The 115077-nt window shown below is 72.3% G+C and carries 96 protein-coding genes (1 of these 96 only partly in view); 43 read left to right on the plus strand and 53 right to left on the minus strand.

The features are described 5' to 3' along the window. The first annotated feature begins 630 nt into the window (after window positions 1-630). Complete coding sequence (trpS, locus tag ABZ887_RS10630; protein ID WP_361285813.1) at window positions 631-1683, plus strand: tryptophan--tRNA ligase; 1053 nt, start codon at window positions 631-633, stop codon at window positions 1681-1683. Window positions 1684-1752: 69 nt separating this feature from the next. On the opposite strand, the gene proC is transcribed toward trpS, so the two are convergent. The 6 genes from proC to ABZ887_RS10660 all read right to left on the minus strand — a co-directional run bounded on the left by proC (window position 1753) and on the right by ABZ887_RS10660 (window position 6476). Beyond that, window positions 1753-2565 carry a pyrroline-5-carboxylate reductase gene (gene proC / locus ABZ887_RS10635; RefSeq protein WP_361285816.1) on the minus strand — a complete coding sequence of 271 codons (813 nt, stop codon included), beginning with the start codon at window positions 2563-2565 and terminating at the stop codon, window positions 1753-1755. Window positions 2566-2654: 89 nt separating this feature from the next. After that, a complete protein-coding gene (locus ABZ887_RS10640; protein ID WP_361285819.1) occupies window positions 2655-3446 on the minus strand; it encodes an ABC transporter permease in 792 nt (263 codons plus the stop codon). Further along, window positions 3443-4252, minus strand: coding sequence for an ABC transporter ATP-binding protein (locus ABZ887_RS10645; protein ID WP_361285822.1), 810 nt, complete (start codon window positions 4250-4252; stop codon window positions 3443-3445). Before ABZ887_RS10645 ends, ABZ887_RS10640 begins: the two co-directional genes overlap by 4 nt. A 243-nt stretch (window positions 4253-4495) precedes the next feature. After that, window positions 4496-5317 (minus strand): class I SAM-dependent methyltransferase, encoded by an 822-nt coding sequence (locus tag ABZ887_RS10650; RefSeq protein ID WP_361285825.1) that lies wholly within the window; start codon window positions 5315-5317, stop codon window positions 4496-4498. Between the two features lie 275 nt (window positions 5318-5592). After that, window positions 5593-6099, minus strand: a complete 507-nt coding sequence (locus ABZ887_RS10655; RefSeq protein ID WP_361285828.1) for an EamA/RhaT family transporter — start codon at window positions 6097-6099, stop codon at window positions 5593-5595. A gap of 56 nt (window positions 6100-6155) precedes the next feature. Then, a complete protein-coding gene (locus ABZ887_RS10660; protein ID WP_361285831.1) occupies window positions 6156-6476 on the minus strand; it encodes an SH3 domain-containing protein in 321 nt (106 codons plus the stop codon). A gap of 180 nt (window positions 6477-6656) precedes the next feature. Between ABZ887_RS10660 and ABZ887_RS10665 the strand changes: the two genes are divergently transcribed. Beyond that, on the plus strand, window positions 6657-8786 hold the full coding sequence (locus tag ABZ887_RS10665) for a serine/threonine-protein kinase (protein ID WP_361285838.1): 2130 nt from the start codon (window positions 6657-6659) through the stop codon (window positions 8784-8786). A 57-nt stretch (window positions 8787-8843) separates the two neighbouring features. On the opposite strand, the gene ilvD is transcribed toward ABZ887_RS10665, so the two are convergent. The 4 genes from ilvD to ABZ887_RS10685 form a co-directional block, all read right to left on the minus strand. Further along, entirely contained in the window at window positions 8844-10697 is a 1854-nt protein-coding gene (gene ilvD, locus ABZ887_RS10670; RefSeq protein WP_361285841.1) for a dihydroxy-acid dehydratase, read from the minus strand. Between the two features lie 144 nt (window positions 10698-10841). Next, window positions 10842-11462, minus strand: a complete 621-nt coding sequence (locus tag ABZ887_RS10675; RefSeq protein WP_361285844.1) for a TetR family transcriptional regulator — start codon at window positions 11460-11462, stop codon at window positions 10842-10844. Beyond that, window positions 11459-12289, minus strand: a complete 831-nt coding sequence (locus ABZ887_RS10680; protein WP_361285847.1) for a sugar phosphate isomerase/epimerase — start codon at window positions 12287-12289, stop codon at window positions 11459-11461. Before ABZ887_RS10680 ends, ABZ887_RS10675 begins: the two co-directional genes overlap by 4 nt. An 84-nt stretch (window positions 12290-12373) precedes the next feature. Continuing rightward, entirely contained in the window at window positions 12374-13306 is a 933-nt protein-coding gene (locus ABZ887_RS10685) for a Ppx/GppA phosphatase family protein (RefSeq protein WP_361285850.1), read from the minus strand. Window positions 13307-13386: 80 nt separating this feature from the next. Here ABZ887_RS10685 and ABZ887_RS10690 point away from each other — a divergent pair, with 80 nt between their 5' ends. Next, on the plus strand, window positions 13387-14262 hold the full coding sequence (locus tag ABZ887_RS10690) for a hypothetical protein (protein ID WP_361285853.1): 876 nt from the start codon (window positions 13387-13389) through the stop codon (window positions 14260-14262). A gap of 406 nt (window positions 14263-14668) precedes the next feature. Here the strand turns inward: ABZ887_RS10690 and ABZ887_RS10695 are convergent, their stop codons facing one another. Then, window positions 14669-16372, minus strand: coding sequence for a hypothetical protein (locus ABZ887_RS10695; RefSeq protein WP_361285856.1), 1704 nt, complete (start codon window positions 16370-16372; stop codon window positions 14669-14671). Between the two features lie 207 nt (window positions 16373-16579). On the opposite strand from ABZ887_RS10695, the gene radA reads away from it, so the two are divergent. After that, window positions 16580-17989 (plus strand): DNA repair protein RadA, encoded by a 1410-nt coding sequence (gene radA, locus ABZ887_RS10700; RefSeq protein WP_361285859.1) that lies wholly within the window; start codon window positions 16580-16582, stop codon window positions 17987-17989. 80 nt (window positions 17990-18069) lie between these two features. After that, a complete protein-coding gene (disA, locus tag ABZ887_RS10705) occupies window positions 18070-19194 on the plus strand; it encodes a DNA integrity scanning diadenylate cyclase DisA (RefSeq protein ID WP_361285861.1) in 1125 nt (374 codons plus the stop codon). A gap of 221 nt (window positions 19195-19415) precedes the next feature. Here disA and ABZ887_RS10710 read toward each other — a convergent pair whose 3' ends face one another. After that, complete coding sequence (locus ABZ887_RS10710; protein ID WP_361285864.1) at window positions 19416-20261, minus strand: hypothetical protein; 846 nt, start codon at window positions 20259-20261, stop codon at window positions 19416-19418. Window positions 20262-20457: 196 nt separating this feature from the next. On the opposite strand from ABZ887_RS10710, the gene ABZ887_RS10715 reads away from it, so the two are divergent. The 5 genes from ABZ887_RS10715 (at window position 20458) to cseC (ending at window position 24997) form a co-directional block, all read left to right on the plus strand. Next, window positions 20458-21333, plus strand: coding sequence for an A/G-specific adenine glycosylase (locus ABZ887_RS10715; RefSeq protein ID WP_361285867.1), 876 nt, complete (start codon window positions 20458-20460; stop codon window positions 21331-21333). 267 nt (window positions 21334-21600) lie between these two features. Beyond that, entirely contained in the window at window positions 21601-22140 is a 540-nt protein-coding gene (locus ABZ887_RS10720) for a SigE family RNA polymerase sigma factor (protein WP_217559609.1), read from the plus strand. Continuing rightward, entirely contained in the window at window positions 22128-22799 is a 672-nt protein-coding gene (locus ABZ887_RS10725; protein WP_361285871.1) for a hypothetical protein, read from the plus strand. Before ABZ887_RS10720 ends, ABZ887_RS10725 begins: the two co-directional genes overlap by 13 nt. A 129-nt stretch (window positions 22800-22928) precedes the next feature. Continuing rightward, window positions 22929-23633, plus strand: coding sequence for a two-component system response regulator CseB (cseB, locus tag ABZ887_RS10730; RefSeq protein ID WP_361285874.1), 705 nt, complete (start codon window positions 22929-22931; stop codon window positions 23631-23633). 11 nt (window positions 23634-23644) lie between these two features. Next, window positions 23645-24997, plus strand: coding sequence for a two-component system sensor histidine kinase CseC (gene cseC / locus ABZ887_RS10735; RefSeq protein WP_361285877.1), 1353 nt, complete (start codon window positions 23645-23647; stop codon window positions 24995-24997). 145 nt (window positions 24998-25142) lie between these two features. Here the strand turns inward: cseC and ABZ887_RS10740 are convergent, their stop codons facing one another. The 4 genes from ABZ887_RS10740 to ABZ887_RS10755 form a co-directional block, all read right to left on the minus strand. Next, window positions 25143-26012, minus strand: a complete 870-nt coding sequence (locus ABZ887_RS10740) for a class I SAM-dependent methyltransferase (RefSeq protein WP_361285880.1) — start codon at window positions 26010-26012, stop codon at window positions 25143-25145. Window positions 26013-26014: 2 nt separating this feature from the next. Further along, on the minus strand, window positions 26015-26446 hold the full coding sequence (locus ABZ887_RS10745) for a VOC family protein (RefSeq protein WP_361285883.1): 432 nt from the start codon (window positions 26444-26446) through the stop codon (window positions 26015-26017). Beyond that, a complete protein-coding gene (locus ABZ887_RS10750; protein WP_361286691.1) occupies window positions 26443-26904 on the minus strand; it encodes a helix-turn-helix transcriptional regulator in 462 nt (153 codons plus the stop codon). Before ABZ887_RS10750 ends, ABZ887_RS10745 begins: the two co-directional genes overlap by 4 nt. 146 nt (window positions 26905-27050) lie before the next feature. Then, window positions 27051-28649 (minus strand): MDR family MFS transporter, encoded by a 1599-nt coding sequence (locus tag ABZ887_RS10755; RefSeq protein WP_361285886.1) that lies wholly within the window; start codon window positions 28647-28649, stop codon window positions 27051-27053. A gap of 148 nt (window positions 28650-28797) precedes the next feature. Here ABZ887_RS10755 and ABZ887_RS10760 point away from each other — a divergent pair, with 148 nt between their 5' ends. Next, a complete protein-coding gene (locus ABZ887_RS10760; RefSeq protein WP_361285889.1) occupies window positions 28798-29439 on the plus strand; it encodes a TetR/AcrR family transcriptional regulator in 642 nt (213 codons plus the stop codon). Here the strand turns inward: ABZ887_RS10760 and ABZ887_RS10765 are convergent. Further along, complete coding sequence (locus ABZ887_RS10765) at window positions 29436-29987, minus strand: M23 family metallopeptidase (protein WP_361285892.1); 552 nt, start codon at window positions 29985-29987, stop codon at window positions 29436-29438. The two genes, ABZ887_RS10760 and ABZ887_RS10765, sit on opposite strands and share 4 nt — an antisense overlap. Window positions 29988-30482: 495 nt before the next feature. On the opposite strand from ABZ887_RS10765, the gene ABZ887_RS10770 reads away from it, so the two are divergent. Both ABZ887_RS10770 and ABZ887_RS10775 read left to right on the plus strand, forming a co-directional pair. Further along, a complete protein-coding gene (locus ABZ887_RS10770) occupies window positions 30483-31085 on the plus strand; it encodes an HAD family acid phosphatase (protein WP_361285895.1) in 603 nt (200 codons plus the stop codon). A 46-nt stretch (window positions 31086-31131) separates the two neighbouring features. Then, window positions 31132-34191 carry an NACHT domain-containing protein gene (locus tag ABZ887_RS10775; RefSeq protein WP_361285898.1) on the plus strand — a complete coding sequence of 1020 codons (3060 nt, stop codon included), beginning with the start codon at window positions 31132-31134 and terminating at the stop codon, window positions 34189-34191. A gap of 52 nt (window positions 34192-34243) precedes the next feature. Here ABZ887_RS10775 and ABZ887_RS10780 read toward each other — a convergent pair whose 3' ends face one another. Beyond that, the gene (locus ABZ887_RS10780; protein WP_189263131.1) at window positions 34244-36769 is read right to left on the minus strand and encodes an ATP-dependent Clp protease ATP-binding subunit; all 2526 of its coding nucleotides are present in this window, start codon (window positions 36767-36769) and stop codon (window positions 34244-34246) included. Window positions 36770-37199: 430 nt separating this feature from the next. Between ABZ887_RS10780 and ABZ887_RS10785 the strand changes: the two genes are divergently transcribed. Beyond that, window positions 37200-37925: an SCO3374 family protein gene (locus ABZ887_RS10785; protein ID WP_361285903.1), complete on the plus strand. Its 726-nt coding sequence runs from the start codon at window positions 37200-37202 to the stop codon at window positions 37923-37925. Here ABZ887_RS10785 and ABZ887_RS10790 read toward each other — a convergent pair. The 10 genes from ABZ887_RS10790 to ABZ887_RS10835 all read right to left on the minus strand — a co-directional run bounded on the left by ABZ887_RS10790 (window position 37904) and on the right by ABZ887_RS10835 (window position 46369). After that, complete coding sequence (locus ABZ887_RS10790) at window positions 37904-38239, minus strand: Lsr2 family protein (protein WP_361285906.1); 336 nt, start codon at window positions 38237-38239, stop codon at window positions 37904-37906. The genes ABZ887_RS10785 and ABZ887_RS10790 overlap by 22 nt on opposite strands. Before the next feature lie 230 nt (window positions 38240-38469). Beyond that, entirely contained in the window at window positions 38470-39003 is a 534-nt protein-coding gene (locus ABZ887_RS10795) for an amino-acid N-acetyltransferase (protein WP_089099898.1), read from the minus strand. 9 nt (window positions 39004-39012) lie between these two features. Continuing rightward, entirely contained in the window at window positions 39013-39462 is a 450-nt protein-coding gene (locus ABZ887_RS10800) for a BlaI/MecI/CopY family transcriptional regulator (RefSeq protein ID WP_361285909.1), read from the minus strand. Between the two features lie 150 nt (window positions 39463-39612). Continuing rightward, window positions 39613-39798 (minus strand): hypothetical protein, encoded by a 186-nt coding sequence (locus ABZ887_RS10805; RefSeq protein ID WP_361285912.1) that lies wholly within the window; start codon window positions 39796-39798, stop codon window positions 39613-39615. Window positions 39799-39866: 68 nt separating this feature from the next. Beyond that, entirely contained in the window at window positions 39867-40484 is a 618-nt protein-coding gene (locus tag ABZ887_RS10810) for a hypothetical protein (RefSeq protein ID WP_361286694.1), read from the minus strand. A 406-nt stretch (window positions 40485-40890) separates the two neighbouring features. Beyond that, window positions 40891-41688, minus strand: coding sequence for a type III pantothenate kinase (locus tag ABZ887_RS10815; RefSeq protein ID WP_359030816.1), 798 nt, complete (start codon window positions 41686-41688; stop codon window positions 40891-40893). 4 nt (window positions 41689-41692) lie between these two features. Next, entirely contained in the window at window positions 41693-42670 is a 978-nt protein-coding gene (nadC, locus tag ABZ887_RS10820; RefSeq protein ID WP_361285915.1) for a carboxylating nicotinate-nucleotide diphosphorylase, read from the minus strand. 5 nt (window positions 42671-42675) lie between these two features. Beyond that, complete coding sequence (locus ABZ887_RS10825; RefSeq protein WP_361285918.1) at window positions 42676-44421, minus strand: L-aspartate oxidase; 1746 nt, start codon at window positions 44419-44421, stop codon at window positions 42676-42678. Next, the gene (panC, locus tag ABZ887_RS10830) at window positions 44418-45440 is read right to left on the minus strand and encodes a pantoate--beta-alanine ligase (RefSeq protein WP_361285921.1); all 1023 of its coding nucleotides are present in this window, start codon (window positions 45438-45440) and stop codon (window positions 44418-44420) included. Before panC ends, ABZ887_RS10825 begins: the two co-directional genes overlap by 4 nt. Further along, complete coding sequence (locus tag ABZ887_RS10835; RefSeq protein WP_361285924.1) at window positions 45437-46369, minus strand: DUF2520 domain-containing protein; 933 nt, start codon at window positions 46367-46369, stop codon at window positions 45437-45439. The genes panC and ABZ887_RS10835 overlap by 4 nt, the downstream gene beginning before the upstream one ends. Before the next feature lie 186 nt (window positions 46370-46555). On the opposite strand from ABZ887_RS10835, the gene ABZ887_RS10840 reads away from it, so the two are divergent. Next, entirely contained in the window at window positions 46556-47779 is a 1224-nt protein-coding gene (locus ABZ887_RS10840; RefSeq protein WP_361285927.1) for a beta-eliminating lyase-related protein, read from the plus strand. Window positions 47780-47901: 122 nt separating this feature from the next. Then, complete coding sequence (locus ABZ887_RS10845; protein WP_361285930.1) at window positions 47902-48999, plus strand: DUF5937 family protein; 1098 nt, start codon at window positions 47902-47904, stop codon at window positions 48997-48999. 13 nt (window positions 49000-49012) lie between these two features. On the opposite strand, the gene ABZ887_RS10850 is transcribed toward ABZ887_RS10845, so the two are convergent. Both ABZ887_RS10850 and ABZ887_RS10855 read right to left on the minus strand, forming a co-directional pair. Continuing rightward, window positions 49013-49687, minus strand: coding sequence for a response regulator transcription factor (locus ABZ887_RS10850; protein WP_361285933.1), 675 nt, complete (start codon window positions 49685-49687; stop codon window positions 49013-49015). 96 nt (window positions 49688-49783) lie between these two features. Continuing rightward, window positions 49784-50989 (minus strand): sensor histidine kinase, encoded by a 1206-nt coding sequence (locus tag ABZ887_RS10855; protein ID WP_361285937.1) that lies wholly within the window; start codon window positions 50987-50989, stop codon window positions 49784-49786. Window positions 50990-51107: 118 nt separating this feature from the next. Between ABZ887_RS10855 and ABZ887_RS10860 the strand changes: the two genes are divergently transcribed. Further along, window positions 51108-52130: an SAM-dependent methyltransferase gene (locus ABZ887_RS10860; protein WP_361285940.1), complete on the plus strand. Its 1023-nt coding sequence runs from the start codon at window positions 51108-51110 to the stop codon at window positions 52128-52130. 57 nt (window positions 52131-52187) lie between these two features. Here the strand turns inward: ABZ887_RS10860 and ABZ887_RS10865 are convergent, their stop codons facing one another. After that, window positions 52188-53339 (minus strand): NADH-quinone oxidoreductase subunit D, encoded by a 1152-nt coding sequence (locus tag ABZ887_RS10865; RefSeq protein ID WP_361285943.1) that lies wholly within the window; start codon window positions 53337-53339, stop codon window positions 52188-52190. Between the two features lie 31 nt (window positions 53340-53370). Here ABZ887_RS10865 and ABZ887_RS10870 point away from each other — a divergent pair, with 31 nt between their 5' ends. Both ABZ887_RS10870 and ABZ887_RS10875 read left to right on the plus strand, forming a co-directional pair. Further along, complete coding sequence (locus ABZ887_RS10870; protein WP_361285946.1) at window positions 53371-53874, plus strand: PH domain-containing protein; 504 nt, start codon at window positions 53371-53373, stop codon at window positions 53872-53874. Then, entirely contained in the window at window positions 53871-55211 is a 1341-nt protein-coding gene (locus ABZ887_RS10875) for a PH domain-containing protein (protein WP_361285949.1), read from the plus strand. Before ABZ887_RS10870 ends, ABZ887_RS10875 begins: the two co-directional genes overlap by 4 nt. 183 nt (window positions 55212-55394) lie before the next feature. On the opposite strand, the gene ABZ887_RS10880 is transcribed toward ABZ887_RS10875, so the two are convergent. Further along, on the minus strand, window positions 55395-56612 hold the full coding sequence (locus ABZ887_RS10880) for a hypothetical protein (RefSeq protein ID WP_361285952.1): 1218 nt from the start codon (window positions 56610-56612) through the stop codon (window positions 55395-55397). A 97-nt stretch (window positions 56613-56709) separates the two neighbouring features. Next, the gene (locus ABZ887_RS10885; RefSeq protein ID WP_361285955.1) at window positions 56710-57822 is read right to left on the minus strand and encodes an alpha/beta hydrolase-fold protein; all 1113 of its coding nucleotides are present in this window, start codon (window positions 57820-57822) and stop codon (window positions 56710-56712) included. 224 nt (window positions 57823-58046) lie between these two features. On the opposite strand from ABZ887_RS10885, the gene ABZ887_RS10890 reads away from it, so the two are divergent. The 6 genes from ABZ887_RS10890 to ABZ887_RS10915 all read left to right on the plus strand — a co-directional run bounded on the left by ABZ887_RS10890 (window position 58047) and on the right by ABZ887_RS10915 (window position 63162). Then, window positions 58047-59858, plus strand: a complete 1812-nt coding sequence (locus tag ABZ887_RS10890) for a phosphatidylglycerol lysyltransferase domain-containing protein (RefSeq protein ID WP_361285958.1) — start codon at window positions 58047-58049, stop codon at window positions 59856-59858. Between the two features lie 100 nt (window positions 59859-59958). After that, entirely contained in the window at window positions 59959-60897 is a 939-nt protein-coding gene (gene folP, locus ABZ887_RS10895) for a dihydropteroate synthase (protein ID WP_361285961.1), read from the plus strand. Next, window positions 60894-61397: a nuclear transport factor 2 family protein gene (locus tag ABZ887_RS10900; protein ID WP_361285964.1), complete on the plus strand. Its 504-nt coding sequence runs from the start codon at window positions 60894-60896 to the stop codon at window positions 61395-61397. The genes folP and ABZ887_RS10900 overlap by 4 nt, the downstream gene beginning before the upstream one ends. Before the next feature lie 258 nt (window positions 61398-61655). Then, entirely contained in the window at window positions 61656-62015 is a 360-nt protein-coding gene (folB, locus tag ABZ887_RS10905) for a dihydroneopterin aldolase (RefSeq protein ID WP_217556024.1), read from the plus strand. Continuing rightward, the gene (folK, locus tag ABZ887_RS10910; protein WP_361285968.1) at window positions 62012-62623 is read left to right on the plus strand and encodes a 2-amino-4-hydroxy-6-hydroxymethyldihydropteridine diphosphokinase; all 612 of its coding nucleotides are present in this window, start codon (window positions 62012-62014) and stop codon (window positions 62621-62623) included. Before folB ends, folK begins: the two co-directional genes overlap by 4 nt. 50 nt (window positions 62624-62673) lie before the next feature. After that, window positions 62674-63162 carry a DUF3180 domain-containing protein gene (locus ABZ887_RS10915; protein ID WP_361285971.1) on the plus strand — a complete coding sequence of 163 codons (489 nt, stop codon included), beginning with the start codon at window positions 62674-62676 and terminating at the stop codon, window positions 63160-63162. A 22-nt stretch (window positions 63163-63184) separates the two neighbouring features. On the opposite strand, the gene folE is transcribed toward ABZ887_RS10915, so the two are convergent. The 6 genes from folE to dacB form a co-directional block, all read right to left on the minus strand. Then, the gene (folE, locus tag ABZ887_RS10920) at window positions 63185-63790 is read right to left on the minus strand and encodes a GTP cyclohydrolase I FolE (RefSeq protein ID WP_361285974.1); all 606 of its coding nucleotides are present in this window, start codon (window positions 63788-63790) and stop codon (window positions 63185-63187) included. 136 nt (window positions 63791-63926) lie between these two features. Then, the gene (ftsH, locus tag ABZ887_RS10925) at window positions 63927-65966 is read right to left on the minus strand and encodes an ATP-dependent zinc metalloprotease FtsH (protein WP_361285977.1); all 2040 of its coding nucleotides are present in this window, start codon (window positions 65964-65966) and stop codon (window positions 63927-63929) included. Between the two features lie 210 nt (window positions 65967-66176). Then, complete coding sequence (hpt, locus tag ABZ887_RS10930; protein WP_093500061.1) at window positions 66177-66737, minus strand: hypoxanthine phosphoribosyltransferase; 561 nt, start codon at window positions 66735-66737, stop codon at window positions 66177-66179. A 76-nt stretch (window positions 66738-66813) separates the two neighbouring features. Continuing rightward, complete coding sequence (gene tilS, locus ABZ887_RS10935) at window positions 66814-67965, minus strand: tRNA lysidine(34) synthetase TilS (RefSeq protein WP_361285980.1); 1152 nt, start codon at window positions 67963-67965, stop codon at window positions 66814-66816. 191 nt (window positions 67966-68156) lie between these two features. Next, the gene (locus ABZ887_RS10940) at window positions 68157-69290 is read right to left on the minus strand and encodes a zinc-dependent metalloprotease (protein WP_361285983.1); all 1134 of its coding nucleotides are present in this window, start codon (window positions 69288-69290) and stop codon (window positions 68157-68159) included. Window positions 69291-69565: 275 nt separating this feature from the next. Then, window positions 69566-71182, minus strand: coding sequence for a D-alanyl-D-alanine carboxypeptidase/D-alanyl-D-alanine-endopeptidase (gene dacB / locus ABZ887_RS10945; protein ID WP_361285985.1), 1617 nt, complete (start codon window positions 71180-71182; stop codon window positions 69566-69568). Window positions 71183-71306: 124 nt separating this feature from the next. On the opposite strand from dacB, the gene ABZ887_RS10950 reads away from it, so the two are divergent. Next, entirely contained in the window at window positions 71307-71798 is a 492-nt protein-coding gene (locus tag ABZ887_RS10950; protein WP_089099927.1) for an inorganic diphosphatase, read from the plus strand. 129 nt (window positions 71799-71927) lie between these two features. Continuing rightward, window positions 71928-73583 (plus strand): threonine/serine exporter family protein, encoded by a 1656-nt coding sequence (locus ABZ887_RS10955; RefSeq protein ID WP_361285989.1) that lies wholly within the window; start codon window positions 71928-71930, stop codon window positions 73581-73583. Between the two features lie 139 nt (window positions 73584-73722). Here ABZ887_RS10955 and ABZ887_RS10960 read toward each other — a convergent pair whose 3' ends face one another. Beyond that, complete coding sequence (locus ABZ887_RS10960; protein ID WP_361285992.1) at window positions 73723-74604, minus strand: VTT domain-containing protein; 882 nt, start codon at window positions 74602-74604, stop codon at window positions 73723-73725. 138 nt (window positions 74605-74742) lie between these two features. Here ABZ887_RS10960 and ABZ887_RS10965 point away from each other — a divergent pair, with 138 nt between their 5' ends. After that, window positions 74743-75108 (plus strand): YbjQ family protein, encoded by a 366-nt coding sequence (locus tag ABZ887_RS10965; protein ID WP_361285995.1) that lies wholly within the window; start codon window positions 74743-74745, stop codon window positions 75106-75108. A 19-nt stretch (window positions 75109-75127) separates the two neighbouring features. Here ABZ887_RS10965 and ABZ887_RS10970 read toward each other — a convergent pair whose 3' ends face one another. Next, window positions 75128-75898, minus strand: a complete 771-nt coding sequence (locus ABZ887_RS10970) for a MerR family transcriptional regulator (protein ID WP_361285998.1) — start codon at window positions 75896-75898, stop codon at window positions 75128-75130. A gap of 143 nt (window positions 75899-76041) precedes the next feature. On the opposite strand from ABZ887_RS10970, the gene ABZ887_RS10975 reads away from it, so the two are divergent. Beyond that, window positions 76042-77328: an ion channel protein gene (locus ABZ887_RS10975; RefSeq protein ID WP_361286001.1), complete on the plus strand. Its 1287-nt coding sequence runs from the start codon at window positions 76042-76044 to the stop codon at window positions 77326-77328. Between the two features lie 58 nt (window positions 77329-77386). Continuing rightward, window positions 77387-78796, plus strand: coding sequence for a glutamate decarboxylase (locus ABZ887_RS10980; protein WP_361286004.1), 1410 nt, complete (start codon window positions 77387-77389; stop codon window positions 78794-78796). Window positions 78797-78926: 130 nt separating this feature from the next. On the opposite strand, the gene ABZ887_RS10985 is transcribed toward ABZ887_RS10980, so the two are convergent. The 3 genes from ABZ887_RS10985 to ABZ887_RS10995 all read right to left on the minus strand — a co-directional run bounded on the left by ABZ887_RS10985 (window position 78927) and on the right by ABZ887_RS10995 (window position 82024). After that, the gene (locus tag ABZ887_RS10985; RefSeq protein ID WP_361286007.1) at window positions 78927-79466 is read right to left on the minus strand and encodes a DinB family protein; all 540 of its coding nucleotides are present in this window, start codon (window positions 79464-79466) and stop codon (window positions 78927-78929) included. 118 nt (window positions 79467-79584) lie between these two features. Next, the gene (locus ABZ887_RS10990) at window positions 79585-81045 is read right to left on the minus strand and encodes an aldehyde dehydrogenase family protein (protein WP_361286010.1); all 1461 of its coding nucleotides are present in this window, start codon (window positions 81043-81045) and stop codon (window positions 79585-79587) included. Window positions 81046-81199: 154 nt separating this feature from the next. Beyond that, window positions 81200-82024 carry a helix-turn-helix transcriptional regulator gene (locus ABZ887_RS10995; RefSeq protein WP_361286697.1) on the minus strand — a complete coding sequence of 275 codons (825 nt, stop codon included), beginning with the start codon at window positions 82022-82024 and terminating at the stop codon, window positions 81200-81202. A 354-nt stretch (window positions 82025-82378) separates the two neighbouring features. On the opposite strand from ABZ887_RS10995, the gene ABZ887_RS11000 reads away from it, so the two are divergent. Further along, window positions 82379-82858 carry an ATP-binding protein gene (locus tag ABZ887_RS11000; protein WP_361286013.1) on the plus strand — a complete coding sequence of 160 codons (480 nt, stop codon included), beginning with the start codon at window positions 82379-82381 and terminating at the stop codon, window positions 82856-82858. Window positions 82859-82948: 90 nt separating this feature from the next. Here the strand turns inward: ABZ887_RS11000 and ABZ887_RS11005 are convergent, their stop codons facing one another. The 4 genes from ABZ887_RS11005 to rpmG all read right to left on the minus strand — a co-directional run bounded on the left by ABZ887_RS11005 (window position 82949) and on the right by rpmG (window position 85299). Beyond that, a complete protein-coding gene (locus tag ABZ887_RS11005) occupies window positions 82949-83218 on the minus strand; it encodes a DUF397 domain-containing protein (protein ID WP_177232996.1) in 270 nt (89 codons plus the stop codon). A 408-nt stretch (window positions 83219-83626) separates the two neighbouring features. Continuing rightward, window positions 83627-84841: a GTP-binding protein gene (locus ABZ887_RS11010; protein ID WP_361286016.1), complete on the minus strand. Its 1215-nt coding sequence runs from the start codon at window positions 84839-84841 to the stop codon at window positions 83627-83629. Beyond that, window positions 84841-85125 carry a type B 50S ribosomal protein L31 gene (locus ABZ887_RS11015; RefSeq protein ID WP_361286019.1) on the minus strand — a complete coding sequence of 95 codons (285 nt, stop codon included), beginning with the start codon at window positions 85123-85125 and terminating at the stop codon, window positions 84841-84843. The genes ABZ887_RS11010 and ABZ887_RS11015 overlap by 1 nt, the downstream gene beginning before the upstream one ends. Window positions 85126-85134: 9 nt before the next feature. Next, the gene (gene rpmG / locus ABZ887_RS11020) at window positions 85135-85299 is read right to left on the minus strand and encodes a 50S ribosomal protein L33 (protein WP_217556043.1); all 165 of its coding nucleotides are present in this window, start codon (window positions 85297-85299) and stop codon (window positions 85135-85137) included. A 74-nt stretch (window positions 85300-85373) separates the two neighbouring features. On the opposite strand from rpmG, the gene rpmB reads away from it, so the two are divergent. From rpmB to ABZ887_RS11040, 4 genes are all read left to right on the plus strand, one after another. After that, window positions 85374-85610 carry a 50S ribosomal protein L28 gene (gene rpmB / locus ABZ887_RS11025; RefSeq protein ID WP_361286022.1) on the plus strand — a complete coding sequence of 79 codons (237 nt, stop codon included), beginning with the start codon at window positions 85374-85376 and terminating at the stop codon, window positions 85608-85610. Between the two features lie 18 nt (window positions 85611-85628). Next, the gene (gene rpsN, locus ABZ887_RS11030; protein ID WP_361286025.1) at window positions 85629-85934 is read left to right on the plus strand and encodes a 30S ribosomal protein S14; all 306 of its coding nucleotides are present in this window, start codon (window positions 85629-85631) and stop codon (window positions 85932-85934) included. 186 nt (window positions 85935-86120) lie between these two features. Beyond that, the gene (locus tag ABZ887_RS11035; RefSeq protein ID WP_361286700.1) at window positions 86121-86597 is read left to right on the plus strand and encodes a hypothetical protein; all 477 of its coding nucleotides are present in this window, start codon (window positions 86121-86123) and stop codon (window positions 86595-86597) included. A gap of 154 nt (window positions 86598-86751) precedes the next feature. Beyond that, entirely contained in the window at window positions 86752-87276 is a 525-nt protein-coding gene (locus ABZ887_RS11040; RefSeq protein ID WP_361286028.1) for a DUF4232 domain-containing protein, read from the plus strand. A 128-nt stretch (window positions 87277-87404) separates the two neighbouring features. Here ABZ887_RS11040 and ABZ887_RS11045 read toward each other — a convergent pair whose 3' ends face one another. After that, complete coding sequence (locus ABZ887_RS11045; RefSeq protein WP_361286031.1) at window positions 87405-88541, minus strand: DUF2786 domain-containing protein; 1137 nt, start codon at window positions 88539-88541, stop codon at window positions 87405-87407. 147 nt (window positions 88542-88688) lie between these two features. Here ABZ887_RS11045 and ABZ887_RS11050 point away from each other — a divergent pair, with 147 nt between their 5' ends. Both ABZ887_RS11050 and ABZ887_RS11055 read left to right on the plus strand, forming a co-directional pair. Beyond that, a complete protein-coding gene (locus ABZ887_RS11050) occupies window positions 88689-89492 on the plus strand; it encodes a Clp protease N-terminal domain-containing protein (protein WP_361286034.1) in 804 nt (267 codons plus the stop codon). A gap of 67 nt (window positions 89493-89559) precedes the next feature. After that, on the plus strand, window positions 89560-91248 hold the full coding sequence (locus tag ABZ887_RS11055; RefSeq protein ID WP_361286037.1) for a bifunctional 3'-5' exonuclease/DNA polymerase: 1689 nt from the start codon (window positions 89560-89562) through the stop codon (window positions 91246-91248). Here ABZ887_RS11055 and ABZ887_RS11060 read toward each other — a convergent pair whose 3' ends face one another. Together ABZ887_RS11060 and ABZ887_RS11065 are read right to left on the minus strand one after the other, a co-directional pair. Then, window positions 91249-94872 carry a BTAD domain-containing putative transcriptional regulator gene (locus ABZ887_RS11060; RefSeq protein ID WP_361286040.1) on the minus strand — a complete coding sequence of 1208 codons (3624 nt, stop codon included), beginning with the start codon at window positions 94870-94872 and terminating at the stop codon, window positions 91249-91251. A 473-nt stretch (window positions 94873-95345) separates the two neighbouring features. Beyond that, window positions 95346-96239 carry a glycosyltransferase gene (locus ABZ887_RS11065; protein ID WP_361286043.1) on the minus strand — a complete coding sequence of 298 codons (894 nt, stop codon included), beginning with the start codon at window positions 96237-96239 and terminating at the stop codon, window positions 95346-95348. A 280-nt stretch (window positions 96240-96519) separates the two neighbouring features. Here ABZ887_RS11065 and ABZ887_RS11070 point away from each other — a divergent pair, with 280 nt between their 5' ends. Further along, window positions 96520-100248, plus strand: coding sequence for a BTAD domain-containing putative transcriptional regulator (locus tag ABZ887_RS11070; RefSeq protein ID WP_361286046.1), 3729 nt, complete (start codon window positions 96520-96522; stop codon window positions 100246-100248). Between the two features lie 35 nt (window positions 100249-100283). On the opposite strand, the gene ABZ887_RS11075 is transcribed toward ABZ887_RS11070, so the two are convergent. Together ABZ887_RS11075 and ABZ887_RS11080 are read right to left on the minus strand one after the other, a co-directional pair. Next, a complete protein-coding gene (locus tag ABZ887_RS11075; RefSeq protein ID WP_361286049.1) occupies window positions 100284-101501 on the minus strand; it encodes an RICIN domain-containing protein in 1218 nt (405 codons plus the stop codon). A 306-nt stretch (window positions 101502-101807) separates the two neighbouring features. Continuing rightward, a complete protein-coding gene (locus ABZ887_RS11080) occupies window positions 101808-102434 on the minus strand; it encodes a response regulator transcription factor (protein ID WP_361286052.1) in 627 nt (208 codons plus the stop codon). 307 nt (window positions 102435-102741) lie between these two features. Here ABZ887_RS11080 and eccCa point away from each other — a divergent pair, with 307 nt between their 5' ends. The 5 genes in view from eccCa to ABZ887_RS11105 are tightly spaced (at most 15 nt apart) and all read left to right on the plus strand, a layout consistent with a single transcriptional unit that may run on beyond the window. Continuing rightward, window positions 102742-106776 carry a type VII secretion protein EccCa gene (gene eccCa / locus ABZ887_RS11085; protein WP_361286055.1) on the plus strand — a complete coding sequence of 1345 codons (4035 nt, stop codon included), beginning with the start codon at window positions 102742-102744 and terminating at the stop codon, window positions 106774-106776. Then, window positions 106773-108209, plus strand: a complete 1437-nt coding sequence (eccD, locus tag ABZ887_RS11090) for a type VII secretion integral membrane protein EccD (RefSeq protein WP_361286058.1) — start codon at window positions 106773-106775, stop codon at window positions 108207-108209. Before eccCa ends, eccD begins: the two co-directional genes overlap by 4 nt. Window positions 108210-108224: 15 nt before the next feature. After that, window positions 108225-109730: a type VII secretion protein EccB gene (locus ABZ887_RS11095; protein WP_361286061.1), complete on the plus strand. Its 1506-nt coding sequence runs from the start codon at window positions 108225-108227 to the stop codon at window positions 109728-109730. Window positions 109731-109735: 5 nt separating this feature from the next. After that, the gene (locus tag ABZ887_RS11100; RefSeq protein WP_361286064.1) at window positions 109736-112483 is read left to right on the plus strand and encodes a hypothetical protein; all 2748 of its coding nucleotides are present in this window, start codon (window positions 109736-109738) and stop codon (window positions 112481-112483) included. Next, window positions 112480-115077: the 5' portion of a right-handed parallel beta-helix repeat-containing protein gene (locus ABZ887_RS11105; protein WP_361286067.1), read on the plus strand. The gene runs 867 nt beyond the window's last position; only the first 2598 of its 3465 coding nucleotides appear in the window; it begins with the start codon at window positions 112480-112482; its stop codon lies beyond the right edge, outside the window. Before ABZ887_RS11100 ends, ABZ887_RS11105 begins: the two co-directional genes overlap by 4 nt.

The raw sequence follows: 115077 nt of genomic DNA on the forward strand, positions 1-115077 counted from the left end.
TCACCCTCTCGGGCTTTCCTCCGGGCTTCCCTTCGGTCTTGCGTTTCCGACTCTATCAGATCTTTTCTCGACCCGATTTCCTCGGTGCTTTCCAGGTTTCCGCTCTCGCGTTTCCCTTTCCGGCGGTTCCGACTCTATCAGATCCTTTCGGTGTCTGATTCCCAGTCAGCGGGAGTTGTCTTCCCGGCCGCTGGGCCGTTCCGACGAGTGAGACTTTAGCGGATTCCCGGCCTCCGAGCTAATCGGGGCCGCGTCCTTTCGAACGTGGATTCCTCATTTCGCAAATACGCACGCCGAAGCCCCCGACGACGTATCGCCGATTGCTGGTAGCTACTTGCGGAATGGCTGTCCGGGGACCGACCGAGGTCGGCGCTCACGTCGGACAACTCGGAGAACACTACGTACCCGGTTGGGGCGTGTCAACTCGCGGTGGAACGGCACCCCCGGGGCGTATCGTGGACCGCATGACTACGCGTACGTGTACCCAGCAGTGGTGGCCCGCCTGACGGCGGCCGCGCTCACGTACGTATTCAACGGCCGCCGCTTCGGCGGCCGTTCGTGTATCTCCCTCCAGAACCTCTGAGGGCCGGCCGCCGGGGACGGCGGTCCCGACCAGGAGGTGGAGTGGGAATGACACGGGTCTTCAGCGGGATCAAGCCGACCGGGCACCTGACACTGGGGAACTACCTGGGAGCGATGCGGCAGTGGGCCGCCGTGGACCAGCACCAGGCCGACGCCCTGTTCTGCGTCGTCGATCTGCACGGGATGACCGTGGACCACGATCCGGCCCGGCTGCGCAGGCTCACCCGGCAGGCGGCGACGCTGCTGCTGGCGGCGGGGCTGGATCCGGAGCTGTGCACCGTGTTCGTACAGAGCCATGTCGACGAGCACACCCGGCTGTCCTACGTCATGGAGTGCGTGGCGACCGACGGTGAGATGCGGCGGATGATCCAGTACAAGGAGAAGGTCGCGAGCGAGGGGGCGCGTGGGCGGGGCGTACGGCTGTCCCTGCTGACGTATCCGGCGCTGATGGCGGCGGACATCCTGGCGTACGGGGCGGACGAGGTGCCGGTCGGGGACGACCAGTCGCAGCACGTGGAGCTGACGCGGGACCTGGCGGTGCGGTTCAACCAGCGGTACGGGCACACGTTCGTGGTGCCGAAGGCGACCGTGCCTGCGGTGGCGGCGCGGGTGATGAATCTGCAGGATCCGACGTCGAAGATGGGGAAGAGCGACGACTCCGGACCCGGGATCGTCTATCTGCTCGACGAGCCGGACGTGATCCGGAAGAAGGTCATGCGGGCCGTGACCGACAGCGGGCGGGAGGTCGTGTACGACAGGGAGGAGCGGCCCGGGGTCGCGAATCTGCTGGAGATTCTCGCTGCGTGCACGGATGGGAACCCTGAGTCACTGGCAGCCGTTCATGATTCGTACGGGGCTCTGAAGCAGGCCACCGCGGAGGCGGTGCTGGAGACACTGAGGCCCGTGCAGGCCAGGCACAAGGAGCTGTGTGCCGATCCGGGATATGTGGAGGAGGTGCTGCGGCATGGAGCGGAGAAGGCTCGGGCGATCGCCCGGCCGATCGTCGATACGGCCTATCGGGCGATCGGACTGTTGCCGCCGGGCGCCTTCTCGGGCTCGGGGGCGGTGAGGGCGGAGCCCACGTTGAACGCTGCGCGGTAGGCGCGGGAGCCTGTGGGGCGGTGGACCACCGCCCCACGGGTCCACAGACCCCTCGGCTCCACCAAGTCCCTAGTCCTTCTTGCCGGAGGCGAGTTCGCGGCTGCGGTCGCGGGCGGCTTCGAGGGCGGCGATGAGCGCGGCGCGGACGCCGTGGTTCTCCAGTTCGCGGATGGCGTTGATGGTGGTGCCGGCGGGCGAGGTGACGTTCTCGCGGAGCTTGACGGGGTGTTCGCCGCTGTCGCGGAGCATCACGGCGGCGCCGATCGCGGACTGGACGATGAGGTCGTGGGCCTTGTCGCGGGGCAGGCCGAGCAGGATGCCGGCGTCGGTCATGGCCTCGACCAGGTAGAAGAAGTACGCCGGGCCCGAGCCGGAGAGGGCGGTGCAGGCGTCCTGCTGGGACTCGGGGACCCGGAGGGTCTTGCCGACTGCGCCGAAGATCTCCTCGGCGTGGGCGAGGTGGGCGGCGGTGGCGTGGCTGCCGGCGGAGATGACGGACATCGCCTCGTCGACGAGGGCGGGGGTGTTCGTCATGACACGGACGACCGGGGTGCCCGGGGCGAGGCGCTCCTCGAAGAAGGAGGTGGGGATGCCCGCCGCGCCGCTGATGATGAGGCGGTCGGCGGGGATGTGCGGGGCGAGCTCGTCGAGGAGGGCGCCCATGTCCTGCGGCTTGACCGTGAGGATCAGGGTGTCGGCGGTCTTCGCGGCCTCGGGGTTGGTGACCGGGGTGACTCCGTGGCGGGCGCGGAGTTCTTCGGCCCGTTCGGGGCGGCGGGCGGTGACCAGGAGGTCGGCGGGGGCCCAGCCGGCGCGGATCATTCCGCTGAGCAGGGCTTCGCCGATCTTGCCGGTGCCGAGGACTGCGACTTTCTGACTCATGCGGTTCAGTCTGGCACCGGGGGTCGGGGCGGGGGTCGTCTGTCCGCCGACCGGACTTCGGCGCATCTGCCGACGGTGGGCGGCGGTGGCTAGGCCGTCCGTCGTCGCAGGGTGGCCGCTCCGAGGGCCAGGACCAGCAGGGCGCAGCCGGCGACGATCAGGACGTCCCTGACGAAGGTGGCGGTCATGTCGGTGTGGTGGAGGACCTCGTTCATGCCGTCGACGGCGTAGGACATCGGGAGGACGTCGGAGATGGCCTCGAGGACGGGGTGCATCTCGGAGCGGGGGGTGAAGAGGCCGCAGAGGAGGAGCTGGGGAAAGATCACCGCGGGCATGAACTGGACCGCCTGGAATTCCGAGGCCGCGAAGGCCGAGACGAAGAGACCGAGGGCCGTGCCGAACAGGGCGTCGAGCAGGGCGACCAGGAGCAGGAGCCAGGGGCTGCCGGTGACGTCGAGGCCGAGGAGCCAGACGGCCAGGCCGGTGGCGAGGGCCGACTGGATGATCGCGAGGATGCCGAAGGCGAGGGCGTAGCCGGCGATGAGGTCGGCTTTGCCGAGGGGCATGGCGAGGAGGCGTTCGAGGGTGCCGGAGGTGCGTTCGCGGAGGGTGGCGATGGAGGTCACCAGGAACATCGTGATGAGCGGGAAGATGCCGAGGAGTGAGGCACCGATGTTGTCGAAGGTCTGCGGGCTGCCGTCGAAGACGTAGCGGAGCAGCACCAGCATCAGGCAGGGGATGAGGATCAGCAGCGCGATGGTGCGGGGGTCGTGGCGGAGCTGACGCAGGACGCGGGCGGCCGTGGCGGTGGTGCGGGAGAGGTTGAGGGCGCCGACGGGGATGGTGTCGGCGGCGGCGGTGGTCGCGGTCTGGGTGGTCATCGTGCCGTTTCCTTCGTGCGGGAGTTGGCGGCGGCTTCGTCGACGAGGTGGAGGAAGGCGGCCTCGACGGTGTCGGAGCCGGTGCGGGTGCGCAGGGCCTCGGGGGTGTCGTCGGCGAGGATCTCGCCCTCGCGCATGAGGAGGAGGCGGTGGCAGCGTTCGGCCTCGTCCATGACGTGGGAGGAGATGAGGAGGGTGGCGCCGCGGGTGGCGGCGATGGAGTGGAAGAGGTTCCAGAGGTCGCGGCGCAGGACGGGGTCCAGGCCGACGGTGGGTTCGTCGAGGACGAGGAGTTCGGGGCTGCCGAGCAGGGCGACGGCGAGGGAGACGCGGTTGCGCTGGCCGCCGGAGAGGTTGCCGGCGAGGGCGTCGGCGTGGCTGGTGAGGTCGACTTCGCCGAGAACTCGGTCGACGTCGGCGCGGCGGGCGGCGGTGGGGCGGGTGGGGTCGAGGATCGAGCCGAAGTAGTCGAGGTTCTGGCGGATGGTCAGGTCGTCGTAGACGGAGGCGGCCTGGGTGACGTAGCCGATGCGGGTGCGCAGGGAGGGGTGGCCGGCGGGGCGGCCGAGGACGTTCAGGGTGCCGGTGACCTTGGCCTGGGTGCCGACGATGGAGCGCATCAGGGTGGACTTGCCGCATCCGGAGGGGCCGAGGAGGCCGGTGATCTGGCCGCGCGGGACGGTGAAGTCGAGACCGCGCAGCACGGTGCGGGGGCCGCGGACCGCGGTGAGTCCGACGGCTTGGACGGAGGGGGGCAGGACGGAGTTGCCGGGGGCCTGGGGCGGCTCCGGCGCGTAATTCACCATGTGATGAATAATGCTCGGGAGGGGGTGGGGCGTCAAGGGGCGGGGGCGCGGGCGGGAGCCTGGGGGCGGGGCGGGCCGAGATGTTGCGAGGGGGTGGGGCACTTACCGGCGCCGGCCGGGTGCCTCCCGCGGCTATAGAGCCACGGCAGGGCAGCGCGCCCCAAGGGGCGCGGGGAACTGCGCGACCAGCCCCCACCGGCCCGCAGCCGACGCGCTGCCGCGGGCCGGTACCCCCGGCGACGCTCAGGTGTTGAGGGCGACGAGCAGGAGGACGTCGTACGTCTCCTCCACGACGCCGTCCGGGAAGGTCTTCAGGAGGTGCCCGCGTTCCTCGGCGAGGAAGGCGGTGCGGCGGTCCTCGGGGGTGACGAGGAACGCCGAGTGGCTGCCGATGTTGGCGAGGTGGGTGTCGACCGGGACGCGGCGGCTCCAGCGGACCTCACGGCGGGCGAAGCGGAGGCGGCCGCTGGGGTCGGCGAGATCGGTGCGGGCGGCGGACTTGCTCTGCTCCGCCCTGACGTCGATGCCGAAGAACCGGCTGATGCGGTCGGCGGATTCGGCGATCCAGTCGACGTCGAGCGCGTCGGTGTTCCACCACAGCGCCAGCGCCCCGCCGGGACGCAGCACGCGCAGCGCCTCCGGCACGGAGCGGGCCGGGTCGGTCCAGTGCCAGGCCTGGGCGTAGGTGATGAAGTCGGCGGTTTCGGCGGCGAGCGGGAGGGCGTTGCCGTTGCCGCGGACGATCGGGACCTCGGGGAGGGTGGCGTGGAACTGCGCCGCCATACCGTCCCCCGGCTCCACCGCGACCACGTCGGCGCCGCGCGCGTGCAGGAGGGCGGTCGCGATGCCGGTGCCCGCGCCGACGTCGACCACCCGGGCGCCCCTGAGGGAGCGGCCGGCCTCCTCCTCGACGGCGTCGAGCAGGGCGGGCGGGTAGGAGGGGCGGTTCTCGGCGTACTGGGCCGCGGCGGCGTCGAAGGAGCGGGCGCGGGCGGCGTGGGAGGGAGCGGGGGTCGAGGTCGGGATCACGTTCCGGGGATACGACTGCGACTGGCCTGTGGTCATGCGGCCATGGTCCCGGGTGGCGGGCCGGGGGCGACAGAGATTTCCGGGGGGGGTGGGCCGGGTGTCACGGGCGGCCGACGGGCGGTCGGCTGGTGGCTGGCGGGCGGGCAGCGCGTGGCTGACGGGCGGGCGGCGGGTGGTCTCGGTGCCCGCGCCCCTCGCCGGCGACCGGCGGTCGGCCCGGCCCCTGTGCCCGCGCGCTTTCTGTCCGACCGGCACGTCGGCGACGACGCCTGCGCATCTCCTGCGCGACCGGGGCAGCCTCTCTGTCGGCCCTATCGCTTCCGCTTCTTCTTCGACGGGTTGCCCGAGCGGCGGGTGGCGCGGTGTTCGTGCTGCTGGACGGCGGTGTCGTACTCGGCTCGGTGGAGTTTCTCGCCGGGGGCCTCGATGAGGGAGCGGAAGAAGTAGGCGAGGAGCGAGCCGACGAAGCCGATGGCGAGGAGGCCGCGCAGGGAGGCCTGGCGTTCGGGGTCGGGGCGCTTGCCGAAGGACTCCCAGGTGTTGCGGAAGGCCAGGGCGCTGCAGATGGCGAACATCGCGACGACGAGGACGGAGACGAAGGCACCGGTGTCGGCCAGCTGCACGCCCTCGTAGGCGAGGCGGAGGACCAGGCAGGAGGCGACGGCGACGGCGAGCGAGCCCGCGGCCACGCCGATCCGGCGGGCGGCGTAGCCGTCGTCGTGGTTCACCCAGGTCGTGCCGAAGAAGCGGAGGGGCTCGGGGCGGGGTCCGCCGGTGGAGCCCGCGGGGGTGTCCGGGGTGCCTGGTTCGTCGCTCACGGGACGATTATGGCGCCGGGCGGCCGCGGGCTCCGGGTCGGGTCGGACCGGTCTCGTCAGGCGCAGCGGTCGGCCACGTAACCGTCGCTGCCCGTGTTGACGTAGGCGTCCGAGACGTATTCGCCGTTGTCGATGTTGTCCCAGATCTTGGACGTGCCGTAGTAGCCGGACACCGTCGTGCCGGGCGTCTGGCAGAAGATCGGGACGCGGGTGCCCTCGGCGAGGGTCCGCGTGATGTCGTAGCTGGTGCCCGGGCCGCTGCGGACGTTGAGGCGGACGCCCGGGGCGACCGCGTACGTCTTCACGGATGCCGCCAGCGTGGTGACGGCCTCTTCCTCGCCGCCGCTCCCGGCTTCCTTCGCTTGATCGACAGACATGTACTGCTCCCCCCACTGGACCCATGAGTGCCATGGAGTCCCGTTGATTCCCCGCATTCGAGCCACGAAACACATGTGCGTAACTCGCACGCCGAAGCTAGCAAGCCGCCTCTGTCTCGTACGAGTCATCGACTAGGCTCCGTGCGTCGCGCTCCGCGGAAACAGCACGGGGGTGGTCCCTTGACGCCACAGCGCAACACCGGAGCGGGCGCGGAAGCGGAACTTCCAGAGTACGCCGGGCACTACCGCCTGGAGTCCTGCCTCGGCTCCGGTGGCATGGGCGTGGTGCACCTGGCCCGCAGCACCTCGGGGCTGAAGCTCGCGGTGAAGGTGGTGCACGCGGAGTACGCCAAGGACCGTGAGTTCAGGGGCCGTTTCCGGCAGGAGGTGGCCGCCGCCCGCAAGGTCAGCGGCGCCTTCACCGCGCCCGTCGTGGACGCCGATCCCGAGGCCGCCCGGCCCTGGATGGCCACCCTGTTCATCCCCGGCCCGACCCTCTCCGAGCATGTGAAGCGGAACGGGCCGATGCCCTCTGCCCAGTTGCGCCGGCTGATGGCCGGGCTGGCGGAGGCGCTGCGCGACATTCACAGGGTCGGCGTGGTGCATCGGGATCTCAAGCCGAGCAACGTACTGCTCGCCGAGGACGGTCCCAAGGTCATCGACTTCGGTATTTCCCGGCCGAAAGACAGCGAACTGCGGACCGAGACCGGAAAGTTGATCGGTACGCCGCCGTTCATGGCGCCCGAGCAGTTCCGGCGGCCGCGTGAAGTGGGGCCCGCCGCCGACATCTTCGCGCTCGGGTCGGTGCTGGTGCACGCGGCGACCGGGCGGGGGCCGTTCGACTCGGACAGTCCCTACGTCGTCGCCTACCAGGTCGTCCATGACGAGCCCGACCTCACCGGCATGCCGGAGGAGCTCGCTCCGCTGGTGCTGCGCTGCCTCGCCAAGGAGCCCGAGGACAGGCCCACGCCCGACGAACTGATGCGGGAGCTGCGGTCGTTGTCGGCGTCGTACGACACGCAGGCGTTCATACCGGCACAGCGAGTCAGGGTCGACGACGAGAGTGGTGCCGACGACGACCCGCCGGAGGAGCCGGCTCCCGCCGTACCGGAGCGAACGGCGCGGAAGGCTCGGAAGGCGCCGCGTCGGCGCATGGTCGTCGGTGCTGGGGCGGGTGTGCTGGTCCTGGGTGGTGTGTTCGCCTCCGCGCTGTGGCTCGGGGGCAGTGATCCCGCCCCGGTGGGCGGTACGGTGCACAGCTCCGCGACCGCGTTCGAGGTATGGCAGGCGGAGGCAGTCGCCAAGGGCGGTTCGGGGATGCCTCAATGCGTCGCCGGTGCGGGAAAGTTGCTGTGCTTCCGGTCCGGACTGGCCTTCGCCCTCGATCCGGCGGACGGCCGTCTGCTGTGGCGGCACAAGGTCGCGGACGAACGTACGAGCGGCTCACCGTTCCTGTCCGGCGGGCTCCTGCTGCTGCGGACGGACGGTGGCCGGCAGATCGAGGCGCTCGACCCCGCCTCGGGTACGTCACGTTGGAAGCAGACCATGCCCGCACACCGTGGGACGGAGATCACCGGCAGTACGGTGCTGCTCGTCGGGGCCGACACGGTGATCACGGGGGTGGACAGCAGGTCCGGCCACACCAAGTGGACCCTGCCCTTCTCCGGCAGCGGCACGCCGTCCCTGAGCTCGTTCACCGGAGATCCGTTGGCGTACGTGACCAGCACCACCGCCGACGGGACGGACACCCTGGTCACCGCGCTGGATCCGGCCACGGGTGCCAAGCGCTGGGAAGCCCGGCTGGCGGGGGACCTGCGGCCGGTCGGTAGTTCGGGCGGGTCCCTGTTCCTGCTCTCCGTGAACACGTCCTCCGGGGAGACGGACGCGGTGGTGCGCTACGCGCCGGACGCGAAGGCGACCAGCCGGGTGGCGCTGCCCGTTCCCCGGGTGGCTCCGGGTGCCGGCGTGCGCGGCGATGTCGTCTATCTGCTGGCCGCCGGCGGCTCGCTGGAGGCCGTCGACTTCGGGAGCGGCAAGCGGCTCTGGGCGCTCCAGACATCGGTGACCCGGGGCTCGGCGCCCGTGGCCGACGACCGGCACGTGTTCTTCACGGCGCCCGATGGACGCCTGCTCGCCGTCGACGCCCGCAAGGGAACGCTCACGGGCCAGACCCCGGCGCGCCTCGGCGCGAACTCGGGCCAGATCACCGCGGCCCTGCCGACTCCGCTGATCATCGGCGGCCACCTCTACGCCGCCGCCCCCGACGGCACCGTCTTCGCCGTGGACCCGGAGGATCCTGCCGGCTGGTGACGGCGAAGGGGCCGCCCCCCTTGTGCGGGAGGCGGCCCCTTCGGTGGCTTCGGCGGGTCAGCCCAGTTTCGACACGTCGCGCACCGCGCCCTTGTCGGCGCTGGTGGCCATCGCGGCGTAGGCGCGCAGAGCAGCGGAGACCTTGCGGTCGCGGTTCTTCGGGGCGTACACGCCGTTCAGGGCCTGCTCGCGGCGGGACAGTTCGGCCTCGTCGACGAGGAGCTCGATCGTGCGGTTCGGGATGTCGATGCGGATGCGGTCGCCGTTCTCGACGAGGGCGATGGTGCCGCCGGAGGCCGCCTCGGGGGAGGCGTGGCCGATGGAGAGGCCCGAGGTGCCGCCGGAGAAGCGGCCGTCGGTGATCAGGGCGCAGCTCTTGCCGAGGCCGCGGCCCTTGAGGAAGGACGTCGGGTAGAGCATCTCCTGCATGCCGGGGCCGCCCTTGGGACCCTCGTAGCGGATCACGACGACGTCGCCGTCCGTGACCTGCTTGTTGAGGATCTTCTCGACGGCCTCCTCCTGGGACTCGCAGACGACCGCGGGGCCCTCGAAGGTCCAGATGGACTCGTCGACGCCGGCCGTCTTCACCACGCAGCCGTCGACGGCGAGGTTGCCCTTGAGGACCGCGAGGCCGCCGTCCTTGGAGTACGCGTGCTCGACGCTGCGGATGCAGCCCTCGGCCGCGTCCTCGTCCAGCGCCTCCCAGCGCTCGGACTGGGAGAAGGCCTCGGCGGAGCGGACACAGCCGGGGCCCGCGTGCCACAGCTCGACGGCTTCGGGGGACGGGGAGCCGCCGCGCACGTCCCACGTCTTCAGCCAGTCCGCGAGGGAGGGGCTGTGGACGGAGTGGACGTCCTCGTTGAGCAGGCCGCCGCGGTGCAGCTCGCCGAGGAGGGCGGGGATGCCGCCGGCGCGGTGCACGTCCTCCATGTAGTAGGTGCGGGTCTTCGCGACGTTCGGGGCGACCTTGGCGAGGCAGGGGACCCGGCGGGAGACCGCGTCGATCTCCGGGAGGCCGAAGGTGACGCCCGCCTCCTGGGCCGCCGCCAGCAGGTGCAGGATCGTGTTGGTGGAGCCGCCCATCGCGATGTCGAGGGCCATCGCGTTCTCGAAGGCGGCGAAGGTCGCGATGTTGAGCGGCAGGACCGTCTCGTCGTCCTGCTCGTAGTAGCGGCGGGTGAGGTCCATGACCGTGCGGGCCGCGTCGACGTACAGCTGCTTGCGGGCGGTGTGGGTGGCCAGGACCGAGCCGTTGCCGGGGAGGGAGAGGCCGATCGCCTCCGTCAGGCAGTTCATCGAGTTGGCGGTGAACATGCCGGAGCAGGAGCCGCAGGTCGGACAGGCGTTCTCCTCGATCCGGAGGACGTCCTCGTCCGAGACGTTCTCGTTCGCCGCGTCGACCATCGCGTCGATCAGGTCGAGGGTGCGGACCGTGCCGTCGACCAGGGTGGCGCGGCCGGCCTCCATGGGACCGCCGGAGACGAAGACCGTCGGGATGTTCAGGCGCAGGGCGGCCATGAGCATGCCCGGGGTGATCTTGTCGCAGTTGGAGATGCAGACCAGGGCGTCGGCGCAGTGTGCCTCGACCATGTATTCCACGCTGTCCGCGATCAGGTCGCGGGAGGGCAGGGAGTACAGCATGCCGCCGTGGCCCATCGCGATGCCGTCGTCGACGGCGATCGTGTTGAACTCGCGCGGGATGCCGCCCGCCTCCTTGATCGCCTCGGAGACGATCCGGCCGACCGGCTGGAGGTGGGTGTGGCCCGGCACGAACTCCGTGAAGGAGTTCGCGACGGCGATGATCGGCTTGCGGCCGATGTCCGCACCGGGTACACCGGAGGCGCGCATAAGGGCGCGGGCGCCCGCCATGTTGCGACCGTGGGTGACTGTGCGGGACCTCAGCTCGGGCATCGTCGCTCGCTCCTTCAGACAGATAGGGCTGCTAACGAGCGTACGCCCGTTGTTCAGGCCTCGGGACGAGGTGTCCGGAATGCGGGACGCGCGTCTCGCACGGCCGGGTTCACGACCCGGCCGGATGCCCCGCACGGCCCGGGCTCACGGCCCGGTCAGATGCCCCTGCACCACCGGGGCGACCCTGACCACGATCTGCTCCAGGTCCGCGGACGCCAGCGGCTCCACCTTGATCACGTAGCGGAGCATCGCGCACCCCACCAGCTGGGCAGCCGCCAGTTCGGCGCGTAGTTCCGCGTCGGGGAGGTCCAGCTGCTTCGCGATACGGCTCAGCAGCTGCGAGGCGATCAGACGGCGGAAGACAGCGGCGGCCGTTTCGTTGTTGACGGCCGAGCGGACGATCGCGAGGAGGGGCGTACGGCTGGTGGGGTTCTCCCAGATGCCGAAGATGAACCGGGTCAGCCGCTCGCCGACGCCCTCCAGCGGGCCGTCGGCGATCGCGACGGGCGCGTTGAGCGCGGGGGCGAAGGCGACCGAGATGGCGGCCTCGAAGATCTGTTCCTTGGTGCCGAAGTAGTGGTGGACCAGGGCGGAGTCGACCCCGGCGGCCTTGGCGATGGCGCGTACGGACGTCTTCTCGTAGCCGTGTTCGGAGAACTCCTCGCGGGCGGTGACGAGGATGCGGTCCCGGGTGTCGGCCGACTCGGTGCGCGGCGGGCGGCCGCGGCGGCGGACACCGGTACCGCCGTTCTCGGTCCCGGTCATCGGCGGGGCACCTTCACCGCCGAGGCCAGATGCAGCCGGGTGAAGGCCAGGGCCTCCGCGAGGTCGGCCTCGCGCTCCGCGCCGGACATCGCGCGCCGGGTGTTGACCTCGATGACGACATGCCCGTCGAAGCCGGTGACCGCGAGCCGCTCCAGCAGCTCGGCGCAGGGCTGGGTGCCGCGGCCGGGCACCAGGTGCTCGTCCTTGGCGGAGCCGCGGCCGTCGGCGAGGTGGACATGGCCGAGCCGGCCGCCCATGCGGTCGAGCATGGCGAGCGCGTCGACGCGGGACGTCGAGGCATGGCTGAGGTCGATCGTGAAGTGCCGGTAGTCGTCCTTGGTGACGTCCCAGTCCGGGGCGTAGGCGAGCATCTCGCGGTCCCGGTAGCGCCACGGATACATGTTCTCCACCGCGAACCGCACGTCCGTCTCGTTCGCCATGCGCCAGATCCCCTCGACGAAGTCGCGGGCGTACTGGCGCTGCCATCGGAACGGGGGGTGCACGACGACCGTGCTCGCGCCCAGCTTCTCGGCGGCGGCCCGGGCCCGCTGGAGCTTCACCCAGGGGTCGGTGGACCAGACCCGCTGGGTGATCAGCAGACAGGGGGCGTGAACGGCGAGGATCGGGACGCGGTGGTAGTCGCTCAGCCGGCGCAGGGCCTCGATGTCCTGGCTGACCGGGTCGGTCCACACCATGACCTCGACGCCGTCGTAGCCGAGGCGCGCGGCGATCTCGAAGGCCGTCGCCGTCGACTCCGGGTAGACGGAGGCCGTGGAGAGCGCGACCTTCGCATCCGGGATGCGGACGACGTCCCTTGGGTTTGCCACGAGGGACAGGTTACGGGGTGGGGGTGAGTGGGCAGGGGGCGCCTGCTCGCCGGTGTGACCAGGGTCGCGCCGGCGACCGGGCGCTCAGGCCGATCCCATGTGATCAAGGCGCCGGAGGATGACCCCCTCCCTGAGCGCCCACGGACACACCTCCAGGTTCTCCACCTCGAAGAGGTCCATCGCCGCCTCCGCCACCAGCGCACCCGCCACCAGCTGGCCCGACCGTCCCTCCGACACCCCCGGGAGTGCGGAGCGCTGGGCCGTGGTCATGGCCCCCAGCCTCGGGACCCAGGTCTCCAGGTAGCCACGCTTGAGCTCGCGCTGGACGTAGAGGCCGTCGGCGGAGCGGGCCGCGCCGGCGATGCGGGCCAGCTGCTTGAAGGTCTTGGAGGTGGCGACCACGTGGTCGGGGGCGCCGAAGCGGCTGAACTCGCCGACCGTACGGGCGATCTCGGCGCGCACATGGCGGCGCAGCGCCCGTATGTCGTCGGAGGAGGGCGGGTCGCCGGGGAGCCAGCCCGCGGTGAGCCGGCCGGCGCCGAGCGGGAGCGAGACGGTCGCGTCGGGCTCCTCGTCGATGCCGTACGCGATCTCCAGGGAGCCGCCGCCGATGTCCAGGACCAGCAGCTTTCCGGCGGACCAGCCGAACCAGCGGCGGACCGCGAGGAAGGTCAGCCGGGCCTCCTCGGCGCCGCTGAGGACCTGGAGCTCGACACCGGTCTCGGCCTTCACGCGCGCGAGGACGTCGTCGGCGTTGCTGGCCTCGCGCACGGCGGAGGTGGCGAACGGCAGCAGGTCCTCGACGCCCTTGTCCTCCGCGGCCTGGAGGGCGTCCTTGACGACACCGACCAGTTTCTCGACCCCGTCGGGGCCGATCGCCCCGTTGCCGTCGAGGAGTTGGGCAAGGCGCAACTCCGCCTTGTGCGAGTGCGCCGGAAGCGGGCGCGCGCCGGGGTGCGCATCCACCACCAGCAGATGCACCGTGTTAGATCCCACGTCGAGGACACCGAGTCTCATGTACGGAACTGTACGGAACACTGCTGACCGCGGGCCCTGAGCAGTCCCCGGAGTCGCTCTCGGCGACTTACCCTGGACGGGTGCCAAAGACGAAAAAGACGAAGGACCACAAGGGTGCCAAATCAGCCGATGGTTCTTCGCAGGTGAAGCAGGCGAAGGCGGCGAAGGCCGCGAAGACGCCGATGCTGTCGAAGAAGGCCCTCGCCGCGGACGAGAAGGGCCTCGACTTCGCGCGCGCCTGGGTGGAATTCCCTGACCCGGCGGACGACGAGCAGGTGTTCCGCTGCGATCTGACCTGGCTGACCTCCCGCTGGAACTGCATCTTCGGCAGCGGCTGCCAGGGCATCCAGGCGGGCCGCGCGGAGGACGGCTGCTGCACGCTGGGCGCGCACTTCTCGGACGAGGACGACGAGAAGCGGGTCGCCGATCATGTGGCGCGGCTCACCCCGGACGTCTGGCAGAACCATGCCGAGGGCACCGAGCACGGCTGGGTCTCGGAGGACGACGAGGGCTCCCGCCAGACCCGCCCGTACAACGGCTCCTGCATCTTCCAGAACCGCCCCGGTTTCGCCGCCGGCGCCGGCTGCTCGCTGCACATCCTGGCGCTGCGGGAGGGCCGCGAGCCGCTGGAGACCAAGCCGGACGTCTGCTGGCAGCTCCCGATCCGCCGCACGTACGACTGGATCGACCGGCCCGACGACACGCGCGTCCTGCAGATCTCGATCGGCGAGTACGACCGCAGGGGCTGGGGCCCGGGCGGCCACGACCTGCACTGGTGGTGCACCTCGGCGACCTCGGCCCACGGCGCGGGCGACCCGGTCTACGTCTCCTACCGCGCGGAACTGACCGAACTGATGGGCAAGGCCGGCTACGACCGCCTCACAGAACTCTGCGAGACCCGCCTCGCCTCCCAGCTCCCCGTACTGGCCCCGCACCCGGCGGACCCTGCCGACTGACGCCCACGAGAGCGCCCCGTAAGGGGCGCGGGGAACTGCGCGACCAGCCACGACGGCGCCGCACCCACCGGCGCACCGCACCCGCAACGGCGAGTGGCGCGCCCAGCCCGGCACCGCCGAACTCCACCGTCGTGGCGAAGCACCGTCGCGGCGGAAAGAAGAGACCGGCGGAAGAAGGACACCGGCAGAGGAAACCGACCGCCAGAGGAACCGACCGCCAGAGGAACGGACCGGCGGAAAGAGCGCGGCCGGTGACGGTGCCCGCGGAGTCGGTCGTGGGCCCCCGGCACTCACTCAGTCGGTGGTGGGCTCTCGGCGCTCACGCAGTCGGTCGTGGGCCCCCGGCACTCACTCAGTCGGTGGTGGGCTCTCGGCGCTCACGCAGTCGGTGGTGGGCTCTCGGCGCTCACGCAGTCGGTGGTGGGCTCTCGCTGTCGGGGTCCGTCGGCGATGCCGGCGCCGTCGGGGTCGCAGGGTCCGAGTCCGTGGGTGTCGGTGTGGGTGTGGGCGAAGCCGAGGTCGGCGGATCGGTGGCCGGTGGGGTCGGCTGGGTCGGGGTCGGGCCGGATGCCGTCGGCGTCGGCCTCCCCGCAGGGGGCGGCGTCGGCCCTCGGCGCGTCGGCGGAGCCGTCCCGTACCCGTCGATCGACACCACCGCCCCCGCCGGCGCCACCGCCACCCGTGCGCTCCAGTACCCGGACGGCTCCCGCAGCTGGTCGACGTACACCTTGATCGTGATCGACTCGCCCGGCCGGAGCGTCCCCGACGGCCGGGAGAAGTACAGCCAGCCCGCCGAGGTGGACACCGACCACCGCACCGCCGCGTCCCCGGACGCCGCGAGCGTGATCAGCGTGGTGTCGCCGTCGTTCTCGGCCGTCACCGCGAGGTGCCCCGCACCGACCTTCGTCCGGTCGGCCCCGGTGACGCCGATCACCTCCACCGACACGTCGGCCTTGCCGTCCTTGCCGATCCGCGGCCCGGGTCTGGTGCCGGCGTTGCCGGCGTTCTCGTAGCCCCCGCCCTTGTCGCCGTCGAGCGCGTCGGGGCCGGCGGACTCGCGCGCGGTCGCGGACGGCCCCTCGTGGCTCTCCCCCGCCGGCGACCCCCGGTACGCGGCCCACAGGGCCAGCACCGGCGCGGCCACCACCGTGGCGACGACGGTCGTCGTGACGGCACGCGCGCGGATCCGGTCGCGGCGGGCCGCGTGGTCCTTGGGGTCCATCGGGAAACCGCGCCGGTCGAAGCGCGGGGCGGCGGCGCCACGCGCGCGTGGCTGGTGTGCCATGGCCATGTGCAGGGCCGCGCGGGGCGCCTCCAGGACGGGCAGCTCGGCGGGCGTGGTCATCGCACCGGGCCACCGGCCGGGGGCCGCGCGTTCGGCGGTACGGCGGCAGCGCGGGCAGTCGTCGACGTGCCGGACCAGTTCCCGGCGCAGGGCGCTGCTGAGGACCAGCTGGCTGTCGCCGGTGAGGTGGGACACGCTCGGGCAGCCGCCGGTCTCGACGACGGCGAGGGCCGCGCGGGTGCGTTCCACCTCGCAGGCGGCGGAGGCGAGCAGTTCCCGGGCGCGGGCCAGGTCCATGCCGAGGACGGCGGCGACCTCGTGGGCGGCGAGGTGGTGGCGTACCGCGAGTTCGAGGGCCTCGCGCTGCTCGGGGGTGGTGCCGGCGGCCTCCGGCCAGGCGAGCAGGGCGAGTTCGCCGCGCCGCTGCTCCTGGGTGTCGGCGGGGACCACGGGGTCGGGGGCGCTGTGCCGGCCCGCCGCGTGGGTGGCCTGACGTTTCTGCTTGGCCTGGGCGAGCCCGCGCAGACAGGCCCAGCGGGCCAGCGCGTACAGCCAGGCCCTGCGGTCCCCGGCGGCCTCCGGGACGCGCTGGCCACGCCGCTCGGCGAGGGCGAGGACGTCCCCGAGCGCGGTGGTGGCCGCGTCGTGGTCGCACAGCACCGAGAGGCAGTAGGTGAACAGCCCGTCCAGGTACGGCTCGTAGCGCGCCGACGGCCGCTGCGCCAGCGCACGCGCCGCCGTGCGATCACGCGCCGTGCGCGCCTCCCGGTGCGCCCGGTGTGCGCCGGTCATGCGGGGCGAGGTCTCCGGACTGATGCTCATCACCCGTGCGACCGTAGGCGGCGCCGTATGGCCCCTTCTTGCGGCTTGAGCACTTTTAATCCGTACGGGTGAAACGATTACTCATAAGGGGACAGGAACCTGTTCTTCCGTGGCTCGGACCCGTCCTGGGGTGGCCGCGACCGGTCCACCCACACCTGTCACTCGGGCCACCGCGGACCCACTGTCAGTGGCGGGGGCTACGGTTTCCGCATGGCTGCCCGTACCAAGACCTCGAAGGACCGTCCGTCCTACCGCTGCACCGAGTGCGGCTGGCAGACGGCCAAGTGGCTCGGCCGGTGCGCCGAGTGCCAGGCGTGGGGGACCATCGAGGAGTACGGCGCGCCCGCGGTCCGTACGACGGCGCCCGGCCGGGTCACCACCTCCGCGGTGCCGATCGGCCAGGTCGACGGCCGTCAGGCCACCGCCCGCACCACCGGCGTCCCGGAGCTGGACCGGGTCCTCGGCGGCGGACTGGTCCCCGGCGCGGTGGTGCTGCTCGCCGGCGAGCCCGGCGTCGGCAAGTCCACCCTGCTGCTCGACGTGGCGGCCAAGTCGGCCAGCGACGAGCACCGCACGCTCTACGTCACCGGCGAGGAGTCGGCGAGCCAGGTCCGGCTGCGCGCCGACCGCATCGGCGCCATCGACGACCACCTCTACCTCGCCGCCGAGACCGATCTGGCCGCCGTCCTCGGCCACTTGGACGCGGTGAAGCCGTCGCTGCTGATCCTGGACTCGGTGCAGACGGTCGCCTCCCCCGAGATCGACGGCGCCCCGGGCGGCATGGCCCAGGTGCGGGAGGTGGCCGGGGCGCTCATCCGCGCATCGAAGGAGCGAGGCATGTCCACCCTCCTCGTGGGCCATGTCACCAAGGACGGCGCGATCGCGGGACCGCGACTCCTCGAACACCTGGTCGACGTCGTCCTGCACTTCGAGGGCGACCGGCACGCCCGCCTCCGCCTGGTCCGGGGCGTCAAGAACCGCTACGGCGCCACGGACGAGGTCGGCTGCTTCGAACTGCACGACGAGGGCATCACGGGCCTCGCCGACCCGAGCGGCCTCTTCCTGACCCGCCGCGCCGAACCGGTCCCGGGCACCTGCCTCACCGTCACCCTGGAGGGCCGCCGCCCGCTGGTCGCCGAGGTCCAGGCGCTGACGGTGGACTCGCAGATCCCCTCCCCGCGCCGGACCACCTCCGGCCTGGAGACCTCCCGGGTGTCCATGATGCTGGCGGTGCTGGAGCAGCGCGGGCGGATCAGCGCGCTCGGCAAGCGGGACATCTATTCGGCGACCGTCGGCGGGGTGAAGCTCTCCGAGCCCGCGGCCGACCTGGCCATCGCCCTCGCCCTGGCCTCCGCGGCCAGCGACACCCCGCTCCCGAAGAACCTGGTCGCCATCGGCGAGGTCGGCCTCGCGGGCGAGGTCAGACGGGTCACCGGGGTCCAGCGCAGGCTCACGGAGGCGCACCGGCTCGGCTTCACGCACGCCCTCGTGCCGGGCGATCCCGGCAAGATCCCGCCGGGCATGAAGGTCCTGGAAGTCGCCGACATAGGGGACGCCCTGCGGGTGCTGCCGCGCTCCCGTCGGCGAGAGGCCCCACGGGAGGCGGAGGAGCGCCGGTAGACTTTGCCCTGGTCTCGCCCGTCCGTACGAACCGAGTGCGGGGACGGCAGCGCCTCAGAACCTGCGACCGGAGGAGTGCAGTGGCAGCCAACGACCGGGCAGGAGCTCCCGGAAAGTCCGGTGGGAGTGCCGGTACCGATGGCCTGATGCGCGCCTCGCTGAGCGCCGTGGCGCCGGGCACGTCCATGCGCGACGGCCTGGAGCGGGTCCTCCGCGGCAACACCGGCGGGCTCATCGTCCTCGGCTTCGATCGGACGGTCGAGGCGATGTGCACGGGCGGTTTCGTGCTGGATGTCGAGTTCACGGCGACCCGGCTGCGGGAGCTGTGCAAGCTCGACGGCGGCATCGTGATCTCCTCCGACCTGTCGAAGATCCTCCGGGCGGGCGTGCAGTTCGTGCCCGACGCGACGATCCCCACGGAGGAGACGGGCACCCGGCACCGCACGGCGGACCGCGTCTCCAAGCAGGTCGGCTTCCCGGTGGTCTCGGTCTCCCAGTCGATGCGGCTGGTCGCGCTGTACGTCGACGGTCAGCGCCGCGTCCTGGAGGACTCGGCGGCGATCCTCTCCCGCGCCAACCAGGCGCTGGCGACGCTGGAGCGGTACAAGCTGCGCCTGGACGAGGTCGCGGGAACGTTGTCGGCGCTGGAGATCGAGGACCTGGTGACGGTCCGGGACGTGTCCGCCGTCGCCCAGCGTCTTGAGATGGTCCGCCGGATCGCCACGGAGATCGCCGAGTACGTGGTCGAACTGGGCACCGACGGGCGGCTGCTCGCCCTCCAGCTGGACGAACTGATCGCCGGGGTCGAGCCCGAGCGGGAGCTGGTGGTCCGGGACTACGTCCCCGAGCCCACGGCCAAGCGCTCTCGCACGGTCGACGAGGCGCTCTCCGAGCTGGATGCCCTGAGCCATGCGGAGCTGCTGGAACTGCCGACGGTGGCGCGGGCGTTGGGGTACACGGGGTCGCCGGAGACGCTGGACTCCGCGGTGTCGCCGCGCGGGTTCCGGCTGCTGGCGAAGGTGCCGCGGCTGCCGGGGGCGATCATCGACCGGCTGGTGGAGCACTTCGGGGGCCTGCAGAAGCTGCTCGCTGCGAGCGTCGACGACCTGCAGACCGTGGACGGGGTGGGAGAGGCTCGCGCCCGCAGCGTCCGGGAGGGTCTGTCGAGGCTGGCGGAGTCCTCGATTCTTGAACGGTATGTCTGATTTCGCCGATTAGCTCGGGCCGTTGCGTTGTCAGGCGGCTGCGGGCGGGTGGGGGCTGGTCGCGCAGTTCCCCGCGCCCCTGAAAGACAAAGACATAGCTGCGGGCAGGCGTGCCGCAGGGCGGCACGGGTGGGCGCTGGGGGTCCCCCCGGCCGAAGGCTGGGGGAGGCACCCGGCAAGCGCCGGTAAGCGTCCCGACCCCCGCCCCAGCCCGCCGCGCGCTAGTCCGCCGTCAGTACGAAGGACGCCTGCGCCTTGGCGTACCCCGGGGCCGCCGCCTCCAGCAGGTACGTGCCCGTCCCGGCCGACCCCGCCGGAGGCGTCGCGCACTGGGCGGCGCTCGGCTTGCGGTCCCACTTCAGGGTGTACGTGATGCTGCTGCCGGCCGGCACCCGGTACCACCGGCTCGCCGCCGCCTTCGGGCAGTCCGCCGACGACCAGTAGCTGTCGTCCGCGCTGGCCTGCGTGATGGTCAGCACCGCGCTCTTCGGCCCGAGGTCGATCTTGCAGTCGCTGGACGACGTGTTCCGCGCGGTGAGTTCGAAGGTCGGCGTCTGCTCCGGCGAGTACGAGTTGTGCAGGCTCTTCAGGCTCAACGCCACGGAACCGGCGGTGCAGTTGGGAAGCGCGGAAGACCCCGGCAGCGAGGCGACCGTACCGCCGGAACCCGACGTGACGTCGTCACCCGAGCCGGACGAGGAACCCGACGAGCCCGAAGAGCCCGAAGAGTCCGAGGAACCCGACGAACCCGCGGAACCGGGCGATGAGGCACCGCCCGTCCCGGCCGAACTCCCGCCGCCGGAGCCGGAACCGCTCCCGCTCGACTCGTCCCGTCCGCCCGGTGCCTGGCTGATCGCCGGCCCGCTGCCGGACGGCCCCGGCGTGATGGTGGACACGGGATTCTTGCCGTCCGACCCGCCGGCGTTCTTCTTGCCGCCCCCGCCGTTCGACGTCACGATCCACGCGATCAGCAGCGCGAGGACGGCGAGCGCCGACAGCATGAAGACCCTCCGTCGCCAGTAAATGGAGGAGGGAAGCGGCCCGACCGGATTGCGCAGAGATCCCACGGCCCAAACTGTACGAGAGATCCGTGCACTTCCTCGCCCCACCCGCCGCCCAAACCTCAACTTTTCCGGATCATCATTTCGGCAACTCCCGTCGGCACAGCCCCTCTTCGGCGCGCCTTCGTCACGTCAACCCCCGACCCCGCCGCGGACCACGTCCGCCCCTGCCGTCGCCGGACGTGGCAGGATCGGAAGGGCCATGACTGAGAAGCTGCACACCCCCGTGATCGCCTGGTTCGACGCCCACGCCCGCGACCTCCCCTGGCGCCGCCCGGAGGCGGGTCCGTGGGGGGTGATGGTCAGCGAGTTCATGCTGCAGCAGACCCCGGTGAGCCGGGTGCAGCCCGTGTACGAGCAGTGGCTGGCCCGCTGGCCGCGCCCCGCCGACCTCGCCGAGGAGGCGCCCGGGGAGGCCGTGCGGGCCTGGGGGCGGCTCGGGTACCCGCGCCGCGCCCTGCGGCTGCACGGCGCCGCCGTCGCCATAACGGAACGGCACGGCGGCGACGTACCGACGGATCACGCGCAGCTGCTCGCGCTGCCGGGCATCGGCGAGTACACGGCCGCGGCCGTCGCCTCCTTCGCCTACGGGCAGCGACACGCCGTGCTCGACACCAACGTGCGGCGGGTGTTCGCACGGGCGGTCACCGGCGTGCAGTACCCGCCGAACGCCACCACCGCCGCCGAGCGCAGGCTCGCCCGCGAGCTGCTGCCCGAGGACGAGAAGACCGCCGCCCGCTGGGCCGCCGCCTCGATGGAGCTGGGCGCGCTGGTGTGCACGGCGAAGAACGAGACGTGCCCGCGGTGCCCGATCGCCGGGGAGTGCGCCTGGCGGCTGGCCGGCAAGCCGGAGCACGAGGGGCCGCCCCGGCGCGGGCAGACGTACGCCGGCACCGACCGCCAGGTGCGCGGCAAGCTGCTCGCCGTGCTGCGCGAGGCGCACACCCCCGTACCGCAGACGGCGCTCGACCGGGTGTGGCACGAGCCGGTGCAGCGGGCCCGCGCGCTGGACGGGCTGGTCTCGGACGGGCTGGTGGAGCCGCTCGCGGGCGGCCTGTACCGGCTTCCGCTGGGCTGACGTACAGCCACATCACAGCGGAAGTGGCTCTGTTACGGCCCCATCCGCATCCCAAATCACCGCATAGCCGGGCATAAACCCGCACCCGCTTACCCCGCACCTACTTCCGTTACACAACCGACGGACAGCCGATTGCTACCCGCAGGCTGCTCCGCACAGGCCCGTGACAACGGGTCCGTAGCTTCGTTTCTGTGCCCGCCAGGACCGCGGGACGGCGGGAACTCAGGCACAGGGCCGGGGAAAACGGGGATCGGGAGGCGGTTGATCATGGCGCAGGGCGAGGTGCTCGAATTCGAGGAGTACGTCCGCACTCGGCAGGACGCGCTGCTGCGCAGCGCCCGCCGGCTGGTCCCGGACCCGACGGACGCCCAGGACCTGCTGCAGACCGCGCTGGTACGGACGTACGGCCGGTGGGAGACCATCGAGGACAAGAAGCTCGCCGACGCCTATCTGCGCCGGGTCATGATCAACACGCGGACCGAGTGGTGGCGGGCCCGGAAGCTGGAGGAGGTCCCGACCGAGCAGCTGCCCGACGCCTGCGTGGAGGACTCCACCGAGCAGCACGCGGACCGCGCTCTGCTCATGGACATCATGAAGGTGCTGGCTCCGAAGCAGCGCAGTGTCGTGGTGCTGCGACACTGGGAGCAGATGTCCACGGAGGAGACGGCCGCCGCCCTCGGCATGTCGGCCGGAACGGTCAAGAGCACGCTGCACCGGGCGCTCGCCCGGCTCCGCGAGGAGCTGGAGTCACGCGACCTCGACGCACGCGCGCTGGAGCGTGAGGAGCGGGAGCGTTGCGCGGCCTGACCGGCACGGGGCCCAGCAGGGGCCCGGCGAGTGCACAGGCGGCGATCACGGCGACGGCCGTGCTCGCCGCCCTCGCCCTTTTCGCCGCGGCCTGCGGCACCGGCGGTACCGGAGCCCGTGACGAGGGCCCGGCGCACGAGGACTCGGTCGCGCCCGCCCCGGCCGCCAAGGCCCCCTCGCCCAACCCGTCGCAGACCTACGAGAAGGTCGACGCGGTCGCCCTGGTGAAGGCCGACCCGGTGGTCTCGGCCACGGTGAAGCGGGACCTGAAGCCGTGCTCGGGCGACGAGTACCCCGTCGACGTGACGTACGGCGACCTGACCGGCGGCTCGGTCGAGGACATCGTCGTCAACGTGCTGACCTGCGGGGACGCGGTCGGGATCGGGGCGTACGTGTACCGCAGCGAGAGCGGCGCGTACAAGAACGTCTTCAAGGCCGAGGAGTCCCCGGTGTACGCGGAGATAGACCGGGGCGACCTGAGCGTGACCAAGCAGGTGTACGAGAAGGGCGACCCCGTGTCGAGCCCCTCCGGCGAGAACGTGATCACCTACGGCTGGACCTCGGGGCGCTTCGTCCAGGAGGACTTCCACCACACGGACTACGGCAACGCGGCCGGCAACGGCGACGACGTCACGCCGGAGCCCTCCCCCGGCAACTGAAGCGACTGAAGCGACTGAAGCGACTGAAGCGACTGAAGCCATAGAACCCGCTGAACCCGCGCCGCACGCCCAACCCGTTCGACCCCCAGCACCCACCGACAGAACCCACCGACCACCGAGAGAGCCGGGATGGCTGACCAGACCCACGTTCTGTTCGTCGAGGACGACGACGTCATCCGCGAGGCCACCCAGCTCGCCCTGGAGCGGGACGGCTTCGCGGTCACCGCCATGCCCGACGGTCTGTCGGGCCTCGACGCCTTCCGCGCCGACCGGCCCGACATCGCCCTGCTGGACGTGATGGTCCCGGGCCTGGACGGGGTGAGTCTGTGCCGGCGCATCCGCGACGAGTCGACCGTCCCGGTGATCATGCTGTCGGCGCGCGCCGACTCGATCGACGTGGTGCTGGGCCTGGAGGCGGGCGCCGACGACTACGTCACCAAGCCGTTCGACGGCGCCGTACTGGTCGCCCGGATCCGGGCGGTGCTGCGCCGCTTCGGGCACGCGAGCGGCGGCGAGAAGCCGCACGAGGACGCGGCTCCGGTCTCCGGCGGCCTGCTCGTCTTCGGCGACCTGGAGATCGACACCGAGGGCATGGAGGTGCGCCGGGCCGGGCAGCCGGTCGCGCTCACGCCCACCGAGATGCGGCTGCTCCTGGAGTTCTCCTCGGCACCGGGGACCGTGCTCTCCCGCGACAAGCTGCTCGAACGCGTCTGGGACTACGGCTGGGGCGGGGACACCCGGGTCGTCGACGTCCATGTGCAGCGGCTGCGGACCAAGATCGGCCAGGACCGGATCGAGACGGTCCGTGGTTTCGGTTACAAGTTGAAGGCCTGAGCGAGGCGGTCATGCGGGGGTTCTCCAGCCGGTACCGGGGTCCGGGTCTGCGCACCGGACTCAGATGGAAGCTGAGCGCGGCGATCGCGCTGGTCGGCGCGCTGGTCGCGATCGCGCTGAGCCTGGTGGTGCACAACGCCGCCCGGGTCTCGATGCTGGACAACGCGCGCGAGCTGGCCAACGAGCGACTGCAGATCGGCCAGCGCAACTACGAGCTGTACGGGAGGGCGAACTTCCCGGACGTCAAGGTCGACGACCCGCGGCTGCCGCCGGCGCTGCGCGAGCGGGTCGACGCGGGCCGCCGGGCGACCGACGTCATCGACCACGGCGCCGGAGCCCCGGACATCTGGGCGGCCGTACAGGCCAAGGACGGGCGTGTGCTGTCCCTGCACAGCACCTTCGCGAACCGCAGCAGCAATGTGCTGAAGGACCTCGACCAGGCCCTCGTCATCGGCTCCATCGCGGTCGTCCTCGGCGGCAGCGCGCTCGGCGTGCTGATCGGCGGACAGCTCTCGCGGCGGCTGCGCAAGGCGGCGTCCGCGGCCAACCAGGTCGCCCAGGGCGAGCCGGACGTCCGGGTGCGGGAGGCGATCGGCGGGGTCGTACGGGACGAGACCGACGACCTGGCGCGGGCGGTGGACGCCATGGCGGACGCGTTGCAGCAACGCCTTGAGGCCGAGCGGCGGGTGACGGCCGACATCGCGCACGAGCTGCGGACGCCGGTGACCGGTCTGCTCACCGCGGCCGAGCTCCTCCCGCCCGGCCGGCCGACGGAGCTGGTCCTGGACCGGGCGAAGGCGATGCGCACCCTCGTCGAGGACGTGCTGGAGGTGGCCCGTCTCGACAGTGCCTCCGAGCGGGCCGAGCTGCAGGACATCATGCTGGGCGAGTTCGTCGCCCGGCGGGTGGCCGCGAAGGACCCGGAGATCGAGGTTCGGGTGGTGCACGAGTCGGAGGTCACCACCGATCCGCGCCGGCTGGAGCGGGTGCTGTTCAACCTGCTCGCCAACGCGGCCCGGCACGGCAAGCCGCCCATCGAGGTGACCGTCGAGGGCCGGGTCATCCGGGTCCGCGACCACGGCCCCGGATTCCCCGAGAAGCTGCTCGCGGAGGGCCCGAGCCGCTTCCGTACCGGCAGCGAGGACCGCGCGGGCCAGGGCCACGGCCTGGGCCTGACGATCGCGGCGGGCCAGGCGCGCGTCCTGGGCGCCCGGCTGACCTTCCGCAACATCCGCCCGGCGGGCGCCCCCGAGCACATCCCGGCGGAGGGCGCGGTGGCCGTGCTGTGGCTCCCGGAGCACGCGCCGACGGCCACGGGCAGCTATCCGATGCTGCCGGGGCCCGCCCAGTCGGGAAACCGCTGACGAACAGCCGCCCGCGACCGGCCGGGGCACAGCTGCCCGGGGCCGGGCAGGGCACAGCTGCCCGGGGGCGGGCAAGCTCTCTCTTCCGGCAGGCCCTTCAGTCAGCGCTTCGGCCGGCCCTTCAGCCGACCCCTCAGGTGACCCCTCAGGTGGTGGCCACGAGGAGTTCCTCGCCGCGGGACGGGCGCAGGCCGTCGGTGCGGTCGGCGAAGTAGCGGTCGGCGAGTTCCCCGGCCGGGACGTGCCGGGTGTCCCGGAAACCGGCCTCGCGGGCGAGGGCCGCCATCCGCTCGGGCGTGTAGAAGCTCAGGAAGGGCGTGCCGGAGGCCCGCGCGCCCCGCTGGGCCACCCGCAGCTGCTCCTGCTGGTCCGGCTCGACGTCCTCGATGGGCCGCAGGAACGTCGTGACCAGCGTCGATCCGGGGGCGAGCGCGGCGATGTGCCGGAAGGTGGCGGCGATGGCATCCTCCGTGAGGTACATCGTGACCCCGGCGGACGCGACCACGGCCGGCCGGCCGGGATCAATCCCGGCGGCGACCAGCTGCCCCCACCAGTCCCCCTCGAAGTCCACCGGCACCAGCGCCAGCCAGTCGGGCACGCCGTATCCCAGCTCGGTCAGCCGCCGCCGCTTCCAGGCCACGGCTCCGGCCCGGTCGGCCTCGAACACCCGTAGCCCGGCGGCCACCGCGTCGGCGGCCCGGCGCTGCGCGAAGGTGTCGAGCCCGGCGCCGAGGACGAGGTACTGGTCCACCCCGCGCCCGGCCTCCGCCAGCACCAGGTCCTCCACGAACCGCGCCCGGGCCACGATGGACGCCCTGGTCCGCCGGGTGCCCTCGACATCCATGTCCGGCCGGGCCCACCAGCCGCCCCCGGCACCCCCGCCCGCGTCCGGCTCGGTGAGCCGGAGCCCGACCTCGTCCTCGATGACGTACGGCGGCGGATCGGCGCGCAGGTGCAGCGCCCGCCACAGGGCGGTGCGGACGGCGGTGTGGTCGGGCCCGGTCTCCGTCGGCACGCTCAGAACTCCTTGGAGAAGTCGAGCTCTTCGCTGCGCTCGGTCAGCGAGTACCAGTTGCCGTTGTCGTCGCGGAAGATCGCCTCGATGCCGTACGGCCGTTCCTTGGGCTCCTGGACGAACTCGACGCCCCGCGCCCGGAAGGTCTCGTAGTCGCCGCGGCAGTCGTCCGTGCGGAACGCGCCGGCTCCCATGACCCCCTTGGCGACCAGTTTGCGCAGCGCCTCCGCGGAGTCGGGGTCGAGGCCCGGCCCGTCCAGGCGCATCAGGGCGAGCTCGACGCCGGGCTGGTCCTTGGCGCCGACGGTGACCCAGCGCATGTCGCCCATCGCGATGTCGTCGCGCAGCTCGAAGCCGAGCTTCTCGGTGAAGAAGGCCTTGGTGCGCTGCTGGTCGAAGGTCCACACGGTGGTGATGGCCAGACCCTGGATCATGGCTCCGCTCTCCTGCCTGTCCGGCCGCTGCCGCCGGACGGTCGCTGTTCCTGTCCGTCACCGTAGGCAGCCGGGTCCGGGCCGCGCTTCTCGGAAGTTGCGCTTCTGCTCGGGAACCCGCCGGCCCACAGGAGGGCGTAGCAGCCGGGGATCAGGGAGGCGCCGCGGCCGACGTGCTCGGTGCGGTACTCGGTGGGGCTGAGCCCGGTACGGGCCTTGAACTTCGCGGAGAAGGTGCCGAGGCTGCTGAAGCCGACCAGGTGGCAGATCTCGGTGACGGTGAGGTCCGCGCTGCGGAGCATCTCCTCCGCCCGCTCGATCCTGCGGTGCGTCAGGTACTGGCCGGGTGTCTCGCCGTACGCCTCCTTGAAGGCGCGGAGGAAGTGGTACCGCGAGTACCCGGCGTGCGCGGCGACCGCGTCGAGGTCCAGGGCCGGGTCGGCCCAGTCCCGGTCCATGGCGTCCTTGGCGAGGCGCAGCTGGCGCAACTTGTCCACGGGGCCAATGCTAGAAAACCAGCCCGTCCGGCGTTTGAGGACGAGGCCGAAGGCCGATGATGCGGGGGCCTGGGGGCGGCAGCCCCCAGAACCACCCGCACCCGGTCTCAGACCGCCTCGACCACCGGCATCGGCGCCGCCTCGTCCGACTTCTGCGGCCCGCCCTTCAGCGGGACCTCCTTCACGAAGACCGCCGCCACCAGCACCAGCACGGCGACCACGGCACCGAGCAGGAACGCCGAGTGGGTACCGGCCGACACCGCGTGCTGGTACGCCTCGCGCGCCGCCGCCGGCAGCTTCGCCAGGCTCTTCGCGTCCAGCTGCGCCGACTGCTCGGTGATCTTGGAGCCGAGCGAACCGGCCCGTTCGGCCATCACGTCCTTGACCCGGTTGTTGAAGATCGCGCCCATGATGGCGACACCGAAGGACGAGCCGAGCGTGCGGAACAAGGTGGTGGACGAGGACGCGACGCCCATGTCCTTCATCTCCACGCTGTTCTGCGCGACCAGCATGGTGATCTGCATCAGGCAGCCCATGCCGAGGCCGACGACGGCCATGTACACACCGGAGGTGAACCGGGTGGTGTCCGTGTCCATCGTGGACAGCAGGTACAGCCCGACGGTCAGCAGCACACCGCCCGCGAGGGGGAAGATCTTGTAGCGGCCGGTGTTGGTGGTGACCCGCCCGGCGACCATCGAGGTCACCAGCATCGCGCCGAGCATCGGGAGCAGCAGCAGACCGGAGTTGGTCGCGGACGCGCCCTGCACGGACTGCTGGTAGAGCGGCAGGAACAGCGTGGCGCCGAACATCACGAAGCCCACGATGAAGCCGATGATCGACATCAGGGTGAAGTTGCGGCTGCGGAAGACGTGCAGCGGCAGGATCGGCTCGGCGGCCTTGGTCTGCCAGAAGACGAAGCCGATCAGGGCGACGACGCCGATGGCGATCAGTTCCATGATCCGCGCGGACGTCCAGGCGTACTGGGAGCCGCCCCAGGTGGTGACCAGCACGATCGAGGTGATGCCGAGGGTCAGCAGTGCGGCGCCCAGGTAGTCGATGCGCGTCTTGTTCCGCTTCTTCGGCAGGTGCAGTACGGCGCTGATGGCGGCCAGCGCGACGACGCCGAGCGGCAGGTTGATGTAGAAGGCCCAGCGCCAGCCCCAGTTGTCGGTGATGGTGCCGCCGACCAGCGGGCCGCCGATCATGGCGAGCGCCATCACGCCGGCCATCATGCCCTGGTACTTGCCGCGCTCGCGGGGCGGCACGAGGTCACCGATGATCGCCATGACGCCGACCATCAGACCGCCGGCGCCGAGCCCCTGAACGGCCCGGAACCCGATCAGCTGGCCCATGTCCTGGGCCATGCCGCTGAGCGCGGAGCCGACCAGGAAGATGACTATGGAGGTCATGAAGGCGCCCTTGCGCCCGTACATGTCACCGAGCTTGCCCCAGAGCGGGGTGGCCGCCGCGGTCGCGAGGGTGTACGCGGTCACCACCCACGACAGGTGCTCCAGACCGCCCAGCTCGCCCACGATGGTCGGCATCGCCGTGCCCACGATCATGTTGTCGAGCATCGCGAGCATCATCGCGACCATGAGCGCGAGCATCACGACCCGCACGCTCTTCGGCTCTTTCTCCGGCACCTCGGCCGCTGCCGGTGCCCCCGGTGATTCCTGGCCGGTCTCGGCCGCCTGGGTGTCCGCCATCTCTCCCACTCCCCCTGGCGACAGCTACTTACTTGCCGCCCGGCTAGTTCAGTACACTCGGAAGTTAGACCCATTGCTAGCCGGGCGTCAAGTAAGTTTACTAGCCGGGCGGCAAGCAAGTTTTCGCGGGAGCACGAGGAGTTAGAGGATGAGCGTCACCATGGACGGCACCAAGCAGCAGCGCCGCGGGAACACCCGCCAGCGCATCCAGGACGTGGCTCTCGAACTCTTCGCCGAGCAGGGCTACGAGAAGACCTCCCTGCGGGAGATCGCCGAGCGCCTCGACGTGACCAAGGCGGCCCTCTACTACCACTTCAAGACCAAGGAAGAGATCCTGGTCAGCGTCTTCGAGGACCTGACGCGGCCGATCGAGGACCTGATCGAGTGGGGCAAGGGCCAGCCGCACACCCTGGAGACCAAGCAGGAGATCGTACGGCGGTACCACAAGGCGCTCGCCGACGCCGAACCGCTGTTCCGGTTCATGCAGGAGAACCAGGCGACGGTCCGGGAGCTGCGGATCGGCGACACCTTCAAGGACCGGATGCGCGGCCTGCGGAACATCATCATCGACCCGGACGCGGCGCTGACCGACCAGATCCGCTGCATCAGCGCGCTCTTCACCCTGCACGCCGGCATGTTCGTGATGCAGGACGTCGAGGGCGACCCCCGGGAGAAGCGCGAGGCGGTCCTGGAGGTCGCCGTGGACCTGGTGACCCAGGCCCACCGGGGCTCACACCCGGCCGAGGGCCCGGACCAGGGCCCGGACAAGGCGCCGTCGGACGCCTCTTAGACGGTCACACCCTTGGCGCGCAGGAAGGCGACGGGGTTGACCGCGGAGCCGTAGTTCGGGGTCGTACGGATCTCGAAGTGCAGGTGCGGGCCGGAGGAGTTGCCGGTGCTGCCGGAGCGGGCGAGGTGCTGACCGGTCTTCACGATCTGGCCGACCCTGACGTCGATGCGGGACAGGTGCGCGTACTGCGAGTACTGGCCGTTGCCGTGCTTGACGACGATGGCGTTGCCGTACGCGGGACCGTCGCCGGCGCCGTTGCCGCCGGCCTTGACGACGGTGCCGCCGTGCGCCGCGACGACCTCGGTGCCGCTCGGCACCGCGAAGTCCTGACCGCTGTGCCTGGCGGCCCACATGCCGCCGGCCTGGTTGAAGGTCGCGGAGAGCGTGTACTTCTTCACCGGGTGGACCCAGGCGGCGGCACTGGAGGTGGCGGCCGACGCGACCCCCGACCCCACCACGGCCGCGACTCCGACACCGGCGGCCAGAACGGCGGCACGCTTGCGGAGCGAGGACGTACGGGGGGAACGGGCAGTGGCGCGCAGGGACATCGGAACCTCGTGGGGTAGACAACAGGACCCCCCTCCGGCACCGGCCCACTGGGGCGGCCGCCGCACGGGGCATCCCTTGGTAACCCGGAGGCCGGGCCGCGCTCAAACCCCGCCGCCTACGAGGCTTGTTAGTAACAATGCCCAGAATTGACCGTTTCTTGACACAGCCGCCCCGACCGGGCAGGCCATTCACGGCAATCACCCCGCATGCGACCCATGGGGCAAAAATCCCTGTTCGCCCTCGCGGCAGGTCCACTATGCCGCCTAGTAACGGGCATTTCGCCCGTGCGCTATGTCACCGGCGACCGAGATCCACAACCACCGAAATGTGACGGGCGCTACGCCGGCGGCTTCTCCCCCGACCTCTCCGGCCGCAGATCTCGTGCTGCACACCCCTAGCCACCTACTCCCCAGTAACCCTACCGTTCCCCTCACGCCACTTCCCTCGCTCACCATGCCCCTGACACAGCCGGACGTGAGAGGACACCCCCACCGATGACCACAGGCAGCTGGACCCGCCGCATCTCCGTCACCGCCGTCTCCGTGGCCGCGCTCGCCGGGATGGCCGCGCCGGCCCAGGCCGCGACGGAGAGCAGCTCCACCACGGTCGACTACGCCACCTGGCAGCAGGACTGCCAGTCCGTGATGGACCAGGCCCTGCCGTACCTGAAGGAGCGCATCGCCGCCGCCAAGCCGGGCGAGAAGCAGGCGATCGTCTTCGACATCGACAACACCACGCTGGAGACCGACTTCGGCTTCAGCTACCCCCAGCCGGCCAACAAGCCGGTCCTGAACGTCGCCAAGTACGCCCAGCAGCACGGCGTCTCCCTGTTCTTCGTCACCGCCCGCCCCGGCATCATCTACCTGCCGACCGAGTACAACCTCGAGTACGACGGCTACCAGGTCTCCGGCCTCTACGTGCGCGGCTTCCTCGACCTGTTCAAGGACGTCGCCGCCTACAAGACCGCCCAGCGCGTCGACATCGAGAACAAGGGCTACGACATCATCGCGAACATCGGCAACAGCGCCACCGACCTCTCGGGCGGCCACGCCGACAAGACGTTCAAGCTGCCGGACTACAACGGCCAGTTGTCGTAGGCCGCCGATAGGCTCCATCCGCTGACGGGACTCACGGGGGTGGCGGATGGAGCCGACGGTACTGGGCGGGAAGCTGGCGTCGAGCCTGATGGGCCCGCTGCTGAAGAAGCTGTTCGTGGCGGACGGGCCGGGCGCGGGGCTGGTGAATCGGCCGGTGCGGCTGAAGGACCTGGTGTCGTTCCGGGGCGAGAAGCGTGTGCTGGTCGAGAAGGACGTGCACAGGCTCGCCGAGCACCTGGTCCGGCAGGCGGTGGACTCGCCTGGTGAGCCGCCCTTCCGGGCCGACGAGCGGATCGCCGTCGCCGACGCCCTCGCCCGCCGGCTGCTCGCCCTCGGCGACCTGGACATGGACGACGTCCAGGCCGTACGGCTCGGCCACCGCGAACTCGCCCGGACGCTCACGCGCTCGGCACCCGCGCCCGACGGCCTGTCCGCCGACGCCGGCCACTTCCTCGGCTCCGCGACGGAGTGGGCCTGCCTGCAGATCCTGGAGTTCTTCACCCGCCGCTCCACCTTCGTCGCCCGCACCCTCGTGGAACAGACCCGGGTCCAGACCGAACTCATCGCGAAGACCGACGAGCTGCTCGCCCGTGTCCCCCGCCCCGACGGCCGCGACACCGCCTTCGAGCGCCGCTACCGCTCCTACGTCGCCGAGCGCCACAACCACATCACCATCTACGGCATCGACCTGCGGGACACCCCCGACCGCTGGCCACTCGAAGTCGCCTATCTCAGCCTGGAGGCGACGGCCGCCGCCGACGACGACGCCCTCCCCGGTGACGGCCCCGGCGCGGCCCCGGTCACCGTCCAGCTCCCCGCCGAGGAAGCCCTGCTCACCCACGACCGCGTCCTGGTTCGCGGCGACGCCGGCTCCGGCAAGACGACGCTGGTCCAGTGGCTGGCGGTGACGGCGGCACGCGAGGGCGCGCACATTCCGTACGTCCTCCCGCTGCGCACCCTGATCCGCGGCTCGGACCCCTTTCCCGCCCCCGCGGCCTTCCTGACGGCGGTGGGCTGCCCGCTGTCGGCGCCCGAGGGCTGGGCGGAACGCGTCCTCACCGCGGGCCGCGGCCTGATCCTCGTCGACGGGCTGGACGAGATCCCCGCCAACGACCGGTACCGCGTCCGCGACTGGCTGCTCTCCCTCGTCCACGCCTTCCCGGGCAACCGCTGGCTGCTGACCTCCCGCCCCACCGCGGTGCGCCCCGACTGGCTCGCCGCACCGGGCTTCCGCGAACTGACCCTGGCCCCCATGCGCCGCACGGACGTGGCGGTCTTCGTCCACCGCTGGCACACGGCGGCCGACGCCCCGCGGTTCGAGGGCCCGCTCCTCGACTCCCTGCGCACCAAACGCGACCTGGCCCGCCTCGCCACCAACCCCCTGATGTGCGGCCTGATCTGCGCCCTGCACCGGGAGCGCCGCGGCTATCTCCCCACCGGCCGCAAGGAGTTGTACGACGCCGCCCTCACGATGCTGCTGACGCGCCGGGACCGGGAGCGGGGCCTGGCGGCGGTGGACGAGGTGGAGCTGGGCGAGGAGGCCCAGCTGGAGCTGCTGCAACGGCTCGCGTACGCGCTGGTGCTGAGCGGCCGTACCGAGATGGACCTGGAGACGGCCGAGGCGATCGTGGACCGCAGCCTGCCGGTCGTCGCACTGCCCGGCAACCGGGACGCCTGGACCGTGCTGCGCACCCTGCTCCTGCGCAGCGGGCTGGTCCGGCAACCCGCCGACGGCGTCGTGGACTTCGTCCACCGCACCTTCCAGGACTACCTGGGCGCCCGGTACGCGGTGGAGGAGGGCCATCTGGACGTCCTCGCCGGCCACGCGGACGACACGCAGTGGGAGGACGTGATCCGCATGGCCGTGGCCCACGCACGGCCCGGGGAACGGGCCTCGCTGCTACGGCGGTTGCTCGCCGCTCGGTCGCCCCGGCTGACCCTGCTGGCGCTGGCCTGCCTGGAACACGCGGTGGCGCTGGACGCGGACGTGCGGGCGGAGGTCGAGCGGCGCGCGGCGGAGCTGATCCCGCCGCGGACCACGGAGGACGCGAAGACGCTCGCGGAGGCCGGGCCCCTGGTGCTGGAGCTGCTGCCGGGGCCCGAGGGGCTGACGGCGGAGGAGGCACGGAGCGTCGTCGTCACCGCCTCCCTGCTGGGCGCCGAGGAACCGGAGGGAGCCCTCGGAGTGCTGCGCCGGTTCCGCGACCATCCGGACCTCAAGGTGCGCCGGCAGCTGGTGGGGACCTGGAGCCGCTTCGACACCGCGCTCTATGCGGCGGAGGTGCTGGACGAGCTGCCTCGCGCCGGCCTCTATCTCACCTGTGAGTCCGCCGAGCAGCGGGCCGCCCTGCCCGGGATGCGGCCCTGGCGCGGTCTCGCGTTCCTGGGCGGGCACTCGGTCGGACAGATCCTCGACTCGGTCCGCGAGCCCGGGGCCCTGACCCTCCTCGACCTGCGGGACAACCCGCTCCTCAGCGACCTGGGCGACCTGTCGCCCTTCGGATCCCTGCGCAATCTGCTGCTGGCCCGCTGTCCGGCGGCACACGGCCTGGAGCGGCTCGCGGAGCTGCGGATCACCGAGCTGATCTGCGGACAGATCGCCGACGTCTCCGGCCTGCGGTCGCTTGGCTCGCTCGTCCGGCTCACCGTGGAACAGCAGCTCCCCGGCGACAGCCTCGGCGAGGTGCTGCCCGCCGACGCGCCACTGGAGTTCCTCTTCCTCGGCCGGAACAGCACGAACCGCACCGGGCTGCGCGGCCTGGAGCACTGGACCAGCCTCAAGGATCTCAGCCTCGGACCACTGACCGCGGAGCTGACGGCGGCCGACTGGCAGGCGGTGGCCGGACTGCCGGAGCTGCGGACCCTGCATCTGAACGCGCGGATCCTGCGGGAGCTGCCGCGCTCCGTCGAGCGCATGCCGGAGCTCTCCGGCGTCAGGGCACTGCGCGTCCCCGGGCTGCTCGGCACCGAGGACTTCTCCGTCCTGGCCCGCCGACTGCCCGCGGTGCGCTCCGTGATCCTGCAGAACATGCCGGGGCACGCCTTTCCCACGTCCCGGTTCTCCGCGTACTTCCCCGGAGCGGACATCGGCCTGGTGGAACGCTGAAGGGGCCGGTGCTCCGAGAAGCACCGGCCCCTTCAAGGCGTGGCCCTGAGGCTTACGCCTCCTTGCTCAGGTTCGGTCCGGCACCGCCAGCCGCCTGCTCGATCGGCGGGACGTCGGGCAGCGCCGACTTCTCCTCGCCGCGGAAGGTGAAGGTCGCGGTGTCGCCCTCGCCCTCCGTGTCGACGACCACGATGTGACCGGGGCGCAGCTCGCCGAAGAGGATCTTCTCCGAGAGCGTGTCCTCGATCTCGCGCTGGATCGTGCGACGCAGCGGACGCGCGCCCAGCACCGGGTCGTAGCCCTTCTTGGACAGCAGCTCCTTGGCGGACTGGGAGAGCTCGATGCCCATGTCCCGGTCCTTGAGGCGCTCGTCCACCTTGCCGACCATGAGGTCGACGATCCGCAGGATGTCCTCCTGCGTCAGCTGCGGGAAGACGACCACGTCGTCGACGCGGTTGAGGAACTCGGGCCGGAAGTGCTGCTTGAGCTCGTCCTGGACCTTGTTCTTCATGCGCTCGTAGTTGGACTTCGTGTCACCCGTGGCCGCGAAGCCCAGGTTGAAGCCCTTGGAGATGTCCCGGGTGCCGAGGTTGGTCGTCATGATGATGACCGTGTTCTTGAAGTCCACGACCCGGCCCTGGGAGTCGGTCAGGCGACCGTCCTCCAGGATCTGCAGCAGGCTGTTGAAGATGTCCGGGTGGGCCTTCTCCACCTCGTCGAAGAGGACGACGGAGAACGGCTTGCGGCGGACCTTCTCGGTCAGCTGGCCGCCCTCTTCGTAGCCCACGTAGCCGGGGGGCGAACCGAAGAGACGCGACACCGTGTGCTTCTCGCTGAACTCCGACATGTCGAGGGAGATCAGCGCGTCCTCGTCACCGAAGAGGAACTCGGCGAGGGCCTTGGACAGCTCGGTCTTACCGACACCGGACGGGCCCGCGAAGATGAACGAGCCACCGGGGCGCTTCGGGTCCTTCAGACCGGCACGCGTACGGCGGATCGCCTTCGACAGCGCCTTGACGGCGTCGACCTGGCCGATGACCCGCTTGTGGAGCTCGTCCTCCATGCGCAGCAGGCGCGAGGACTCCTCCTCGGTGAGCTTGAAGACCGGGATGCCCGTGGCCGTGGCCAGCACCTCGGCGATCAGCTCGCCGTCGACCTCGGCGACGACGTCCATGTCGCCGGCCTTCCACTCCTTCTCCCGCTTGGCCTTGGCGGCCAGGAGCTGCTTCTCCTTGTCGCGGAGGGAGGCGGCCTTCTCGAAGTCCTGCGAGTCGATCGCGGACTCCTTGTCCCGGCGGACGGCGGCGATCTTCTCGTCGAACTCGCGGAGGTCCGGCGGCGCGGTCATCCGGCGGATGCGCATCCGGGAACCGGCCTCGTCGATCAGGTCGATCGCCTTGTCCGGCAGGAAGCGGTCGGAGATGTAGCGGTCGGCCAGGGTGGCGGCCTGGACCAGCGCCTCGTCCGTGATGGAGACCCGGTGGTGGGCCTCGTACCGGTCACGCAGACCCTTGAGGATCTCGATCGTGTGCGGCAGGGACGGCTCGGCGACCTGGATGGGCTGGAAGCGGCGCTCCAGGGCCGCGTCCTTCTCCAGGTGCTTGCGGTACTCGTCCAGGGTGGTGGCACCGATGGTCTGCAGCTCACCGCGGGCCAGCATCGGCTTCAGGATCGAAGCCGCGTCGATGGCGCCCTCGGCGGCACCCGCACCGACCAGCGTGTGGAGCTCGTCGATGAACAGGATGATGTCGCCGCGGGTGCGGATCTCCTTGAGCACCTTCTTCAGGCGCTCCTCGAAGTCACCGCGGTAGCGGGAGCCGGCGACCAGGGCGCCGAGGTCCAGGGTGTAGAGGTGCTTGTCCTTGAGGGTCTCGGGCACCTCGCCCTTGACGATGGCCTGGGCGAGGCCCTCGACGACGGCGGTCTTGCCGACGCCGGGCTCACCGATCAGGACCGGGTTGTTCTTGGTACGGCGGGACAGCACCTGCATGACCCGCTCGATCTCCTTCTCGCGCCCGATGACCGGGTCGAGCTTGGACTCACGAGCGGCCTGGGTGAGGTTCCGGCCGAACTGGTCGAGGACCAGGGACGTCGAGGGGGTGCCCTCGGCAGGGCCGCCTGCGGTGGCGGTCTCCTTGCCCTGGTAACCGGAGAGCAGCTGGATGACCTGCTGCCGCACCCGGTTGAGATCAGCGCCCAGCTTGACCAGGACCTGGGCGGCGACGCCCTCGCCCTCACGGATCAGGCCGAGCAGGATGTGCTCCGTGCCGATGTAGTTGTGGCCCAGCTGAAGGGCCTCCCGGAGCGACAGCTCCAGGACCTTCTTGGCACGGGGGGTGAAGGGGATGTGCCCGGACGGGGCCTGCTGGCCCTGGCCGATGATCTCCTCCACCTGCTGGCGGACCGCCTCGAGCGAAATCCCGAGGCTCTCAAGGGCCTTGGCGGCGACACCCTCACCCTCGTGGATCAGGCCCAGGAGGATGTGCTCGGTGCCGATGTAGTTGTGGTTGAGCATCCGGGCTTCTTCCTGAGCCAGGACGACAACCCGCCGCGCGCGGTCGGTGAACCTCTCGAACATCGTTAATCGCTCCTCAGAGCGGTCAGGCAGTGGGGGGAACTTCCCCTCCCTGTCCTTCCGCAGCTTAGTCCCGCAAGCGGGGACCGCTCATTCCAACTGCCGACACCGTCGATGGCCTCCTGACCCCGAACGCCGACATATGCTCCAACCCGATGGTGCGAGACGATGTTCCCGCAGGCCAGGCAGTTACCCCTTCCGTCAGTACGCCGATGGCGAACGTGAGACGGCCTCGCCTGCGTGTCGCCCCCTCCCACTAGGGATGTCTTACCCGCAGCTACGGACAGTCCATGCCGTGGGCCCCCGGTCCCTCCGCTACGGGCGAACAACCTTGCGTCTCTCCGGACCCCCGCCCGACCCGATTTCCGGCACCCTGCGCGGTCACACGTACACCCAGCGTAACTCTGGTGGCTCGGGGACGGTTGCACCCGGCATGGCTGGCACAGCGCCTCCGGCAGCTTCCACGGTCCCTCACCCCCGTCGTCCGTTCGATTCCGGTTCCGGCCCCGGTTCCGCGTGCGGCCCCGATTCCGGATCCGAGTGCGGTGCCGGTCCCGATTCCGGGCGGCCGGGCCGGCTCCGGCACTGGTACGAGAACGAACTGGGATGGGCGACGGTGCCCGCGACGCCCGGAGAGCCGCTACGGCTGGTCACGGGCAGGCGTTTCGACGTCCTTGAGGTGCCGGCGCGGGCGGGTGTGCGGGCGCTCGGGCACCTGGCGCCGGGCTCTCCGGTGGCCCTTCAGGGCGGCCGGATGCGGCTGCTGGTGGCCGCGGGCAGCGCGGAGGAGCTGCCGGGGCTGCTGGACTGGCTGGAGTGGGGCGCGCCGGCCCTCGGCCTCGATCTGCGGGCACTGGGCGCCGGGGGCGCGATGGACGCCCCGGTGCGGCCCGGGCCGGCGGCCGACGGGGTCCGGTCGTCGTCCGGACCCGGCGACGGGCCGTGCGGGCCCGTACAGGGGGCCGCCGTCTGGTTGCGGCCCCCCGAGTCGGGGTGCGAGGTCGAGGCCTCGCTGCCGACGCTGTCGGCCATGGGGGGCGTGAAAGGCGCCCCCGATCTCGTACGGCTGGTGAACACGGTGGCCACGGAGTGCCACCGCATCCGGCTGCGGCGCGCGGGCCGCGGGCCGGAGGGCTGTCAGGCGTTGGCGTCCTCGTAGGCCTGGCGAATCGTCGCGGGAACACGGCCGCGGTCGTTGACCTCGTAACCGTTCTCCTTGGCCCACGCGCGAATCTGCGCGGTGTCCTGGCTGCCGCCGGAAGCCGCACGGGCCTTCCCACGTCCACCCGCAGCACGGCCGCCGGTACGCCGACCACCCTTGACATAGGCGTCGAGAAGACCGCGCAGCTTGTCCGCATTGGCGGTCGTGAGATCGATCTCGTACGTCTTGCCGTCCAACGCGAACGTCACGGTCTCGTCCGCCTCGCCGCCGTCGAGGTCGTCGACAAGAAGGACCTGAACCTTCTGTGCCACCGGATTTCCTTTCATCGAAAACTTCAGGGCCGGGGGTGTGCGGCGTCCGCCGTTTCGCCGCCCCCTGTTATATGCAGTACTGCAGTACGTCGGAAAGCAAACCGCTTTTGCGGGAAAAACACAAACCCCTGGGAGAGACCGAGGGGCCCGCTCCCACCCGGAAACATGCGCGTTTCGGACATAGGGCACCTGGGCAAGGCGGGTCGCCCGGAATAGCTCCCTCTTGACGATCACAGATGCAGAAGCATCCGGCTGTTGCCCAAGGTGTTCGGTTTCACTCGTTCGAGTCCGAGGAACTCCGCGACACCCTCGTCATAGGAACGCAGCAGCTCCGCGTAGACATCGGTGTCTACGGGCGTCTCGCCGATCTCCACGAAGCCGTGCTTCCCGAAGAACTCGACTTCGAAGGTCAGACAGAAAACGCGGCGAACACCAAGCCAACGCGCGGTCTCCAGCAACTTCTCCAGCAACTGATGACCGACACCGGCGCCCTTGAGGCTCCGGTTCACCGCGAGAGTGCGTACTTCCGCGAGGTCTTCCCACATCACGTGCAGAGCGCCGCAGCCGACCACCTCGGCGTTGTCGTCGCGTTCCGCGACCCAGAACTCCTGGATGTCCTCGTAAAGCGTCACGGTGGCTTTGTCGAGCAGGATGCGGTCGCGAACGTACGCGTCGAGGAGGCGGCGCACCGCCGGGACATCGCTGGTCCGGGCCCGCCGGACGGTGATGGCTTTTGCGGTGACTTCGGGGCGCGTCGCTGACATGAGCGGACGCTATCGCCCGCGGGTGTCCGCCACGGAGCCGGGGTTCTCCTCTCGCGGGGCTTCCCGGCCTTCCCTCTCTTCCCGCCGTTCCCGGCTATCCGGACCCTGCACGATGCGCACGGCGTCCTGCAGGGCCTGCCGCTGTTCGTCGCTCATCATCCCGAAGAAGGCGACGAGTGCGGCGGCCGGGTTGTCGCTCTGCGACCAGGCGTCGTTCATCAGGGCGGCGGCGTAGGCGGCCCGGGTGGAGACGGCCTCATATCGATAGGCGCGCCCTTCGGCCTCCCGCCGGACCCAGCCCTTCTGATGGAGATTGTCCAAAACGGTCATCACCGTGGTGTAGGCGATCGACCGTTCCTGCTGAAGGTCTTCCAGGACTTCCCGAACGGTCACCGGGCGGTTCCACTTCCACACCCGCGTCATGACCGCGTCTTCGAGTTCTCCCAATGGGCGAGGCACAGCTCAGAACAATAGTGGGAGATCCGGCCAATGACGTGCCGGACGTGCACTTTCATCAGCAAAGGCGAACAAAAAGGGCGTACGGCTCGGAAAGCGCGCCCTCGACGGGCGACGCGCGGCGAGCCGTACGCCGGGAGACCGCGGCTCGGTTCAGGCCCCGTCGGGCTTGGAGACGGCGGCCTGGCGGGCACTCGCCGCGCGCTCGAGGGCGGCGTCCACGGCCGCGTCCTCCTTGGCCTTGGCGGCCCCGCCCTGGGTCTTCACGATCACCCGGACCAGACCGATGAAGAAGACGGCCATGACGACCGGAGGCAGCAGCGCGGAGACGTAGTCCATGCGTCCAGAGTAGCCACGGGGTACCGGGCGAAAGGGGCGGGGTGGGCGAACCGCCCCCGGACGGCCGCTCAGCCCGCGGCGAGCTGCTGCGGGGGCCCGGCCGGCGGCGAGGCGGGCCGGCGTCTGGGGAAGACCTCGCCCGGAGTCGGAATGGGCCGCTTCGGCGCGTCAGGCTCGGGGGCCGCGGGCTGCGGGGCGGGCCGTTCGGCGGGCTTCTCCTTGGGCTTCTTCTCCGGCTCCTTGGCCACGCCGCCCGGCAGGGCCGTCAGCCGGACCCTGGAGGCCGGAACGGCGGGGGCGGGCACCTTCCGGGCCCCCTGGGCGAGCCGGGCCCGCACGTCGCGCTCGGCGAGGTCCTGGCAGCGGCCGAGCAGTGCGGCGGCGCCGGCGTTCCCCCGCAGCGCCCGCAGCGCGGCGAGATCGTCCGGGGTGGGCCGGTACCCGGCCCCCAGCGCCTCCTCCAGGAGGGCGAGGTAACCGGCGACGGTCCCCGGCAGGGCGGCGCGGTACCGGGCCAGATCGGCCATCAGGAAGGCACGAAGCCGGGCCCCCTCGCCGATCGCCTCGTCGAGCGACTCGGCGAGCCGATGACAGTCCTTGACGTCCTCGGCGGAGACGGGACCGGGGTGAAGGGCGAGGGCGAGAGCACGGCGGAGCACACGCAGCTCCTCCGCACCGAACACCATGCCGCCGCGGGATCCGTATGGCGTGGGCATGGTCCGAAGATACGCGTAAATCAGACAAACTCGACATACCGCACGGGTGTGGCGCCCCACCGCCACCCACCTGGCCGCCGCCGACCAGCAAGCCGCCACTCCCCAGCCCGTCCGTCGTCTGAGGTTGCCTTTCACCCCGTCCGGCGTTTGAGGTTGCCTTTCAGCCCGTCCGGCGGGCACCCCCTCCAGCCCGTCCGGCGCTTTGCTGTTGCTTTTCAGCCCGTCCGGCGTTTGAGGACGAGGCCGTCCAGGCCGAAGCGGGGGCCCGGGGGCGGCAGCCCCCGAAACGGGCGGTCGAAGGGGGCCCACCCCCTTCAAGGACGGGACGGGTAGGGGCGGCGGGGGCGAAACACCCACACCCGCCCCCACCCACCGCTCACATCCGCGACACGTTCCGCTCGTACACCAGCCGCAACCCCACCAGCGTCAGCCACGGCTCGTGCTCGTCGATCACCGACGACTCCCCGAGCACCATCGGCGCCAGCCCACCCGTCGCGATCACCGTCACATCGTCCGGATCATCGGCCAGCTCCCGCGCCATCCGCCCGACCACCCCGTCGACCTGCCCGGCGAACCCGTACACGATGCCCGACTGCATGGCCTCCACCGTGTTCTTCCCGATCACGCTCCGCGGCCGCGCCACCTCGATCTTCCGCAGCTGCGCGCCCTTGACGCCCAGCGCCTCCACGGAGATCTCGATACCCGGCGCGATCACACCCCCGACGTACTCCCCGCGCGCGGACACCGCGTCGAAGGTCGTCGCCGTACCGAAGTCGACGACGATCGCCGGCCCCCCGAACAGCTCGACGGCGGCGACCGCGTTGATGATCCGGTCGGCGCCGACCTCCTTGGGGTTGTCGGTGAGGATCGGCACCCCGGTCTTCACCCCGGGCTCCACCAGCACCGCCGGCACGTCGCCGTAGTACCGCCGGGTGACCTCGCGCAGCTCGTGCAGCACGCTCGGCACGGTCGCGCAGATCGCGATCCCGTCGATGCCGTCGCCGAGCTCGTCGCCGAGCAGCGGGTGCATGCCCATCAGGCCCTGGAGGAGCACCGCCAGCTCGTCGGCGGTACGGCGCGCGTCCGTGGAGATGCGCCAGTGCTCGACGATGTCCTCGCCGTCGAAGAGGCCGAGGACGGTGTGGGTGTTGCCGACGTCGATGGTGAGGAGCATGGGGTCACTCCGCCTCGCGCAGATCCAGGCCGATGTCCAGGATCGGCGAGGAGTGGGTGAGGGCGCCGACGGCCAGGAAGTCCACGCCCGTGTCGGCGTACGCCCGCGCGTTCTCCAGCGTGAGCCGCCCGGACGCCTCCAGGAGCGCGCGCCCGCCGACGATCGCGACGGCCTCCTCGCACTCCATCGGCGTGAAGTTGTCCAGCAGGATCAGGTCGGCGCCCGCGTCGACGACCTCGCGCAGCTGGTGCAGGGTGTCGACCTCGACCTCGATCGCCAGCTCCGGGAAGGCCTCGCGGACGGCCTTGAAGGCCTGGGCGACACCGCCGGCGGCGATCACGTGGTTGTCCTTGACGAGGGCCGCGTCGGAGAGCGACATGCGGTGGTTGACGCCCCCGCCGCTGCGCACCGCGAACTTCTCCAGGGAGCGCAGCCCCGGAGTGGTCTTGCGGGTGTCCCGCACGCGTGCCTGCGTACCCTCCAGCTCGTCCGCCCACGCGCGCGTGGCCGTCGCGATGCCGGAGAGGCGGTTCAGGATGTTGAGCGCGCTGCGCTCGGCGGTGAGCAGGTCGCGGGTGCGGGTGGTGATCGAGAGCAGCTTCTGCCCGGCCTCGACCCGGTCGCCGTCCTCGACGTGCCGCTCGACCTCGAACTCGTCGGTGCAGACCACGGAGACCACGGCCTCGGCGACCCTGAGGCCCGCGACGACACCGGCCTCGCGCGCGACGAAGTCGCCGGTGGCCACGGCCTCCTCGGGGATCGTGGCCACGGTCGTCACGTCCAGGCCGCCCGCCAGGTCCTCCTGGACGGCCACGTTGGCGATGTCCTCGACCTCGATGGGGTCGAGTCCGGCCGCGGCCAGCAGCTCGGCGAGCGCGGGGTCGAGCCCGCACTCCAGGTACTCCTCGTCGCCCTCGGCGCCGCAGGCACAGCCGTCGCCGCAGCCGCCGCCGTCGGCGAGGGGAAGGTCGTTGGTGCTCACGTCTGTCACTGCTCCTGGTGTGGCTGGTGGGGCCGGGTAGGGGGGAAGTCTGCGGTGTCGGTGGTGGCCACCGCCAGCGTGCGGTCCGGATTCAGCCGTACGACGATGTGGCGCTCCCACCGGGCGTCGTCGCGGTCGGCGTGGTCCTCCCGCCAGTGGCAGCCGCGGGTCTCCTCGCGGCGGCGGGCCGCCTCGACGAGCACGCGCGCGACGCACAGGAGGTTGGTGGCCTCCCAGGTGTCGACGCCGGGCTCGGCGGTCTTGCCGTTCTCGTCCAGTGCGCCGCGGGCGTCCGCGTGCAGCCGCTGGAGCTGTTCGGCGGCCCGGGCGAGGGACTCCTCGGAGCGCAGCACGCCGGCGCCCTCGGTCATGATCCGCTGGATGGCGAAGCGGGTCTCGGGGGCGAGCAGCGGGTGCGCGGGCTTCTCGGGGTGCGGGACCGGTGCGGGCACGCGCGCGTGCAGGCCGTGCTCCGCACGGGCCGCCGTGATCTCGGCGGCGATGCTCTCGGCGTAGACGAGGCCTTCGAGGAGGGAGTTGGAGGCGAGCCGGTTCGCGCCGTGCACGCCGGTGCACGCGACCTCTCCGCAGGCGTAGAGCCCGGGGACGGTCGTGCGCCCCCGCGCGTCGGTGCGTACGCCCCCGGAGGCGTAGTGCGCGGCCGGCGCTATCGGGATGGGCTCGGTGACCGGGTCGATGCCGTTGGCGCGGCAGGCGGCCAGGATGGTCGGGAAGCGGTGCTCCCACATGTCGGCGCCGAAGTGCCGGGCGTCGAGGTACATGTGCTCGGCGTCCTGCTCCTGCATGCGCCGCATGATGCCCTTGGCGACGATGTCCCGGGGCGCCAGTTCGGCCAGTTCGTGCTGTCCCACCATGAAGCGCGTGCCGTCCGCGTCGACCAGGTGGGCACCCTCGCCGCGGACCGCCTCGGAGACCAGCGGCTGCTGGCCCTCGGCGTCCGGGCCGAGGAAGAGCACGGTCGGGTGGAACTGCACGAATTCGAGGTCGCTGACCTCGGCGCCGGCGCGCAGGGCCAGCGCCACGCCGTCGCCGGTCGACACCGACGGGTTGGTGGTGGCGGAGAACACCTGGCCCATGCCGCCGGTCGCGAGGACGACCGCGGGGGCGTGCACGGCGCCCACGCCGTCGTGCTGGCCCTCGCCCATGACGTGCAGGGTGACACCGGCCGTACGGCCCTCGGCGTCGGTCAGCAGGTCCAGGACGAGCGCGTTCTCGATGGCGCGCAGCCCGCGCGCGCGTACCGCCTCCACGAGGGCCCGGGAGACCTCTGCGCCGGTGGCGTCGCCGCCCGCGTGCGCGATCCGGCGCCGGTGGTGGCCGCCCTCGCGGGTGAGGTCGAGGCCGCCCTCGGAGGACTCGTCGAAGATGGCGCCGGTGTCGATGAGCCGCCGTACCGCGCCGGGGCCCTCGGTGACCAGGATCCGTACGGCGTCCTCGTCGCAGAGTCCGGCGCCGGCCACCAGGGTGTCCGCGAGGTGCTGTTCGGGGGTGTCGCCCTCGCCGAGGGCCGCGGCGATGCCGCCCTGCGCCCAGCGCGTGGAGCCGTCGTCCAGGCGGGCCTTGGTGACGACGACCGTGGTCAGCCCGGCGGCCTGGCAGCGCAGGGCGGCGGTCAGCCCGGCCACCCCGGACCCGACGACGACCACGTCCGCCGAGATGCTCCACCCGGGGGCGGGCGCGTGCAGCCGTATGCCGGTGGTGGTGCCTGTGCTGGTGCCTGTGCTGGTCACGAGGCGGCTCCGAGGGTTCCGAAGGTGAGCGGAAGGTTGTCGATCAACCGGGTCGTCCCGACCCGGGCGGCGACGGCGAGGACGGCCTCTCCGGTGAAGTCGTCGTCGATCTCGGTGAAGTCGGACGGGTCGACCAGGGCGAGGTAGTCCAGGTGGAGCGGCGGGTCGTAGTGGACCGCGTCGTCCAGGACCTGGCGGGCGGCCGCGCGGACCGCCGCGGCGGCGTTCGGCACGGCCTTGGCGACGGCGTGCGCGTCGGCGGCCGCGCGGGATTCGCCTATGGCGCTGAGCGCCTCGGCGCGCGCCCGCGTGGACGGCACTTCGCGCGCCCGCGCGCGCAGCGCCTCCTGTGCCGCGTGCCGGTCGCGGCCGGCGAACAGCGCACGGGACAGCGTGAGCGCCGTGCGCCGCTCGTCGGCCGACAGGTAGCGGTTGCGACTGGACAGTGCGAGCCCGTCGGACTCCCGCACCGTCGGGACGCCGACGATCTCGATGCCGAAGTTCAGGTCGCGCGCCATGCGCCGGATCACGGCAAGCTGCTGGGCGTCCTTCTGCCCGAACAGGGCCACGTCGGGGCGGGTGAGGTGCAGCAGCTTGGCGACGACCGTGAGGACGCCGTCGAAGTGCCCGGGGCGGGAGGCGCCCTCCAGGAGCGTGCCCATCGGCCCCGCGGTGACCCGCACCTGGGGCTGCCCGCCCGGGTAGACCTCGTCGACGGAGGGGGCGAACACGGCGTCCGCGCCCGCCTGTTCCGCGATCTTCAGGTCGGTGTCCAGGGTGCGCGGATAGCGGTCGAGGTCCTCGCCCTGCCCGAACTGCAGGGGGTTCACGAAGACGGTGACGATCACGAGGCCCTTGCGGCCGACGTGCTCGCGGGCCGCCCTGACCAGCGTGGCGTGCCCCTCGTGCAGGGCGCCCATGGTCATGACGACGGCGGTGCGGCCCGATTCCGCGAAGTGGTCCTGCACGTGCCTGAGGTCGTCGACGGTGGGGGCGAGTTCGAAGGGGCGGCGGCTCATCGGTCTTCCCCGTTCTGCGGCGTGTGCGTCCCCGTGGCGAGGACACCGAGCAGGTCCTCGGCGAGCTCCGGCTTCAGCAGGCCGTGCGCGAGCGCCCGGTCGGCCGTCGCGCGGGCCATCGCCAGGTAGCCGTCGACGGCCTGCGGGGCGTGCCGGCGCAACTCCGTGACGTGCGCGGCGACGGTGCCGGCGTCCCCGCGCGCGACCGGCCCGGTCAGCGCCGCGTCGCCGGAGCGCAGGGCGTTGTCCAGGGCTGCGCCGAGCAGCGGGCCGAGCATCCGATCGGGGGCCTCGACACCGGCGGTGCGCAGCAGCTCCATGGACTGGGCGACCAGGGTGACCAGGTGGTTGGCGCCGAGGGCGAGGGCCGCGTGGTAGAGCGGGCGGTTCTCCTCGGAGATCCACTCCGGTTCGCCGCCCATCTCGATGACCAGGGCCTCGGCGGCCAGCCGCAGCTCCTCGGGCGCGGTCACCCCGAACGAGCAGCCGGCCAGCCGCTGCACGTCCACCGGCGTCCCGGTGAAGGTCATCGCCGGGTGCAGGGCCAGCGGCAGCGCGCCCGCGCGCAGGGCCGGGTCCAGGACCCTCGCGCCGTACCGGCCGGAGGTGTGCACGAGCAGGTGGCCGGGCCGTACGGCGCCGGTCTCGGCGAGGCCGGTGACCAGGCCGGGCAGGGCGTCGTCGGGGACGGTCAGCAGGACCAGGTCGGCGCGTCGGAGGACCTCGGCGGGGGGTACCAGCGGGACGTCGGGCAGCATCGCCTCGGCGCGCCGCCGGGAGGCGTCGGAGACCCCGGAGACGGCCACCGGGCGGTGGCCGGCGAGCTGCAGCGACGCGGCCAGCGCGGGGCCCACCCGGCCGGCGCCGACGACACCGACGGTGAGCCGCGCGGGGCGGTCGCCGGGGTCTGGCTGTTGGACTGTACTCACGCGAGGGTGGCCTTCCCGTTCCAGTCCGCTCTGGGTACCGGACGATTTCTCGTCATGTTAACGCTATCCGGTTCGGGGCCGATTGGCCGTCCACAGGCTGTGGGTGACGGGTCACACCGGTGGCACGGAAAGGCGGCACGGAAAATGCGAGGCCCCCGCTGGACGGGCCAGGGCATCATCCACGGCATGAGCGATACGACGACGGCCCAGGACGAGACGACGGCCCGGGACGAAGAGCCGAAGGAACCCCTGTCGGCGGAGGAGCGGATGCGGGAGCGGCGCGCCGCCGCCTACCGGGGGGCCACCCGTGTCCTCGCGCGCACGGGCCTGCGGGCCCCGCTCCGCGAACGGCTCGCGCGGCTCCAGGAGGCGGCCCCCGAGGTGTACGACCTGGACGAACCGTCGGACATCTACGGCAACGGCGTCGTCGAGGCCCTGGAGCGGCGTGTCGCGGCCCTGCTGGGCACGGAGGCCGCCGCGTTCTTCCCGACCGGCACGATGGCCCAGCAGGTCGCCCTGCGCTGCTGGGCGGCCCGCACCGGCAACCCCACGGTCGCCCTGCACGCCCTCGCCCACCCCGAGGTGCACGAACGCGACGCCTTCCGTGAGGTGGCCGGCCTGCGCACCGTGCGCGTCACCGGCGAGCCCCGGCTCCCCACGGCCCAGGAGATACGCGACTTCGCGGAGCCCTTCGGGGCGCTGATGGTGGAGCTGCCGCTCAGGGACGCCGGTTTCGTCCTGCCCTCCTGGGAGGAGCTCACGGAGCTGGTGGAGGCGGCGCGGGAGCGCGACGCGGTGGTGCACTTCGACGGTGCGCGCCTGTGGGAGTCCACCGTCCACCTCGGTCACTCCCTGTCCGAGATCGCGGACCTGGCGGACAGCGTCTACGTGTCGTTCTACAAGTCCCTCGACGGCTTCGGCGGCGCCGCGCTGGCCGGCCCGAAGTCCCTGGTCGAGGACGCGAAGACCTGGCGCCACCGCTACGGCGGCATGGTCTTCCAGCAGTTCCCGACGGCGCTCGCGGCCCTGATCGGTCTGGAGCACGAACTCCCCCGCCTCCCGGACTACGTACGGCACGCGCGCGTGGTGGCCGCGGCCCTGCGCGAGGGCTTCGCCGGGTCGGCCGTCCCCTGGGCCCGCGTCCACCCCGGGGAACCGCACACCCACCAGTTCCAGCTCTGGCTGCCGTACGACGCGGACGTACTGCTGGAGGCGGCGGTGCGCCAGGCCGAGGAGACCGGCACCTACCTCTTCGTCGGCTTCTGGGACACGAAGGGCCCGGGCCTGTCCATGACCGAGGTGACGGTGACGGCCGAGGGCCTGGACTGGACGGCGGAGGACGTGCGGACGGCGGTCGCGGACTTTGTGGGGCGATTGCCTGGAACGCCGCGAGCTGAAGCGCCCCTTTAGGGGCGCGGGGCTGTGTTTGACATGCGGCTGCCGCCGCGTGGGCGCGAGCAACCACACACCAGCGGCACCCGCCGCCGAACTCACCTGGCACCCCGGTAGGCGCGGCAAGGCACGATGGACATATGAGCGTACGTATCGACATAGCCGGGCTGCGCCCCGAGCGCGTCACCGTACCCTCACCGCTGGCCGAACTCGGCATGGCGCTGCACGCGCTGTCCGAGCCGGGGCACCACCCCGGCCTGCAGGGCTGGGTGACCGGCGTGACCGCCCGTATGGAGCCGCATCTGGCCGACCGGATGTGCGACGCGGACTTCCTGTGGCGGTCGACGTTCTCGGACCTGTTCCTGCCGTACGCGGCCGTCCCGGTCGCCGTCCCGGGCGGCACCCTGGCCGAGGAGCTGGACCAGCTGGACAGGCTGTCGGACGAACAGTTCGTGGACGCGGCGCTGGAGTTCACGTGCGCGCTGTCGTACGGCATCGAGGTACCGGCTCTGCTCTCGGACCCCGCCGCGCGTCGGCGGGCGCTGGAGGTGGCCGCCTCGCGCGGTCCGCGGCAGGTCCGGTTCGCCCGGCGGCTGCTCGACGATCCGCCGAGCGTACGTACCTGGCTGCGCCGGTTCCTGGCGGACTGCGCCGAGGCGTTCTTCGACGAGGCCTGGTCCCGGCTGCGCCACCAGCTCGCGGCCGACGCCCGGCACAAGACGGAGCTGCTGCGCCGCAAGGGGCTGGCCGAGGCGCTGGCGGCGGTCTCCCCCGCCGTGACGCTCGACGAAACGGGCGCGCGGATCACCGTGGACAAGCTCACCGACGGCCACGCGCGCGTGGCGGCCGACGGCCTGCTGATGGTGCCCACCAGCCTGGGCCGGCCGCATCTGATGGTCCTGCACCGCTACGGCTGGCAGCCGGTGCTGCACTACCCGGTCGGCTCGCCCGGGCTCGCCTCGCCCGCGTCCGTGGAGGAGCTGACGCTGCGGATGGCGGCGCTGTCCCATCCCGTCCGGATGCGGCTGTGCCGGCAGCTGGCGCGCAGCGCCCACACCACCAGCGAGCTGGCGCAGGTGCACGGCCTGTCGGCGCCGGAGGTCTCCCGGCATCTGGGGGTGCTCAAGAAGGCGGGCCTGGTCACGACGCGCCGCCGCGGGCGTTACGTGCTGCACCAGCTGGACGTCACGGTCGTCGCCCGGCTCGGCAGCGACTTCCTGGAGGGGATGCTCCGCTAGCCGCGGCGCATCGTCACAGGTGCCCGCCGCCCGCCCGCACCAGCCCGGTCTCGTAGGCCAGCACGACCACCTGCACGCGGTCGCGGAGCCCGAGCTTGGTCAGGATGCGGCCCACATGGGTCTTCACGGTGGCCTCGGACAGCACCAGCCGGCTCGCGATCTCGCCGTTCGACAGGCCCTGTGCGACCAGCACCATCACCTCGCGCTCGCGTTCGGTGAGCCGGTCCAGTTCCTGCTGCCGGGGCTCCTTGCCGGCGGAGGGCAGCATCGGCGCGAAGCGGTCGAGCAGACGCCGGGTGGTGGAGGGCGCGACGACGGCGTCGCCGCTGTGCACGGAGCGGATGGCGGTCAGCAGCTCACCCGGGGGCACGTCCTTGAGCATGAAGCCGGAGGCGCCCGCCTTCAGCCCCGAGAAGGCGTACTCGTCGAGGTCGAAGGTGGTCAGGATGAGCACCTTGGGCGCGTCGGGCTCCGCGCAGATACGGCGGGTGGCCTCCACGCCGTCCAGCTTGGGCATGCGCACGTCCATCAGGACGACGTCCACGGCGGTGGTCCTCAGCACCTGGATGGCCTCGACGCCGTCGCCCGCCTCCGCGACGACCTCCATGTCCGGCTGGGCCGCGAGCACCATCCGGAACCCGGTGCGCAACAGCACCTGGTCGTCGACGAGCATCACGCGGATCGTCATCGGGTCCTCTTCCGTTTCTTGTTCGGCCGTTCGGCTTCTTGTTCGGCCGTTCGGCCGGGGGGCGTGACAGGTGTCAACCGAGGGCGTGCGTACGCGTCAATGCGCTGGTTTGAGCGGCAGCAGGGCACTGATGCGGAATCCTCCGCCAGGGCGGGGGCCCGCGTCGAGGGTGCCGCCCACCATGCCGACCCGTTCGCGCATGCCGATCAGGCCGTGGCCCTGACCGTCGGCGCCGCCGTCCTCGTACATCTCGTGCGGGGCGCCCTTGCCGTCGTCCTCGACCAGCAGGCCGAGTCCGTCGTCGAAGTAGACCAGCCGCACGCTGGCGCCCGTGTTGGGGCCGCCGTGCTTGCGGGTGTTGGTCAGCGCCTCCTGCACAATCCGGTACGCCGTGAGCTCGACACCGCTGGGCAGCGGGCGCGGGGTGCCCTCGACCTTGAAGTCGACGGGCAGGCCGGAGCTGCGGCACTGCTCGACGAGGTCGTCGATCTGCTCGACGTCGGGCTGCGGGACGTACTCGCCGACCTCCTTGTGCTCGCCGGTGCGCAGCACGCCCAGCAGGCGGCGCATCTCGGCGAGGGCCTGGCGGCCGGTCGAGGAGATCGTCTCCAGGGCCTTCTTCGCCTGGTCGGGGGCGGCGTCGAGGACGTAGGCGGCGCCGTCGGCCTGGACCACCATCACGGACACGTTGTGCGCGACCACGTCGTGCAGCTCGCGCGCGATCCGGGCGCGCTCGGCGGCGACCGCGACCTTGGCCTGCGCCTCGCGTTCCTTCTCCAGCCGCGCGGCCCGCTCCTCCAGCTGCGCGAAGTAGGCGCGGCGGGTGCGCATGGAGTCGCCGAGCACCCAGGCGAGCACGAACGGCACCGTCTGGAACAGCACGATCGCGACGTGCCCCGGGAAACTCGCCTCCTGCTGCGGCCACCTGATCTGCGCCAGGGGCGCCGCGCACAGCCCGGCGTAGAGACCGAACCGGGACGCCCAGCGCGCGCCGACGGCGGCGTTCGTGCAGACGATCACCAGCATGGCGAAGTTGGCGACGGTCGTCTCCACGTCCAGCACCAGCTGGGCCAGGCCGGTGGCCGCGGCCAGCAGCAGCATCGGCTCCGGGTAGCGGCGGCGCAGCGCGACGACGACGCTCATCACGACGGACACGGCCAGCATGGCGGCCCTGGGTCCGTGGTGCCCCTCGTTCCCGCCGAGCTTCCAGATGCTCGCGCCGGAGATCCCGAGCAGGGCGACGGCCCAGAAGCTGTCGACCCATGTCGGGTGCCTGCGGAGGAAGTCATAGAGGCGCTGCACGTAACCCAGAGTAGGGAAGCGTGATAGGTGCAGGGGTCAACCGGAGGGCCGATCCCTGTTCCGCACGCGTACTCCGCAAGGTGGAGAAGGTGATCACCTGTGCGCCTAGTCTGGCCCGGTGACGGATGAGGCGACGCGAGAGACGGCCGAGGACGCCCGTGGCTGGCGGGCGGCCACCGAGGCGGCCCTGTACGGCCCCGGCGGCTTCTACCGCCGCCCGGAGGGCCCGGCCAGGCACTTCCGTACGTCGGTGCACGCCTCGCGGCTGTTCGCCGAGGCCGTGGCCGAGCTGCTGTGCCGGGTCGACGAGGCCCTGGGCCGCCCCGGGACGCTGGACTTCGTCGACATGGGTGCCGGCCGGGGCGAGCTGGTCACCGGCGTGCTCGCGGCCCTGCCCGCCGACGTGGCGCCACGCGTGCGTGCGTACGCCGTCGAACTCGCCGACCGCCCGCCGGGCCTTCCCGACCGGATCACCTGGCTGACCGAACTCCCGCGCACGGTCACCGGCCTGCTCTTCGCCAACGAGTGGCTGGACAACGTGCCGGTCGAGGTCGCCGAGGTGGACGCGGCCGGGGTGTCCAGGCTGGTGCAGGTCCGCCGCGACGGCGGAGAACTGCTGGGGCGGGCGGTGTCGGGCGCGGAGGCGGAGTGGCTCGCGCGGTGGTGGCCGCTGGGTGGCGAGCCGGGGCTGCGCGCGGAGATCGGGCTGCCCCGGGACCAGGCGTGGGCGACCGCCGTCACCAGCCTCCAGCGAGGGCTCGCGGTGGCCGTGGACTACGCGCACACCGTGGCCGCGCGCCCCCCGTTCGGGACGCTCACCGGCTTCCGGGAGGGGCGCGGGACGGCGCCCGTGCCGGACGGGTCGTGCGACATCACGGCGCACGTCGCGCTGGACGCCTGCGCGGCGCTCGACCCGGCGCTGAGGCTCCCCGAGGCGCTCCTGTGCACGCAACGCGACGCCCTGCGCGCCCTGGGCCTGATCGGCGCACGCCCCCCGCTCACGCTCGCCTCCACGCACCCCACGGCCTATGTGCGCGCCCTGTCGATCGCCGGAGAGGCCGCCGAACTCACCGCCCCCGGCGGGCTGGGCGACTTCGGCTGGCTGCTCCAGCCGGTGGGCATCGAGAACCCGTTGCTCTAGCCGCCCGCCCCAGGTGCCGTCGGCCCTGTACGCCGCCGGCCCTCTGCCGCGTCGGCCCTATTTGTCGATGTCCCCCACCACGAAGAACATCGACCCGAGGATCGCGACCATGTCCGCCACCAGCGTCCCCGGCAGCAGTTCGGTCAGGGCCTGGATGTTGTTGTACGACGCCGAGCGCAGCTTCAGCCGGTACGGGGTCTTCTCGCCCTTGCTGACGAGGTAGTAGCCGTTGATGCCGAGGGGGTTCTCGGTCCAGGCGTAGGTGTGGCCCTCGGGCGCCTTGAGGACCTTGGGGAGCCGCTGGTTGATCGGTCCCGGCGGCAGGTCGGCGAGCCGGTCCAGGCAGGCGTCGGCCAGGTCCAGGGCGATGTGCGTCTGCTCCAGGAGGCACTCGAAGCGGGCCAGGCAGTCGCCCTCGGTCCGGGTGACCACCCTGAGGGTGTCCTGGAGCTCGCCGTAGGCCAGGTAGGGCTCGTCGCGGCGCAGGTCGAAGTCGACGCCCGAGGCGCGCGCGATGGGGCCGCTCACGCCGTACGCGTGCACGGCCTCCGGCGCGAGGGCGCCCACGCCCCGGGTGCGGCCGCGGAAGATCTCGTTGCCGAGGACCAGGTCGTCGAAGACGTCCATGCGGGAGCGCACGGCGGAGACGGCGCCACGCGCGCGTGCGGCCCAGCCGGCCGGCAGGTCCTCCTTGAGGCCGCCGACCCGGTTGAACATGTAGTGCATGCGCCCGCCGGAGACCTCCTCCATGACGTTCTGCAGCACCTCGCGCTCGCGGAACGCGTAGAAGACCGGGGTGATCCCGCCCAGCTCCAGCGGGTACGAGCCGAGGAACATCAGGTGGTTGAGGACCCGGTTCAGCTCGGCGAGCAGGGTGCGCGTCCACACCGCGCGGACGGGCACCTCCATGCCCAGCATGCGCTCCACGGCGAGGACCACGCCCAGCTCGTTGGAGAAGGCCGACAGCCAGTCGTGGCGGTTGGCGAGCATGATGATCTGCCGGTAGTCGCGCGCTTCGAAGAGCTTCTCCGCGCCGCGGTGCATATAGCCGATCACCGGCTCCGCGGAGACGATCCGCTCGCCGTCCAGCACGAGCTTCAGCCGCAGCACGCCGTGCGTGGAGGGGTGCTGGGGGCCGATGTTGAGCACCATGTCGGTGCTCTCCGCGGCGCCGCCGATCCCGACCGTGGTCTCCGTCGTAGGCGTCATGGACCCAGTCTCCCCTACGTACGCTGGCCCTATGGAGACGGGGAGCGCGGCCGGTGCCGAGACGACGGGGACCGAGCCGGAGTGGACAGGGCTGCCGCCGGGGCTGCTGCGGATGCGCCGGCTGCTGCTGGTGGTGTGGCTGGGGCTGCTCGCCCTCGCCGTGGGACTGCTGACGGGCCTGCTCGCGGGCCCGGTGTGGGCGGCCTTCGCGCTGCTGCCGCTGGCCCTGCTGGCCTGGGGCTGGGTGCTGCTGGGCCGCAACTGGCGCTCCTGGCGGTACGCCGAGCGCGCCGACGACCTGCTGATCAGCCGCGGGGTGCTGTGGCGCGAGGAGACCGTGGTGCCGTACGGGCGGATGCAGCTGGTGGAGGTGACCTCGGGGCCGGTCGAGCGGTACTTCGGGCTCGCCAGCGTGCAGCTGCACACCGCGGCCGCGGCCACCGACGCGACGATCCCCGGGCTCGACCCGGCCGAGGCGGAACGGCTGCGCGACCGGCTCACCGAGCTCGGCGAGGCCCGATCGGCGGGGCTGTGACCGCCCCGGGCGTCGAGGGCGCCATAGACACGGGCCAGACCGCGGGCAAGGCCGTGGGTGAGCGGCGGCTGCACCCGGTGACGCCGTTCCGGCGGGCGTGGGCGCCGGTCGCGGTGCTCACCGGCTGGGCGGTGCACGACCCGAACCAGGCACAGGAGCAGCTGACGAAGCTGACCACGACCATGTTCCTGGGCGGGCTCGCCGTCCTGGTCACGGCGGGAGCCCTCTACGGCTTCCTGACCTGGTGGTTCACGTACTTCGCGGTGACCGACAGCGAACTTCGGATACGTACCGGCCTGCTGTTCCGGCGCACCGCGCACATCCGGCTGGAGCGGATCCAGGCCGTCGACGTCACCCAGCCGCTCCTCGCGCGCGTGGCGGGCGTCGCCAAGCTGCGCATAGACGTCGTCGGCACCGACAAGAAGGACGAACTGGCCTTTCTGGGGCAGGGTGAGGCGCGTCGGCTCCGCGCGGAGCTGCTCGCGCGCGCCGCCGGGTTCGCGCCCGAGACGGCGCGCGAGGTCGGCGAGGCACCCTCGCACGAGCTGATGCGCGTGCCCCCGGGCAAGCTCGCGATCTCGATCCTGCTGACGGGTGCCACCTGGGGCTCGCTGGCCGCCGCCCTCGTCGCCCCGCCGTTCCTCTGGCTGACCACCCACAGCGTGTGGACGGTCCTCGCCACCGCCGTGCCGCTGCTCGGCGCGGCGGCCACGACCAGCGTGGGGCGGTTCGTCGGGGAGTACGACTGGACGGTCGGGGAGTCCCCGGACGGGCTGCGCATCGACCACGGGCTCCTCGACCGCACGCACGAGACGGTGCCGCCGGGCCGGGTGCAGACCGTGCGGATCGTGGAGCCGCTGATGTGGCGGCCGCTGCGCTGGGTGCGAGTGGAGCTGGACGTGGCCGGGTCGGCGAACTCCGTGCTGGTGCCGGTCGCCCCGCGCGCGGTCGCCGAGTCGGTGGTCGCGCGCGTGCTGCCCGGCGCCACCGTGCCCGGGGAGCTGCTGCGGCCGCCGGGGCGGGCCCGGTGGTGCGTGCCGCTGTGGTGGCGCGGGTACGGGCTCGCGGTCACGGACGCGGTGTTCGCGGCCCGGCACGGGCTGCTGCGCCGGCGCCTCGCGCTCGTCCCGCACGCCAAGGTACAGAGCGTACGGCTGACCCAGGGGCCCTGGGGGCGGCTGTGGCGGCTCGCGGACGTGCATGTGGACACGGGGGCCGACAAGACCGTCACAGCCCGTCTGCGGGGCGCCGGGGAGGCCGGGTCGCTGCTGCGGGAGCAGGCCGAGCGGTCACGGACGGGGCGCCGGACCGCGCGCCCGGACCGCTGGATGGCCTGACGGCCGGACCGGTCGGTGGTCGGGTGCGGGTGAGTGGGGGCTGGTCGCGCAGTTCCCCGCGCCCCTAAAAGCAGGTCGGCGCGGTGAGCGCCCTTCAGGGGCGCGGGGAACTGCGCGACCGGCCACGACGGCGCCGCACCCGACCACCGACCGTCCCCGGCTCGGCTCGGAACCGCCGCGTGTTCAGGACGCGGCGCTGCGCAGGCCGCCGAGGTTGATCTGCTCGGTCTCGTCGTGCGCGGTCAGGTCGATGACCTGGCCGACGCCCCGCGCCTGCGCGTCGGCGGGCTTGAACTCGGCCTCGGCCTCGGTCTTGTGGAGCGCGAGCGCCTCCTGGCCGACGACGTCCGCGAGGTCCTCGTTGTGCATGGCGTCCAGGCCGCCCGCCGACGCGCCCTTCTGGGTGCCGAAGAAGTCGAAGCCGCCGGTGACCAGCGGGCGCGGCATCGGCGCGGCCGGCAGGACCGCCACCGCGGTCGGCACCGTGAAGTGGCCCGAGGGCTTCACGGAGTTGGCGGACGGTGCCGTCGTGGGGCGGGCCTCCTGCTCGGCCGGCTCCGGAGTGGTGTCCTCCGGACCGTCCGTGGTGGCGGCGGCCGCGTGCGTGTGCCCGTCGGCCGCCTCGGGCTGCCCCTGCGCCTCGTCCTCCGGCGCGCTCTCGCTCTTCGGGGCCGCGGGCTCGGCGGCCGTCTCCGCCGTGCTCTCGGCGCCCTCGGTGTCCGCGTCGGCCTCGGCCGCCGGGGTGTCCTTCTCGTCGAACCGGGCCAATGCCACCTTGGCCCGCAGGAACAGCTTGGAACCCTCGGGCGAGAAGATCGCGGGAGTCGTCCCCTCGACCGTCAGCTCCTCCAGCTCCTCGGCCTTCTCGTCGACGGCCGCCGTGGACTCCTCCGCCTCGTCCGCCTCGTCCGCGCTGCGGGCGGCCGGGAGCTCGTTCGACGGCGCGGTGGCCTCGATCTCCAGCAGGCGCCGGCCCTCCAGGGCGCTCGCGCGCTCGGTCTCGGCCGTGGCGTAGCGGCGCAGCAGGGACGCGTGCTCGTTGCGCAGCCCCGCCAGCTCCGACCGCTTGGCGCGCAGCCGCTGCTCCAGCTTGGCGCGCAGCTCCCGCGACTCCTCCAGGTCGGTCTCCAGCTCGGCGATCCGCTCCTCGTGGCGCCACTCGTCGCTCGCACGCGCGCGTGACAGGTCGGCCACCTGCTTGCCCGCCTCGCTGTCCCAGCGCCGCATGACGGCGGCACCGACGGCCGCGGTGGCCGCGGCTATCGCGGCCAGGGTGCGCAGCACCGTCGGTTGGGAGAACAACCAGGGGCCCAGAGCGCAGACGAGGGAGACACCGGCGATCGCCGAGGGAGGCAACAGCCTGTGCAGGGGCGGTGAATGACGGTGGCGTCCACGTGGCATGGCCAGAAACTTACCGCGCGTAGGCGAATCGTGGTGCCCCGGGCCGTAAAAACACAGCGACAACGAAGTCTTCACACGGTATCGGCAGGGCCGGGACTCAGCGGTCGCTCAATCGGCCGCTGATCCACTCGAGCGTCGCGGGGATCTCGCGGCGCCAGGTATTGAAGTTGTGGCCGCCGCTGTCGAGGATGATCGACGAGATCCGGGTCGGCTTCACGGCCTCGACGGACGCGATGAATTTCAGCGTGGCCTTGTAGTTCGTTTCCCCGACTTTGCTGCTGGTGACCAGCAGGGAGGTGTCCGGGGCGGGCTCGTGCTTCAGGAACCACCAGAGGTCCGCACGGTTCTGGAGATTCCGGTCGCCCTGGAAGAGGTCGCCGGTCGTGGCGTCGAGCGGCGCCTTGTACGACGGGGAGAGCCCGGCCCCGGCCCCGTACACGCCGGGGTGGTGCATCGCGAGCTTGAGCGCGCAGTACCCGCCCGTCGAGTCGCCGACGATCCCCCAGCCGCCCGGCTTCCCGGCCGCCCGGTAGTGCGCGCGTACGGCGTCGGGCAGGTCCTTGGCGAAGAAGGTCTCGGTCTGCGGACCGCGCGGGACGTCCACGCACTCGGTGTCCCTGGGCGGTGCGACGGTGGGCCGCAGCATCACCAGGATCGTCGGCCGCATCCGCCCGGCCCGGACCAGGTGCTGTGCCGTGCGCGGGTAGTGCAGCTTGTCGACCAGCGCCCGCGCGGTGCCGGGATAGCCGCTGAGGACCACCACCACCGGGAACGCGCGCGTGCGGTACTGCGGCTGGAAGTACTCCGGCGGCAGGTACACGTACGCGGGCGTGACGATGTGGGTGGTACGGCCGGCTATGCCGACCTGCTGGATCTGACCGGCCGTCCGGGGCAGCGAGCCGCCCATGCCGTGCACCGCTGACGTGGACACCACCCGGACCGGGCCGGACGCATGGTCGACGACGACGCCCTGGTCGGTTTCCGTGCCGAGCAGGTCCCCCCAGCTCGCGTAGAAACCGAAGGCCTGGTTGACCGCTATCCCGACGCACGCGAAGAGTGCCAACTGGGTGGCCAGCAGAAGACCGACGCGACCACTGACGGCCCGCCAGTTCCGGCGGCCCAGCCGTGGCCACAGCCACACCGTGCCTACGAACAGCAGTACGGCGAACAAGATCACCAATGCCAGCAACTTATTGCTCGTGAGACCCATGAGGTGCTTCCTGCCTGCGCTTTCCCCCGTGACCACCACCGCTTTCAGCGAGGCTTGCCCCGGGCTTTCCCTGGCCTTTGAACCGGCTTTCCGATGGGGAGTGAACCTCTCCCCCCGAGACACCGTCCTAGAGGGCGCAATGTCGCCGGATGCCCGAATCGGGCCCGGATTCAAGGTCTCTCGCAGAACTACGGGATGCGATGTCTGTCAGGATAGATGGGGAAATGTCGGGTGAGGTTCCGAGCCGATCAAGCCGGGCGCGGCGCATAGTCCGTGGCCCGCGCCCTGAGGCCGTCCCCGCTCTGGTCGGCAGGGCGTGCGCGGTCGTGGGCGTCCTGGACATTGCGGCGGGCGTCTTCCCGCGCTTCCGTCACAGCCGTATGCACGCCATGGCCGAGGTACTGCCCGGCTCGCTCGGCCCGTTCGCCGCCGCGCTCTCGCTCAGCGTCGGCGTGCTGTTGCTGCTGCTCGCCCACGGGCTCAAGCGGCGCAAGCGGCGGGCGTGGCGGGCCGCGGTCGCGCTGCTGCCGGCCGGCGCGATCTCGCAGTTCGTGTACCGGCACTCGGTCATCGGCGCGCTGATCTCACTGGCCCTGTTCGTGCCGCTCGTGATCCACCGCGACGAGTTCAAGGCGCTGCCCGACCCGCGCAGCCGGTGGCGGGCGCTCACCAACTTCGTGCTCATGAGTGCCGGTTCGCTCGCCCTCGGCCTGGTCATCGTGAGCGCCCACCCCAAGCGCACCATCGGCGACCCGAGCCTGGCCGACCGCATCACCCACGTCCTGTACGGCCTGTTCGGCTTCGAGGGCCCCGTCGACTACGAGGGCTCCACCTCCTGGACGGTCGCCTTCTCCCTCGGCGCCCTCGGCCTGATCACCGCCGTCACCACCATCTACCTGGCCTTCCGCCCCGAACACCCCGCCGCACACCTCACCGAGGAGGACGAGGCCCAGCTGCGCGCCCTCCTGGAGAAGCACGGCGCCCGCGACTCCCTCGGCCACTTCGCGCTCCGCCGCGACAAGGCGGTCGTCTTCTCCCCCAGCGGCAAGGCCGCGGTCACCTACCGCGTCGTCTCCGGCGTCATGCTCGCCAGCGGCGACCCGATCGGCGACGTCGAGGCCTGGCCCGGCGCCATCGAACGCTTCATGGACGAGGCCAAGGCCCACTCCTGGACCCCCGCCGTCATGGGCTGCTCGGAGACGGGCGGCGAGGTGTGGACCCGCGAGACCGGCCTGGACGCCCTCGAACTCGGCGACGAGGCGGTGGTGGACGTGGCGGATTTCTCGCTCGCCGGACGCGCGATGCGCAACGTGCGCCAGATGGTCAAGCGCATCGAGCGGGCCGGCTACGAAACCCGGGTACGGCGCATCCGTGACCTCGGCGAGGCCGAACTGGACCGCATCCGCCGGGCGGCGGAGGACTGGCGCGGCACCGACACCGAACGTGGCTTCTCCATGGCACTGGGCCGCATCGGCGACCCCGCCGACGGCGACTGCCTCATCGCCACCGCCCACAAGACCGACGAGCAGCCCGGCCAGTACGGCGATCTCAAGGCGATCCTGCACTTCGTGCCCTGGGGCACCGACGGCGTCTCGCTCGACCTGATGCGCCGCGACCGCTCCGCCGACCCCGGCATGAACGAACTGCTCATCGTGGCCGCCCTCCAGGCGGCCCCGAAGCTCGGCATCACCCGGATCTCGCTCAACTTCGCGATGTTCCGCTCGGCGCTCGCCCGCGGCGAGAAGATCGGCGCCGGACCGGTGCTGCGCGCCTGGCGCGGACTGCTCGTCTTCCTCTCCCGCTGGTTCCAGATCGAGTCCCTGTACAAGTTCAACGCCAAGTTCCAGCCCCGCTGGGAGCCGCGCTTCGTGGTCTACCGGGCCTCCGGCGACCTCCCGCGCATCGGCCTCGCCGCCATGCAGGCCGAGGGCTTCGTCAGCCTCGCCCTGCCGCTCCCCCGCTTCCTGCGCCGCCGGCCCGCCGCCGCCCGCCCGTGCGCCCACAGCGTCGCCGAACAGGGTGTACGCGCCGCCTGACCCCATGACCGGCCCGAGCGGCCGCCCCGCCCCCTCCGGCCCGGGGGCGCCGCTCGGGCCACCGGGGCTGGCCGCGGGGCCCTGGGCCTACGCTGAACGTATGAGCAACCACAGCGGACGTGGCCAGGTGGCAGGGCTTCCGGCATGGGACCGGTGCGCGGTCATGGGGGTCGTGAACGTCACCCCCGACTCCTTCTCCGACGGCGGCCGCTGGTTCGACACGACGGCCGCCGTCAAGCACGGCCTCGTCCTCGTCGCCGAGGGCGCCGACCTGGTCGACGTCGGCGGCGAGTCCACCCGCCCGGGCGCCACCCGCGTCGACGAGGACGAGGAACTGCGCCGGGTCATCCCCGTCGTCCGCGGCCTCGCCGCCGAAGGCGTCGTCGTCTCCGTCGACACCGTGCGCGCCTCCGTCGCCGCACAGGCCCTCGCCGCGGGCGCCGCCCTCGTCAACGACGTCAGCGGCGGCCTCGCCGACCCCGACATGATCCCCGTCGTCGCCGACTCCGGCGCCCCCTTCGTCGTCATGCACTGGCGCGGCTTCATGGAGGGCGGCGCCAACGTCAAGGGCGTGTACGGCGACGTCGTCACCGAGGTCCTCGACGAACTGCACGCGCGCGTGGACGCCGTCCTGGCCGGCGGCATCTCCCCCGACCGCATCGTGGTCGACCCCGGACTCGGCTTCTCCAAGAACTCCGAGCACGACCTGACGCTGCTCGCCCACCTCGACCGGCTGCACGCCCTGGGCCACCCGCTGCTCGTCGCCGCCTCCCGCAAGCGGTTCCTCGGCCGGGTCCTGGCCGGCCCCGAGGGGGCGCCCCCGCCGGCCCGGGAGCGCGACGCGGCGACGGCCGCCGTCTCGGCGCTCGCGGCGCACGCCGGCGCATGGGCGGTGCGCGTCCACGAGGTACGCGCCACCGCGGACGCGGTACGGGTCGCGCGCGCCATGGAGGAGGCACGCACCGGAACGGACGCACCGGGCGCACAGGCCACGCAGGCCACGGCGAACCTCCCCCACCGCGCAGAAGGAGCCCGGTGAGCGCCCCCCACACCGACGTCGAGCAGGTCGAGGCGGCCAACACCGCCTTCTACGAGGCACTGGAGAACGGCGACTTCGAGGCGGTCTCCGCCCTCTGGCTCACCCCCGCCGACCTGGGCGTCGACGAGGAGTACCACGACCCGGCCGACAGCGGCGTGATCTCCTGCGTGCACCCGGGCTGGCCGGTGCTGACCGGCCGCGGCGAGGTCCTGCGGTCGTACGCGCTGATCATGGCGAACACCGACTACATCCAGTTCTTCCTCACCGACGTGCACGTCTCCGTCACCGGCGACACCGCCCTGGTGACCTGCACGGAGAACATCCTCAGCGGCGGTCCCGCCCCCGAGGGCGGCCAGGAGCTCGGCCCGCTGGTCGGACAGCTCGTCGTCGCCACGAACGTGTTCCGGCGCACCCGGGACGGCTGGAAACTCTGGTCCCACCACGCCTCCCCGGTGCTGTCCGAGGCCGACGAGGACGAGGACGACGAGACGCCCTCCTGAGCACGCCACACCCTTCCAGGCCCCTCACGGACCAAGAAGTGGCTGGAATCACGAACTCGCGAGTAGCCAGGGCCACCGGCCCATGAGCCGCCGGGTTCTCCGGGGGAAACACGCGATGAACCCTGCCGCACCCGGGCGGCCGCCCGGCCCCTGTACCCCGGCTCTGTCAGTGCCCGCAGGTAGATTCATGGGTGGCCGGTCCGTCGCACGCACGCGATGCCGCCCGGCCGCACACCGACGATTGCAGGAGTGATTCGCGTGGATCGTGTCGCGCTGCGCGGCCTGAGGGCCCGCGGGCACCACGGTGTCTTCCCCAAGGAGCGCGAGGAGGGCCAGACCTTCATCGTGGACCTCGTCCTTGGCCTGGACACCCGGCCGGCGGCGGCCGACGACGACCTGGCGAAGACCGTGCACTACGGCGTCGTGGCCGAGGAGGTCGTCGCCGTGGTCGAGGGGGAGCCGGTGAACCTGATCGAGACGCTCGCCGAGCGGATCGCCCAGGTCTGCCTCAAGCACGAGGGGGTAAGAGAGGTCGAGGTCCAGGTCCACAAGCCGGACGCGCCCATCACCGTCCCCTTCGACGACGTCACCGTCACCATCACCCGGAGCCGAGTATGACCGCATCCTCCCTGCGGGGTCCCAGCGACCCGACCGTCCAGCCGGTGCCCGCCTCCGTCGTGGCGCAGGTCGACGCCGCCGACACCACCCTGTCCAACCCCAGACGCGCCGTGGTCGCCCTCGGCTCCAACCTCGGCAACCGCCTGGAGACCCTCCAGGGCGCCATCGACGCTCTGGAGGACACCCCCGGCGTCCGCATCAAGGCCGTGTCTCCGGTGTACGAGACGGAGCCGTGGGGCGTCGAGCCCGGCAGCCAGCCGACGTACTTCAACGCGGTCGTGGTCCTGAAGACCACCCTCCCGCCGTCCTCCCTGCTGGAGCGGGCACACGCCGTCGAGGAGGCGTTCAACCGGGTGCGGGACGAACGCTGGGGGCCGCGCACCCTCGACGTCGACATCGTCGCGTACGCCGACGTCGTCTCCGACGACCCGCAGCTCACCCTCCCGCACCCGCGCGCCCACGAGCGTGCCTTCGTGCTCGCGCCCTGGTACGACATCGACCCCGAGGCCCTGGTGCCCGGCCGCGGCACGGTCGCGGAGCTGCTGGCCGCCGTCACCCGGCACGGTGTGGAAGCACGCGGGGACCTGGAACTCCGACTGCCCGAGTAGTCGTTAAGGTCGAGACGACCACATCGCTGCGGGGGAGCTGAAGGAAAACAGTGAAAGAGCTGCGGATCAGGGTGCTGGCCGGCGTCTTCGTGGTGGCCGGAGTGCTGTCCTGGGCGGGCGCCCGTCTGTGGAACGCGGTGGGGACCCTGCCGAGCGTGCCGGTGGCCGCCCCGATCGTCCTCGCACTGATCGCCGTGGTCCTGCTCTCCACGGCGCTCTCGCTGCGCGCCCGCCTCAAGGCCCAGCGCGAGCGCCGCCCCGGCGCGAAGGGCGTCGACCCCCTGATGGCCGCCCGCGCGGTCGTCTTCGGCCAGGCCAGCGCCCTGGTCGCGGCCCTCGTCGCCGGCATGTACGGCGGCACGGGCGTCTTCCTCCTGGAGCTCCTCGACCTCCCCACCCGCCGCGACCAGGCCCTCTACGCGGCCTTCTCCGTCGTCGCCGGCATCGCCGTCATAGCGGCGGCCCTCTTCCTGGAACGCGTGTGCAAGCTCCCGGAGGACGACGACAACAACCACAGCGGGGCCGAGCCGGTGGCGTGAGCCCCGCTTCTCCGCCGGGTCGTCAGCGCGCCAGTATCAGGCTCATCGCCTCGGCGCGGGTCGTGGCGTCCCTGAGCTGGCCGCGGACCGCCGACGTCGTCGTCTTGGCACCCGGCTTGCGGATCCCGCGCACCGACATGCACATGTGTTCGGCCTCGACCACGACGATCACGCCCCGAGCCTCGAGGATCCGCATGAGCGAGTCCGCGATCTGCGTGGTGAGTCGTTCCTGCACCTGCAGGCGGCGAGCGAACACCTCGACCAGGCGTGCGAGCTTCGACAGACCCGTGATCTTGCCGGTCTCCGCCGGGATGTAGCCGACATGGGCCACACCGTGGAACGGCAGCATGTGGTGCTCGCACAGGGACACGATCTCGATGTCCTTGACCAGGACCATCTCGTCGTGGCCGAGATCGAAGGTCGTCGTCAGGACCTCTTCCGGTTCCTGGTGGTTCCCGGCCAGCAGCTCGCGATAGGCCCGCGCCACCCGTGCCGGTGTCTCCCTGAGGCCTTCCCGGTCCGGGTCCTCGCCGACCGCGATGAGGAGTTCGCGTACGGCGTTCTCGGCGCGTTTCTCGTCGAACTCGCCGATGGTTCCCTCGCCGTCCAGGGTCACGGGGTCGGTCATCTGGGGTGCCTCGTTCCTTCGGGTCGGCGCGTGTGGGCCGCGCGCCTCATCTGCGGGCATACCGAAATGCCGCGCCCCCCAGGCTAGAACCTGGGGGGCGCGGCATCCATTCCGAGCCAGGCGAGGCCGGTGTGACTCAGCTCTCGGGTCGGTCCTCGGGGGCCTTCTCGACCGCCGCGGCGGGCTCGGCCGCCGTGGACTTGGCGGTGCTGATCGCCGGCGTCGCGCCGTTCGCCCCGTTGGTCAGTGCGAGCTCCCTCGGGGAGAGCACCGGCGGGCGGGTGGACGGCGTACGGCGGGAGGAACCGGTCCACGCGGGGCGCGCGGGCCGCTTGTGGAGCGCCGCGAAGATCTCGGCGATCTCCTCCTTGCCCAGGGTCTCCTTCTCCAGCAGCTGGAGAACGAGGTTGTCGAGGACGTCGCGGTTCTCGACCAGGATCTCCCAGGCCTCGTTGTGCGCGTTCTCGATGAGCTTCTTGACTTCCTCGTCCACCAGGGCGGCGACCTCTTCCGAGTAGTCGCGCTGGTGGGACATCTCACGGCCGAGGAAGGGCTCGGTGTTGTCGCCGCCGAACTTGATCGCGCCGAGACGCTCGGTCATGCCGTACTGCGTGACCATCGCGCGAGCGGTGGCCGTGGCCTTCTCGATGTCGTTGGCTGCGCCGGTGGTCGGGTCGTGGAAGACCAGTTCCTCGGCCGCGCGGCCGCCCAGCATGTAGGCCAGCTGGTCGAGCATCTCGTTGCGCGTGGTCGAGTACTTGTCCTCGTCCGGCAGGACCATCGTGTAGCCGAGGGCGCGGCCCCGGGACAGGATCGTGATCTTGTGGACCGGGTCGGAGTTGGGGGAAGCCGCCGCGACCAGGGCGTGTCCGCCCTCGTGGTACGCGGTGATCTTCTTCTCCTTGTCCGACATGATCCGGGTCCGCTTCTGCGGGCCCGCGACCACGCGGTCGATCGCCTCGTCGAGCATCTGGTTGTCGATGAGCTTGCGGTCGCTGCGGGCCGTGAGCAGCGCCGCCTCGTTCAGCACGTTCGACAGGTCCGCGCCGGTGAAGCCCGGCGTGCGGCGGGCGACCGCCGCGAGGTCGACGTCGGGCGCGACCGGCTTGCCCTTCTGGTGGACCTTGAGGATCTCCAGACGGCCCTGCAGGTCCGGCGGGTCGACCGCGATCTGGCGGTCGAAACGGCCGGGACGCAGCAGCGCCGGGTCGAGGATGTCGGGCCGGTTCGTCGCGGCGATGAGGATCACACCGCCCTTGACGTCGAAGCCGTCCATCTCGACGAGCAGCTGGTTCAGCGTCTGCTCGCGCTCGTCGTGACCGCCGCCGAGGCCGGCGCCGCGGTGGCGGCCGACCGCGTCGATCTCGTCGACGAAGACGATCGCCGGGGCGTTCGCCTTGGCCTGCTCGAAGAGGTCACGCACTCGGGAGGCACCGACACCGACGAACATCTCGACGAAGTCGGAACCGGAGATCGAGTAGAAGGGGACCCCTGCCTCGCCGGCGACGGCACGCGCGAGCAGCGTCTTGCCGGTGCCGGGGCGGCCGTAGAGGAGCACACCCTTGGGGATCTTGGCGCCGACGGCCTGGAACTTGGCCGGCTCCTGCAGGAACTCCTTGATCTCGTGGAGTTCCTCGACGGCCTCGTCGCAGCCCGCGACGTCCGCGAACGTCGTCTTCGGGGTGTCCTTGGTAATGAGCTTCGCCTTGGACTTGCCGAAGTTCATGACCCGGGAGCCGCCGCCCTGCATCTGGTTCATCAGGAACAGGAAGACGACCACGATGAGGACGAAGGGCAGCAGGGAGAGCAGGACGCTGACGAACGCGTTCTGCTTGGTCGGCGCGACGGTGTAGCCGTCGGGGATCTGCTTGTCCTGGTACTTGGTCTGCAGCGTGTTGGCGATGGTGACGCCCTGGTCGCCGATGTAGCTCGCCTGGATCTTCGAGCTGCCGTCGACCTTCTCGCCGTTCTTGAGCGTGACCTTGATGGTCTGCTCGTCACCGGTGGTCAGCTTGGCCGATTCCACCTTGTTGTCATTGATCGCCGCCACGACCTGGCCGGTGTCCACCGTCTTGTAGCCGCCGGACGAGCCGACGACCTGCATCAACACGACCACGGCAAGGACGGCCAGCACGATCCACATGACCGGCCCACGGAAGTATCGCTTCACGTCCATCCATACGGAGCGATGTCGCCCCGTCCCTCCTGCCATAGTGAGTTTGATAAGACAGTTCTTCTGACGGTACCCCAGCATTGTCGCCCGAAGCCGTACGAAGCTGCTCGGACGACTGGTGAAACCCGTCTCTGCATGCTCCAACGGCGCGAAACCCGCTGGGGTTCCCGATCGTCTTACGTAAGTGGACCCTCCGGCGTATCAGCCGGGGGGTCAGCCGCCGTAGACGTGAGGCGCGAGCGTACCGACGAACGGGAGGTTGCGGTACTTCTCGGCGTAGTCGAGGCCGTAGCCGACGACGAACTCGTTGGGGATGTCGAAGCCGACCCACTCGACGTCGATGGCGACCTTGGCCGCGTCCGGCTTGCGCAGCAGGGTGCAGATCTTCAGGGTCTCGGGCTCGCGGGAGCCGAGGTTGTTGATCAGCCAGGACAGGGTCAGGCCCGAGTCGATGATGTCCTCGACGATCAGGACGTGCCGGCCCTTGATGTCGGTGTCGAGGTCCTTGAGGATCCGCACCACACCGGAGGACTGGGTGCCCGCGCCGTACGACGACACGGCCATCCAGTCCATGGTGACGGGGGTGGACAGCGCCCGGGCGAGGTCCGCCATGACCATCACGGCGCCCTTGAGGACGCCGACGATGAGCAGGTCCTTGCCCGCGTACTCCGCGTCGATCTTCGCGGCCAGCTCGGCCAGCTTCGCGTCGATCTCTTCCTTGGTGATGAGCACCTGCTGGAGGTCGGCACCCATGTCTTTCGCGTCCACCCGCATCACTTTCGGTCGGTCGTCCCACCGGCCTACCCGGCCCTTCGCAGGAGCACCGAGGAGCTCTCCGCGAGGTCGGGATTCAGCCTTGCCGAATCACCAGTCTGCCACCCTGACGCTGGGCGACGACTTTGCCGGGGAGATTGATGGCCCCCTGGCCGCGCCAGCCGGTGATCAGGCGGTCGACTTCCTCGATGTGCCGGGCGAACAGCGAACCGGCCGGTGCGCCCGCCTCGATGGCGGCCCGGCGCAGGATCCGGCGGCGGACCGCGGGGGGCAGGGCGTAGAGCTTGGCGCACTCCAGCAGGCCCGCCGCATCCCGTACGGAGGCCTCGGCCTGGCTGGCCCAGGTGTCGAGGGCGTCGGCGTCGTCGCGGGAGAGCTGGGCGGTGCGGGCGAGCGCCTCGACGACGCCCTTGCCGAGGGCCTTCTCCAGGGCCGGCAGGCCCTCGTGGCGGAGCCGGGAGCGGGTGTAGGCCGGGTCCGCGTTGTGAGGATCGTCCCAGACGGGGAGGGCCTGGACCATGCAGGCCTTGCGGGCGGTCTGCCGGTCCAGCTGGAGGAACGGGCGCCGGTAACGGCCGTCGGCCCCCGAGACCGCGGCCATTCCGGACAGGGAGCGGATGCCGGAGCCGCGGGCGAGGCCGAGCAGGACGGTTTCGGCCTGGTCGTCTCTGGTGTGGCCGAGCAGGATCGCGGTGCCGCCGTGCCGTTCGAGGGCGGCGTCCAGGGCGGCGTAGCGGGCGTCGCGGGCGGCGGCTTCGGGTCCGCCGTCGCGGCCGACGGTCACGGTGATGGACTCGACCGGGTCGAGGCCCAGTTCGCGCAGGCGCAGGACGACCTCGTCAGCGCGCAGGTCGGAGCCGGGCTGCAGGCCGTGGTCGACGGTGATGCCGCCCGCGCGGATGCCGAGCTTGGGGGCTTCGAAGGCGAGGGCGGAGGCGAGCGCCATGGAGTCGGCGCCGCCGGAGCACGCGACGAGGACGAGCGGGGAGGGGGGCCGCTCGTTCGGTGTCTGCTCCGGGATCTCCGGGATGCCCGGGATCGCCTGGATGCCGCCGCCGGGGCGCGCGCGGCGCGCGCCGATGCGCCCGCCGACGCGTTCACCGGCGCGTTCGCCGGTGGCACGACTGTGGGGGCTGCGGCCGGTGTGGCTGCTGTGGTCGGTGAGGATGTCGTGGAGGACGCGGCGGACCGCCAGGCGTATCGCCGCGACCGCAGGATGGGGACCCATGTCCGGTTCCCTTCATGAAGTTTTCGGGGGGTGAACCCGAGACCGGTCACTCAGAGTGTGTAGATGGTGACAGAAACGGGCCGTTCCCCGAGCATCGCACGCCTACCCATCGCTCACGGTCCCTCGGACGGGTGATTGGAGGGGCGTTCGCCTGCCGTCGGCCGGTTTCGGTTCACCACACATCCGCTGGTTCACGACTCGGCCTTGCGGTGCACCCGCGCGACCCAGTCCGCCGGTTTGGCGATCTCCGCCTTGGTCGGCAGGGTGTTCGGGGAGGTCCACACCCGGTTGAAGCCGTCCATGCCGACCTGGTCGACGACGGCCCGCACGAAGCGTTCGCCGTCCCGGTACTGACGGAGTTTGGCGTCCAGGCCGAGCAGCTTGCGCAGGGTCATGTCGAGCCGGGAGGCGCCCTTGGCGCGCCGCTGCTGGAACTTCTCGCGGATCTCGGCGACGGTCGGCACGACGGCGGGTCCGACGCCGTCCATGACGAAGTCGGCGTGGCCCTCCAGGAGGGACATGACGGCGGTGAGCCGGCCGAGGATCTCGCGCTGGGCGGGGGTCTGCACCAGTTCGACGAACGACCGTCCGCCGTCGTCCTCCTCGGCCTCGGGGCGGCCGCCGGCGAGGGACTGGGCGGCGTCCCGGATGCGTTCGAGGACGGTCATCGGGTCGACGTCGGTCTCCGAGAGGAACGACTGGATCTCGCCCTCCAGATGGGCGCGCAGCCAGGGCACGGCCGTGAACTGGGTGCGGTGCGTCTCCTCGTGCAGGCACACCCACAGGCGGAAGTCGTGGGGCTGTACGTCGAGTTCGCGCTCCACGTGCACGATGTTCGGGGCGACGAGCAGCAGTCGGCCGCCGCCGTTCTCGTCCGCCGGGAGGTCGCGGGAGGAGGGGGCGAAGGTCTCGTACTGGCCGAGGACCCGGGACGACAGGAACGACAGGAGCATGCCGAGCTCCACGCCGGTGACCTTGCCGCCGACCGCGCCGAGGACCGCACCGCCGGGGGTGCCGGCCCGCCGCTCCTGCATCTTGTCGAGCAACGGCTTGAGGAGTTCCCGGAACCCGGCGACGTTGGCCTTCACCCAGCCGGGGCGGTCCACCACCAGAACGGGGGTGTCGTGTACGGCGTCGGTCCCCATACGAGTGAAGCCCCGGACGTGTTCCTCCGAGGCCTTCGCGTGCCGCCGCAGCTCCGCGACGATGACCCGGGCCTCGTCGCGGCTCACCTCGGGCCCCGGCCGCACGAGCCGGGTCGCGGTCGCCACCGCGAGATTCCAGTCGACCATCCCAGAAGAAGCAGCGCCACCGATGCTCGTCATGCGTCAACCGTACGTTAACGCTCCCACTTGGGGCAGGCCGTGGAGGTTGGTGAGGTTGGTGTGACTTGTGTGGTGGGGTGGGGTTGGGGTGCTTGCGTCGGCAGGGGCGAGGTCAATTTTCAGGTGCCCGGCGCTGTCGGCGGTGCCCACCCTCCCCCACTCTCGGCTTCGCTCGAGCGGGGGGACCCCCATCGCCCTGCGGAACGCCTGCCCACGGCAGTTGAGAAGCAGCCGCGCCGCCACGGCGGGCGGCGGGCGGCGGGCGGCGGGCGTGGTTACAGGCCCGCCAAGGCCGTCGCCGTTCTGTCCAGGGCCGCCTGGGCCTCCACCGGGTTGGTCGTGTCCGAGGTGAGGAAGGCGAAGGCCAGGAGGCGGCCGTCCTTGTCGACGACCGTGCCCGCGAGGGTGTTGACGCCGGTCAGGGTGCCGGTCTTGGCGCGGACGACGCCTGCCGCGCCGTCCGTGTAGCGGCCGGTGAGGGTGCCCGTGAAGTGGGCGACGGGGAGGCCGGTGAGGACCGCGCGCAGGCCCGGGTGGTCGGCGTCGGCGGCCTTGACGAGGAGGGCGGTGAGGAGGTTCGCCGTCAGCCGGTCGTCGCGGTTCAGGCCGCTGCCGTCGTGGAAGGAGACCCCGGTCATCGGCAGGCCCAGCCTGGTCAACTGGGCGTCGATCGCGGCCGCTCCCCCGTCGAAGCTGGCCGCCTTGCCGCTCGCGAGCGCAGTCTGGCGGGCCAGGGCCTCGGCGATGTCGTTGTCGCTGTTGGTCAGCATGCGCTCGACGATCGAGGACAGCGGCGGCGAGGAGACGGTGGCGAGGGTGTCGGCCCGGCTGCTCGCCTTGGAGGTGCCGGGGGACGACGTCTTGATGCCGGCGTCCGCCAGGAAGCCCGCGAACTTCCGTGCCGCGTCGGCCGCCGGGTCGCTCACCCGGGTCACGGGTCCCTCGACGGAGTCGTTGGTGCGGCCCTCGTCGGCGGTCAGGGGGCTCACCCGCGCGAGGTTGCCGTTGACGCCGATGGGGTGCAGGTCGGGGCCGGAGTAGAGGGTGGTGTCGTACGAGAGGGTGACCTGCTTGATGCCCCGCGCGGTCAGCGCCTTCGCCGTCCCGGTGGCGAGGGTGCGCAGGCTGGCCCAGCCCGCCGCGTCCTTGCGCGCGGTCAGCGTGGGGTCGCCGCCGCCGACCAGGACGACCTCTCTGGTGCCCGGTTCGAGGGCCACACGCGTGGTGATGCGGTGGTCGGCGCCGAGGGCGGAGAGGGCCGCGACGGCGGTGGCGATCTTGGTGGTGGAGGCGGGGGTGAGGGCGGTGTCGGCGCCGGAGCCGTACAGGCGGCTGCCGGTGGCCACGTCGACGACCACGGCGGTACGGGTGCTGCCGAGCGCCGAGGAGGCCAGCAGGGGCCCCAGGAGCTCTCTGACGGCCGTCCCGGAGATCCCGGCGGACTTCCCGGCGGGGGCCGACTTCACGGTGTTCGTGCCGCCGCCCAGGCCCGTCAGGACGGATCCGGCGCTGGGCGCGGGGTCGGGCTCGCCGTCGGCTGTGACGGAGTGCGCACCGGAGCCGTGATCTGTGCCACCCGTCCGCTCCAGGGCGGCGGCCCGGTCCCGCTCGGCCGTACGCTGGCCGTCGGCGTCCCAGGGGCCCGCCGCGGTCACCGCACCGGCGGCCAGCGCGAGCCCGGCCGTGGCGGCGCCCGCGGTGTACTGCCAGGTCCTGAGGGTCCGGGACCGAGGTCGAGGGGGGCGGACCAGGGTGGCCAGCCGGGGTCCCGTCGCGCGCGTGACGCGTGCGAGATGCGGTCCCACCGCCCGCCGCAACCGCGCGACCTGCGGTTTCGTGGCGGTCGCGAGGCGGGCCAGCCGCGGTCGCACGGCGCCCGCGATCTTCCGCACACGCGGTTTCGCGGACTGCCAAGGCCTCAGCTCTGGCACGACCACCAGCCCCTTTCGCGATCACACACCTGCGTGGGGGACACTTAACCATCAGAACTATGTGTTGATCATGGAGGAGCCACCGGTGGAGTTCGACGTCACGATCGAGATCCCGAAGGGTTCGCGGAACAAGTACGAGGTGGACCACGAGACCGGTCGGATCCGCCTGGACCGTCGTCTCTTCACCTCGACCGCCTACCCGACCGACTACGGCTTCGTCGAGAACACCCTCGGCGAGGACGGCGACCCGCTGGACGCGCTGGTCATCCTGGACGAGCCCACCTTCCCGGGCTGCCTCATCAAGTGCCGCGCGATCGGCATGTTCCGGATGACCGACGAGGCCGGCGGCGACGACAAGCTGCTGTGCGTCCCGGCGACCGACCCGCGCGTGGAGCACCTGCGCGACATCCACCACGTGTCGGAGTTCGACCGCCTGGAGATCCAGCACTTCTTCGAGGTCTACAAGGACCTGGAGCCCGGCAAGTCCGTCGAGGGCGCCAACTGGGTGGGCCGCACCGACGCCGAGGTCGAGATCGAGCGGTCGTACAAGCGCTTCAAGGAGTCGGGCGGTCACTGAGACCACCCCGGCAGGCTGTAACCGGGAAACGGGCCGCACGCACGCGTGGGGCCCGTTTTTCGTGCCCGCTGCGTGGTCACGCGCATACTGGGGCTCACGTGCAGATGTCGTTCAGGGAGCGTTACGACGGTGACGGAGGCGGAGGACCGCAAGCCCCGGTCGGACGAGGCCAGGTACGACCCGGAGATCACGTCGGAGTTCGCCGTTCCGGCGGGCATCGCGGTCCCCGAGGGCGGCGGCGAGTCCGAGTCCACGTCGGAGTTCACCGTGCCGGAGGGGCTGGTGGCGCCGCAGCCGGTGAGCGGCGGGGCGGAGGGGTCGGCGTTCAGCACGCCGAGCATCTACAGCGCCGACGACGCCCCGGCCGCCTTCACGCCGGCCTCCGGGTTCCCCACGGTCAGCCTCGTCAAGGACGCGCCCTGGCAGGACCGGATGCGCACGATGCTGCGCATGCCGGTGACCGAGCGGCCGGCGCCGGAGCCGCTGCCGAAGGCCGAGGAGGGCGGCCCCGCCGTCCCGCGCGTGCTCGACCTGACGCTGCGTATCGGTGAGCTGCTGCTGGCGGGCGGCGAGGGCGCGGAGGACGTGGAGGCCGCGATGTTCGCGGTCTGCCGGTCGTACGGCCTCGACCGGTGCGAGCCGACCGTCACCTTCACGCTGCTGTCGATCTCGTACCAGCCCTCGCTCGTCGACGACCCGGTGACGGCGTCCCGGACGGTGCGGCGGCGCGGGACCGACTACACGCGCCTCGCGGCCGTCTTCCGGCTGGTGGACGACCTCATCGACCCCGAGGCCCATGTCTCCCTGGAGGAGGCCTACCGGCGGCTCGCGGAGATCCGCCGCAACCGGCACCCGTACCCCGGCTGGGCGCTGACCGCCGCGAGCGGGCTGCTCGCGGGGGCCGCCTCCGTGCTGGTCGGCGGTGACTTCCTGGTGTTCGTGGCGGCCGCGGTCGGCGCGATGCTCGGTGACCGGCTGGCGTGGCTGTGCGCGGGGCGGGGGCTGCCGGAGTTCTACCAGTTCATGATCGCCGCGATGCCGCCGGCCGCGATCGGGATCGCGTTCTCGCTCGCCCACGTCGACGTCGCGGCGTCCGCCGTCGTCACCGGTGGGCTGTTCGCGCTGCTGCCCGGGCGGGCCCTGGTCGCGAGCGTCCAGGACGGGCTCACCGGCTTCTACATCACCGCCTCCGCACGGCTGCTGGAGGTCATGTACTTCTTCGTGGGCATCGTCATCGGGGTGCTGACGGTCCTGTACTTCGGCGTGAAGCTGGGCGGCCGGCTCAACCCCGACGTGGCGCTCGGCGTCTCCTCGCGGCCGCTGATCCAGATCGCCGCGTCGATGGTGCTGTCGCTGACCTTCGCGGTACTGCTCCAGCAGGAACGATCCACCGTGCTGGCCGTGACGCTCAACGGGGGTGTCGCGTGGTCGGTCTACGGTGCGATGCGCTACGCCGGGGGGATCTCGCCGGTCGCCTCCACGGCGGTGGCGGCCGGGCTGGTGGGGTTGTTCGGGCAGCTGCTGTCGCGGTACCGGTTCGCGTCCGCGCTGCCGTACACGACGGCGGCGATCGGACCGCTGCTGCCGGGGTCGGCGACCTATTTCGGGCTGCTGTCGATGGCTCAGAACGAGGTCGACAAGGGGTTGGTGTCGCTGGCCAAGGCGGCGTCGCTCGCGATGGCGATCGCCATCGGGGTCAACCTGGGGTCGGAGATCTCCCGGCTGACCCTGCGGGTGGGGTCGGCCGGGAAGCGGAGGGCCGCGAAGCGGACCAGGGGGTTCTGAGCGCCCAGTGGGGTGGGGGGCTCGGGTGGGACGGCGGCTGCGGGTGCGTGGGGGCTGATCGCGCCCACGCGGCGGTAGCCGCAAATTCAATGCAGCCCCGCGCCCCCAAAAACAAAAGCCAAGAGCAGGGCGTTGCCGCTTACGGCGCCTGGTAGTGGTCCTCGGTGTACGGGTTGTGCTGCTGGCCGTAGCCGTTCTGGCTGTAGCCGCCCTGGTCGTAGTACGGCTGCTGCTGCCCGTACTGGGGCTGCTGGCCGTACTGCTGCTGTTGCGGCTGGGGTTGCGGCTGGTGCTGCTGCGGGGTGTACGTAGGCTCGATGCGGCGGAGCTGGGTCGTCGCGTAGTCCGTCGCCTGCGGGGTCGGCTGCTGCTGGAGCGGCTGCTCCGTGCGGGCCGCCTTCTTGTCCTTCGCGCGGGCCCGCAGGAACTCGATGACGATCGGGACCACCGAGACGAGGACGATCAGGATCAGGATCGCCTCGATGTTGTTCTTGACGAAGTCGATCTTGCCGAGCCAGGAGCCGAGCAGGGTGACGCCGGCGCCCCACATGACGCCGCCGATGACGTTGAAGGTGAGGAACGAGCGGTACGCCATGCCGCTGACGCCGGCGATGATCGGCGTGAACGTGCGGATCACCGGCACGAAGCGGGCCAGGATCAGCGACTTCGGCCCGTGCTTCTCGAAGAACTCGTGCGCCTTGGTGACGTTCTCCTGCTTGAAGATGCGGGAGTCCGGCCGGTTGAAGAGCGACGGGCCGACCTTCTTGCCGAACATGTAGCCCGCCTGGTCACCGAGGATCGCGGCGACGCAGATCAGGGCGACGGCGCCCCACAGCGGGAAGTCCAGCTGGTTCGAGGTGATCAGCAGGCCACAGGTGAAGAGGAGCGAGTCGCCCGGGAGGAAGAAGCCGATCAGGAGGCCGGACTCGGCGAAGACGACCAGGAGCAGGCCCCAGATACCGAACGAGTCGAGAAGTTGGTTCGGGTCCAGCCAGCTCGGGCCGAGGGCCATCGTCATCACGGTTCCGGGCTCCTGAAGGGGGAAGGCACGTCGGTTTCGTCGTGCGGGCGCACAAAGCTATCAACGTAATGTGTCCGCCCCAGGTTCCACCGGTGGAACCTGGATGGACTGTGCCCGGCCTGGGGAATGGCTGTGGACATGGGTATCGAAGAGTACGGCGGCGGTCAGGGACCGCAGGCCGATGTGCTGGTCGTCACCACGAACGACGTTCCCGGGTACCGGGTGCGGGAGGTCATCGGCGAGGTCTTCGGGCTGACCGTGCGCTCCCGGCACCTGGGCAGTCAGATCGGCGCGGGACTGAAGTCGATGATCGGCGGTGAGCTGAAGGGGCTGACGAAGACGCTCGTCCAGACCCGCAACCAGGCCATGGAGCGGCTGATCGAACAGGCACGCGCGCGTGGTGCCAACGCCGTGCTGGCCTTCCGGTTCGACGTGACCGAGGCGGCGGACACGGGGACCGAGGTCTGCGCGTACGGCACCGCCGTCGTCCTCGACAAGGAGTAGGACCGGCCTCAGGAGGCGGTCACGCCGGGTGCCGGGCCGCGTTCGCCTCGATCGCCTCCTTGAGGTGCGCGGCCAGGCCCGGGGCCATCGCGTCGTAGAAGGCCTTGAAACGCTCGTCGGAGACGTACATCGCGGCGAGGCAGCGGTGCATCTCGTGCGGGCAGTCGTAGAACCAGAGCGAGATGTGCCGCCGGTGTTCCTCGGCCATGTCCATGGCCTGTTCGCCGGTCGGCGGCTCGGCCGCGTTCACCAGGGCGGCGTAACGCGCGCTCCAGTCGTCGACCTCGGCCTTCATGCGCTGCCAGTCGCCCTTTGTGTAGCGGGCGGCCCGGCGCTGCGACTCGGCGTAGGCCTCGGTGCCGCCCCAGCGCTGCTCGGCCTCCTCGGCGTACTGCTCGGGGTCCTTGTCACCGAAGACCTCGAAGCGTTCCTCGGGGGTGAGGTTGATGCCCATCCTGCGTGCCTCCATGGCGTGTTCCACGGCCTCGGCCATCTTCTGCAGCCGCTCGATCCGCGCGGTCAGCAGTTCGTGCTGCCGGCGCAGGTGCGCGCGGGGGTCTGCCTTTCCGGTGGCCTGCTCGTCGAGCAGGGCCGCGATCTCGTCGAGCGGGAAGCCGAGCTCCCGGTAGAACAGGATCTTCTGGAGCCGGTCGAGGTCGGTGTCGCCGTAGCGCCGATGGCCGGCGTGGCTGCGCTCGCCCGGGACCAGCAGGCCGATCTCGTCGTAGTGGTGCAGGGTGCGCACGGTGACGCCGGCGAATCCGGCGACCTGTCCCACGGAGTAGCTCATGTCCGCTCCTTTCCGCGCTCCACCCTGGGTCCTCACGTCACGTGAGGTGCAAGCCCGTTGCGTTCGGCGGCCTTCGAGCCAGCAACCTTCGGGTCGGCGACCTTCGGGATGTTGTGTCGGTTTTGCCCGCTTATCGTGGGCCCGTGGCCCAGGACACCGCGCAGCAGGCGCTCCCCACCCCGCCCGCGGCTCCCGCGCGTGCCCTGCTGCCGCTGATCCTGCCCGCACTCGTCGTCGGCGTCTGCAGCAGCCTGCTGTTCATGCTGGTGAGCTCGCTGGCCGAGCGGTTGCAGCACGTGCTGTGGAACAGCCTGCCGGACGCGCTCGGCATCGGGCGGTACTCGGTGCTGTGGATGCTGGTGATGCTCACGGCGACCGGGATCGCGGTGGGGCTGGTGGTGTGGAAGGTGCCCGGGCACGCGGGGCCCGATCCGGCCACCCTGGGCCTGGAGGCGGTGGCGCTGCCGCCGGCCGTGCTGCCGGGGCTGGTGCTGGCGACCGTGCTGATGCTGGCGGGCGGGCCGAGCCTCGGTCCGGAGAACCCGCTCATCGCCGTGAACGTCGGGCTCGCGCTGTGGCTGGGACGGCTCGCGATGCCCCGGCTGCCGGGCTCGCTGTGGCCCGCGCTGGCCGACGCGGCGACGCTCGGCGCCCTGTTCGGGACGCCGGTGGCGGCGGCCCTGGTGATCTCCGAGGCGCTGGCCGGGAAGCCGCTGAAAGGGGCGCTGTGGGACAACCTCTTCGGACCGCTGATGGCCGCGGGAGCGGGCGCGATGACGACCGCCCTGGTGTCCCGTCCGACCCTGGACCTCGGGCTGCCCGCGCTCGGCCGCCCGCACTGGCCGGACCAGGTGGCGGCCCTGGTGGTCGCCTCGGCGGCCGCGGCGCTCGGCATGTGCGCCGTGTACGCCTTCCCGTACGTGCACGGCGTCTTCCGGCGCCTCGGGCACCCCATGGTGGCCCTCCCGGCCGGCGGGCTGGTGCTGGGCCTGCTGGGGGCGCTGGGCGGCCATCTGACGCTCTTCAAGGGGCTGGACCAGGTCGCGGAGCTGGCGAAGGACCCGGAGGGCTGGTCGGCCGGGCAGTTCGCGGTGATGACGGTCGTCAAGCTGGCCGCCCTGCTGGTGGCCGCCGCCTGCGGTTTCCGCGGTGGCCGGATCTTTCCGTCGGTGTTCATCGGCGCCGCCCTCGGGCTGTGCGCCCATGCCCTGGTGCCCGCGGTCCAGCCCTCGGTGGGCGTGGCGGCGGGCGTGCTGGGCATGCTGTTGGCGATCACCCGCCAGGGCTGGGTGAGCCTGTTCACGGCCGCGGTGCTGGTGGCCTCGCCGAGCATCATCGCGTTGCTGTGCATCGCGTCGCTGCCCGCGTGGCTGCTGGTGACCGGGCGGCCGAGAATGCAGTTGCGGGCGGACGGTACGGCCCTGCGCTGATCCTTGTGAATTCCCTTGTGTCACTCATGTCGTTCATGTCGTTCAGGAGGCACTCCTCATGCCGCTGCACAAAGGTTCCCAGAAGCACCAAGAGCGACCCATGTCCGTCAACCCGTTCTTCGGTGAGGCGAACCCGGTCGCCGGCATGGCCGAGGCCCCGCCCACGCACCGGCTGCCGGACGGCCCGCTGCCGCCCATGACCGCCTACCAGCTGGTGCGCGACGAGCTGATGCTGGACGGCAACGCCCGGCTGAATCTGGCCACTTTCGTCACCACGTGGATGGAACCCCAGGCCGGGGTCCTGATGGCGGAGTGCGACGACAAGAACATGATCGACAAGGACGAGTACCCGCGTACCGCCGAGCTGGAGCGGCGCTGTGTGGCGATGCTCGCCGACCTGTGGAACGCGCCGGATCCGGCCAACACCATCGGCTGTTCGACGACCGGTTCCAGCGAGGCCTGCATGCTGGCCGGGATGGCGCTGAAGCGGCGCTGGACGAAGCGCAGCACCGACCGCTATCCGGGCAGCGCCCGCCCGAATCTGATCATGGGCATCAACGTCCAGGTCTGCTGGGAGAAGTTCTGCAACTTCTGGGAGGTGGAGCCCCGGTTCGTGCCCATGGACGGCGACCGCTACCACCTGGACGCGCAGGCCGCCGCCGACCTCTGCGACGAGAACACCATCGGGGTCGTCGCCATCCTCGGCTCCACCTTCGACGGGTCCTACGAGCCGGTCGCCGACCTCTGCGCGGCCCTGGACGTCCTCCAGGAACGCACCGGCATCGACGTCCCGGTCCACGTGGACGGCGCGTCCGGCGGGATGATCGCGCCCTTCCTCGACGAGGACCTGGTGTGGGACTTCCGGCTGCCGCGCGTGGCCTCGATCAACACCTCGGGGCACAAGTACGGGCTGGTCTACCCGGGTGTCGGCTGGGCGCTGTGGCGGGAGAAGGAGGCACTGCCCGAGGAGCTGGTCTTCCGGGTCAACTACCTGGGCGGCGACATGCCCACCTTCGCCCTCAACTTCTCCCGCCCCGGCGCCCAGGTGGTCGCGCAGTACTACACCTTCCTGCGGCTCGGCCGGGACGGCTACCGCGCGGTGCAGCAGGCGTCCCGGGACGTGGCGACCGGGCTCGCCGAACGCGTCGAGGCGCTCGGCGACTTCCGGCTGCTGACCCGGGGCGACGAGCTGCCCGTGTTCGCCTTCACCACCGCGGACCACGTGACGGCGTACGACGTCTTCGACGTGTCCCGGCGGCTGCGCGAGAACGGCTGGCTGGTGCCGGCGTACACGTTCCCGGCGAACCGGGAGGACCTGTCCGTGCTCCGGGTGGTGTGCCGCAACGGCTTCTCGAAGGACCTGGCGGACCTGTTCGTCGAGGACCTGTCCCGACTGCTGCCGGAACTGCGCCGGCAGCCGCATCCGCTGACCCACGACAAGAGCGCGGCCACGAGTTTCCACCACTGAGCGCTCAGCGCTGCGCTGGGAGAGCGGCCAGGTGGCGTCTGCCGGTCTGTTGTCTGCGCCGCCGTCGTGGCTGGTCGCGCCCGCGCGGCGGAGCCGCATATGGATACAGCCCCGCGCCCCTGCGGGGCGCTTATGCGCCCTGCTCCAGCGCCACCAGTTCGAAGGCCGTCCTGCCGTCCAGGGACTCGCGGATGATGTCGGCGTGGCCCGCGTGGCGGGCGGTCTCGCGGATCAGGTGGAGGCAGACCCAGCGCATGGAGACCCGGCCCTCCGGCGGGAACCAGGGCTGGGGCGGGAGCGGGAAGGTGTCGTCGAGGCTGGGGACCGAGTGGATGAACTTCTCGGTCTCGGCGGCGACCTGCTCCCAGTACGCCAGCTGGGAGGCCACCGTCTCGTCGCCGACCAGCTGGAAGGTCTCGTGCCAGTTCGACTGGTCGCGCTGGATCGCCGGCGGCTCCTGCCTGGCGCGGGCGATCCAGCTCTGCTCGACCTCGGCGCAGTGCTTGAGCAGGCCCGCCAGGGACAGTTCGCTCGCGCTGGGCCTGCTCGCCGCCTGCTCGTCCGTGAGGCCGAGCAGCGCCCGGCGGATGCCGCCGCGCTGCTCCTCGATGAAGGAGAGCAGTGCTCCGCGCTCGTCGCCCTGTGCTTCCGCGGGAACGTGAGTGACCATGACCGGCCGCCTTTCCTCAGGTTCAGGTGGTGTTTCCCTGACACGACCGAAGCTACGGGCCCTTTAGGACAGATCGCGTCCTAAAGGGCCCGGGCAGCCGAGATGGTCCGACGGGCTTCTAGAACGGGAAGCCGCTCCGGCCGTGCTGTACCGAGATCCACTTCAGGGTGGTGAAGGACTCCACGGTCGTCTCGCCGTTCAGACGGCCGATCCCGGAGTGCTTCTCGCCGCCGAAGGGGACGACGGGCTCGTCGTGGACGGTGCCGTCGTTGACGTGGAACATCCCGGTGTCGATCTGCTTGGCGAAGGCCACGCCCCGCTCGACGTCGCCGGTGTGGACGGCGCCGCTGAGGCCGTAGGGGGTGTCGTTGACCAGGCGTACGGCCTCCTCCTCGCCGTCGAACGGGATGAGGAAGGCGACCGGGCCGAAGACCTCCTGCCGGAGCAGGTCGGAGTCGGCCGGGACACCGGTGAGGACCGAGGGCTCGACCAGGTTGTCGGTGGTCGCGCCGTGCAGCAGGGCCGTGGCGCCCTCGGCGACGGCCTGCTCGACCGTGGCCGAAATCGACTCCGCCTGCTGGGAGTTGATCAGCGGGCCGATGACGGTCTGCGGGTCGCTGGGGTCACCGGCCTTGAGGGTCTTCACCTTGGCGACGAACTTCTCGGTGAACTCGTCCGCGATCGAGCGGTCGACCAGGACGCGGTTGGCGGCCATGCAGACCTGGCCCTGGTGGACGTACCGGCTGAAGACCGCGGCGTCGACCGCGTAGTCGATGTCGGCGTCGTCGAGGACCACGATCGCGCTGTTGCCGCCCAGTTCGAGCACCGTGCGCTTGAAGAGCGAGGCGCAGACGGTGGCCACGTGCCGGCCGACCTTGTCGGAGCCGGTGAAGGAGATGACCTTCGGGACCGGGTGCTCGATGAAGGCGTCGCCGATCTCGGCGATGTCCGTGACGACGACGTTGAGCAGGCCGCCGGGCAGACCCGCGTCCTCGAAGATCTTCGCGACCAGGGTGCCGCCGACGATCGGGGTGTTCTGGTGCGGCTTGAGGACCACGGCGTTGCCGAGGGCGAGCGCGGGGGCGACCGACTTGATCGACAGCAGGAAGGGGAAGTTGAAGGGGCTGATCACACCCACGACGCCGACCGGCACGCGGTAGACGCGGTTCTCCTTGCCGTCCACCGGGGAGGGCAGGATCCGGCCCTCGGGGCGCAGCGCCCACTGGATCGACTCGCGCAGGAACTCCTTGGCGAGGTGCAGCTCGAAGGCGGCCTTCAGACGCGTGCCGCCGAGCTCGGCGATGATCGCCTCGGTGATCTCGGCGTCGCGCTCCTCGATGAGGCGCAGGGCCTTCTCGAAGACGGCGCGGCGGGCGTAGGGGTTGGTGGCGGCCCACTGCTTCTGGGCGCGCGCGGCGGCCCGGTAGGCCTCATCTATCTCCTCGACCGCGGCTATCGTGATCGACGCGAGCTTCTCACCGTCGTACGGGTTGAAGTCGATGATGTCCCAGGAACCGGTCCCCGGGCGCCACTCACCGTCGATGTACTGCTGGGCCAGGTCGGTGAAATAGGACGACATGTGATCCCTCGATCCCCTGCTGCGACGGCAGTCGATGCGGACACCCGGTCCACATCCACATCACGGTCTGATCACGCGTCATCGTACTTGCGTGACAGGGCAGTTGGGGCATCAGTTCGATGATCTAGGGGAATCCCCAGGTGCATCGATATATCTATGACAGCTGCAGCAGCCCGCGCAGCAGGTCCCGGCTCTCGTCCGGTCCGGGGCTGTCCTGCTGGAGTTCCTTCAGCGCCTGCTCGTACTGGGCGACGTCCTCGCGCTTGTCGAGGTAGAGGGCGCTGGTGAGCTGCTCCAGGTAGACCACGTCGGAGAGGTCCGACTCGGGGAAGCTGAGGACGGTGAACGAGCCGCCCTCCCCGGAGTGCCCGCCGAAGCTGAACGGCATGATCTGCAGCCGCACGTTGGAGCGCTCGGAGATCTCGACGAGGTGCTGGAGCTGACCGCGCATCACCCCGCGGTCGCCGTAGGGCCGGCGCAGGGCGGCCTCGTCGAGGACGATGTGGAAGTCGGGGGCGTTTTCGGCCACCAGGTACTTCTGCCGCTCCATGCGGAGCGTGACCCGGCGCTCGACGTCGGCCTCGCTGGCCCCCTTCATACCGCGCCGCACCACGGCGCGCGCGTAGTCCTCGGTCTGGAGGAGGCCGTGGACGAACTGCACCTCGTAGGCGCGGATCAGGTGCGCCGCCCCCTCCAGGCCGACATAGGTGGGGAACCAGGTCGGCAGGACGTCGGAGTAACTGTGCCACCAGCCGGCCACGTTGGCCTCGCGGGCGAGGGAGATCAGCTGCTGGCGCTCGGCCTCGTCGGTGATGCCGTACAGCGTCAGCAGGTCTTCCACGTCCCTCGTCTTGAAGCTCACCCGGCCCAGCTCCATGCGGCTGATCTTCGATTCGGAGGCACGGATCGAGTACCCCGCGGCCTCGCGGGTGATGCCCCGGGCCTCGCGCAGCCGCCTGAGTTGCGAGCCGAGCAGCATTCGCCGCACCACCGATCCGGGCTCTCCCGCGCTCACGTTCGCCAGCCTCCCCAACCGTCTTCAGGGCCCGCAGTCTGCCACTAAAACACTTCGAGCAGTACTCGTCCGGTTACGGAAACGGAAAGCGGCCAAAGTTTAAGCACAGGAAGTTGCAAGCAGGTAGTGAGCCAAGAGCGGGAAGTTGGCGGAAAAAATGGCCAACAAGCGGTACGGGAGGGTCCAATTCGGTCGCGTGCACGTGCATCTGCCCTTGCATCTGCTGTACGCATCCGAAACCATGGTCCCGCGCCACCGCTGCATCGCAACGACCGCGAATTCCCGGGAGTGCCTCGCATGGGGACGAATGGATCGACCATGCTCAAGCCATTACGGCAGGGCCTTCCGCCGCTTGATCCCGCGGCCGTGTCCAACGCCGCCTCCTGCGCCCTGCCCGCCCGCTACGAAGCGGTGCGCGAAGCCCGTCAGTTCACCCGGAGAACGCTCGGCCAGTGGGACGTCGGCGACCGCTTCGACGACGTCTGCCTCGTCGTCTCGGAGCTCGTCACCAACGCTCTGCGGCACGCGGTGCCCGGCGAGACCGACTGCCTCGCCGCGCCGCACGGGCCGGCGGTGCGGCTGCACCTGATGCGGTGGACCGGACGGCTGGTGTGCGCGGTGCGCGACCCCAGCCACGAGACGCCCGTCCCCCGCGACTCCGAGGACTTCTCGGCGGAGTCGGGACGCGGGCTGTTCCTGGTCGACAGCTTCAGCGACAGCTGGGGCTGGCACCCGCTGGCGGGCACCCTCCACGGCAAGGTCGTGTGGGCGCTGTTCCGGCTGCAGTCCGCCGAATGACGGACCCGGCGTCTTCGGACGCCGGGTTTCTACGCGCGTTACCGAGCGTTGTGCACCGAACGCACCGGGTTGCCCCGGATGTGACCGCCGTCAGCTCGTGATCAGGTGGTCGAACTCGCCGTCCTTGACACCGAGGAGCATCGCCTCGATCTCGGCACGCGTGTAGACGAGTGCCGGCCCGTCCGGGAAGCGCGAGTTGCGGACCGCCACGTCGCCGCCCGGCAGCCGGGCGAACTCCACGCAGGAACCCTGCGAGTTGCTGTGCCTGCTCTTCTGCCAGGCCACTCCGTCCAGCTGCGTGGCAGCCATGCCGTTGTACACGTCAAACCCCCCGTACACGCCGTCAACGTCGAGGTCCACAGGTCGCTCCCCGGTGGTGCACTAACTGGCTGATGTGACCATTGATGCAGCGGTCAACTGACCCGGATCATAACCTTGTTCACGTGCAGATGCATGAGCAGATGCACGTGCACGGGGGGTGTTCCTGCGGTTACAGCTTTGACGTCCGCTTTACTCAACCCGTTCCAGCGTCTGCCCCGGTCGCCGCAGGGCATGCGACCACCGGCCCCCGTCCATGATCCCGCGCGCCGCCACCCGCACGGGACCGTCCGGATCGAATCCTCCATGCACTAGGAAAGGACGCGTACTCCGGCCCCCGTGTTCCAGCGTCCGTGTGACGGTCCGGTGAGCGGGATCGGCCGGATCGGGACCGGGCCACCGGACGGCCCGCGTGCTACCGGGCGGCCCTTAGGTCCCGTAGGGCAGCGATCAGACCTCCAGGAGGGTGTCGAAGGCGGACGGCAGCCGTTCCCAGGCGGCGCGTCCGGCGGCGTACTCGGCGTCGGTCAGCAGGCAGGACTCCAGCAGCCGTTCGAGCCCGTCGCGGTCGAGCCCGGGCGACGTGAAGACCAGGTGCTGGCAGCGGTCGCCGTGCTCCGGGTGCCAGTCGAGGGCGGCGGCGGCCCGGCGCACCGGCGGGACCAGGTCCCAGGCCGCGTCCGGGAGGGAGGCGAGCCACGGCCCCGCGCTCTCCACGCACAGGGCGCCGCCCGTCGCATCCCAGTGCAGCAGCACGTCGGGCCGGCCGGCGAGCCAGAACCGGCCCCGGCTGCGGGCGGCCGCGCAGGTCAGGTCCTCCAGGGCGGCGTACAGCCGCTCGGGATGGAAGGGCCGCCTGCGCTCCCAGACCAGGGTGGCGACGCCGTGGCCGTCGGCCTCCGCGGGGAGCAGGGCGCAGGCCGGGTGCTGGGCGGCCGCGGCCGCCTCGGCGTCGAAGCCGGCGAGGGCGGCCCGGGCCAGCGCGCCTGCGGTGCCCGCCAGGTCCCCGGGGTGGCCGCCCGGGAGGGGGACCTGGCGGGCTGTCGGGTGGAGCTGGGCGAGCAGCTCGCGGTCCTCGTCGTCGGCCTCCGGGGAGTCGAGGACGGCGAGGACGGGGGCGTACTCCAGCTGCCGGGCGAAGGTGTCGGCGACCGTGCGCCGGTCGGTGGCGGCCGCGGCGAGCCCGGCGTCGGCGAGGTCGTCGCCGTTGCCCAGGTACGGCAGCAGCAGCGCCGGGTCGACGGCGGTGATCACGCCGGTGACGGTGAGCCCGCCGGCGACGACGACCTCGGCCATCGCCCTGGGCTCGACGGAGTCCCACAGCTCGACGATCGCGAGCCGGGTGGCACCCTCGGCCGCGAGCCGCCGCAGCTCAGGCACCAGGTCCTCGCGCAGGGCGCAGCACGCGCAGTCGTCGACCAGGGGCGTCTCACCGGTGGACAGCAGGCCGGAGGCGTCCCGGACTGTCCGTACGACCGTGCCGTCGGCGGCCGTGGCGAGGTCGTGGTGGAGTACGACGCTCCCCCGGACGTCGGCGAGCAGCCGGGCGACGGCCTGCCTGCGGGCGTCGACGTGCAGCCCGCCGACGATCACGACGGGGAGCCGGGCGGAGGGGTTCGGACCGGAGGGGTTCGGGCCCGAGGGGAACGGGGCGGAGGGATGCATCAGCCCTGCTTTCCGTACCGCCGCTCGAAGCGCTCCACGCGCCCGGCGGTGTCCAGGACGCGGGCGGTGCCGGTGTAGAAGGGATGGCTGGCGTCCGAGATCTCGACGTCGACCACCGGGTAGGTCCGGCCGTCCTCCCACTCGATCGTCTTCCCGGCCGTCTCCGCGGCCGTGTTCCCGGCCGTGCTCCCGCCCGCCAGCGTCGAGCGGGTGAGAAAGGCGTGGTTCGCGGCCCGGTCACGGAACACGACGGGCCCGTAGGCGGGGTGGATTCCCTTGCGCATGGCGGGGGTTCAGCGCTCCTCTCGGAAGTCGACGTGCCGGCCGGCGACCGGGTCGAACTTGCGCAGGGTCATGCGGTCCGGGTCGTTCCGGCGGTTCTTGCGGGTCACGTAGGTGTAGCCGGTCCCTGCGGTGGACCGGAGTCTGATCACCGGGCGGAGTTCGTTGCGTGCCATGACTGATACCTTACTGAAAATGAATCCCATTAGCACTGGCTTCTGGGTCCTCAGCGCGAGAGAGGTACGTCACCATGTCCGCCCACTGCATGCTGACCGGCGCCCGGCCCGGCTTCGGCAACCGGATCTCCCACTCCCACCGGCGGACCTCCCGCCGCTTCGACCCCAACATCCAGAACAGGCGCTACTGGCTGCCGAGCGAGAACCGGCACGTACGGCTCCGGCTGAGCGCACGCGCCGTCAGGACCGTCGACACGATCGGCGTGGAGGCGGCCGTGGCCCGCATCCGGGCACGCGGCGTGAAGGTCTGACGGGGGCGGGGCGCCGTTATGGCGAAGAAGAGCAAGATCACGAAGAACGAGCGGCGTCAGGAAGTCGTCGCGCGGTACGCCGTGCGCAGGGCGGAACTGAAGGAGATCCTCCGGCGGCCCTCCTCGACCGCCGCGGAGCGCCGCGCCGCCGGGCGTGAGCTGCGGCGCCAGCCGCGCGACGCGAGCGCCACGCGTCTCCGCAACCGCGACCAGGTGGACGGCCGCCCGCGCGGTTACTTCCGCGCGTTCGGTCTGTCCCGGGTCAATCTGCGGGACCAGGCCCACAGCGGATACCTACCTGGCGTACGCAAGTCCTCCTGGTGAGTGCTGGTAGCTTGCCGCTGTCGTCCGGGCGGCCGGGCGGCCGACCCCCTAGAGCTTGGGAGCGTTGCGGTGACCACGGCTACGGCGAGTACGGGTACGGCGCGGGCGGAGACGGCGTCGGCATCGGCGTCGGCGTCGGCGGAGGCCGCTTCGGCGGGGGCGGCCGCGGCGACCCCGCGGCCGGCTCTGCGGATCGTGGCCGCCGCCGCAGGGCTGGTGGGCGCGCTTGCGCTGACCGCGTGCAGCAGCGGCGGGGGCTCCGACAGCGACTCCTCGGCCACCCCGTCGGGCACGTCGTCCGCGGCCGCCACCGCCACGGCCGGTTCGGAGGACTCCACGGCCTCCTCCGACGCGCTGCAGGGCAGCTGGATCACCACGAGCGGCGGGAAGATCGTCGCGCTGGTGGTCACCGGCCAGGAGGCCGGGCTCTTCGAGACCGGCGGGTCCGTGTGCAGCGGGACCGCCGGTGAGGAGGCCGGGATGCGGATGATCCATCTCACCTGCACGAACGGCAGCAAGGACCGGGGCACCGGAATGGTCGACTCGGTCAGCAAGAGCGGCATGAAGGTCACCTGGTCCGGAAAATCCGGCGAGGAGACCTACACCAAGGCCGAGGGCGGCAAGCTGCCGTCGGGGCTCCCGACGGCGAGCCTTGGGCAGTAGGGCCGCATAGGACCGCTTCCGGTGTGTTTTCGTCGGCCCGCGCAGGGCGGCGAAAACACACTCGAAAGGGTCGTGGGCGGGGGCGGACGCGCGGGGCCCGGGCCGGGGCGTGATGATGCTGGGACACCGTCACGACCTCGATGGGGAACTGCTCATGCGCGCCATTCCGCTCACCGTCACCGCCGTCACCGCTGTCGCCGCCGCCCTGACCCTGACCGCCTGCGACAACGGCGGCTCGGGCTCCAGTAGCAAGAACAGCTCGGCCTGCGAGATCGGGAAGGTCTCCGTCCAGGTCGGCTCCGCGAGCGTCGCGCCGACCGCGGGGGACACCGGCGAGGTGCCGGTGAGCATCACCAACCAGAGCGCGCCGTGCACGCTGGACGGCTTCGCCGGGGTCACGCTGAAGGCGGGCGGCACGTCGGCGGCGGTCGCCGCGCAGTCGGGTGCGAAGGCCGACAAGCTGAAGCTCGCCAAGGGCGACTCGGCGACGTTCTCGATCAGCTACGTGCGGGGCAAGGACGGCGACGCGGCGAGCCTCGCGGCCACCTCGATGACGGTGTCCCTGCCGGGGAGCGACACGACGCAGAGCTTCCCGTGGAAGTACGGGGCGGTGGCGGGCAAGGGGGCGGCGGACAAGCCGAACGCCGCGGTGGGGCCGTTCCAGCAGGCGGGGGACTGAATCGGGGGAGCCGGTTCAGGGAGCCGGTTCAGGGAGCGGTCGGGTTTCGGCTGACTGCCGGTGGGGGTTTCTCGCGCAGTTCCCCGCGCCCCTGACGGGGCGCGGCCCTTGCGGGGGGGGAATGGGCCTCAGGGGAGTTGGGTGTGGGAGTGGACCTGGGCCTGGTCTGCTGCTCTTGTGCCTGCTGTCCAGCCTGCCTCGTCGGTCACTCCGCGCAGGCGGGTCGTGGTGGTGTCCGGGAACATCTCGTGCATGCGGTCGGTCACGGCCAGCTCTCTCGTGGCCAGGACCGGCAGCAGGGCCTGAGGTGCCTTGGCCTCGGCCACGGCCGACTGCGCCGCCGCTCTGAGGCGGTCGCCGACCCGGTGGGCGTACGCCGCCAGGAAGGACTGGCGGAAGGTCTTCGTGCGCTTGCGGCCGCCCGCCCGCTGCGCGGCCTCCGCCTTCGTCATCGCGTGTGTCGCCTGCACCAGCAGCGAGGTGTGGAGCAGCTCGACCGCCTCCAGGTCCGCCTCGAAACCGACGACCGTGGAGAAGGCCAGCGGCTCGTTCCACACCGCGCGGCAGTGGTTGGCCGTGGCCACCGCGTCCAGCAGCACCGCCTTGGCCTGCTCGTACGGCGGCTCGACCCCGATCCGGCAGGCGCCCGGTGCGTCCGGCGCGGGCGCCCCCGCGGCGAGCAGCGCCTCGTCGACGCTGTGCCGGGCCATCAGTTCCTGGGCCTTGGCGCTGAGCGCCTCCGCCTCCTCCGGGTACCCGGTCGCCTCGGCCTTGGCGAGCAGCGCGCGGATCCGGGTGAGCATGCGGGACTGCGGACGGTGCGCGGTCGCCGCGGGCGGGGGCTCGTCGAGGGGCTCCAGGGCGGGCAGCCGCAGCAGCAGGCGGTAGAGCTCCAGGACGGCGGTGGCGTGCGAGAAGCGGTCGCCCATGCGCGCGTGGCCGTCCTGCTGGGGCAGTGCGTCGAGCTGCGCCTGCCAGCGGGGGCCACGCGGCCGGTCGTCCGGTGCCTGCGCCCGGATCAGCCCGGCGGCGAGCCGGACGTGCGGGTCGTCCAGCTCGCGCCGCACCAGTCGTACGACGTCGGCGGGCTGCCAGCCGCGCCGCCAGGCCGCCGCGACGAACTCCCGGCCGCGGTGCACGAGTTCCGCGTCCGTGCCGGAGTCGGCCGCGAGGAGGGACGCGCCCGTGTCGAGGCCGGAGTCGGTGTCGTCGTACAGGGCGCTCCGGAAGGCTCGGTCGACGGTGCTGGGCTGGCTGCTGGTCACGTGTCGATCGTGCCATGCGGCGCCGACAGCGGTCGGCGGCCGTCCACACCCTGTGGATAACGCACCGATTCCCCTGGCCCGACTCATCCGCGGGCCGGATGTCAACCAACGGTTGACAGGGGAAGGGTGTCAACCTACGGTTGACACATGGCTACCGACCCGAACATCACGGCATCCGTACGCCTCGACGACCTCATCGCGGCGATCAAGAAGGTGCACCCCGAACCCCTCGACCAGCTCCAGGACGCGGTGATCGCCGCCGACCACCTGGGCGACGTCGCCGACCACCTGATCGGCCACTTCGTCGACCAGGCCCGGCGCTCCGGCGCGTCCTGGACCGACATCGGCAAGAGCATGGGCGTGACCCGACAGGCGGCACAGAAGCGCTTCGTGCCGAAGGAGTCCACCGCCCTCGATCCCAGCCAGGGCTTCGACCGCTACACCCCGCGCGCGAAGAACGTGGTGATGGCGGCCCACAACGAAGCCGTCGCGGCACGCAACGCCGAGGGCCGCCCCGAGCACCTGGTCCTCGGCCTGCTGGCCGAACCGGACGGCATCGCGGCGAAGGCGATCCTCGCGCAGGGCGTCCTGCTGGACACCGTGCGCCAGGCGGCCACGGCCGCGCTCCCGCCGGCCGCGGACGACACCCCCGATCTCGTCCCCTACGGACCGGAGGCCAAGAAGGCCCTCGAACTCACCTTCCGCGAGGCCCTCCGCCTCGGCCACAACTACATCGGCACCGAACACCTGCTGCTGGCCCTCCTGGAACAGGAGAACGGCCACGGCGTCCTCAGCGAGCTGGGCGTCACCAAGTCGGCGACCGAGCAGTACGTCGCCAAGGTGCTGGGGCTGCTGCTGGAACAGAAGAACGCGGTGGCGGAGGCGGCGGGCGCGGCGCAGGAGGCGGGCGGGGCGGAGAAGGGCGGGGCAGAGGCGGGCGGGGCGGGCTGAGCAGCCCGGAGAATTGTCGAATCCGCAGGTCAGAGCGATTGTCAGTGGTGGGTGTCAGACTCGCAGCATGACCGACCGGTGGGCTCTCGCTCCGGCCGAGGACGGTGGCGTGGACGTCGCCCCCCTCGGTCCGGACGGGCTGCCCGCCGGCCCGGTGCGGCGGGAGCCCGATCTCGCCGCGGCGGTCGGGGACCGCCCGGAGGTCACACGCTGGGTGTGGCGGTCGACCGCCGAGGTCTACCCGCGACTGCTCGCCACGGGGGTGCGAGTGGAGCGGTGCTACGACATCGAGGACGCCGAGACACTTCTGCTGGGCCACGAGGGACGGTCCGGCGAGCCGCACTCGGCCGCCGCCGCCCTGGCCCGCCTCCGCGGCGGTCCCGTACCGCCCGATCCGCCGCCACGCGCGGCCGAACCGGGCGCGCAGTCACCACTGTTCGAACCGCAGGGCACCACCCGCCTGACGCTCGACGAGCTCCTCACGGTCTACGCCGAGCAGCAGCGCCGGCACGACCGGGCCGAACACCCGGAGCGGATGCGGCTGCTGACCGCCGCCGAGTCGGCGGGGATGCTGGTCGCCGCCGAGATGAACCGCGCGGGCCTGCCCTGGAGCGCCGAGGTCCACCGCGAGGTGCTGCGCGAACTGCTCGGCGAGCGGTACGCGGGCGGCGGCGAGCCACGCCGGCTGGCCGAACTGGCCGACGAGGTGTCGGCTGCGTTCGGCAGGCGGGTGCGCCCGGATCTCCCGGCCGATGTGGTCAAGGCCTTCGCCCAGGCCGGGATCAAGGTGAAGTCCACCCGCCGCTGGGAGCTGTCGACCGTCGACCACCCGGCCGTGCAGCCGCTCCTCGCATACAAGAAGCTGTACCGGATCTGGGTGGCGCACGGCTGGACCTGGCTCCAGGACTGGGTGCGTGACGGCCGGTTCCGGCCCGAGTTCCACGCGGGCGGCACGGTCACCGGGCGCTGGGTGACCAACGGCGGGGGCGCGCTGCAGATCCCCAAGGTGATCCGGCGGGCCGCGGTCGCCGACCCCGGCTGGCGGCTGGTCGTGGCCGACGCCGACCAGATGGAGCCGCGCGTGCTGGCGGCGATCTCCCGCGACCCCGGGCTGATGGAGGTCGCCGGGCGGGAGACCGACCTCTACCAGTCCGTCTCCGACCGCGCGTTCTCCGGCGACCGCGCACAGGCCAAGCTCGCCGTCCTGGGCGCGGTCTACGGCCAGACCTCCGGCGACGGCCTGAAGAACCTGGCCGCGCTCAGACGCCGTTTCCCCAAGGCGGTGGCCTACGTCGACGAGGCCGCGCGGGCGGGCGAGGAGGGCCGGCTGGTGCGCACCTGGCTGGGCCGGACCTGTCCGCCGGCGACCGGTGCGGGCGACGGCACGGAGGAGGCGGGGATGCCCCAGGAGGAGCCTGAGGAGCATGCGGCCGAGGGCTGGGTGCCGGGGTACGCCTCCACCAACTCCCGGGCCCGGGGCCGCTTCGCGCGCAACTTCGTGGTCCAGGGCAGCGCCGCCGACTGGGCCCTGCTGATGCTCGCGGCGCTGCGCCGGACCTGCGCGGACATGGCGGCCGAGCTGGTCTTCTTCCAGCACGACGAGGTGATCGTGCACTGTCCCGAGAAGGAGACCGAGGCGGTCGTGGTGGCGATACGGGAAGCGGCCGACCTGGCGGGACGGCTGACGTTCGGTCAGACACCGGTGCGTTTCCCGTTCACGACGGCGGTGGTGGAGTGCTATGCCGACGCGAAGTGATCAGCCGGAGGAACTGGATCGGTCGGATCGGTCGGATCGGTTTGACCGGTCGGATGAGTGGGGCCGGTCGGATGGGGCAGCGGGTGCGAGTAGGTCGTGCAGTTCGGTGAGGACGTCCGCTTCGTCCGTGCCGTCCAGGGCGGTGAGGGCCTCGCGCCAGACGTCGTACGCCTCGCCCGTGCGCCCCTGTTCGCGCAGGAGCAGGCCGAGCTGGTGGCGGGCGAGACCGCCGCTGTAGCGGTCGGCGCGGGCGTCGGCGCGGCGCAGGAGCTCGGCGCACTCGTGGTGGGCGCGGTCGGTGCGGCCGAGGGTGCGCAGCGCGCGGACCAGGCCGAGCCGGGTCTGGGACTCGCCGTGCCAGTCGCCGTGACCGCCGAGAATACGCAGGCTCTCCTCGAAGTGTGCGGTGGCGGCCGCCGGTTCACCGAGGCGGAGATGGGCGTAGCCGATGTTGCAGTGCGCCGAGTGCTGCAGGATGACGGCGCCGATCGTGTCCCCGATCGCCAGTGAGCGCCGGTGCTGCTCGATGGCGGCGCGCGGGTCGGTGTGCTCGTAGAGGTTGCCGAGATGGCTGTGGGTGACGGCCTCGCCGTAGGGGTCGTTCAGCTGCCGGGAGTAGTCCAGGCTCTGCCGCAGGGCCTCGCCCGACTCGTCGTAGCGGCCGAGGCCCTCAAGGAGCAGCCCCCGGTTGTTCAGGCCGCGCCGGATCCAGGACGCCGCGCCCAGCCGCCGCCACAGGACCAGCGCAGCGTCGGTCAGGGCGAGGGCCTCGCGCTGCCGGCCGGTGAGGAAGCGGAGGCCGGCGAGGTCGCCGAGGGCGTACGCCTCGGCGGGCTCGTCGCCGAGGCGGCGGGCGGCGGCCAGGGCGGCGGTGCCGAGCACCTCCATCTCGGCGACCCGGCCGCTGCGCAGGACGTAGGGGTAGAGGAGGCGGACGAGCGTGGAGAGGTAGGCGCTGATCCGTGCGTCGGCGGTGTCGGCGTACCGCTCCACCAGGGCGACGATGTTCTCCAGCTCCATGTCGCCCCAGGCGAAGGCGTGTTCGGCGCACTCGAAGGGCGGCAGGGCGGCGGCGTACGGCTGGTGTTCGGGGGGCTGGGCGGTGGTGGGCCGGCGGCGGTCGCCCCGGTCGAGTCCGGGTTCGACGATCACGACCAGGGCGCGTTCGGCGACGGCGGCGAACCAGCGCAGGGCGGTGAGAGCGGCCTCGGTGCGGTGGGAGTCATCGGTGGGGTGGGCGCCGCCGGTGCGGTCGGCGCCACCGGTGCGGTCGGCGCCACCGGCGGCGCCGGGGTCTTGCGCCAGCTCGCGGGCGAAGTCCCGGACCAGGTCGTGCGGGGTGTAGCGGCCGTACGCGGTCTCCTCCAGGAGGGCCACGTCGACCAGCCGGTCCAGGGCGGCCTCGGCGCGGCGCTCGTCGGTGCCGGTGAGCCGGGCGATCAGGGGGGCGCCGTAGGTGGGCAGGTCGAGGGCGCCGAGGTGGCGCAGGACGAGGGCGGCGGCGCGGTCCGGGGTCCGGTCGGAGGCGGCGAGGGCGTCATGGGCCACGGCGAGAGAGCGGCGGACGCTGAGGTCGTCGTATTCGAGGTGGTGCAACCTGCGCTCGGTGGCGGCCAGTTGACCGGCCAGCACCTCGGGAGTGAGGGCGCGGCGGGCGGCCAGCCGGGCGGCCACGACGCGCAGGGCGAGCGGGAGCCTGCCGGTGAGGCCGACCAGCGGGTGACCGGCGTCGATCTCCGCACGCCCGCTGACCGCGCGCAGCAGCGCCGCGCTGTCCTCGCCGGTCAACGGCCCGAGCGGGAAACGGCGGGCGCCGTCGAGCGCGGTGAGCGGCGAACGGCTGGTGACGATCACCGCGCAGCCGGGGCCGCCGGGGAGCAACGGCCGCACCTGGGCGGCGTTCGCCGCGTCGTCGAGCAGCAGGAGGGTGCGGGTCGGTGCGAGCAGGGAACGCAGCAACGCGGCGGCCGCGTCCGGGTGTTCGGGGATGCTGCGGGGATCGGCGCCGAGATCCCTGAGCAGTGCGGCGAGCGCCTGGCCGGGGGCGAGCGGGGGCATGCCGGGGGTGGCGGCGTGCAGGTTGACGTAGAGCTGGCCGTCGGGGAAACGATCCCGCAGCTGGTGCGCGACGTGGAGGGCGAGGGCGGTCTTGCCGACACCGGCCATGCCGGTGATCGCGGTGAGGGCGGGGGTGGCTGTGGCCTCGGCTTCGCCTTCGGCCTTTGTTTTCCCACCCGCACCACCCGTGACAGTTTCGTGGTCGGGTGCGGGTGGCCCCTGTGGGGCGGAATCGCCGTCGGCGGCCGCGGGTGGATGGGGATCGAAGACTGCGGGGGGATGGGGCCCGGTGGAAGCGAGAGGGTGGGGCCCGGTGGAAGCGGGAGGGTGGGGCCCGGTGGAAGCGGGAGGGTAGGGGGCGGTGGTGGTAGGGGGCAGGGGGGTTGATGTGGGTTCGAGGCGGGGGGTGGTGTGGGCAGGGGGTGGCGGAGCGAGGGTGTGGTCCAGCTCCTCGATGACGGCGGTGCGGCCGGTGAAGTGGGCCGGGGGTGGGGGGAGTTGGGCGGGGCGGGGGGTCGGGGAGTCGTCGCGCGTAGAACCGGGCGCGACGGGGCCGTCCGGGGCGTGGGCGGGCTTCGTTCGGTCGTCGGCGTCCCCGCCTTTCGAAGGACGGTGTGTTGACGCGCCTTCCAGGGGTGCGGGGCTGTGAGATGTGCGGCCCTGCCGCGTGGGCGCGAACGGCCACGATGCGCCCGCACCCGTTTCACCCTCGTCAAGCACCCCGTCGGCCAGGGCACCCTTGTCCTTGAGTGGAAAGTCCTCGTCCGAGCCGCCCCCGTGCGGCAGCGCCTCCCTCACCGCGCCGCTCCCCCGCAGCACCTCCACATGGGCCCGGCGGACCGACGGGCCGGGCTCGATCCCCAGGTCGTCTCTCAGGCGGTTGCGCAGGTCGCGGTGGACGGCGAGGGCCTCCGCCTGGCGGCCGGTGCGGTGGAGGGCGAGCATCAGCTGGCGGTGATAGGCCTCCCGGAGCGGGTGCTCCGCGACGAGCGCCGCCAACTCCGGTACGACACCGCCCAGCCGGGGCCCGCCGAGGGCGAGCTCCGCGTCGTAGCGCCACTCCAGCAGCAGGAGCCGGGCCTCCTCCAGGCGCTGCACGAAGGCGCGGCCGCCGAAGTCGGCGGGGAGGCCGCCGAGCGGGCTGCCGCGCCAGAGCGCGAGACCGTCGGCGCAGGCACGCAGCACCGGCGTCCACTCCCGCCGCCCGTGCGCCGCGCGCGCCTGCGCCACCCGGGTGTCGAACACGTCGACGTCCAGCTCACCGTCGTCGACACGCAGCAGGTACCCGGGCGGTACGGCCCGCAGCCGCTCCGGGTCGTCGAGGAGCCGGCGCAGCCGCGTGACGTGGTTGTGCAGCGAGGCGCGCGCCGACACCGGAGGCGCCCCGCCCCACAGGGCCTCCCTGAGCGAGTCGACGGAGACGACCCGCCCTGCCTCCAGGAGCAGCGCGGTGAGCAGCGCGCGCACCTTGGGGCTGCCGATGGGGCGTACGTCGGACGCGTCGTAGAGAACCGGAGGTCCCAGCAGTCCGAACCGCAGCTCGTACCGCCGCATCACTCCGCCCATCGCCTTCCCGCACGGCCATGGGCGACCGCGCCGCACGGCGGACGTACCCGCCGGTCCTGGATCCTGGCGGGATTCCATCCCGTAGGGGATGATTTCCCGCCACCTTCTCTGTGCCGGTCGGAGCCGGAATCCGCTGGGTTTCCGGGCCGTTCCCGGAGCCGCACGGCGGCTTCGCGCCAACCGCTCGGCGACCTCCGGGAGAACCGCTGGCCACATGTTAGCGATCCGTTGGCGAGCCCTGATGTGATCTTCGCATCGGATCGGGTCGGACGGTGCACGCGTAGATCGCGTAACTCGGGGGAGTGTCGCCGCAGGCCTGGGTCCGGGGACGCAAGAGGGTCCCGGTCGGCGGAGGTGATCGACCGGGACCCTCGTCCCGCCTCCCGGGTGAATTCCCGGGTTCCCACATTCCCGGGTTCCCGCGTTTCCGTATTCCCGCGTTTCCGTATTCCCGCGTTTCCGGTGGGCCGGATTCAGACGACCGGTGGGCGGCCCAGTCTGGTGAGCCGCCAGACCGTGCGCCAGCGCATGGGGCGACGCTCCCCGGCCGGCTCGCGCAGTCCCTCCGCGAAGCCCGCGAACCAGGCCCGCAGGCCGCCCGTCGAACGAGTGCGCAGGAGTGTGATCAGTATCCAGACGCCCAGGTGGACCGGGATCAGCGGCAGGGGCAGCCGACGGCGCGTCAGCCACACCCGGTTGCGGGCGGTGACCCGGAAGTAGACGGCGTGCCGGGCGGGCGAGGTCCGGGGGTGCTGGAGGAGCAGTTCGGGCGCGTAGAGGATCTTCCAGCCTGCGTCGGCGGCCCGCCAGGCGAGGTCGGTCTCCTCGTGGGCGAAGAAGAACTCGGCGGGCCAGTCGCCGGTTTCGACGAGCATGTCCATGCGCAGGGCATGGCCGCCGCCGAGGAACCCGGTGACGTAACCCCCGCGCAGGGGGTCGGCGTTGCCGACGCGCGGCACGTGCCGGCGCTGGGTCACGCCGTGCTCGTCCGCGATCCGGAAGCCGACGATGCCGAGGCGGGGGTCGGCGGCGAACAGATCCCGGACCTGCCGGAACACCTCGACGTCGACGAGCAGTCCGTCGTCGTCCAGTTCGACGACGACGTCCACGTCGCCGAACGCGCGCAGAGTGGCGAGGGCGACGTTGCGGCCGCCGGGGCAGCCGAGGTTGTCTTCGACGTCGACGGTGGTGATCTCGCCGGGCAGGTCGAGACGGCCGGCGAACTCGGGCAGCCGGCAGCCGTTGCCGACGATCACGATGCGGTCGGGGGCGAGGTCCTGCTTGGCGACGGACAGAAGCAGGGCGTCGACTTCGTCGGGCCGGTTCCCCATGGTCACCACGGCAACCCCGAGTCTCGGCTCCTGCATGCCCCTCACCCCATCCGGCCGACGGCTGCAGCCGCACCTGTCCCCAAGGATGGCCATTGTTCACCAAGGCGTCACCACAGGTAGGTCGATACTCCATAAATGGGCCTGCCTCGTGGCGCCGCGCGGATGCCCACACACACAGGATGCGGGCCGGACACACACCGGGTGCGGGCCGGGCGTGGGCCGGGCGTGGGCCGGTCCCCATCGCGCTCCGGGAAGCGTTCGGACACGCCACGGAGCGCCTCCGAGGGGACGAAGCGGCGCTGTAAATTGCCCGTTCATGCTCTCTGTTCAGGTCCTGGGGCCGATCGGTGCCGACATCGACGGTGCACCGGTCCACCTGGGAAGCCCCCGGCAACGTGCGGTCCTCGCCCTCTTGCTGGCGAACCGCGGCCGGGTGGTGCCCGTCGACCGGCTCATCGACCGCCTGTGGCGGGGCCGGCCCCCGCAGAAGGCGGCGGCCTCCCTGCACGTCTACGTGTCGAACCTGCGCCGCGCGCTCGAACCCGGCCGGGCGCCGCGCACCCCCGCCGGTGTCCTGGTCAGCGTCGCGCCCGGGTATGCGGTGCGGCTGCCCGAAGAGGCGGTCGACGCCTGGCGGTTCGAGGCGGCGGTGCGGCGGGCCCGTACGGCGCCTCCGGCCGAGGCCCGGCGCCTCCTCGAGGAGGCCATCGGGTGGTGGCACGGGACCGCGTACGGCGAGTGGGCCGACGAGGAGTGGGCGGCCGCCGAGGGGGCCCGGCTGGGTGATCTGCATCTCGCGGCACGGGAGTTGGCGATCGGTGCGGCCCTCGCGTCCGGCACCCCGGCGGAGGCGGTGCCGGCGGCCGAGGCGCTCGTGCGGGAGCATCCGCTGCGCGAGGAGGGCTGGCGGCTGCTGGCCCTCGCGCTGTGGGCCGGGGGGCGGCGTGCCGACGCACTGGCCGAGCTGCGGCGCGCCGCCGCGGTCATGGCCGACGAACTCGGCCTGGGCCTGGGCGACGCGCTGACCGAACTGGAGAAGGCCCTGCTGGCGGGGCGGACCGAGATCCTGCGCGCGTCGGTGCCGACGGTGGGTTCGGTGCCGAAAGGGGCGACGGTGGCGTCGTCGTCGGCAGGAGCGACGGTGGCGACAGGGGCGACGGTGGCGGAAATGCCCACAGCGCCCACAGTGCCGACTGCGCGGTCGGCTCCCGTACCGGCTTCGGCCGTCCCGCTCGTGCCCTTCGCGGACTCCGCGGCCCCAGTCGTCGTGGACCTGTCGGCCGACGAGCCGACCGAGGAGCCGGCCGAGGAGCTGTTCGTGGGCCGGGACGGCGAACTGCGGGCCCTGGCCGAGGTCGCGCGTGCCGCCCGGCGGGGCGGTGGTGTGGTCCTGGTGACCGGGGAGGCCGGTGCGGGCAAGTCGGCGCTGCTCGGCCGGTACCGGCTGTGGCTGCGGGAGCAGGGCTGGACCGTGGTGGTCGGCCGTTGCCCCGAGTTCGACGGCGCCCCCTCCGCCTGGGCCTGGGCGGAGGCGCTCGACGCGCTCGCCCGCCGCGTGCCGCCCACCGATCCGGACGCGCTCGGCGCGCTGCTCCAGGAGGCCGGCTACGGCGAACGGGGAGCGGACGGACCCGGGGGCACCGGGCTCCCGGTCCCGGACGGCGGGGCGGCGTCGGCCGGACGGTTCCGGCTGCACCGGGCGTTCGCCGCCTGGCTGCGGGAGGCCGCCGCCAAGGCACCGCTGGCGGTCGTTCTCGACGACCTGCACCGGGCGGACGGCGAGACGCTGGCCCTGCTGGAACGCGCCGCCGAGCTGGTCGGCTCAGCGGTGCTGGTGATCGCCGCGTACCGCCCGGCCGACGCGGCGGACCGGCTGACCAAGACCCTTGCGGAACTCGCCCACCGCTCGCCGTTCCGGCTGGCGCTCGGCGGGCTGCCGTTGCCGGAGGTGGCCACCCTGGTCGGCGCGGTGTGCGGGGAGCCGGTCGACCCGGCGATCGTGACCGCGCTCGCCGAGCGCACGGGGGGCAACCCCTTCTACATCCGCGAGAGCGCCCGGCTGCTCGCCAGCGAGGGCGCCCTGGTGGCGGTCTCCGAGGTGCCGCAGGGCGTGCGCGACGTACTGCGCCGACGGTTGCGGCAGCTGCCCGAGGGGGCACCGGCCGTCCTTCAGCTCGCCTCGGTGGTGGGCCGCGAGACGGAGGTCGGTGTGCTCGTCGAGGCCGCGGACCCGGCACGGCACGGCGAACACGACGTGCTCGACGCCGTCGAGGCGGCCGTCGTGGCCGGGCTGCTGACCGAACCGGCGCCGGGGGTGGTCCGGTTCGCGCACGCGCTGGTCCGCGACACCCTCTACACCGACCTGGTCGGGGTACGGCGCGCACGGCTGCACGCCCGTCTGGCGGAGGTGCTGCGCCGGCGCCGTCCGGACGATCTGGCGGCCCTCGCGCACCATTTCGCACGGGCGGCGAACGGGCGGACGGCGGCGCTCGCCGTCGAGTACTCGCTGGGCGCGGCCGACCACGCCGAGCGGCGCTACGCCCACGACACCGCGGTCGAGCTGCTCACGCAGGCGATCGACTCCTTCGCGCTGATACCCGCCGCCACCGCGGACGGCGACAGGACCGGCGGGGCGGGAGGCGGCCGGGCGGGGCGGCTGGTCGCCCTGCTCGGACGGTTGCTGCGGGCGGAGATACGGGCCGGGGCCATCATGGCGGCGCGGCACACCAGGCAGCGCGCCCTGGCGGCGGCCGAGGGCCTCGGGCACGACGAACTGGCGGCGGCGGCCCTCGGTGCGTGGATCGGACCGGAGCCGGCGCCGAGCGGAGCCCTCAGCGGGCCGTGGGGGCTGGTCGAACCGGCGGCGGTCGACACGTTCGTCGACCGGCTGATCGCACGCGCCGACCTGGACCCGGCCGTTCTCGGCACGCTGCCACCCGCCCCTGCGGACGAAGGGGGGCACGGGGACGCCGACGGGAGCGGGAGCGGCAGCGGGAGCGGGGGCGATGTCGGCGCCGAAGCCGGGACAGGTGTCGGAGCCGAAGCGGGCGCCGGAGCCGGAAGGGGCACCGGAGCCGAGGCGGGCATCGGGACGGGTGTCGGTGGGCGTGCGGGGCGGGTGGTGGAGGCGAGGCGGCGGCTGGCCGTCGCCCGTGCGGTCGGGGACCCGCTGCTGCTCTCCTCCGCGCTGACCGTCGCGTCCGCCGTCACACCAGACGGCTTCCCGGACCGCCGCGAGGCGCTGGCGACCGAACTGCGGGTGCTCGGGTACGCGCACGACCTGCCCGCCAACAGCTGGGTGCGGGAGCACATCGGGGCCATGGCCGCCGGCGCCCGCAACGACGTCGCCCAGGTCCGCCGGCACACCGGGGAGGGCCGGACCGTCGCCCGGCGGCACCGGCTGGCGGAGGCGGAGACCATCAACCTGACGACCCTGGCCATGCTCGCCCATGTCGAGGGCCGCTTCGCGGAGTCCGAGGCCGGCTACGCGGAGGTGCGGGAGCGGCTGCGTTCCCGCGGATCGCCGTACGGCGACTTCGTGCACGTCCTCGGGCTGACGACCGTACGACTGGGGCAGGGCCGCCCGCGGGAGGCCGAACCGCTGCTGCGGGCCCTCCTCGCCGAACCCGAACCCACCGCCGAGCTCGCCCTCGGGGTGGTCCTCGCCCGGCTGGGCGAGCACGGGCAGGCGCATGCGCTCGGCCGGCGCACCGAGGCCGCCGTACCCGTCGTACCCGACCACCTGTACGGCATCGCCCTGTCTCTCCGGGCCGAACTGGCGTTCCTGCTGGGCGACATGACCACCGCGCTGGAGCTGGTCCCGCTGCTGCTGCCGCTGCGCACCCAGCTCGCCGGTGCCGCCAGCGTCTCCTTCGCCACCCGGCCGCTCGCCCACTCGCTGGGCGAGTTGTACCGGCTGCTGGGCGACGAGGAGGAGGCGCGACGGCAGTTCGCCCTCGCGGAGGACGTGGCACGGCGGTGGGGTTCGAGGCACCTGGTGGAGGCGGCCCGGGCCGCCGCGGAGGGCAGGGTCCCGCGGAGCTGACATGACGGCTGCCGGGATCGGGACGGCTGCCGGGCTCAGGCCAGGTGCCACTTCTGGTTGGACGTCCCGGCGCAGTCCCACAGCTGGAGCCGGGTGCCGTTGGCGGTGCCCGAGTCCTTGGCGTCCACGCACTTGCCGATCACCGAGTTGACCAGGTCGTGGGAGCTGTTGAGGTTGAACTTCTGGGCCCAGCCGCCGTTGCAGGTCGCCAGCTGGACGGCCGCGCCGTTGTCCTGGGAGGCGTTGGCGATGTCCAGGCACAGGCCCATGGAGCGCACGCTGCCGTCGGACTTGAAGACCCACTTCTGCCAGGCGTCGCCGTCGCACCCCCACAGCCGCAGCGGGGAGCCGTCCGTGCCGGCGCGGGCGCTCACCTCGACGCACTTCGAGGAGGCGTAGCCGACGATCGCGTCGCCGGACACGGTGGTCGAGGAGGCGGCGTGGGTGGCGGCCGGCTTGGACGCCGGCTTGCTCGTCGCGGTGGTGCCGGCGCCGGCGGCGTGGGTGGCCTTGGTGCCGGTCGCCTTCTCCGGGTGGGCGGAGTCGGCCTCCGTGGACGAACCCCCGGTGGTGTGCGCGCCCTTGTCCTTGCCGGACTTCGTGCCCTTCGCATCGTGCGCCGGACGGCCGCTGCCGGACGCCGACGCGGAGCCGGACCCGGAGCCGGTGGGCCATGCCGCGGCGCCCTCGGTGAGCTGGGGGACGGCGCCGTCGCCGACGGCCGCGGCGTGGGGTGTGGAGTCGCCGTGGTCCGGCAGCGCCATGAACGCGGCGCTGCCGAGGCCGAGGACCAGCAGGACGCAGGCGGCGACCACGGCGCCGACGACCCGTGCACCGCGCTCCGGCCGGGCTTCCCCGGAGCCCGCCCCGTCCGGTGCACCGGGCTGCTCCGGGCGCACCGCCGGCGACCGGAACAACCCACCGGGCTGCCCGGCCGCAACGGACTCGGCCGTACCGGACTCGGCCGTACCGGGTGCGGTCGCGGGCGTCGACGCGGGTGTGCGGCCGGGTGTGGGGGCCGGTACGGGTGTCGACGCGGCTGCGCTCCCGCCGGCCGGTGCGGACCCGGCCCCCCGGCCGCCCGCCGCCGGTTCCGCGGCCGACGCTTCGGAAGCGGGCTCTGCGGGCTGCGTCCCGGTCGCTCCCCGTGACCCGGACCCGGTCTCGGACCCGGTCTCCCGGAGCCACGGCAGCGGCCGTTCCCAGACGGCCGGCTCCTCCGGCGTCTCCGGCTGCCCTGCGGTGTGCTCCATGTCTGCCTGCCCGTCTCCGCGTGTGTTGTTCCCCGGCGCGCGAATCTAGGGGCGCGGCGGCGGACGGCCCGCCGATCACCGCGGGCTCTGCCCCGCAGGACCGGAAATTCTTCCCCTGCGGGCCGGTGGGAGCTGGTCGCGCCCACGCGGCGGAGCCGCATGTCGACACAGCCCCGCGCCCCCAAGGGGCGCCACAGCAGCGCCCTGCTTTTAGGGGGCGCGGGGAACTGCGCGAGCAACCCCCACACAGCCGCAGGCGCCCGGCGGCATCGAGCGGCGCCCTCTTCGGCGCTCCTGACCCGCCCGCTACAACGTCCCCGAGCGCAGGGCGAAGGCGACCGCGTGGGTGCGGTTGCGGAGGCCGAGGCGGTTCATCATGACGCTGACGATGCTCTTGATGGTGCGCTCGGAGTAGTTCAGCTTCTGGGCGATCTCCGTCGTCTCCAGGCCCTCGGCCAGCAGTCGCAGCACGTCGACCTCGCGGGCCTCCAGACCGGACGCGGTCAGGCCGAGCGGCCCCAGGACGTCGCGCTGGACCTCCCGGATGTGGTCGACGAGCCGGCCCTGGACCGTGAGCGGCAGCGCGGCCCCGCCGTCGGCCACCGCGCGCACCGCCTCCACGACCTTGTCGTACGTGGTGTCCTGACGCCACATCACCCCGCGCAGGCCGTGGCGCACCGCCCGGAGCAGGTGGGCGTCGCCGATGTGCCCGGTGACCAGGACGACCCCGAGACCGGGGTTGGCCGAGCGGGCGGTCACCGACTCCAGCTGCAGTACCGTCTCCTCGGTGACGTCCGGCGTGATCATGAGGACCACGTCCGCGTGCCGGTGCTCCTCCTGGGGCACCACCTTCAGCCCCGGGTACCTGCGCAGGCACGAGACGGCGCCCTCGCCGGTCATCGGGTCACCGGCGAGGACTGCGATCGAGATCATCCCCAACGTTCCTGCTTTCCTTCCGGGAGTGACGGGAGCGGGCCGTCGTTCCGAAGCGGCGTACGGGGATGTTCACCGGACCGCCTTAACGCCGACTTGGCGTGTACTTGGCGAAGCTGCCCCTCCGGCCAGGCTTCGCTGTCCGCGGGGGCGGACCTCGGCTCGTGCGGCGCGGGCGCGAGCGGCCTCCTGCCTACGCTCCACGCGCGGATCCCACCGCGCGCACGCCAGGAAATGCCGCAGAGCAGCAGAGCAGAAGCGAAGCAGAGCAGCAGAGCAGCAGCAGCGAAGAAGAGAAGAGAGCACGTTGAGCACCGTCGTCGCCAAGCGCTCGCCGCGTGCCGAAGGCCCCCCGATGCCGGAGGGCCAGGTGGAACTGGCCGAGCCCCCGGTCCTGGGCGAGCCCGCCACCGCCGACTTCGGCTCGGTGATGACGTACCTGCCGATGGGCCTGGGTGCCGGGGCCATGGTGCTGATGTACTCGGTCGGCAGCGGCGGTACGTCCATGTACATGATGACCGGGATGATGGGCATCGCCATGGTCAGCATGACGCTGACCCAGATCGGCAGGCCCGGAGCGGAGCGGCGCCGCCGGATGCGCGCCGAACGCCGTGACTATCTGCGCTACCTCGGCCAGAAGCGGGTCCAGGCCCGGCAGGCGGCCGACGGACAGCGGGCCGCGCTGCTGTGGGACAACCCCGAGGCGGCTGATCTGTGGGCGCTGGCGAGCGGGCCCCGGCTGTGGGAACGCAGGCCCGGGCACGAGGACTTCGGCCGGGTCCGCATCGGTCTCGCGACCCGCCGTGCCGCGCTGGAGTTCCTGCCGCCGCAGACCCGGCCGGTGGAGGACCTGGAGCCGCTGTGCGCGATCTCGCTGCGCCGGTTCACCAAGGCCCACCAGACCGTGCCCCTGCTGCCCGTGCCGGTCTCGCTGCGGCGCTTCACCAGCGTCGAGTTCACCGGCGAGACCGAGGAGGCGGTGGCCCTCGCCCGGGCGATGCTCGGGCAGCTGGCGGTCCTGCACTCCCCCGACGAACTGCGCGTCGCGTTCCTCGGCGACGAGACCGCGCACCGCGCGTGGGACTGGCTCAAGTGGCTGCCGCACAACGCCCATCCGGCGGAGGAGGACGCGGCGGGAGCGGTGCGGCTGGCCGCCGGGGACCACGACGAGCTGATGGACCTGCTCGGGCCGGACGTCCGGGACCGCCCCGACCACGACCCGGCCTCCTCGCCCAGCGTGGCCGAGCCGTTCACGGTGATCGTCGCCCAGGGCGTACGACTCCCGGCGACCTCACGGCTGTTGGGAGCGGGGCTGCGCGGGGTGGTGCTGCTGGACCTCACCGGCGCGGTGCCCGGCGGCCCCAAGGTGCTGCGGCTCACGGTGCGCGGCGGCCGGGTCGACTTCCCGAGCGGCGCCGAGAACGTCAGCGGCCGGGCCGACCGGCTCGGCCCCGTCGAGGCCGAGAACCTGGCGCGGGCGCTCGCCCCGATGCGCACCGGCGGCGTCGTCGACCTGGCGGACCAGCCGCTGGAGTCCGACTTCGACCTGGCCACCATGCTCGGCATCCGGGACGTGCGCGGCTTCGACGTCGCGGCCAAGTGGCGTCCCCGGCTGGCCCAGGAGGCCCGGCTGAAGGTGCCGATCGGGGTCACCGAGGACGGCGAGGTCGTCGAACTGGACCTGAAGGAGTCCGCGCAGGGCGGGATGGGCCCGCACGGTCTGCTGATCGGCGCCACCGGCTCCGGCAAGAGCGAACTGCTGCGCACGCTGGTGACCGGTCTGGCCGCCACCCACTCCTCCGAGATCCTGAACCTGGTCCTGGTGGACTTCAAGGGCGGCGCCACCTTCCTCAACATGGACCGGCTGCCGCACACCTCCGCCGTCATCACCAACCTCGCCGACGAACTCCACCTCGTCGACCGCATGCGGGACTCCATAAACGGCGAGATGATCCGCCGTCAGGAGCTGCTGCGGGAAGCCGGTTACGCCTCGCTCTACGAGTACGAGAAGGCGCGCGCCGCCGGGACGAGCACCCTGGCCCCGCTGCCCTCGCTGCTGGTCATCGTGGACGAGTTCTCCGAACTGCTCGCCAGCAAGCCGGAGTTCGTGGAGCTGTTCGTGTCCATCGGGCGGCTCGGGCGCAGCCTCGGCGTCCATCTGCTGCTGGCCTCGCAGCGGCTGGACGAGTCCCGGATCCACCGGGTCGAGGGCCACCTGTCGTACCGGCTCGCGCTGCGCACCTTCTCCTCGATGGAGTCCCGCAGCGTGATCGGCACCTCCAGCGCCTACGAGCTGCCGTCCGCGCCGGGCAACGGCTACCTCAAGGTCGACACCACCAACCTGGTCCGGTTCAAGGCCGCGTACGTCTCCGGTCCCGCGCCCGCGGCGCCGGGTCCCGAGGAGACGGCCGGGCGGCAGGGCGTCGTACGCGAGGTGACCGCCTTCGGCCTGGAACGGCAGGGCCCGCCCGCCGCGGCCCGGGAGGCGGAGGAGGCCGCCCGGCTGGTCTCGCTCGCCGAGGAGAACCTGCGCGACCAGGACGCGGGGGCGGCGGACGAGGAGGCGGCGGACGGCGGCGGCGGCGAGGACAGCCTGCTGGAGGTGTTCGTCGGGCGGCTGGAGGAAAGCGGCCCGCCGGCCCGGCAGGTCTGGCTCTCCCCGCTGTCCGAGTCGCCCGGCCTGGACCAGCTGCTGCCCGGCATCGTCCCCGATCCCGAGCGCGGCATGGGCGCCGCCGACCCGCATGTGCAGGGCGCGCTGCGCGTCCCGCTGGGCATGGTGGACCGCCCGTTCGAGCAGCTGCGCGAACTGCTGACCGCCGACCTGTCCGGCGCCGACGGCCACATCGGCCTGGTGGGCGCGCCGCAGACCGGCAAGTCGACGCTGCTGCGCACCCTGATGCTGTCGCTGGCCCTGACCCACACGCCCCGCGAGGTGCAGTTCTACTGCCTGGACTTCGGCGGCGGCGGTCTGGTCTCGACGGCCGGTCTGCCGCACGTGGGTTCCGTCGCCACCCGCCTGGAGCGCGACCGGGTGCTGCGCACCGTGGAAGAACTGACCCAACTCCTGGAACAGCGAGAGCAGTTGTTCACCTCCCGGGGCCTGGAGTCGATGGCCGCCTACCGGGCGCTCCGCGCGGACGGCACGATCGACGACCCGTTCGGCGACGTCTTCCTGGTGGTCGACGGCTGGGCCACGCTCCGCCAGGACTTCGACGAGCTGGAGCAGCGGATCATGGAACTCGCCGCGCGCGGCCTGTCGTTCGGCCTGCACGTGGTCGCCTCCGCGGTCCGCTGGTCCGAAGTACGGCCACGGCTGCGGGACATGCTCGGCACCAAGCTCGAACTGCGGCTCGGCGACTCGATGGAGTCCGAGGTCGGCTCCCGGGCCGCGGCCGGTGTCCCGCACCGGCCGGGACGCGGCCTGACCAGCTCCGGACACCACTTCCTGTCCGCGCTGCCCCGCCTCGACAGCTCCTCGCGCACCGACGACCTGACGGCCGCCACCAAGGCCGCGGTCGCCGAGATCGACACGTTCTGGACCGGCCCCCGGGCCCCCGGCGTACGGCTGCTGCCGACCCGCCTGGACGCCCGGCAGCTGCCCGCCCCCGCCGACACCCGCGACCTCAGGTTCTGCCTCGGCTGGGACGAGCAGCGCCTCGCCCCCGTCTGGCACGACTTCGGCACCACCCCGCACCTGCTGGTCTACGGCGACGGCGAGACCGGCAAGACCAACGCCCTGCGCCTCGCCATCCGCGCCATCACCGCCCGCTACCGCCCGGAGGAGGCCAGGATCCTGCTGGCCGACCCCGGCCGCGGACTCCTCAAGGACGTCCCCGAGGAGTACCGGGTCGGGTACGTCGTCGACAACGACGCCCTCGGCAAGCTCGCCGACAGCGCCGCCGTGTCCGTGGCCAAACGGGCCCCCGGCGCCGACGTCACCCCGGAGCAGCTGGAGAAGCGGGACTGGTGGGCCGGTCCGCTGCTGTTCGTCCTGGTCGACGACTACGACCTCTTCGCCGGCGCGCCCGGCACGCCCTCCCCGATGATGCCGCTGGTGCCGCTGCTCGCGCAGGGCGCCCACATCGGGCTGCACCTGGTCGTGGCCCGCTCCACCTCCGGCGCCATGCGGTCCGTGATGGACCCGCTGATCCGCCGGATGTGGGAGCTCGGCAACCCGGCGCTGCTGTTCTCCTACCCCAAGGAGGAGGGCAAGTTCATCGGCGAGGCCAAGCCCCGCACCCTGCCCGCCGGGCGGGCCCAGCTCGTCACCCGGCGCACCGTCCAGCTCGTCCAGACCGGCCTGGTGTCGGCGGCGCCCGTCCCCACAGGAGCACGATGACCACCGCCCCGGCCGCCACTGCCCGGACCGCCAACGGCACCGTCAGCACGGCGCCGCAGACCGTCCGGGCCGCCGAGGTCTGCCGACTCACCGTGGAGGCACCGGCCGGCCGGGCCGACCTCGCCGTCCCGGTCACCACTCCGGTCTCCGCCCTGCTGCCGGTGCTGCTGCGGCAGGCCGTCGGCCCCGACCTCCAGGGCACCCCCTGGATCCTGCAACGGCTCGGCGCGGACCCCCTCGATCCGGAGGCGACCCCCGAGAGTGCCGGGCTGCGCGACGGCGACGTGCTGCACCTGCGGCCGGCCGACGCGGCGCTGCCCGCCCTGCACTTCGACGACGTCTCCGACGGTGTCGCGCACACCGTCGGCGCCGGGTCCGGCCGCTGGCGCCCCGGACTCACCCGCGACCTCGGTCTCGCCCTGTCCTGCCTGGCGCTCGCCGCGCTCGCCGCCACCCTGCTCGGCGCGGGCCCCGGTGCGCTCACCTCGGCGGCGGCCGGGGCGGTCGCCCTAGTGCTGGCCGCGGCCTGTGCGGCGGCGACCCGCGCACAGGCCGACCGCGGCGGGGTCCTGGTCGCCGGGGTCGGCGCGTTCGGCTTCGCCGCGCTGGCCGGGACGGCCCTGCGGGAGGGCCCGTCCGGCGGCTTCGCGCCGGGCACCACCGGGACCCTGCTGGCCGCCGGGTTCGTGGTCGCGCTGGCCGGCCTGCTGCTGGCGCTGGGCGCGCTGCCCCTCGTCGTCCCCGGCACCGTGCTGCTCACGGCGGTCGCCGCCGCGATCGGCGCGGGGCTCGCCCAGGCCACCGGAGTGCACGGCGTCCAGGCCGCCGCGGTGGTCGCGGTGGGCCTGTTCGTCCTGGGCCACCTGGCGCCCCGCCTGGCCCTGCGCACGGCCCGGCTGCGGGTGCCCCAACTCCCCCACGACGCCGAGGAACTCCAGCTCGACATCGAGCCCGAGCCCGGTGAGGCCGTGGCGAACCGGGTCGCCGTCGCCACCGCCTGCCTCGACATGATCAGCATCTCCTCGGCGCTGGTGTGGGCGGTCGCGCTGTGGCTGCTCGCCGACCGTGAGCAGGGCTGGGCCGGCTGGCTGCTGCCGCTCTCGCTCAGCCTGGCCGTCCTGCTCCGCGCGCGCGGCACCAACGGCACCCTCCAGCGGGTCCCCGCCGTGCTGGCCGGCGCCTACGGCCTGGGGCTCGTCCTCATCGTCCGGGTGGCGCCGACCGGTCCCGGCGGCCGGGCCGCCGTCCTCGCGGTGCTGCTGGCCGCCGCGCTGCTCCTGCTCGTCGGCGCCTGGCGGCTGCCAAGGGCCCGGCTCCTTCCCGTATGGGGGCACTTCGGCGACCTGCTGGAGACCCTCACGGCGATCGCGCTGCTGCCGCTGCTGCTCCAGGTGCTGCACGCGTACGGCTACTTCCGCGGCCTCGCGGGCTAGGGACGGCGGGCATCCATGCAGACGCGACGCGATCACGTACAGGCCTACCAGTTCGCCATGGGCCGCCTCTCCTCCGCGCTGGTCAGCGGCGACCCCGGCCGGGGCGACAGCCCGACCCGGCGGTCCGCGCTCGGCTCGGTCTTCGGGGTGGGCGTGGCGGTGCTGCTGTGCGCCGGGTTCGGGGTGTACGGGCTGATCTCGCCCGTGGCCAAGGACGACTGGCGCAAGGACGGGGCGATCGTCCTGGAGGAGGACACCGGCAACCGGTACGTGTACGCGAACGGTGAGCTGCGTCCCGTACGCAACTACGCCTCCGCGCTGCTCATCGCGGGCGAGCGCGGCGCGCCGGAGACGGTGTCCGCGAAGTCCCTGGCCGGGGTCCCGCACGGCACCCCGGTCGGCATCCAGGGCGCGCCGGACACCGTACCGGCCACGTCCGCACTGGCGACCGGCGCGTGGGCGCGGTGCCTGCCGGGGCAGGGGGCGGACGGGACAGGGGCGACCGGCGGGACGGGGACCGGGGCGACTGGCGGGACGGGGGCGTCCGGCGGGAAGGCGTCCGGCGGGAAGGCGTCGGGCGGGAAGGGATCTGCGGGCGCCGGCCAGGAGCCGGGCGGCAAGGGGCAGGCCGACAACGGTTCCGGAAGCAAGGGCTCCGGAGGCCAAGGTTCCGGCGGTGAGGGTTCCGGCGGTGAGGGGCAGGCGCTTGTCTTCGGTGGTTCCGCCGCCGGGCTCAGCGCGCTGCCCGCCGACCGCCAGGTGCTGCTCACCGGCCCCGGGAGCGCCCGGTATCTGCTGCTGCGCGGCGTCAAGTACCCCGTCCCCGGCGACTCGACGCTGATCGCCCTCGGTCTGGACGACCAGGTGGCCCTCCCCGCCACCGCCGACTGGCTGGCGGCCGTGCCCACGGGCGCCGCGCTCACCGCGCCCGTACCGGCCGGCGCCGGCAAGCCGGCCGGGCAGGTCGCCGGTCAGGCCACGAAGGTCGGCCAGGTCTTCCGCACCAGCACCGGCGGCACCGAGCACTACTACGTGATGCGCTCCGACGGACTCGCCCGCGTCAACGGCACCGAGTACGCCCTGCTCGCCGCCCGCCCGGGCGCTCCGGCACCGCGCCAGGTCGGGCAGTCGGACATCGCGGTCGCCCCGGTCTCGACGGACGGTGCTACCACCGGCCGGGTACCGGACCTGACCGGTGTGCACGCGCTGGCCGCAGGCACCGTCTGCCTGACGGAGACGACCGACGGCCGTACCCGGATCACCGTGGGCGCCCCCGATGCCGGGGGCGTCGTCCTGCCGGCCGGCGGCGGTGTCCTGGCCGTCCCGGACGGCTCCTCGTCGGCCGACCGGACCGAGTACCTGATCACCGAGCAGGGACTGAAGTACCGGATCGCCGACACCGACGCCGAGAAGGCCCTCGGGTTCGGTGACGGCAAGCGCCGGCTCTCGCTGCCCACGGGCGTCCTCGCCCTCGTCCCCGACGGTCCGGTGCTCAGCCGCGCCGCCGCGGCGAAGGGCTGAGCCCGGTGGCCCGACTCCGGCTCCGCTCGACTCCCGTGGGCGACGCCCTGCTGATCCACCCCAAGGGCAGCTTCGACCACCGGGCGGCCGCGTTCGCCGGCGGGATCGCCGAGGACCCGCTGCACACCCTCGCCGTGGTGGACCTGCCCGGCGACGCCCTCACCACGGAGTGGGAGGGGGTGGCCCGGCTGCTGTCCGCCGCCCGGTACGGCAGCCCGCGGCTGATCTTCGGCCGGGGCACCCCGGACGACATCCGTACGGCCTGCCACCGCATCGCCGACCGGCTCGAACGCGAGGTGCTCGCCCCGGACGGCGACCTCGTGCCGACAGTCGGCGGCGGCCTGTTCGTACCCGGTGACGACGGCGCGGCCTGGCTGCGGTTCCGGCCCGGCCATGACCCCGAGCCGGTGGCCCAGCGCTTCCCCAAACCGCACTGGGAGTTCTCCGTACCGGCCCGCACCCGGCAGGCCGGGCCGCACACCGTCGCCCAACCGCTGCCCGCGGGCGTGTGGTTGCGCCACGCCGCCCCGGATCCCCTGGCCGCGCACCACCGGCGCACGGTCGAGGCCGTGGCCACCGACCAGCACCGCTACCTGGTCGTCCTCGGCAGCCCCGGCACCCCGCCGCTGTCCCTCGACGACATGACCCGCTTCTGGGAGACCACCGTGCTCCCCGGCGCCCGCCCCGCGGTGCGCTTCGTCCTGTACGGCGCCCTCGACGTCCCCGGCGACCCCGCCGCCTCCGGGCAGGCACTCGCCGACGCCCTGGGCCACCCGGCCGTCCTGTACGACGGCCTGCCCGACGACCGGGCCGAACCGGCCGAGACGACGTACCTCCCCAGCACTTCCGTTCCGCCGGCACCGGACCCCGCCGTACCGCCCCGGCCGCCCCTGCCACCCCGGCCGCCCGCGCCGCTTGTCCGCACGGAGTCCGGCACCGCAGGCACCCCGGACACCGCGCCCGGCCCGGCCCCGTGGCACGCGGAGGCCGAGGCGACGCCCCCGGCGGAGCGGCCCGCCGCACCCGACACCGCCGATGCGACGGACCTCTCGGAGGCACCGACCGTCCGCAACGCGGCCAGCACCGACAGCGACAGCCACAGCGACAGCGGTGACGGTGACGGCGGCGGGGATCCGGTCACGGACCCCGCCGCCGGACACGGCAGCGGCGCGGCAGACCTCGACGACGCACCCACCGTACTCAGCAGGGGTCACGCCGCACGGAACAGGGGCAAGGCCGACACATCGGGAGAGGCAGCCGAAGGACGAGCGACATCGGCGTCGGCGTCGGCGTCGGGACCAGCACCGACACCGGCATCGGCTCGGGTCCCGGCAACGGAGTCCGGACCGGCGTCAGTTCCGGCCATGGAGCCGGAGACGGCACCGGCCCCTGCCGGGGATCCGGCGACGGAGTCGGAGACGCGGGCGGCCCCGCAGCCCCATCCCGTTCCCTCGTGCGAACCCCTGCCTTCGTCCGAACACGTACGCTCTGCCGAACCCGTGCACCCGGCCGAACCCGTGCACCCGGCCGGAGTCGTGCCTTCGGCCGAAATCCCGTCCCCGGCCGAAGTGGTACCCCCAGCCGGAGTCGCGTCCCCAGCCGAACCCACGCCCCCCACCGCAGCCGCGCCTCTCGTCGGAGCGGCACCCCACGCCACAGCCACCCCGGCGGCCGAGCCCGCACCCTCACCCGCCCCGCCCGTGCCTCCTCCCGCCCCCGCGCAACGGCCCATGCCGCCCGCCTCGCCACGGTTCCGGTTGGAGTCCGCCGCGCCCGAGCCGGAGATCGGCGAAATCGACGGCATCGGCGATGTCCACGGCGTCGACGGCGTCGGCGTTCCGTCGGCGGCGGCCGCCCCGGGCCCGGGGCCCGGGCCCGCCCCGGGCCCCGTCGCCGTGTCGTCGGCGGACGCGCGAGCGGATGCCGTGCGGGTGCAGCCCGTGCCGCGTACCGCGGCCTGTGCGCTGCCTCCGGAGCGGGGTGTCGCGCAGGAACGGGACTGGATGCGCCGGACCTTCAGCGAGCAGTACAACGCCCTGGCCGGCTCGGTCTCGCGCGTGATGTCGGAGTCGCCCGGACTGCGCGGCCGGTCCAGGACGGAGGCCGCGGACGCGCTGACCGACCTGGTCGCCGTACGCCTGTACCTGTCCGGCGATCCCCGCCGGGCCGACGCCGCCGTGCGTGAGGCCGTACCCGGACCGCACGTGCCGTTGGCGCGCTGCGTGACCGCCGGTCTGCGGCGGCTGCCCTCCTACCGGGGCCCGGCCCTGCTGCGCACCCGGCTCGGCGAAGCGGAGCGCGCCTGGTACCGCGAGGGCAGGCTCGCCACCGAGTGGGCCTTCTGCCACGCCCGTACGGCGCTGCACCCCGGCCCGCGCGGCAGCGGCGCCGTCGACATCCTGATCTGGTCGATGACCGCGCGGCGCACCAGTTCGCTGGACCCGGCCGTCCCCGACCGGGTGGTGTTCCTGCCGGGCACCGTCTTCAAGGTGCTGCGCGCCGACGGCTCCGCCGTGCTGATGCGGGAGTTGTCGCCGTCGGAGGCCGCGGAAGCCGCGGAAGCCGGTGCCGAGCCCCAGGGCGGGCGGGGCGGCGACGTGGCCGCGAAGCTCGACGAGATCGCCGTCAAAGGCCTGGAGAAGATTCTGGACGCGCTGGAGCGGACCGGCACCGACGCCGGGGCCGAGAGCGCCGATCCGCCCGGACTGATCGTCACCCGCCGAGCGGTCCGTAAAGAAGGAGCCGAGCAGTGAGCAGGCAGGTGTTGCTGGTCTCCCCGGAGCGTCCGGGCGCCCACCGTACGATCGCCGGCGCGCTGGCCGAGGCGGCGGAGGGGGCGCTGATCACGGTCGCCTCCGGCCGGTACGAGGAGTCGCTGGACATCGTCCGGCCCGTGACGCTGGCCGCGGAGGGCGGCGCCGGGACCGTACGGGTGCACGCGCCCGCCGGGAGCACGGTCGTGGTGCGGGCCGAGGCGGTGCAGCTGTCCGGGCTCGTCCTGTCGGGTGCCGACCGGGAGGCCCCGGTCCTCGACCTGCGGCGCGGGCAGTCGGCGCTGGACGGCTGCCGGATCGAGGGCGCGGCCTGGACGGCCGTACTGGCCTGGGACGAGGGCACGCTGGCCGCCCGCGGCTGCCGGGTGACCAACCCGCACGGCGCGGGCGTGGTGGTCACCTCGTCCGGCGGCAACGTGCTGTCGGAGACCGAGATCACCGAGGCCGGCTCCTCGGCCGTGGTGGTCGCCGAGCACGGCCGCCTCGACATCCGGGACTGCCGGCTGGACCGCCCCCGGGGCAACGGCGTCTGCGTCAACGGCAACGCCTCCGCGACCGTCGAGGGCATCCTCGTCACCGGCAGCGGCAAGCCCGCCATCGCCGTCGAACAGGAGGCGCGCGCCGCGCTGCTCCGGGTCACCGTGACCGGCAGTACCGCGCTGGACGCCTACCTGACCGGCCGGGGCGAGACCACGCTCACCGACTGCGCCTTCTCCGGCTCGGGCGGGCAGTCCGTGCACATCGCCGAGGGCGCCGCGCCGCATCTGCGCGGCTGCACGGTGAGCGGCGCGGCCCGCAGCGGCATCCAGGTCACTGGAGGCGCCCGGCCCCGCCTGGAGGACTGCGAGATCACCGGCACCCCGGTCGGGCTGCACGTCACCGGCGCGGCGACCGCCGTCCGGGCGACGGGGCTCGTCGTCCGGGACGCCACGACCGCCGCCGTGCAGGCCGCCGACGCGGGTACGGCCGAGCTGGAGCGGCTCACCGTTACCGGCGACGCGGGTGCCGGGGTCCGGGCGCAGGGCGGTGCCCGGGTGACGCTGCGGGACGCCGAGATCGCGATGACCGGCGGTGGCCAGGGAACGACGACGGGGCCGGGACCGGGGCTGGGGCTGGCCGGATCGGCAAGCGTGTTCATGGCCGGCTCCGTGCTGCGCGGGTGCGGTGCGGTCGTCGGCGAGGACGCGGAACTGACCGCGCACGACACCGAGTTCACCGGTTCGCCGGGGGACGCGGTGCGGGTGCTGGCGGGCGGCTCGTTCACCGCCGTCGGGTGCCGGATGACGGGCGCGGGCGGTCAGGGCGTCAACGCCCACGCCGACGCCCGTACCGACCTCGGCAACTGTGCGGTCCAGGACAACGCCGGTGACCGGCCCACCGACCGCGCGGGCGACGACTTCGGCGGGCACGGCAGGGACGGCGGCGGCCACGGCGGGCGCGGCAGGGATGTCGGCCGGCACAGCGGCGGAGACCCCGCTACCGGCGGACCGGACGCTCCCGGGACCCCCGGCCAGCCGCCGGCCGTCCCGGACGGCTCCCGCTCCGCCACCGGACCGCTCGCCGAACTGGACGCGCTGGTCGGCCTGGAGAGCGTCAAGCTGGAGGTCACCGGGCTGATCAACCTCAACAAGATGACCAAGCGGCGCACCGAGATGGGCCTGCCCATGCCGCCGATGAGCCGCCACCTCGTCTTCGCGGGGCCGCCCGGCACCGGCAAGACCACCGTGGCCCGGCTCTACGGCGCGGTCCTCGCCGAACTCGGCATCCTCGGCCAGGGCCACATCGTCGAGGTGGCCCGCGCCGACCTGGTCGCCCAGATCATCGGCGGGACCGCCATCAAGACCACGGAGGTCTTCAACAAGGCCCTGGGCGGGGTGCTCTTCATCGACGAGGCGTACACCCTGACCAACCAGTCGCGGGGCACCGGGCCGGACTTCGGCCAGGAGGCCGTCGAGACGCTGATGAAGCTGATGGAGGACCACCGCGACGAGATCGTCGTCATCGCGGCCGGCTACTCGGAGCACATGGACCGGTTCCTCGCCTCCAACCCCGGTATGGCCTCCCGGTTCGCCCGGACGATCGAGTTCCCCAACTACTCGCCGGAGGAACTGGTCACCATCGTCCGCGGCCTGTGCGCCAAGCACTACTACGAACTCACCGAAGACGCCCTGGACGCGCTGTCCCGCTACTTCGAGGACGTCCCCAAGGGCCCGACCTTCGGCAACGGCCGGGTCGCCCGCCAGGTCTTCGAGTCGATGATCGGCGCCCAGGCGTCCCGGCTGGCCACCCATCCGCCGGGCCACGACAACGAACTGAGCCTCCTGACCGCCGCGGACGTCACCCCGGCCCCCCGCCCACCGTCCCCCCGGCCCACCACCAACCCGCCGAACACCCATCCCCCGGCCACCACCCCCACACCCGAGCCAGAGCCCACACCCACACCCGCACTGCATACGCCGCCTCCGACACCCGCACCGACTCAACCTCCGGCATCCGCACCGACCCTGCCTCCGCCCCATCCCCCATCCCGGTCCCCGTCCCCGCCCCCGTCCCCCGACCCCGCAGCCCTTGCC

The organism is Streptomyces sp. NPDC047061 (assembly GCF_040643955.1).
GTDB lineage: Bacteria > Actinomycetota > Actinomycetes > Streptomycetales > Streptomycetaceae > Streptomyces.

Excerpts from the sequence above, each read along its gene's own strand:
- trpS (WP_361285813.1), top strand. The coding sequence starts at position 631 with ATGACACGGGTCTTCAGCGGGATCAAGCCGACCGGGCACCTGACACTG.
- proC (WP_361285816.1), bottom strand. The coding sequence starts at position 2,565 with ATGAGTCAGAAAGTCGCAGTCCTCGGCACCGGCAAGATCGGCGAAGCC.
- ABZ887_RS10640 (WP_361285819.1), bottom strand. The coding sequence starts at position 3,446 with ATGACCACCCAGACCGCGACCACCGCCGCCGCCGACACCATCCCCGTC.
- ABZ887_RS10645 (WP_361285822.1), bottom strand. The coding sequence starts at position 4,252 with ATGGTGAATTACGCGCCGGAGCCGCCCCAGGCCCCCGGCAACTCCGTC.
- ABZ887_RS10650 (WP_361285825.1), bottom strand. The coding sequence starts at position 5,317 with ATGACCACAGGCCAGTCGCAGTCGTATCCCCGGAACGTGATCCCGACC.
- ABZ887_RS10660 (WP_361285831.1), bottom strand. The coding sequence starts at position 6,476 with ATGTCTGTCGATCAAGCGAAGGAAGCCGGGAGCGGCGGCGAGGAAGAG.
- ilvD (WP_361285841.1), bottom strand. The coding sequence starts at position 10,697 with ATGCCCGAGCTGAGGTCCCGCACAGTCACCCACGGTCGCAACATGGCG.
- ABZ887_RS10675 (WP_361285844.1), bottom strand. The coding sequence starts at position 11,462 with ATGACCGGGACCGAGAACGGCGGTACCGGTGTCCGCCGCCGCGGCCGC.
- ABZ887_RS10685 (WP_361285850.1), bottom strand. The coding sequence starts at position 13,306 with ATGAGACTCGGTGTCCTCGACGTGGGATCTAACACGGTGCATCTGCTG.
- radA (WP_361285859.1), top strand. The coding sequence starts at position 16,580 with ATGGCTGCCCGTACCAAGACCTCGAAGGACCGTCCGTCCTACCGCTGC.
- ABZ887_RS10715 (WP_361285867.1), top strand. The coding sequence starts at position 20,458 with ATGACTGAGAAGCTGCACACCCCCGTGATCGCCTGGTTCGACGCCCAC.
- ABZ887_RS10720 (WP_217559609.1), top strand. The coding sequence starts at position 21,601 with ATGGCGCAGGGCGAGGTGCTCGAATTCGAGGAGTACGTCCGCACTCGG.
- cseB (WP_361285874.1), top strand. The coding sequence starts at position 22,929 with ATGGCTGACCAGACCCACGTTCTGTTCGTCGAGGACGACGACGTCATC.
- cseC (WP_361285877.1), top strand. The coding sequence starts at position 23,645 with ATGCGGGGGTTCTCCAGCCGGTACCGGGGTCCGGGTCTGCGCACCGGA.
- ABZ887_RS10745 (WP_361285883.1), bottom strand. The coding sequence starts at position 26,446 with ATGATCCAGGGTCTGGCCATCACCACCGTGTGGACCTTCGACCAGCAG.
- ABZ887_RS10750 (WP_361286691.1), bottom strand. The coding sequence starts at position 26,904 with ATGGACCGGGACTGGGCCGACCCGGCCCTGGACCTCGACGCGGTCGCC.
- ABZ887_RS10755 (WP_361285886.1), bottom strand. The coding sequence starts at position 28,649 with ATGGCGGACACCCAGGCGGCCGAGACCGGCCAGGAATCACCGGGGGCA.
- ABZ887_RS10760 (WP_361285889.1), top strand. The coding sequence starts at position 28,798 with ATGAGCGTCACCATGGACGGCACCAAGCAGCAGCGCCGCGGGAACACC.
- ABZ887_RS10765 (WP_361285892.1), bottom strand. The coding sequence starts at position 29,987 with ATGTCCCTGCGCGCCACTGCCCGTTCCCCCCGTACGTCCTCGCTCCGC.
- ABZ887_RS10770 (WP_361285895.1), top strand. The coding sequence starts at position 30,483 with ATGACCACAGGCAGCTGGACCCGCCGCATCTCCGTCACCGCCGTCTCC.
- ABZ887_RS10775 (WP_361285898.1), top strand. The coding sequence starts at position 31,132 with ATGGAGCCGACGGTACTGGGCGGGAAGCTGGCGTCGAGCCTGATGGGC.
- ABZ887_RS10780 (WP_189263131.1), bottom strand. The coding sequence starts at position 36,769 with ATGTTCGAGAGGTTCACCGACCGCGCGCGGCGGGTTGTCGTCCTGGCT.
- ABZ887_RS10785 (WP_361285903.1), top strand. The coding sequence starts at position 37,200 with ATGGCTGGCACAGCGCCTCCGGCAGCTTCCACGGTCCCTCACCCCCGT.
- ABZ887_RS10795 (WP_089099898.1), bottom strand. The coding sequence starts at position 39,003 with ATGTCAGCGACGCGCCCCGAAGTCACCGCAAAAGCCATCACCGTCCGG.
- ABZ887_RS10805 (WP_361285912.1), bottom strand. The coding sequence starts at position 39,798 with ATGGACTACGTCTCCGCGCTGCTGCCTCCGGTCGTCATGGCCGTCTTC.
- ABZ887_RS10810 (WP_361286694.1), bottom strand. The coding sequence starts at position 40,484 with ATGGTGTTCGGTGCGGAGGAGCTGCGTGTGCTCCGCCGTGCTCTCGCC.
- ABZ887_RS10815 (WP_359030816.1), bottom strand. The coding sequence starts at position 41,688 with ATGCTCCTCACCATCGACGTCGGCAACACCCACACCGTCCTCGGCCTC.
- panC (WP_361285921.1), bottom strand. The coding sequence starts at position 45,440 with ATGAGCCGCCGCCCCTTCGAACTCGCCCCCACCGTCGACGACCTCAGG.
- ABZ887_RS10840 (WP_361285927.1), top strand. The coding sequence starts at position 46,556 with ATGAGCGATACGACGACGGCCCAGGACGAGACGACGGCCCGGGACGAA.
- ABZ887_RS10845 (WP_361285930.1), top strand. The coding sequence starts at position 47,902 with ATGAGCGTACGTATCGACATAGCCGGGCTGCGCCCCGAGCGCGTCACC.
- ABZ887_RS10850 (WP_361285933.1), bottom strand. The coding sequence starts at position 49,687 with ATGACGATCCGCGTGATGCTCGTCGACGACCAGGTGCTGTTGCGCACC.
- ABZ887_RS10865 (WP_361285943.1), bottom strand. The coding sequence starts at position 53,339 with ATGACGCCTACGACGGAGACCACGGTCGGGATCGGCGGCGCCGCGGAG.
- ABZ887_RS10870 (WP_361285946.1), top strand. The coding sequence starts at position 53,371 with ATGGAGACGGGGAGCGCGGCCGGTGCCGAGACGACGGGGACCGAGCCG.
- ABZ887_RS10880 (WP_361285952.1), bottom strand. The coding sequence starts at position 56,612 with ATGCCACGTGGACGCCACCGTCATTCACCGCCCCTGCACAGGCTGTTG.
- ABZ887_RS10885 (WP_361285955.1), bottom strand. The coding sequence starts at position 57,822 with ATGGGTCTCACGAGCAATAAGTTGCTGGCATTGGTGATCTTGTTCGCC.
- ABZ887_RS10890 (WP_361285958.1), top strand. The coding sequence starts at position 58,047 with ATGTCGGGTGAGGTTCCGAGCCGATCAAGCCGGGCGCGGCGCATAGTC.
- folP (WP_361285961.1), top strand. The coding sequence starts at position 59,959 with ATGAGCAACCACAGCGGACGTGGCCAGGTGGCAGGGCTTCCGGCATGG.
- folK (WP_361285968.1), top strand. The coding sequence starts at position 62,012 with ATGACCGCATCCTCCCTGCGGGGTCCCAGCGACCCGACCGTCCAGCCG.
- folE (WP_361285974.1), bottom strand. The coding sequence starts at position 63,790 with ATGACCGACCCCGTGACCCTGGACGGCGAGGGAACCATCGGCGAGTTC.
- ftsH (WP_361285977.1), bottom strand. The coding sequence starts at position 65,966 with ATGGACGTGAAGCGATACTTCCGTGGGCCGGTCATGTGGATCGTGCTG.
- hpt (WP_093500061.1), bottom strand. The coding sequence starts at position 66,737 with ATGCGGGTGGACGCGAAAGACATGGGTGCCGACCTCCAGCAGGTGCTC.
- tilS (WP_361285980.1), bottom strand. The coding sequence starts at position 67,965 with ATGGGTCCCCATCCTGCGGTCGCGGCGATACGCCTGGCGGTCCGCCGC.
- ABZ887_RS10940 (WP_361285983.1), bottom strand. The coding sequence starts at position 69,290 with ATGACGAGCATCGGTGGCGCTGCTTCTTCTGGGATGGTCGACTGGAAT.
- ABZ887_RS10965 (WP_361285995.1), top strand. The coding sequence starts at position 74,743 with ATGGGTATCGAAGAGTACGGCGGCGGTCAGGGACCGCAGGCCGATGTG.
- ABZ887_RS10970 (WP_361285998.1), bottom strand. The coding sequence starts at position 75,898 with ATGAGCTACTCCGTGGGACAGGTCGCCGGATTCGCCGGCGTCACCGTG.
- ABZ887_RS10980 (WP_361286004.1), top strand. The coding sequence starts at position 77,387 with ATGCCGCTGCACAAAGGTTCCCAGAAGCACCAAGAGCGACCCATGTCC.
- ABZ887_RS10985 (WP_361286007.1), bottom strand. The coding sequence starts at position 79,466 with ATGGTCACTCACGTTCCCGCGGAAGCACAGGGCGACGAGCGCGGAGCA.
- ABZ887_RS10990 (WP_361286010.1), bottom strand. The coding sequence starts at position 81,045 with ATGTCGTCCTATTTCACCGACCTGGCCCAGCAGTACATCGACGGTGAG.
- ABZ887_RS10995 (WP_361286697.1), bottom strand. The coding sequence starts at position 82,024 with ATGCTGCTCGGCTCGCAACTCAGGCGGCTGCGCGAGGCCCGGGGCATC.
- ABZ887_RS11000 (WP_361286013.1), top strand. The coding sequence starts at position 82,379 with ATGCTCAAGCCATTACGGCAGGGCCTTCCGCCGCTTGATCCCGCGGCC.
- ABZ887_RS11010 (WP_361286016.1), bottom strand. The coding sequence starts at position 84,841 with ATGCATCCCTCCGCCCCGTTCCCCTCGGGCCCGAACCCCTCCGGTCCG.
- ABZ887_RS11015 (WP_361286019.1), bottom strand. The coding sequence starts at position 85,125 with ATGCGCAAGGGAATCCACCCCGCCTACGGGCCCGTCGTGTTCCGTGAC.
- rpmG (WP_217556043.1), bottom strand. The coding sequence starts at position 85,299 with ATGGCACGCAACGAACTCCGCCCGGTGATCAGACTCCGGTCCACCGCA.
- rpmB (WP_361286022.1), top strand. The coding sequence starts at position 85,374 with ATGTCCGCCCACTGCATGCTGACCGGCGCCCGGCCCGGCTTCGGCAAC.
- rpsN (WP_361286025.1), top strand. The coding sequence starts at position 85,629 with ATGGCGAAGAAGAGCAAGATCACGAAGAACGAGCGGCGTCAGGAAGTC.
- ABZ887_RS11040 (WP_361286028.1), top strand. The coding sequence starts at position 86,752 with ATGCGCGCCATTCCGCTCACCGTCACCGCCGTCACCGCTGTCGCCGCC.
- ABZ887_RS11050 (WP_361286034.1), top strand. The coding sequence starts at position 88,689 with ATGGCTACCGACCCGAACATCACGGCATCCGTACGCCTCGACGACCTC.
- ABZ887_RS11055 (WP_361286037.1), top strand. The coding sequence starts at position 89,560 with ATGACCGACCGGTGGGCTCTCGCTCCGGCCGAGGACGGTGGCGTGGAC.
- ABZ887_RS11060 (WP_361286040.1), bottom strand. The coding sequence starts at position 94,872 with ATGGGCGGAGTGATGCGGCGGTACGAGCTGCGGTTCGGACTGCTGGGA.
- ABZ887_RS11065 (WP_361286043.1), bottom strand. The coding sequence starts at position 96,239 with ATGCAGGAGCCGAGACTCGGGGTTGCCGTGGTGACCATGGGGAACCGG.
- ABZ887_RS11070 (WP_361286046.1), top strand. The coding sequence starts at position 96,520 with ATGCTCTCTGTTCAGGTCCTGGGGCCGATCGGTGCCGACATCGACGGT.
- ABZ887_RS11075 (WP_361286049.1), bottom strand. The coding sequence starts at position 101,501 with ATGGAGCACACCGCAGGGCAGCCGGAGACGCCGGAGGAGCCGGCCGTC.
- ABZ887_RS11080 (WP_361286052.1), bottom strand. The coding sequence starts at position 102,434 with ATGATCTCGATCGCAGTCCTCGCCGGTGACCCGATGACCGGCGAGGGC.
- eccD (WP_361286058.1), top strand. The coding sequence starts at position 106,773 with ATGACCACCGCCCCGGCCGCCACTGCCCGGACCGCCAACGGCACCGTC.
- ABZ887_RS11095 (WP_361286061.1), top strand. The coding sequence starts at position 108,225 with ATGCAGACGCGACGCGATCACGTACAGGCCTACCAGTTCGCCATGGGC.